Source organism: Paenibacillus marchantiophytorum (assembly GCF_014640555.1).
GTDB lineage: Bacteria > Bacillota > Bacilli > Paenibacillales > NBRC-103111 > Paenibacillus_E > Paenibacillus_E marchantiophytorum.
This window is the reverse complement of the sequence record NZ_BMHE01000004.1, coordinates 146,339-261,681: the sequence shown is the minus strand read 5'-3', so window position 1 is coordinate 261,681 and position 115,343 is coordinate 146,339. Positions and strand designations below refer to the sequence as shown.

Sequence of the window (115,343 nt, the reverse complement as noted above, 5' to 3'; positions counted from 1 at the left end):
GACAGCGTCAGACTTGGAGTTGGAAGCGGCTAAGCTGATATTGAAGCGATTTGGCGGGCGCTACAAGTCATTGAAGTTTGCGAAGGGTGGAGCAGACGTCGTTAGTGCAGCAGTACGTGCGGCCAGAGCCTATAGCGGCAAGTCGAAGGTTATTGCAACGGCTTATCATGGTTGGCACGATTGGTCTTCTTACGGTTATTACGGGCAAGAGGACGCAGCGCTGGGAATACCTTCCTCTATCCGTGATACGACAACCTGGGTGAATGGCGGTTCACAAGCCATCATGGATTTGTTGGCTTCGGAAGCTGACAATGTGGCTTGTATTGTACTATGTCCGAACGAGTGGGAGAAGGAAGAACTGAGCAAAGTTGTAGCTGACTGTAATCAGCGGAAGGTAACTGTTATTTTTGATGAAGTCACGTCGGGGATAAGGATGGGCAAGCAGGCAACGGCAGGTGAATTCGATGTTTGGCCTGACATCCTGTGTCTGTCCAAAGGAATGGCGAATGGACTGCCACTGGCTGTCATTATGGGCGGTGATCCTTGGATGACCTTGCTGGCTGACATCAAGTTCAGCTCTGCCCATGCCAGTGAAGCGATTGCTTTCGCAGCGCTTATCGCTTGCGAGGAGTTGATGGAGCAAGCGCCAGTCTGGCCGAGCTGGCGAGACCCTGCATCTTCCATGATGAAACAGCTGAAAGAACTCATGGTGTCGCTCGAATTGCATGATCTCGAGCTGCAAGGAACTTACGCAAGTTTTTGTATACGTCAGCCAAGCAAGCCTCATTTCTATCAAGATCCGTTTCGCGAGTTTTTAGTTAAACATCTGGCGGCAGATGGCATTTTTAGCAAAGGTTATTTCGTGTTTTCTGATTCTCATACCAAGGATGATTTCGATTGTGTCCAGACGTCGATTGAGTCTGCCTTGCGATTATGGCACGAAGCCAATGAAGCACTTGCGAATGATAAAAGGAGGAATGAATGATGAAGGCACTGGTATATACGGCTCCCAAAACCGTAGAACTGATGGAGATGGATCAACCGGAAATTCAATCAGCGACACAGGTGAAAGTAAAGATTTATGGATCAGGTATTTGTGGAACAGACTTAAACGTCATCAAAGGAAAAATATTTGCCAATGCGGGCACGGTTATCGGGCATGAAGGGGTAGGCACGGTGGTTGAGGTAGGCGAGCGGGTCAGGAGCGTTAGCGTAGGCGACCGCGTTATTGTTGATCCGACACAAGCTTGCGGTGTCTGCCACTTTTGCCGCATGAGTCAATTTTGCTACTGTGAAAATTTTGAAGAGCATCAGGTAGGAATGACGATTCACGGCACTTTCGCGGAATATTATGTCGGAGAAGAGAAATACATGTACAAGATACCGGATACGATGAGCTGGGAATCGGCCATGCTGATTGAACCGCTCGGTTGTGTGCTCAATACGTTCCTCAAAGCAAATATTAAGCCCAGTGATTCGGTGCTTGTTCTGGGTTCCGGAGCGATCGGATCTTTGTGCCAACTTGTTAGTAAGCGTCTTGGTCGACTGACAGTCGGGACAGAGCCGGACGATTACCGCCGTAGTTTTGCAAGCGAGATTGCCGATCATGTGTTCCATCCTGCGGAGATGACCGCCCAATCGGTCTTGGCTGTGAACAATGGTCGCAAGTTTGATATCGTCGTTGATGCGGTAGGCAATCAATTGCATATGGCGCTTGATTATATTGGAAAAGGCGGACGGATTATCCCGATGGGCTACAACGAGCAGTATGAGGTCACCATTCGTCCAACCGATTTCATCAATAACGGTGTGAACATCATCGGGCAGGTGGCCGTTCATCAAATTGTTGGCATGGCACTTCAGTTCGCCCAAAGCATGCCTGAACTGGAACGGATGATCACGTCAAGGGTGGCGTTGGAGCAATATGAACAGGCATTCAACGAAACGATGGGTTACCATATGCGTACAGGCGAACTGCGTCCGATGAGCTCAGTGAAAACTATTTTAGTATGTTAGGGTGAAAGTATGAACTTTGCAAAGTTTCGTCAGCTCCCCGACAATCCCCGGTATTCCATCTGGCTGGAGCCGTTGTGGGCGATTCCTGGTACGATTGTTTTGTTTTATGCCCCCTTATATATGAAGGGGGCAGGCTTGAGCGACATTCAAATCGGTATTCTGAACTCGGTTAATTTGTACTTCTCTTTCATGTTTCAGATGTTTGCGGGAGCTGTGACGAATAAATGGGGCAGAAAACGGACGACCCTTCTGTTCGACCTCATATCTTGGAGTATCCCGATGTTTATTTGGGCATTTTCAAACAATTTCTGGTTGTTTCTCATTGCCTACTTATTAAATGCAAGTTCCAAATTTGTCACCGTCGCGTTCAATTTGCTGATCATCGAGGATGTGGATGAGAAGCAGCGATCACTTGTCTTTGCCATTATGAATATGATTATTATTTCCGCTGGCGTATTGGCCCCTCTTGCAGGAGGGGTTATTCACAAATATGGCATTATGCCGACGATAAGCGTCGTTTATTTCATTGGTGGCATCAGTATGACCGTGCTGTTCGTGGTACGGAATTACTTGACCAAAGAGACTGAGGCGGGAGAAGTGATGATTCAGGCGTATAGCGATACCCATATTATCCGTGGGGTTGTGCAAAGTTTCCGCTTATTCGGTCAATCGATGCGCAATCGCCAGATGTTGCCAATTATTTTAATAACGATTATTTCGAATATTATTCTACAGCTGAACTTTTTTCAGGTTATTTATTTAAAAGAGCAGCTTGGCTTTGGTGACAGGATGATCTCCTGGATTCCTTTCATTACGGCTGTAACGACGATACTTGTATACAGCGCAGCCATGCCTCGAGTGAAAGAACGCAATGAAGCATCGTATGTGAAGCTGTCGTTAGCTGTTTGTGCAGCAGGATCGTTGCTGTTTTTATTTATTCCTGCAGGCAGCGTGCTCATGCTCATTATTGTGACAACCGTTCTCGCGGCTGGAACTTTTTTGCTCTTAACTTTCAGGGATTCCCTTCTCATGAACAAGCTTGGGCAGTATGACAAAGCGGATTTGTATTCATCCATCCAAGTCGTCATGTCGATTGCAGCGATTCCATGGGGGTATATTTCCGGGCTCGTTTATAACTTCAAGCCTTCTTTGCTGTTTATTATTATTTTTATCGGCTATGCCAGTTTATTGGCCTTGGCTTACCCTATAGGTAAAGGGAACGGCAAGCGGGCCCAACAATCACTAACGATGGGAGAAGAACAATGATTTCAAATCTATTTGCTGAAGCAACAAGAAAACAACTGGAGTGGCTCAATCTTCCAGAGCGATATACGTATTCCGAGGATGGCGGACTTGCGATTGAAGCCCCGCCTAAATCAGATTTTTTTCAAGATCCGGCGGGCAGGCATTTTGCCGACTCAGCACCGTTCTTGTACTGGCCTGCTGGAGATTCTTTTGAATTGACAACACGGCTTCGTGTCGATATGCGGCATATCTATGATTCCGGTTGTTTAATGGTCATGGTGAATGAACGAAACTGGGCCAAGTTGTGCTTTGAATTCAATGGTCAACATGCGACTATCGTGTCTGTCGTTACAAGGGATGGCGTATCCGATGATTGCAATTCGGAGCGTGTAGCTGTGGAGAATCCTTACCTGCGCGTTATCAAACAAAACGAATGTGTTACTTTTTCGTATTCACACGATGGCGTCAATTGGACGCTCATTCGATACTTTGGCATGCAGAACTCCGAGGCATGCCTGGCGGGAGTTGTGGCGCAGTCGCCGCAAGGGGCAGGCTGCTTGGTGGAATTCGACTATTTGGCGTTCCAAGATGCGCATAACGAAAGCCGATTTTAAGTTAAGTCTGAGGGGGGGATATAAAATGTTGAAAGCCGCTATATTTGATTTTGATGGCTTGCTGCTAGATACAGAAACGCCGTGGTATCACGTGTTCAAAGAGGTGTACGCCCTGTATGGCTTGGAGTTGCCGATGGAGCTATGGGCGCGCCATGTCGGCTCTTCTTTAGAAGCTTTTAATCCCTACGCCTATTTGAAAGAGCATGCAAATGAGCCGATTGATCTTGTACAGATACAGTCGCATTTGGAAATGAGATATGAGCAGCGAATGGAAAATGCCCAGCTGAGACCAGGGGTATTGAAGATATTGCACAAGGCGAGTGAGCGCGGTATCAAATTAGCCGTTGCTTCAAGCTCGGCTCACGACTGGGTGAGCCGTTATTTGAAATCGTTTGGGCTGATGTCGCTCTTCGATGAGGTGGTTACATCTGATGATGTGCAGAAAGTGAAGCCGGATCCTGAGTTGTACAAACTGGCGATGCGCAAATTAGGCGTAAGCGCATTTGAAACGATTGCTTTCGAAGATTCACCCAATGGCTTGAAGGCTGCCAATGGGGCAGGCATCCGGTGCATCATTGTACCCAATGAGGTCACCAAGGAACTGGAATTCCCGCAGTATGAGAGAAGACTTAATTCCCTGTTGGAATTCGATCTCGATCAGTTCATGTTCCAAAACGGGCGGTCCGATCCGGCGTAAAAGAGGATGTAATCTCCCTACCTTGACGAATCAACATACAGATTCGTCCGGGTTTATTTTATTTTGCCAACAAAATTTATCAATTGAAAGCACAAAAATTATCATGTGAAAGCGTGTCCAATCTCTCTAGAATTAGGCTTACAAAGGATGATCTAAGGGGAAAACTTAGTCATTACATCATCATAGATCAAGGAATGAGGGGTAGCAAGTGAGTAACATGATGCAAAAGAGAGTGCTTGTAATTTCTTTTCTGGCGTTGCCGGTTGGATTATTGCTGTTATTTCTGATTTACCCAACAGTGAAGCTGTTTGAATACAGTATGACTGACTGGAATGGGATCAGCAGGGGATTTCATTTTGTAGGATTTGAGAATTATATGAAAGCGCTCAAAATGTCGCAGGTTTGGCAATCGCTTTCGAACAACTGGCTTTATTTTATCATCCATGCGCTGTTGATTCCGTTTGAGATTTTATTAGCGGTTATGCTAAATGCCAAAATGAGAGCCAGTGAATTTTTTCGCTCTATCATCTTATTGCCCTACATTATTAATGGCGTCGCTGTCGCTTACATTTTCAGCTATTTGTACAACCCGGTGAACGGGCCGATCAACGAGCTGTTAACAGCTGTCGGTCTCGAAGGATGGATTCATAACTGGTTGAGTGATGTGAAAATTGTAAACTATTCGCTTGTTGCTATCTCGCTATGGCGGTTTGCAGGGTTTCATATCATCTTATTTCTCGCGGGTGTCCAATCTATTCCGAACGATCTGTATGAAGCCGCTACCATTGATGGAGCAAATAAAATACAGCAGATTCGTTTTATCGTTCTGCCTGGTATTCGACGTGTCATTGAAATTATCTTGTTCCTGAATATTCGCGGAGCACTCCAAGTATTCGATATTCCTTTCCTGGTTACACAAGGCGGTCCGGGAACTTCCAGCAGTACGTTCACCATTTTTACCATCAATACAGCATTTAAGTTTAATAGTTATGGGTTAGCGTCGGCAATGGCGATTATTTTGATGGTTATGATCATCGCATTCAGTTTCATTCAAAACTTATTGATCCGTGAGAAGGGAGAAAAATCATCATGAGCATGTCCCAAACAGAGATTGCCATCAAGCCAAACAAATTGGAAAAGGCTAAAATGCTTTCCCTCCTCGGTAAAACGCTTTATTATGTCATTCTCGCTCTCATTACATTAATTATATTCGTGCCGCTGCTTGTCGTTGTTTTCGCTGCTTTCAAAACATCGCCGGAGCTCGCTGCAACATCGCCGTTTTCATTTCCGAAGAGCTTGTCGTTTCACAATTTCGCCGTTGCATTCGAGAAAGCGAACATGCTGGTTGGATTGATTAACTCCCTTAGCGTTACGGTATCAAGCGTTGTCATTAATGCCATCCTCGGAGCAATGACGGCATTCGTGTTGAATCGATTTAATTTCCGTTTCAAAAAAACGATCTTTCTGTTATTTATTGTGGCATCTATCGTACCTGCCTATACAACAGAAGTAGCCCGTTTTCAGACCATTAAGTCATTAGGATTGTATAACACAATTTTTGCTCCGCTTATTATTTACGCGGGTACGGATTTGATGCAAATTTTCATTTACTTGCAGTTCATTGAGAAAATATCCAAGCAATTGGATGAAAGCGCACTTCTGGATGGCGCCTCCTATTTCCGGATTTTCCGCTCCATTCTTTTCCCGCTCTTGCTTCCGGCAACGGCTACGCTGGCGATTATCAAAGCCGTTGATATTATGAATGACATGTATATTCCCTATCTGTATATGCCATCTAAGAAGCTAAGCACGTTATCAACCGCTTTGATGACGTTTGTAGGCGAACGGGGTACCTACTGGAATGAGCTATCAGCCGCAATTATTTTGGTCATGATTCCAACCCTTGTGATTTACTTGGTTTTGCGTAAGTTTATTTTTGCCGGGCTCATGGATGGTGCGATGAAAGAGTAGGTCTGTTCGATTATACAATATGGGGGTATATGCAATGATTAATGACAAACTGCCATACATATATTATGGCGGCGATTATAATCCTGACCAATGGCCTGAAGAAGTGTGGCAGGAAGATATGAGATTGTTTAAACTGGCGGGCATTAATATCGTGACGCTGCCTGTGTTCAGTTGGGCGAAGCTGCAGCTTTCGGAGGATGTTTACGATTTCGAGTGGCTGGATAAAATCATAGACACCGTTTCGAAGGAAGGCATTTTCCTGTGCTTAGCTACCTCAACTGCAGCACAGCCTGCCTGGATGTCGCGGCTGTATCCTGAAGTGCTTCCCGTCGATATTGACGGGAGAAAGCGAACGCATGGCTCTCGCGTTAACTTCTGCCCAAACAGCAATGTGTACCGGAAGTTCTCTCAGCGCTTGGCGAGCAAATTGGCAGAACGGTACGGGAATCACCCTTCTTTGCTTGTTTGGCACATCGGCAACGAATATGGTCCGCATTGCTACTGCGACACTTGCGCCTCAGCTTTCCGAACTTGGCTGCAAAATAAATACGGTTCTTTAGAAGTCGTAAATAGTGTGTGGAACATGAGTTTCTGGTCTCATACGGTCTATGAATGGGATGAAATTGTCCTGCCTACGAATTTGAACGGGAATAATAAATGCTTCCAAGGTATCGCACTGGATTATAAGAGATTCATGTCCGATGCGATCTTAGAATGCTATCAAGGCGAATATGACACGATTAAAGCGATCACGCCGGAAATCAAGATTACATCGAATATATGGGGACTTTTTAACGGTCTGGATTTAAAGAAATGGGCAGATCGTATGGATGTTGTCTCTTGGGACAGTTATCCTCAAATGAATGAGCCGATGAGCAACGTAGCGATGAGACATGATTACATGAGAGGGCTAAAAGATGGACAGCCTTTCATGCTGATGGAGCAGACGCCAAGCCAGCAGAACTGGCAGCCCTACAATAGTCTCAAAAGGCCTGGTGTTATGCGCCTTTGGAGTTATCAGGCGATAGCGCGTGGAGCGGATACGGTGATGTTTTTCCAATTGCGCCGTTCTGTCGGCGCATGCGAAAAGTATCACGGAGCTTTGATTGCTCATGCGGGTCATGAGCACACAAGGGTGTTTAAAGAGTGTACGCAATTGGGACAAGAGCTGCTCGCATTGGGAGATACGCTGCTGGATTCTGTAACAGAGTCCAAAGTAGCGCTGCTGTTTGATATTGATACATGGAATGCGGTAGAAATGACCAGTGGTCCGAACGTTGATCTCGATTATCTCAAGCAAGCGCAGAAATACTACAAGGCATTCTATGATTTAAACGTTAATGTAGATGTCATTAGTCCGCTTAGCGACTTTTCCAAGTATGAGTTAGTAATTGCTCCAGTCATGTATATGATGAAACCTGGCGTGAGCGAACGGCTGAGGTCATTTGTGATCATGGGGGGAACGTTCGTTACATCATTCTTCAGCGGGATTGTGAATGAGAACGATCTTGTCACACTCGGCGGCTATCCAGGTGAATTGCGTGACCTGCTGGGGATTTGGGTTGAGGAAATAGATGCGCTTCAGCCAGATATGACGAACACCATTATCATGCCCTCATCGTTCGGAAAGCTTCGAGGAGAATACGAATGCGGACTCTTATGTGACTTGCTCCATCTTGAAGGAGCAGAGGCTCTTGCCTTCTATGGACGTGATTTCTACGCTGGCATGCCGGCAGTCACTCTCAATAAATTCGGGCTGGGAGAAGCGTTCTATGTAGCAACAGACCCTGATCCTAAATTTTTGGCGGAGTTCAGCCAAACGCTGTGCGAGCGCTTGAATTTGCAGCCGGCTCATCAAGCACCTTATGGTGTTGAGATGAAGAGCAGACAGAAAGAAGGAAGAACGTACACGTTTGTCTTGAATCACAATGCTTATGAATCTGTGATTTTATTAAATGAAGGAACTTATAAGGATTTATTGTCTCACCGATTCTACGAACGTACGTTGGTGCTAGAGCCGCAAGGGGTAGCTATTTTGGAAGAATTGTTCTTATGATTTCCTAAGGGAAGGCAGTCCTGTCTTCCCTTGATTTTCCTTCCTATATTTAGGAGGCGAATGGAAGTATTAGGCTGTTGACGCAGAAAGTATTTAAACTTATGATGACGGTAGTTGATGTCGTATTCTGCCGAAATTAGGGTTAAATAGTTAGTGAAAGCGTAACAACTTTGACACACTGGGTGTCCCAGTTATCCCGTCAGATGTGGGAATATGTAATAACATGCCTAGTTGTTACTTGATAACCGGGGGGGGGAACCCAGCAGTGAGTATGTTTAAAAAGAGATGGCCAATTACATCGATCCTTTACGTGATGTTTTTTTTCGTTATTGTGATGCCTATTGTGTTGGTTGCGTTGTTGTCATTACGAAAGTATACCGATATTTTGCTGACGAATATTACCTCGCGTACGATGCAGACATTGGAACAAGTATCCTATACCATTGATCAGGAAAAAAGCAGATATATCAGGACGGTTGCCGCTATTGCCTCGGATAATAATGTCATTTCCCTTGCCACTTCCTTTCATCGCAGCACAGAATCCAAAGATCAATTCAACTATTCCTTCCAATTAGAAAACCAATTGAAAAGTTACTTGCACGATATGCCAGATGTTGTTTCGGCGATGTTCGTCTATCGCGACGGGGGCGCCTACTTTTTTGAGGGTACGCATTTTCATAACATCGACACGCGGATCAACGAAAATTATTTGAAGGCGACGCTGCTGTATCACAAAACGCTGCAAAATCAAGGGCGAGTACAGTTATTCGGCTCTGAAGAGAATGTATTGATTGAGTCGAATGATAAATATATTTTATCGGCAGCCATTGCTCCTACGTATGAAAGGTCATTTAGCGATGTTGAAATGATCTATTTTGTGATACAAGCCAAGGTGTTCGAGAACCTGGCTGAATCCACGTCCAATCAAAACGGCAGCTTTATTATCCTTGATGGAAACGGAAATATCATGTTGGATACGAGCAAAGATAAAAATCAAAACATCGAAAAGCAAGCGATCGAACAAGCCCAAGATAAGAAAAGCGGCAACTTTAAAACAATGGCTGATAATGAACAAATGTCTGTTACCTTCCTGACTATGGAGCGAACGGAATGGAAAATTATTTATATTACTCCGTATGATCAGATGACTTCCGAGGTCAAGCAAATTTATAAATTTATTATGAATGTATCTGCGGCTGGCTTGGTCATCTTTTTGATTGTATCCTTTTTTCTAGTTCGTAGTATCGTAGGTCCAATCAAATCATTAATCTATCAAATGAATAGAATGAAAAGCGGTTCCTTTCAAGTTAATTTGGACCTCTCAGGGCCATTGGAAATTTATTCGTTAGGAAAAACATTTCAAAATATGACAGTGCGCATCCAGGAGCTCATCGTTGAAAGGCAAGAACAGGAAAAGCTGAAAAACCGTGCAGAGATCGATGCGCTTCAATCGCAAATTAATCCGCACTTTCTGGTGAATACCCTTAATGCCATAAAAATAATGGCGATGCTGTCCAAAGCCACGAATCTGGTTGAAATGACGGATTCTCTGATCAAATTGTTATCTTCTACCTTCCATCGCGGCGGCTCTTACATTCAATTGTTTGATGAGATGCAGAGCCTGGAGAAATATATTCATATTATGAAAGTTCGTTATGGTGACCGCTTTAAGGTTGAATACGATTTAGATGAAAGTGTGACAGACACTTACATTCTCAAGCTGCTTTTGCAGCCTATTTTGGAAAATGCGATTATTCACGGATTTTACGGCAAAGAAGCGATGGGGATCGTCAAAATTACAGGCAGAAAATATAGCGGTCAACTCGTCATGACAATCACTGACAATGGCAAGGGCATGGAGCAGAAGACGATGGAAGCTTTGCTGCAAGAGAAAAAAGTGGAATCGCTATGCGGTATTGGTATTGCCAATGTCAATGATCGGATTCGCTTAAATTACGGAGAACCCTATGGGCTCGAGATTAACAGTAAACTGGGTGTTGGAACAGAGGTCACTATCGTATTGCCCCTCTTGACCAATAATCCGGATCAACCTTCGATTAGCTTGACTGACGGAAAATCTGCTTAACCCGCTCATTACCGGCAGCGATAACGTTAATTTATCCAGAAGAATAGAGAAATGGATAAAGGGGGGCGTGTCATATCCTATGAAATTTTGCTTATACGATACCAAATATGATCGAATTATTCTCATCGAAAAAAGCTTTCTTTCCGCTTTGGAGTTGAAGGATAGATTTGGGATGTCTGTAGATATTGCCATTCTGCCAATCTTGTCAAAGAAAGAATACATGTCTTTTCCCAGTTCGTTTCGCGGAGAAGTTAGCGGTCGTTCTTACTTACTTTACGAAGTTCCAGGTGTCATCGAGCAAAGGTATGATCAGGTTATTGTTCAGGAGTAAAACGGTCATATCGGCTTTTATTCAGATTGGGGATGAAAAAAAATGTTTAGAGTAATGATCGTCGATGACGAGCCGCTAGTGAGACTAGCCATGAGTGCGATTATTCCGTGGAGTGATCTGGACTGCGAGGTGGTAGCTGAGGCTGCAGATGGTCATGAAGCATGGGAACGAATATCGGGGCAGCAGGACGTTGATTTAATGATTGTCGATATGAGCATGCCGATTATGGATGCCCTTACGCTCCTGTCCAAGCTGCAGGAAGCGAATTTAGCTAACTCGCCAGTGAGTATTGTGTTGAGCGCCTATTCAGACTTTGATTTCGTGCGAAAAGCGTTTCTGCTAGGGGCTGTGGATTATATTATGAAAGCTGATCTTGATCCAGAACATATCGTTCCGGTCATTGAGAAAGCGCTTATTCAGTTAAAAGAAAAAACGATTTCTTCCGCAAGAATGAGTAAAACCAATAGGGACGCCGATCTCAAGCAGCGAGAAATATGGCTCCGCGGACTGTTATGCGATAAAGATTATCTCTATAGTCCCAATCTGGCGCAGGACGACTCTTTTTCGAAATGGATGCTCCAATTTACGAACTTTCAGCATGTCCTTGTATCCGTGATGCCGGATAAACAAAATCGGATAACGGATATGCCGCTGCAAGGCGGTTCGGACAATGATGAGCATGTAGGCAGGATTATTAAACAAGGGATGGAGATCGTCAAGCACCCCTATGAATTACTGCAAATTAATGGGGATGAATATGCCATTCTTCTATGTTATGAGTCATCGACAAGCTTCTTGAATTTGCGGGGACGTGTAATTGAACTCCTCGATTCTTTGCGCAATACGGTCAAAAACTTTATTAATGTTTCGCTGTCCATCGGAGTAGCGGAGTCATGCACAGACTGGAAAAGCTGGCATCTTAGATATAGTCAGGCGAGCAGCCTGGCCAATCTGCGATTCTCGGAAGGCCCTGGGCGCGTGTATTATTCTGAAACGGTAAGCGTGAACGAAAGACAGCTGCCTACGCCGTATGATTACTCGGTGATGATGTATCTCATGGATAAGGGAGACCGCAAGTGGCAGCAGCAATTGTACACGGGGTTAAGTCAATTGAGCGATATGCCCCATGTAACGTTGGAAAGCTCGCTCCCTATTTATGAAGAACTGATTTGGAATATAGGCGCATTACTGCATGCAAAAGGGATGAATTGGACGCATGTGATAGAAACGCGGCGAAGACCTTACGAAATTGTTGAACAATTCACGTTCCGTGAAGATTTACATGAGTGGATTGAGAAGCTTGTATTTCGCCTAGCAGATTTGCTGCATCCTGACAAAATACGTGAAGAAAACCCGCAGCGGTTAGTGGAGAGAGTCAAGCGTTACGTAGAGAAGAATTATTGCAATTCAATTACGCTTGGTCAAGTTAGCGAATGGGCACAAGTGACAGAGAGCCATCTCAGTAAACAGTTCGTCAAAGAAACGGGTGAGCATTTTATTGAATATGTGACAAAACTGCGGATCAATGAGGCAACAAGGCTAATCGAAACCGACATGAAAATGTATGAGATTGCCGTGAAAGTGGGGTATGAGAACCCGGAACATTTCAGCCGTGTGTTTAAAAAATATCGGGGGATGAGCCCTCAGAAATACCGGGACAACTATGCAAGAAAAAAAGAGTGAGCACAAAATTTATCAAACTAATGACTAAATATATCAATGAAAGCGTATTCCGAATTTATGTAAGATAAGATTGTAAATAAGAACTTACGTAATCTTGAGGGGGTTAAGAAAGACTATGAAAAAAAGACTAGTAACATCTGTACTTTCAATTGCCTTGACGTTTGGATTAGCAGGTTGCAGCACCAATACGACGACTACTGCGGGTAGCAGCGCTTCACCTGCTCCCACGGCAGCAAACAACACGAAAGAGAATGCGATTACATTAAAACTTGCGATGTGGGATAGCGATAGCGAATTCCTGGATAGCTGGACTAAAAAGGTCAAAGAGTTTTCCACCGTTATGCCGAACGTGAAAATGGAAGTCGAAACGTTCAAAAGTGATGGCGATTACTTGCAAGCGATGAAAGTAAGATTAGCCGCTAATGAGCTGCCTGATATTATTGAATTGAAGCCGAATTTCATCAGTGATTTCAAAGCGGAACTTCTTCCACTGAATGACCTGAGCGTTACAGCCAAAAATACGAAAGCCAAGCAATATGCTGTTGATGGTAAAATTCTAGCTTTGCCTGTTATCTCGTTCCCTGAACTTGTTTACTATCATCCGAGTGTATTTAAAGAGCTGGGCTTAAGCGTTCCAACAACGTGGGAGCAGTTTGTAAGCGTATTAACGACGATCAAAAAGAGCGGGAAATATCAGCCGTATGCCATGGGTGGCAAGGATTCCTGGCCGAACTATCCGTTTAACGAATTCATGCCGATATTAGCATCCGGTGACGCAAACTACTACGACAAAATTGCCGGAATGGACAAACCTTTTGATAAAGGTACGCCATTCTATAAAGCTTACACGGATATTCAAACCCTGTATGATGCCAAAGTCATGGGCGCTGATCCGCTAGGTTTGAGCAATGACCAAGCAACAGGATTGTTTGAAGCGAAAAAGGCAGCAGTGATTGCTGCAGGACTTTGGTACTTGCCGCAATACAAATCCAAAGTTGGCAACACGGATGACTTAGCAGCATTCGCACTGCCAACTCGTCATTCGGAGTCGGAGCCGCTGAAAGTGATGACTTTCACGGATAACTTCTTCGGTATTTACAACAAATCCAAAAACGCAGAAGCAGCTAAGAAATTCCAAGAGTGGATGTTCTCCTCGGATGCTTACTCCTTCTATGTGAACAAGAAGCAAGCGAACTCCGTTATGGAGGGTGTTAAAGCCGATGTTCCGTTCCTGACTGAGTTCTACAAAGCTAACAAAGTGGAAGAATTCAGCTTTCTTCCAGGCGGAGAGAACTTCAATAAATATGTAAACTCGATCCAATTGGATTGGAAGAAGCTTGGTCAAGAAATGATGGGCGGAACGCCGCTGGATAAGATTGCTAACGATCTGAATGATAAATGGACAAAAGCAAGAGCAAGTAAGTAAGGTTCACGCTTGAGAATGGGAGAGGGATGCAGGGCATCTCCTCCCCTTATTATGGGGAATTGATGTAAATCAAATCCCGTTTTTTTTGAAAAGCCCGGTAAGCGTTTCCAAATTATGGTTCCGATGGTTATGCCATCAAAGAAGGAGGTTATCTGAATGACTACAAAAGTTGGAAGAAAGTTATTTGCTTCATGCCTTGCTTTGTCTTTAGTATCACCGGCATTTTACGGGTTAACGGCGCAAGAGGCGAGTGCGGCAACGACTACGATTGATCTAGATCCAAGCAACATGCAGCAATCATGGGACGGATGGGGAACATCGCTCGCGTGGTTTGCCAATATAACCGGGGGCTGGGAAGATACAACCAGAAATGCACTGGCCGATGCGCTTTACTCTCCAGCAGGATTGAATTTAAATATTGCCAGATATAATATTGGCGGCGGTGAAAATCCTGCTTACGAGACGATGCGCCAAGGTGGCGAAGTTCCGGGGTTCTCACCATCCCAAGGTGTATGGGATTGGTCGCAAGATGCCAATCAGCGTTGGTGGCTTCAAGCCGCGAAAGCAAGAGGCGCTAATCAATTGGAGGCGTTCTCAAATTCGGCTCCCTACTATATGACGGTCAGCGGAAGCACAACGGGAAATAGGGATTCTGGGAAAGACAACTTGAAACCAGAGGAATATGATAATTTTGCTGCCTATATGGCGGGCGTTGTAAAGCATTTCAAAGAGAATTGGAATATTGATTTCAATTACCTTTCCCCTATGAACGAACCTAACACAAAGTACTGGGGATTTAACGGGGGCCAAGAAGGTTCGCATTATGACGTTGCCTCGCAAATGAAGCTCATTAATACAACCCGCGCGAAACTGGATGCTGAGGGTCTGCAATCCGTTAAAGTTGCGGCCATGGATGAATCGATTCTTGATACCTTCGTATCCAATTGGAATTCGTATGATGAAACTACGAAAGAGAATGTCGGGAAAATGAACACCCACTCCTACGGCGGTTCGGATCGATACGGAATCAGAAATCAAGCCAAAGCGGCGGGCAAGCCGTTATGGATGTCTGAAGTGGATCTTGGTCCTTCAGGAGTTGCTCATAATCACGACGATTTTGAACCGGCATTGGCTTTATCAGAAAGAATTATGACGGACATCACATGGCTTGAGCCTAAGGGGTGGGTCCTCTGGCAAGCGATTGAGAGCGAGAAAAACATGCAGAAGGACAAGGAGAATATGAATTGGGGTCTCCTTCATGCTGATTTCGATACGCAACAGTGGTGGTACACGAAGAAGTATTATGCTATGCAGCAGTTCAGTAAATTCATCCCACAGGGCTCCAGATTCATCGCAGATAACAATGACAACACGTTAGCCGCTTATGATCCTGCCAAGAATAAAATCTATGTTGTATACAGAAATGCAAGTGCGACTAATGAAGATATTTCATTGAACATGTCTCAGTTTAATACGGTCACCGGGAATGCAACGCCTTATGTATCCTCTGCCACGGAGAATGTCGCCCAGAAGGCAGATGTACCCGTCTTGGATAAAACTCTCCACACAACCGTTGGAGCAAAATCGATTACAACCTTCGTCATTGACGGAGCTTCCTATACAAGCAGCACGGTTATTCCTCAGAGCGAAATGAGCGCGACGGCAAGCAGCGCTCAATCCGGAGAAGAGCCTGCGAATACACTGGATGGGAATAACTCAACCAAATGGCACACGTCTTGGGATCCTTACGATGGAGGTCCGCACACGATTACTTACGATCTTGGAGCATCTTATGATGATGTCTACCAGGTGCGCTACTTACCAAGGCAAGATGCCGATTGGAATGGCGTTATTACCAAGTATACGGTTGAAGTGAGTACTGATGGTACCGTTTTCAATCCTGTTGCACAAGGCACATGGAAGAATGATAAGTCGGAGAAAACCGCAACTTTCTCGTCGGCATCTGCAAGATATGTAAGGTTAAAGGCGGATGAAACGAACGGATCGGGAGCCCAGTATGCATCGGCTGCTGAGATCAATATTATGAGAAAGTCCAATTTCACAGCAGATACGCTAGCACTCGCGAATGCGATTACCAGAGCTGATGACTTTATCGAAGCAAATGCAGCAAGTGTAGACACAACGAAATTGAAGACGTTAGTTGACGAAGCCACTGCGGTTAAATCCAACACGTTTGCGAGCCAGGAAGACATAGCTCAGATATTAATTAAACTAAATGCTGAGTATAGCTTGGTGTTCAAGTCCGTTGAGACTGGGATCATTCCGCAAAGCCAAATGACGGCAACGTCTGACAGTTCGGCATCAGGTGAAGGACCGGGGGGGACGCTGGATGGAGATTCCGGAACGAACTGGCACACGGCATGGGACAGCTCTTATTCGGCACTGCCGCACTCCATTACTTTTAACTTAGGCAAAGCGTATGGGGGTGTTAATAAGCTGAAATACTTGCCGCGGCAAGATGCTGATTGGAATGGTGTTGTTACTAAGTTCGAAATATCCGTGAGCACTGACGGTACCGCTTTCACCAAAGTGGCTGAAGGAACCTGGGACGCGGACAAAACCGAGAAAACAGCAACCTTTGACGCAAAGGGCGCATCTTATGTGAAGTTCACTGCGCTTGAGTCAAGAAGCGATGCGGGCAAGCAGTATGCATCGGCTGCTGAGTTCAACATCTTCAACAAGAATGGATTTAGAATCGACAAGACCAGCCTTACAGGAGCGATTAGCGATGCCGATGCGTTCATTCGCGGCTTCCATGAAGATCATTCCTACCTTATTGATGTGCAAAAGCTGCTTGATCAAGCCCCAGCGCTGCTGAGTAGTCCAACAGCGACACAGGAAGTACTCGATAAGCTAGCGGGCCAAATTAGAGCCGAAATGGCAAAAATTAATGTCGGTGAGAAAATGATTAACGGGATTCGGCTCTTCTATGAACCGGAAGCATATCAAGGGAATCCTTCCAGTCTCATGCTGGATAACAACAATTCAACTTTCTACGAATCAAACTGGGATGGAAATGGAAGGAAATATAAATCAGGCGATTATATCATTATAGATTTGGGACAGAGCATTGCAGATGTTGGCAAGATTTTGGTTACACCAAGGCAAGATAAAGCGAACGGCAGAATTAAACAGTTTAAAATTTATTTGAGCGATAGCAATTTATCGGGAAAAGCGTCAAATGGCACGCAAAAATATCTGGATGACAATTTCCAATTTACAGCAAACGGCACTTTTGACGCAACCAGTTCAAGTGCTCAATCGGCTACATTCAAATCGGGCAAAGCGAGATATGTTGCCATTCAGGCCATAACCACGGGTGGTGACGGCAATACGCTCAGTACAGCAGAAATTGCTGTTAGTCAGAAGCGAGGAACTGCTTTCAACACAAGCAGCTTGCAAACTGCTATTAACCGCTTGCGGACGGTTTCGGGGATAAGTCCTAAAGTGGAAGCTACGATTGAAAATCAAGTTGCAGAGATAGGTGCTCTTAGCGACTTAACGGAGGAAAGTATTGCCTACTACACTGGAGTTCTGCAGGATTTATACAATTTATATCTGAGCTTGGGCAAAGTCGATTCCATTGAAAGCGGTAAATTATGGCTGGATACGGAAGGCGTGCCGATTCAGGCTCATGGCGGAGGAATTCTGTATAACGAGAAGAACAAAATGTACTACTGGTACGGCGAAGACAAATCGGCAGATAATGTGGGTTCGGGTTATGTACCAGTAACAGGCGTTCACGCATACTCTTCTAAAGATTTGTACAACTGGAAAAATGAAGGGATTGTATTGCCGGTATTCAACAACCCGCAGCTTGGCAAAGATGAACTGCCTGCCGGAGATCTGCTATTGTACTTGAGCGAAAATTCGGAGACGTATAAGACTAGCGGGGAACCATTCGACCCTAAGCGTGTTGTTACGATTACGAACAGAGATGGCGACTATACTAAATCAATGAAATCGCCGATCAATTCGTTGAGCAAATATAATTCGAATGAACGCATAAATGAGCTTAATGCCTTGTATAAGGACAAAACGAATGCCGAGAAGCAAGTAATGTATAAAGATTTCAACTGGGATAAAGTTGTTGAACGTCCGAAGGTTGTTTACAACAAGAAAACGGACAAATATGTGATGTGGTGGCACCAAGACGGACCGATCGCTGGTGAATATTGGGCGGCGGAAGGCGGCGTTGCGATCAGCGATTCGCCAACAGGTCCATTTAAATTTCTGGGTACATCCAGATTGCCCAATAATGGATGGGGCGGCGGCGAAGGCGAAGGCATGCTGCGCGATATGACGTTGTTCGTCGATGATGACGACAAAGGATACCTCATCTACGCATCCGAAGGTAACGGAACGGAGATTGTTATGCAGTTGAATGATGACTATACCGGACCTGCGAAGAACGAGAGAAACCAGTCGCTGGAAGGCGTTCACTGGGCTAAAGCTGTCTGGAATCATCGAGAGGCTCCGGCGATCTTCAAGCAAGACGGCGTGTATTATATGATTACCTCAGGTACTAAAGGCTGGGAACCAGTAGCAGCCCAATATCATAGAGCGACCAATATTTTAGGTCCATGGGAAGATAAAGACAACCCGGCCAGGGGCTATAATAACGACAAGACATTCTTCAGTCAAAGTACTTTTGTGCTTCCGTATAGGGATGCAAATGGAGATATCGTTTCGAATAAGTTCATCTTTATGGGGGATCGTTGGAATGCTTCGAATCTAAAAGATTCCAGATATGTATGGCTGCCGATCGATGTGAACACGCAAGACAATACAATTGGATTCTGGTGGCAAGATGAGTGGGATTTCTCTTACTTCCAGCCAGGCAAGAAAGTGATTTTCAACAGTAATGGTGGTGACGCGGTTCGAACTATTTTCGGAGTGTCGGAAGGTTCGAAAATAACGAAGCCAACGGATCCGACAAGAACCGGATATCTATTTGCAGGCTGGTATCAAAATTCAGCCTTGACTATTCCATGGGATTTCACAGTGAATACGGTTCAAGGGACAGATATTACGCTTTTTGCGAAATGGGAGCAAACCGTAGTAACAACTGTATTGCCGGTAAGCGTTGTTACAGTTACTTATGTTAAACCTGTTCTGCCTACGGAGGTAACGGTCGTTTATAACGATAACGCTACGGCCAATAAATCGGTTCAATGGAACGCGATTGATCGTTCTCAGTATGCGGCGGTTGGCATCTTTACCGTGAACGGAGCCGTAGATGGCACATCCATACTTGCTGTTGCTAACGTGACGGTAACAGAAGGAGTCTACTACGAGAAAGAAGTGCTTAAAGCGCTTATCGCGAACGTTAAAGGCAAGCTGAATATAGCCGTGGAAGGATCGGAAGTCGGCAAGTATCCGGTTGGTTCGAAACAAACATTGCAAACGGCCATCGATCAAGCACAGCAGGTTGTAGATAATGATTCTGCGACTAAGCCGCAATTTGAACAAGCAACGGCATCTTTGAACGCTGCACTGCAAGCATTTGAAGCTTCGGTGATCAAAGAGGTGCTCGTACTAAGCATCAAAATTGATAGCGCATCAGATGTCATTAACTTAAATGGTGGAAGTCTTCAATTATATGCTTCGGTGTCACCGACAACTGCCACGAATGCAACAGTGACATGGGCTGTATACGAGAGAGACGGTACGGCAACGGATAAAGCGTCCATCAATCAATCCGGCGTATTGACTGTTTCGAAAGTCGGCGTAGTGAAAGTGGTGGCAACAGCGAATGACCGTTCAGGAGTCGTAAGTGAGAAATTAATTTCAATCACTAGCGACCAATATCGAGGTGGCGGCGGTGGCGGCGGTGGCGGCGGTGGCCCAACTGCACCAATCGAAAAAGAAGATCCAGCGCAATATGTGCTGAAAGATTCGGAACTTCGGATTGACCCTGCACAAGACGGGCAAACAGCTGTAACGGCGATCATCAATCGTGAACGGCTAGCTCAGAAATTGGCAGATCTCCACAAAACAGCAAATAGTTCTGTTCTCAATTTTGAAATTCCTGGAGAGCATGCATCGAACGCCATACAATTGCCGCTTCAGGTCTTGTATAACGGGTACAAAGAAAATCCAGGAACTATTTTGACGGTACACAGTCATTTAGGCACGTATGATTTGCCGCTTTCGATCCTCAAACGTGAGGATGTTGCGAGCCTTGCTAATGCGGAAGACGCAAGTCTGATCGTTCGCATGGATAAAGTGAAGGCGCAGCATAAAGAGCAATTCGAACAATCGCTTACAGATAAAGGTCTGGAACGCGTAAGCGATATTATCGATTACAAAGTGATTCTGAAAACCAAGGACAAAGAAGTAGAGATTACGAACTTTGGCAACAGCTTTATCACACGTGTAATGAACGTAAATGGTGTCATTCAAGATTCTTCCGCTGCTACAGCGGTAGCTTTTGATCCGGTTACTGGCAAACTGCGGTTTGTACCGTCTGTGTTCGCCGTGAAAGACGGCAAGACTGAAGTGACGGTTATCCGTAATACGAACAGTATGTACACGATCGTTGAAAACAAGAAAACATTTGACGATATGAAAGGACACTGGGCGCAAAAGGATGTTGAGAATCTAGCTTCCAAAATGGTGATCGACGGAACAACGGATCGCACGTATACGCCGGAAATGCAAGTCACTCGGGCTCAGTTTGCAGCACTTCTCGTAAGAGGACTGGGGTTACCGACGGAAACAACGCCATCTGTCTTTACAGATGTTGCTGCCACACAGTGGTATGCATCAGAAGTAGGTACAGCCGCGAAGTACGGCTTGGTTCAAGGTGTAGGCGAAGGCAAATTCAACCCGGATCAACTGATTACGAGAGAGCAAATGGTCGTCATGATGATGAAAGCTGTTGCGCTCGTTCAGGGAGAAGCGAAACCGGAAGCTGCGACGAATACCTCATTTGCCGATCAAGACCAGTTGTCGGACTATGCCCGCGGCGCGGTAGCAGATGCCGCTGACAAAGGATTGGTACATGGGAAAACAGCAACAAGCTTTGCTCCACAAGATGTAGCCACTCGCGCAGAGGCTGCGGTCATTATTAAACAAGCGATGCAATATTTGAAATTGATTAATTAGTACCAAATAGCTCGATAATCTGATCTCGGTTCAACTAAAAATTGAGCCGAGATCAGGTTTTATTATTGTCAATGAACAATCAACAGGGGGGAAGCAGATGAAGGTAATAAAAAAAAACTTTTGCGAAGCGCACGGTTGTAAGCGCTTTATCATTGATTTTTTTGAAACAATTTTGTATTTAAATGTAAGTAACAACTAGAGATTATAGGAGGGGAATTCATTGTTTAAGAAGATTTCAACAAGCGTAGGACTTATATTTATGCTATTTTTTGCAACAGTTGCCCCCGTTTTTGCGAGTACAAATAGTCAAAACACAGCAAACCCCGTTGTCAATGATAGTTACACGAATCAGAAAAACTATGTGGATCTCAGGTTCGGCATGTTTATCCACTATAATATGGGAACCTATCACGATCAGGAATGGGTGACGCCAGGACAAGATCCACTATCTTTTAATCCTGAGCATGTGAATACAGACCAATGGGCGCAAGCCGCCAAATCCGCAGGCATCAAATATACCGTTCTAACGACCAAGCACCATGACGGATTTGCCCTGTGGCCAACCAAATATGGCAATTATAATGTGATGAACAGCTCCTACAAGAAAGATATCGTAAGGCAATATGTAGATTCTATGCGTGCTCAAAAAATTCTGCCTGGGCTATACTTCTCCATTTGGGATCGTCAGCAAGGTATTCAAAAGGGTTCCGTCAGCAGAGCGGATATCGAATTTATTAAAGGGCAACTAACCGAGCTGCTGACGAATTACGGCGAAATTCCGGTTCTAATTATCGACGGCTGGGCTTGGGAGATGGGGCATAATGAAGTTTCATACCAAGAAATTCGTGATTTGATTAAGCGACTACAGCCTAATATTCTTATTGTGGATCACAATGGACAAACGCAGCCATGGGATGAGGACATTATTTATTTTGAAGAACCTAAGGGCGTTTGGGCGCCTTCCAACAATGCGTATGCCGCTAACCAGGGCATGCCGCTCGTGTCCAGTCAATGGTTCTGGCACAATTGGATGACCAATACAGAGCCGGCAAGCGTGCAGAATATTGTGCAGGATCATCTCGGTTATTTGGAACCGCGTTATACAAACTTTTTGCTCAACGTTTCACCGAACCCGGATGGGGAGTTAGATAACAACGTAGTCAATCGATTGGGGGAGATCGGACAAGCATGGAAGCCGAATGAATCTCGTCCTCCACTGCCGGAACAGCCAATCGTGATGGAGCATCCGATTACAGCTAATTCGGCAACGGCTACTAGCGGGAATGCAAGCAATGCGATTGATGGCCTTATGGATTATGTAAACGACACTTACTCTGAGACTGTTTGGCAAACCAACACATCTTTGCCTCAATCCATTACATTGGATTTGGGCTACACGTACAACAACATTAATATGTTGAATTACCTGCCTTCGCAAAATTTATCACAAGGTATGATTACTGACTATACGTTATACGTGAGCGAAGACGGAACGAACTTCACTTCGGTTACTAGCGGAACATGGGATGGGGACAAGACCATGAAACGTGTGACTTTCCCATCGCAAACAGCACGCTATTTGAAAATGGAAGTGAATTCGGCCGTAGGCGGCTTCGCTGCTGCAGGCGAACTGGCCGTCGGCTCTCACACCAATGAAGTTCCAACGCGGACGGGGATTGACTCCTTTGATGTCAACACGTTGTATCGCATCGTCAATAAAGCGACCAGCAAAGTATTGGGAGTTGGGAATTCGCCAGCGAATGGAGCGGCTGTTGCCGGGCGAACCCAATCGGGTGCATTGGATCAGCAATGGGTTATCGATGATTTAGGTCTGGGCAAATATAAGATTGTCAATAAACAAAGCGGACGAGTTATGGATGTTGCAGACGAGAGTAAATTGCCTGGGAAATCAGTCATTCAATGGACAGATTCTGAAACTGCTGCAGATCCTACAGCGATAAACCAGCAGTGGGCTATCTCCAATGTTGGCAATGGCTATTTTAAAATTACAAGCATGAACAGCCAGTTGGCCTTGGAGAACAGCAACGGTTCTGCAGCTGACGGAAATCCGGTTGTTCAAAACACCTATACAGGAAGCGACAGTCAATTATGGAAAGTGGAAAAACTGCCTTCTCTGATTAAAAATGTGAAAGTGAATGGAGTGCCGGTCAATGGCCTTAATTCTGAGAATCGTACGACGAAGCTGACTATTTTGAGGGAGAAAAACCAGGAAGTTCCAACAGTTACAGTGGACAAAGCATCTGAAGACGTGCAGTTGGCAATCCACCCAGCCGACAGCTTGCCAGGCGCGACGACCATTACAGCTACAGCTGACGGCGGAGCGACACAGGAAGTCTACACGCTGAACTTTGAACTGGTGGATCGTTATGCGAGCGACCTGGAATGGTTAAGTGCAGCTTCAGGCTGGTTAACTGTTAAGAAGGATAAAAGCCTGGACGGAAATGCGATAAGATTAATGGGCAATAGCGGCGCTATAACGTACGAAAAGGGCTTTGGCGTCCATGCTGCTTCAAGAATTATGTTTGACATTTCGGGTAAAAATTATGAGTCCTTCACTGCTCTTGTCGGAGTCGACCAAGAAATGGCCAAATCGCCGTCTTACGCGGATGTGGAATTCAAGGTGCTTGTAGACGGCGTAGAGAAATTTGCGAGCGGAGTAATGAAGGTTACCGACGTGGCTAAACCGGTCGATGTCCGTGTAGCTGGCGCAAGCATTGTGGAACTGGTTGTTACGCAGAGCGATAACGATAATAGCGAGGATCATGCAAGCTGGGCCAATGCCACATTTAGAATTGCGGAGGGCAAATCCGAACAGAAGGACGAATTGCCTGAAGTGGACTATTTGAGCGATCTGAACTGGTTAAGCGCATCCTCGGGCTGGTTGGATGTTAAGAAAGACAAGAGCATCGCCGGCAATGCGATTGTATTGAAGAATGGGGCCGAGGATCTCTCCTTTGCCAAAGGCCTTGGGACTCATGCTAATTCAGTGATCAAATATGATCTTACTAGAGCAAATTATGAAACCTTCTCCGCCTTCATTGGCGTAGATAAGGAAGTGAATGGCGGAAGCTACAATGGCTCGATACAGTTTAACGTGTCCGGAGTGAAGAACGATGGCACGATCGAATCGCTTTACTCCGGAAGTGTGTTGAGAGAGGCGGATAATGCCCAATTTGTGAAGGTGAATGTTAAGGGTTATAAAGAGCTAATATTGGATGTTACGGATTCCGGCAATGGAAACAGCGAGGATCACGGCGATTGGGCGGATGCCAAGCTGACGAAGCTGACTGTTGAAGCGACACCCGTGATCTCGGGCGTTATGCCAGTAAACGTGGTTACGGCTACGTATGTTCCGCCGGTTCTGCCTGCAAGTGTCACAGTTGTGTATAACAATGCGACAACTGCCGATAAGTCGGTTCAGTGGGATCTGGTAGATTCGTCTAAGTATAAAATAGCGGGCCATTTTATCGTGAATGGTACTGTAGATGGCACAGTCATACCTGCTGTAGCTAACATTACGGTTACTGAAAACACGTATAGAGCTGATCTTGTGGCGCTAATCGCGAATGCCCAAGTTCAATATGATTTTGCTGTAGTAGGAACAGCAGTCGGCAATTACCCTGCAAGCTCGAAAGCAACCTTGCAAGCAGCAATCGCACATGCGCAGCAACTTGTAGACCTGAATGTTGCTACTAAACAGGAATTCGAAGCTGAAACGGCAGCGTTGAACACCGCACTGCAAGCGTTTGTGTTAACAAAGATTGGGCAGGTGAACGTAGAATCGATCGCTATTACAAGTTCGACGACGACGATTTCCGCGAAGAGCGGAACCCTTCAATTACAGGCGGCGGTGCTCCCTGCCAATGCTGCGAATAAGTCGGTAACTTGGGCTGTCTATGAAACGGATGGCAGAACAACTACGGATAAAGCAATAATAGACGTAAACGGTTTGTTGGCAGCTGTGAAGGATGGAATCGTAAAAGTGGTTGCAACATCAAACGACGGTTCGCTGGTCTTTGGAAACAAAGTCATTACGATATCCGGGCAAAATGGCAATCCAGGCACTAACCCTGGATCTGGCAGTTCCAGTGGTTCTGGCAATCCAACCGCACCGCCGGTGAAAGAAGATCCAACTAAGTACGTACCCAAGGATACGGAACTTAGGGTCGAACCTGTACAAGAAAGTCAAACAGCTGTAACGGCAATCATCAATCGCGAACGACTGGCGCAGAAATTAGCAGATCTTAAAGCTGCGGGCAGCTCTATCCTAAATTTCGAGATACCAAGCGAGTTTGAAAGGAATGCCGTACAATTGCCGCTGGATATTTTGTATAACAGTCTTAAAGAAAATAAAGAAACGGTCCTGACGCTCAGAAGCCATCTGGGATCATACAACCTGCCGCTGTCCGCCCTGAACCGTGAGGATGTTGCGAGTTTGGCAAATGCCGAAGGCGCGACGCTAATCATTCGCATGGATAAAGCGAAATCGCAGCATGAACAGCAGTTTGATCAATCCATCTCAGAAAATGATATGAAACGCGTAAGCGATATGATCGATTATAAAGTGATTCTGAAAGCCAAGGATAAAGAAGTTGAAATTACGAACTTTGGCAGCCGTTTTATCTCACGCGTGATGAATGTAGACGGAGTCATTCAAGATTCTTCTATTGCGACAGCGGTCGTTTACGATCCGATCACAGGAGAGCTGAAGTTTGTACCATCGGTATTCACTGTGAAAAACGGCAAGACAGAAGTAACCATAACCCGAAATACGAACAGTCTGTATGCGATCGTTCAAAACAAGAAAACATTTGACGATATGAACGGACACTGGGCGCAGAAAGATGTTGAGACCCTAGCTTCCAAAATGGTGATCGACGGAACAACGGATCGCACGTATACGCCGGAAATGCAAGTGACTCGGGCTCAGTTTGCAGCGCTTCTCGTAAGAGGACTGGGGTTACGGGCAGAGACGACGCCATCCGTATTTACCGATGTTGCTGTCACCCAGTGGTATGCCTCAGAAGTAGGTACAGCCGCGAAGTACGGCTTGGTTCAAGGTGTAGGTGAGGGTCGATTCAACCCGGATCAACGGATTACGAGAGAGCAAATGGTCGTCATGATGATGAAAGCTGTCCATCTCGTTCAGGGAGAATCAAAACCGGAAGCTGCGAAGAATGCCCCATTTGCCGATCAAGACCAGTTCTCGGACTATGCCCGCAGCGCTGTAGCAGAAGCTGCCAGCAAAGGTTTGGTTCATGGGAAAACAAATACAACATTCGCACCTCAAGATGCAGCTACTCGCGCAGAGGCTGCGGTAATTATTAAACAAGCGATGCAATATTTGAAATTGATTAATTAATACCAAATAGCTCTATATCCTGATCTTGGTTCAATCATTTATTGAGCCGAGATCAGGACATTATTATTGTCGGTAAAAATCAATTTGTTTAATGAGAAGACATTGTGGTCCTGTGGTCTGGTTCTTCTCCGTGCTCGGTTTACGGAAAGCTTCACGAGCGCGGTACATTCGTCTACTTTTAGGAGCAATAAGTTAAAAAAATTGTTGGAAGAGATCAAATTATTTCAAAGGAGATCTTTGGATGCAAAAGAATGCTTCTCTATTCAAACTTATGACCGCTTACATTTTGTCAATACTTATGCTTGCTTCGCTGCTCCCAGTTTCGTCTTATGCTTCTCAGAATCCATCCCAAACATGTACGAAATCGGTTCCTAGCGATAATGCTTTAGTGAATCTTCAATCCGCAAGCCAGTTAGTTGATCGGTGGTTAGGCTGTCAGCATGCAGGTCAGATTATTATAAAATCTCTATCCCCTTCGCCGGACGGCAAAGATACATTTGAAATTAGTCCAGGGGTTGACCAAACGATTACGCTTGCTGGTACGAACACGAGTACATTGTTAATGGGATTTAACTGGTACCTCAAATATGTAGCAAACGCAGATATCTCCTTCAATGAGGTGCAGTTGAATTTGCCTGCGGTATTGCCGCAGCCCGCTGGGGTTATTCGCAAGAGCGCTAACGTTGCCAATCGATTCGGATTGAACGATACGGACGAAGGCTATAACGATCCTTACGAAGATTGGGCGCATTGGGAGAAGAAAATTGATACGCTAGCTATGCAAGGGATCAATCAGGTTCTCGTCTATCCAGGGCAGGAAGCGGTTTATTTCAAAGCCTTCCAGGAATTCGGTTATACGAAGCAGGAATTGCTCAATTGGATACCGCAGCCTGCACACCAGCCTTGGTGGTTGATGCAGAACATGCACAGCTTCCCTTCAGCGATTACGGAGAGCTTGATTGAAAAACGGATACAGCTCGGCAGGAAGATTGCTGATCGCTTGAGAGAACTCGGCATGACACCGGTTTTCCCAGGATATTTCGGAACGGTTCCTCCGAATTTTAACGCCAAAAGCCCAGGCAACGCGGCCAATATCGTGGCGCAAGGAACCTGGTGCGGATTCCAGCGTCCGGATTGGCTTGCTCCGACTGATGCCCGGTTTAATACTGTTGCGGCGGCTTTCTACAGACATCAAAGCGAGATGTTCGGCGATACGACGATGTTTAAAATGGATCTGCTGCATGAAGGCGGTGTATCAGGCAATGTCGACATCGGGCTTGCATCCAAGGCGGTGCAAGATGCTATGACGGCTGCTCATCCCGGTGCGATCTGGGTCATTCTGGGGTGGGGAGGAGATAATCCTCGTGCGGCAACCATTGACGGAATCGATAAAAGCAGAATGTTGGTTTTGGATGGAAATTCCGATTTGATCTTCGCTGACCGGGATAAGGACTGGAAGGGAACGCCATATGCTTTCGGTACGATCTGGAATTTCGGTGGTCATACGAATTTGGGAACGAGTCTTTCCGTTTGGAATACGAGGTTTTTTGAATTATTAAACAAGCCGGGCAGCGCGCTTAAAGGGATCGCTTTGTTGCCGGAGGCATTAAACAATAACCCGGCTGCAGTCGAATTCTTTACGGAAATGGCATGGCATGACCAGCCGCTTGATCTGAACGCATGGATCAAACAATACGCCAAAGCGCGTTACGGCGCTTCCGACCCTAATGCCGAGGCCGCATGGCAGAAAATATTGGCATCGGTTTACAGTCTGCCTGCGACCAATTCCAGCGACGAAAATCAGTCAAGCAGAGGCATGACCTCTCTTTATGAAGTTGAACCAAGCTTAACGGCATCGCCTGGACCGCTTTACTACAATTCAAACGTTTTGGCGAGCGCGCTTCCAGATCTCCTGAAAGTTCGTCCTGAATTGAGGAACACCAGCACTTATCAATATGATCTGATGACGGTCGTTCAGGAAATGTTGTCCGGCAAGGGACGCGAAGTGCTGTCGAAAATCAAAGAGGCTTACGATGCCCACGATACAATCAAGTTTAATGAGCTGACGGATACTTTTCTTCACTATATTCAAGTCACAGACGCAGCGGCTGCGACGAACAAGCAGATGATGCTCGGCAACTGGCTGGAGAATGCCAAGAGGTGGGCGTCCAACGATGAGGAGCGCAACAATTTGGAGTATGACGCCCGGTCGATCGTAACGGTGTGGGGTGGAAATATTTACGATTATGCCCGCCGTCAATATGCAGGACTTGTTGGAGATTACTACTATTCTCGCTGGAATGCCTACTTCAATTCGCTGAAAGCGGCACTGAATACGGGAACGGCGACATCATTGCCGAACTGGGGCGACTACGGAAGAGCCTGGGCCAATCAGACGAACGTATATCCATCCGAACCGACTGGCAATATCTATACAATTGCTCAAGATTTGTATATCGAGCTCGCCAATGAGGTTAATTTGGCCAAAGGCAAGACACTCACAGCCAGCACGTTATTCAATACGAACGGACAAAACCCGCAAAGCGCCGTAGATGGCAGCATCGTGACAACAGATTATGCTGAATACGGTACGGAGAGTCGATCGCCGAACTGGATGCAGGTGGATTTAGGGAAATCCTATTTGCTTTCCTCCATCAATCTGTGGAGATATTATGCAGATAACAGAAAATATTTCGATACAGTGATCGCCGTATCCAATGATCCGAGTTTTGCGAAGGAGAATGTGACCGTTGTCTACAATGCCGACAAAAACAACGTTCACGGATTTGGAGCGGGAACGGAAGTTGAGTATGCGGAAACTTCTTCCGGCAAAGCGTTTGCTACAGGGCCGGTTTCGGCGAGATATGTCCGAGTATACGCCAATGGCAACTCAACGAATAGCAGCTCGCTTACAGTAGGGCAAAAAAGCCATGTCGTTGAGCTAGAAGTATTCGGTATGTACATCGAGCTCCCGGATGATCCTGTTAACTTGGCCAATGGCAAGACGCTCACAGCCAATACAGCATTCAATAATAATGGACTAAACCCGGACAGCGCTGTAGATGGCAGTATCGAGATTACAGGTTATTCAGAATATGGCACAGAGAGCCGGTCCCCGAACTGGATGCAGGTGGATTTAGGGAAATCCTATTTACTTTCCTCCATCAATCTGTGGAGATATTATGCAGATAACAGAAAATATTTCGATACAGTGATCGCCGTATCCAATGATCCGAGTTTTGCGAAGGAGAATGTGATTGTTGTCTACAATGCCGACAAAAACAACGTTCACGGATTTGGAGCGGGAACGGAAGTTGATTATGCGGAAACTTCTTCCGGCAAAGCGTTTGCTACGCAGCCGGTATCGGCGAGATATGTCCGAGTATACGCCAATGGCAACTCAACGAATAACAGCTCGCTTACAGTAGGACAAAAAAGCCATGTGGTCGAGCTAGAAGTATTCGGTAAAGAAGATTTGGTTCAATCGATTACAGTCACGAGCCCATCGCCTACGATCACAGTAAAGGGCGGAAGCCTTCCATTAAGCGCAATGGTGCTTCCGACGAATGCGAGGAATCAATCAGTGACATGGGCTGTCTATGAAGTGGGTGGAGCGGCAACGGATAAAGCGATCATCAATCCGATTGGCTTGCTGAAGGCCGTGAAGGATGGGACGGTGAAGGTGGTTGCCACAGCAACGGACGGTTCAGCCGTATTTGGAGTAAAGTCTATTGAAATAAGCGGTCAAACGGACGTTGTTGATCCAGGCACAGATCCAGTGGATGTTGCCACGATTAACATCACAAGCTTAGGTAATGTGTCGACGATTTCCGCGAAGAGCGGAACCCTTCAATTACAAGCGGCGGTGCTCCCTGTCAATGCTGCGAATAAGTCAGTAACTTGGGCTGTATACGAAGCGAATGGCGCAACAGCAACGGATAAAGCGCTCATCAATCTATCAGGCATACTGACGGCCGTTAAGGATGGGACGGTGAAGGTAGTTGCCACAGCAACGGATGGTTCAGCCGTCTTTGGAGTAAAGACTATTTCAATATCCGGGCAAAATGGCAATCCAGGCACTAACCCTGGATCTGGCAGTTCCAGCGGTTCTGGCAATCCAACCGCACCGCCGGTGAAAGAAGATCCAACTAAGTACGTACCCAAGGATACGGAACTTAGGGTCGAGCCTGTACAAGAAAGTCAAACAGCTGTAACGGCAATCATCAATCGCGAACGACTCGCGCAGAAATTAGCAGATCTTAAAGCTGCGGGCAGCTCTATCCTAAATTTCGAGATACCAAGCGAGTATGAAAGGAATGCCGTACAATTGCCGCTGGATATTTTGTCTAACAGTCTTAAAGAGAATAAAGAAACTGTCCTGACCCTAAGAAGCCATCTGGGATCATATAACCTGCCGCTGTCCGCCCTGAACCGTGAGGATGTTGCGAGTTTGGCAAATACAGAAGGCGCGACGCTGATCATTCGCATGGATAAAGCGAAATCGCAGCATGAACAGCAATTTGATCAATCCATCTCAGAAAATGGTATGAAACGCGTAAGCGATATGATCGATTACAAAGTGATTCTGAAAGCCAAGGACCAAGAAGTTGAAATTACGAACTTCGGCAATCGTTTTATCACACGCGTGATGAATGTAGACGGCACCATTCAAGATTCTTCGAGTGCGACTGCGGTCGTTTACGATCCGGCATCAGGAGAGCTGAAGTTTGTGCCATCGGTGTTTAGTGTGAAGAACGGCAAGACAGAAGCAACCATAACCCGTAATACGAACAGCCTGTATGCGATCGTGCAAAACAAGAAAACATTTGCCGATATGAACGGACACTGGGCACAGAAAGATGTGGAGACTCTGGCCTCCAAAATGGTGATCGACGGAACAACGGACCGCACGTATACGCCAGAAATGCAAGTCACTCGGGCTCAGTTTGCAGCGCTTCTCGTAAGAGGACTTGGCTTGCAGGCAGAGTCGACGCCATCCGTATTTACCGATGTTGCTGCCACCCAGTGGTATGCATCAGAAGTAGGTACTGCCGCGAAGTACGGCTTGGTTCAAGGTGTGGGCGAGGGCCAATTCAACCCGGATCAGCTAATTACGAGAGAGCAAATGGTCGTCATGATGATGAAAGCTGTCCATCTCGTTCAGGGAGAATCTCAACCGGAAGCTGCGAAGAATGCCCCATTTGCCGATCAAGACCAGTTGTCGGACTATGCCCGCAGCGCGGTAGCGGAAGCCGTGAGCAAAGGTTTGGTTCATGGGAAAACAAATACAACATTCTCACCTCAAGAGGCAGCCACTCGAGCAGAGGCTGCAGTGCTCATCAAACAATCGATGCAATATTTGAAGTTGATTAATTAATGCGAAACATCTGTATGTAAACTCAATTCAACGAGTACATCCGTTCCGAGCTTGGTGTTACTTCAGAAATTGAAGGCTGCAGGAGCGGATGGCGTTGTGAAGAGAAGCAAGCACAAATCGACGAATGGAGTTCATCTAAGAAATAACAATGCAGTACAGTTGGAAGGAGAATTTATTATTACGCAAGTCTCCTTCCCCTTAATTTAGGAATTAAAGGGGGATATGACTGAAGTATCTACAAATGATTTGAACGAAAAACGATTTTGATGCAGTCTGGCTTTTCATAAAGGGAGCTTTAGTACGGTCATTGATTTTCCAGATACGTATGCAGGAGCGCCGATCGCTTCTTTGTCATCCGATTACTTCGAACTAAAGGTTCAAGTAGTTCCAATAAATAAAGCGCTTTCTTTCTTGTTGATGCCTGTTAAAAAGGACAGAAAATGAATTGAATATAAAAGGACAGTAGATTTTTCTGACGGATTCATAAAAGTACAGTTATTTTTTGATATTTAAGAAAAATGAGCAGTATATTGCTTCACTCTCCTGTGATATATAAAGTGTGTGGCCATGCAACAATCAATACGATTCAAATAAACGTAAAGGAGTTCAACCGGGTCAACGCGGTAATCAGACAAGCTATTATTGAATTTCACCGTATAATCCGAGGATGAGCTTTGCATGTTGGAAACAATGATTGAATGCAAAATTATAAAGTGGATGATACCATGAGTGTAAGCGTTTTCTTTAATTTACCATAAATTTTAAAGAGTATCCAATTTATAGTAAATTGGCTTTGCCCATGGGTCGTCAGGCATGGCGGATTCTCTCGGCTAAGGCAGGAGCAACAGAGGCATTCAATAATAGACTGCTTCAAAGTGACGATTACGTCACGAGTAAGAAGGGGAAAACTGTGCATTTGCCCAATCATTGGACAGGACCCGTCTTTACGGCTGAAGCGCTTGAGAACGGCCAAGTGGCGGTTCAATCGTTCACCGTACGAGTGTATCGTCAGTGATTGGTGTGAAGGGTGGAACCCTTGAATTAAGAAACAATCGATCAAAGTAAACGATTCACCTACAAAATGTGCTTTCAAGAGCACTGCCAATGACTATTAAACGGAGGGATCAAAATGAAATCGAAGGCTAAAAAAATCATAAGAAATTCAGTGTTGCTATCGCTTTCATTAAGTGTACTTAGCGCATCTTTCATCTCTAACTTGTTTATACAGAATGTCTCCGCATCCGTTGCGCTTACGAATAACACGGAGCAGGAATGGAATGAGCTTTCTGGAATCCTTTCCAACACTTATGGCGAGTGGAATACGCCGTCATATTCGGGAGCCATATCCTCGCAAATGCCCGATACAGCTATTCTAGGCAATGGAGATGTCGGGGTTACTTCCTATGGAGACAGCAAGACGAAACAATTTCTAGTATCCAAGGGTGATTTCTGGAGTGCTGGAACGATGAATAGTGATAACAGCACGAAGATTATTACACTGGGCGGCATCAAAATCAGAGAAAAAACACCTGATCACGGATTGGATTTGGCGCTCGGCAAGCCTGTAACTGAGAGTAGTCATCACGATGATTTCGTCTCTAGTCGGGTCACGGATGGCATTGTGGGGACAAGTGATGCTAGTTCGTGGGTATCGTCTCCTGGAAGTCCGCAATGGATTAGTGTCGACTTTGGAGAGATCATCTCCTTTTCGAGATATGTGATTCAACACGGTGGAGCGGCAAGATCAGACAGACAAGATTGGAATACCAAAAGTTTCAAGGTTCAAGTAACAAGTGATGCTGTGATTACAGGGGCAACCGTCTGGACGGATATCGATGCCATCACCAACAATTCAGCAGCGATCACAGATAAATTATTGGCAGCACCTGTACAAGCCCGTCAGATGAGAGTGTATATAACAGAGGGGACTCAAACTGGCGGTGATGGAAGGAGCCGACTAGCTGAAGTCGAGGTATATAACCCAACTGTGGACAGTGTTTGGGATGATCCCCAGAAGAGTTCATTGGCTTTAAATGCTGCGGCAACTGCTAGTTCGACACATGATTCTTTTTCCCCGAGTCTTTCTGTAAACGGGGCTTCTCAGACCAATCAAGACGCTGATCACGAAAATATGTGGACGTCCGCTGTAGGTAACAGCCAATGGATTTCCTATGATTTGGGCAGCGTGAAAACATTCGATCGATGGGTCGTCAGGCACGGGGGATTTGCCCGTATGGATAAGCCTGAATGGAACATGCAAGATTTTAAACTTCAGATTAGCTCTGATGGAGTGACGTGGACCGATGTTGAATCCATCGTGGGCAATACAGAATCCATTACGGATAGAATCTTAGTCAATCCAGTTTCATCTCGTTACGTTCGTCTTCTTATTACAAAAGCAACGCAGGCTACAACAACGGATTCAGCCAATAATCCCAGGGCGCGCATCGCTCAGTTTGAACTTTATCATAATAGCAATTTTAGCAGTATCCTTTCGCCGGTTTCTTTCAATGAAATTCAAGATATTCAACATGCTGAAATTAGAACGCAAATGCCGCTTGTAGGCCAATCAATGAAGATGCAAACATGGGTGTCTGCAACGGACAACACGTTCATCACGGAAATTGTTTCAACGGGCAATAAAGCGGTCAATTTAGAAGTGGTGACGTGGGCCAAGAATGACAATGCTTTATATCCAGCGGATGCAGGGAATGATGCCAGCAGCGCATGGGCCTCGCGGAAAACCGATAATCAAGCGAAGAGCAACCCTAAATCATGGACATCTGAAGCGGTGCTCTTGACCAAGCTTATAGGAGCGAGCAGCTACGTTGCTTCGTCTAATCAAGAGCAAGCCGAAGGTGTACTAAAATTTACCTTGCAACCGAATCAACCGGTTCAAATCGTTACGTCCGTTGGAGGGGGAGGCCAAACCTACGACAATATGGATGTGTTGAAGCAAGCCAAGTCTCCGCTTCATCAGGCGAAGGATCAGCTTGGCCAATACAACAGTGCAGGAGATATTGCCGCGCTCCATGATCGACACTTGGATTGGTGGAAAAGTTACTGGTTAAAATCGTACATCAACCTTGATAATACGGATGCGAACTTATCCAAGATCGAGAGATACTATTATGGATCTCAGTACATTTTAGGGTCAACTGTGAGGGAAGGTAAGTTAGCTCCCGGCTTGTACGGGATTTGGAGAACGACAGACGATCCTCTTTGGTCAGGTGATTACCATTTGAATTATAATTTTTTTGGCCCTGTTTACGGTTCCTATTCGAGCAATAGACCCGATCAAGGCCTGCCAATGGTTGATGCCCTTTGGGATTTCATGCCTGAAGGCGAAAGAAGAGCGCGAGAAGAAATGACATTAATTGCGAACCATGCTCCACCAGAAGCTTGGCAGTATATCCAGAACAGGGGTTTAGCCTCCGGGATAGACGGAGCCCTGTTGTATCCGGTAAGCATCGGACCTTGGGGAAGCGCTCCTGAAGGCCCAAGCTATATCGGTCAAACCATTGATGCTGCGTATGGCGCAACACAGTTCATTTCTTACTACAGATATACGCAGAATGAGCAATTTTTGAAAGAAAAGTTGGTTCCGTACCTTGAAAAAGTAGCTAAATTTTACGAATCGTGGTTAGAAAAAGAAGACGATGGGCAAGGCGGATACCGCTACATCGCCTATGATGGCTATCATGAGTATACGTTTGCTAAAAATTCAGGCGTAACATCAGGTCTTGCTTGGAATGTATTTAATATGCTTACAGAAGCTGTGGCTGTTCTGGGTGAGAATCAATTGGGGGTATCACAGCAAAGAGCTGATCTGTGGAAAGATATACGTGATCATATGGCCGAGACCCCAACCATGCAAAGGAATGGACAGACCGTATATGCTTTGGCAGATAACGGGGATTTCTGGCCGAATAGCGGCAATGTTGAACTTGAATTTATTCATCCTGGGGAAAGACTTGGATTTAATTCTGATCCTCAGAAGCTGCAAATTGCAAGGAATACGTTAACACAGAAAGCCCATACATTTGGACAAATCAACAATACGCCAAAAGCGTATACACAGGCTGCTAGAGTAGGGTATCCTGCGCAAAGTATAATCGATTACTTTTTGCAGCAAACCTATCCAGCCATAGCTCAGAATTTCAGAATACCTGATAATAATCACGGCATCGAGAAGGCGGGGGCGACGGAAGCCTTTAATAACCTGTTGTTGCAAAGTGATAACTATGTGATCAAAGTTTTTCCTGATTGGGTGCAAAACAAGGATGCTAAATTTGTAAGGCTTAGGGAGAAAGGCGCATTTCTTGTTTCATCGGAATACAAAGGAGCAACGCAAGAGGTTCAATATGTTGACATCACCAGTGAAAAAGGAAAAGATCTCTCCGTTATGAACCCGTGGCCGGGAAAAGAGGTAGAGGTCTATGAAGATGGGGTAAGGATTGAAGCAACGAAGAGTACGAATCATTCAGGTGAGATCTACACGGTGCCTACCAAAGCAAATTCCTCCTATGTTTTGAAGCAAACAGGTGGAGTGCGCCAAGTGACGCTTGAAAGTATTACACCATCTACAGCAGTCACTGACATTAAGATGGGCACGGCAAAGACGGCAGCAGCGTTAGGGTTGCCTTCTACGGTTGAAATAGTGACGAACCAAACACAAGCGCAAGCAGTTGTCGTTTGGGATTTAACCAACGCAAGCTACGATCCAACGCTTAAAAATCACCAGACATTTACAGTAGGCGGTAGTGTAACTTTGCCTAACGGTATTGAGAATCCGAATGGTGTATCCTTGTTAACTAGCATTAAAGTTACTGTAAATAAAGTACCTCAGTCGCAAATGACAGCTACAGCGACAAGCGAGGAATCGGGAAAAGATGTGGCCTCCAATGCGATTGACGGCGACCCGCAGACGATCTGGCATACGAAATGGAATCAATCCGACGTGCTGCCGCAATCGATTACGTTAAACCTTGGAGGAACCTACAACAAGATTAATAAAGTTACGGTATTGCCAAGGCCAGAAGGCGGCAACGGTAATATTACCGGCTACAATATGTATGCAAGTACGGATGGAACGACCTTTACCAAGGTTGCGACTGGAAGCTGGGCAAACGACGCTGCCGAGAAAACCGTAACCTTCACTCCAACCGATGCATCGTATGTCAAGGTCGAAGTGACATCGGGCAACGGCGGGTGGGCGACGGCTGCGGAAATCAATGTATTTGCTAGTCCAATTGTGGAAGATATTCCGATTAAGGTGCAATTGATCACGATCTCTAGCGCATCGGCAAGTATCGGCGCCAAGGGAGGCACGCTTCAATTGGATGCTGCAGTTCTTCCTGCGAATGCGACGAACAAGTCTGTAACATGGGCTGTCTACGAAAATGATGGCACGACAGCAACGGATAAAGCGACAATTGGCGCAACCGGTCGGTTGACAGCTGTCAAAGACGGCGTCGTGAAAGTAGTCGCAACGGCAGCGGATGGTTCCGGTGTTCATGGGGTAAAAGGTATTACCCTAAGCGGTCAAACGGATATTATTGATCCAGGTACTGATCCTGTGAAAGTGGCGTCGATTAACATCACAAGCGCGTCGACGGTTATTGCCGTGAAGGGCGGAAGCCTTTCATTAAGCGCAGCAGTGCTGCCGATTAACGCGACGAATACGTCGGTGACTTGGGCTGTCTATGAAGCGAATGGCGCTGCGACGGATAAAGCGATTATCGATCAAACCGGCTTGCTCAAGGCCGTGAAGGATGGAAATGTGAAAGTCGTTGCAGCGGCAACCGACGGTTCAGGGGTTCGCGGGGAAATCATGATAACAATCAGCGGACAAAATAGCACTTCCAACCCTGGCACTGGTTCTAGTTCGAGTTCTGGCAATCCAACTACACCGCCAGTGAAAGAAGATCCAACTAAGTACGTACCCAAGGATACGGAACTTAGGATCGAGCCTGTTCAAGAAAGTCAAACAGCGATAACGGCAATTATCAATCGCGAACGACTCTCGCAGAAATTAGCAGATCTTAAAGCTGCGGGTAGCTCTATCCTTAATTTCGAGATACCTGGAGAGTATGGAAAGAATGCCGCAGAGCTGCCGCTGGATATTTTGTACAACAGGATGAAAGAAAATAAAGAAACGGTTCTGACCCTAAGTAGCCATCTTGGTTCTTATAACCTGCCGCTGTCCATTTTGAACCGTGAGGATGTTGCGAGTTTGGCAAATGCCGAAGGCGCGACGTTAATCATTCGCATGGATGAAGCGAAATCGCAGCAAGAACAGCAATTTGATCAATCCATCGCTAAGGAAGGTATGAAACGCGTAAGCGATATGATCGATTACAAAGTAATTCTGAAAGCCAAGGACCAAGAAGTTGAGATTGCGAACTTTGGCAACCGTTTCATCACACGCGTGATGAATGTTGACGGAGCTATTCAAGATGCTTCGATTGCGACTGCGGTCGTTTACGATCCAGCAACAGGAGAACTTAAATTTGTGCCATCGGTGTTCACTGTGAAGAACGGCAAGACAGAAGCAACCATAACCCGTAATACGAACAGCCTGTATGCGATCGTTCAAAACAAGAAAACATTTGCCGATATGAACGGACACTGGGCACAGAAAGATGTCGAGACCCTAGCTTCCAAAATGGTGATCGACGGAACAACGGACCTTACGTATACACCGGAAATGCAAGTGACTCGGGCTCAGTTTGCAGCGCTTCTCGTTAGAGGACTTGGCTTGCAGGCAGAGTCGACGCCATCCGTATTTACAGATGTAGCTGCCACGCAGTGGTATGCCTCAGAAGTAGGTACAGCCGCGAAGTACGGCTTGGTTCAAGGTGTGGGCGAGGGCCGATTCAACCCGGATCAGCTCATTACGAGAGAGCAAATGGTCGTCATGATGATGAAAGCTGTCCAGCTTGTTCAGGGAGAATCGCAACAGGAAGCTGCGGCGAATACCCGATTTGCCGATCGAGATCAGCTGTCAGACTATGCCCGCAGCGCGGTAGCAGAAGCCTTCAGCAAAGGTTTGGTTCATGGGAAAACAGCAACAACCTTCGCACCGCAAGATGCAGCCACTCGAGCAGAGGCTGCCGTGCTGATCAAACAAGCGATGCAATATTTGAAATTAATAAATTAAATAAGCTTTGAAACATGTGCTAGGCTCAACGATTTGTTGAGTTTAGCACCGTTTTTGGTAAGGGGAGGGTGGAGTGAATCCAATTCGCTTTTTCAAAAAGAGTATTTTCAATAAAATAATGATCTCATTCCTGTTCGTCATGATTATACCTACCTCATCTATCAGCATAAGCTCATACTTCATATCCGTGAAAATACTAAAAGAGAAAGTAAGCGATTCCTTTCACGAAAACCTCTTATATATTGGAAGTTCTATTGAAAAGGATTTATCGGAAATCGAAAAAATAACCGAATTAATCTTTATTAACGAAGATATTCAGCAGGCTATTAGTGCGGATAATACCAATCCATTGGACTACTATGCTAATTATAAGAAAGTGGATCAGGTTATGAATAATTTAGCGTTTTATTCCAATTATTATAAATACGTCACTTCTCTTTTTATTTTTGGCATGAACGGAAGTGATTTTAGATATGGGAATGGGAGTGATGCTTACGCTATTGATACGAAACAGCTGCTAGCTTCGAATTGGTATAAACAATCGGAGGATCTAGGCGGGAACGTGCTTTGGATTGGCGTGCATGACAATGATAATAAGTCAAGAATGACTCAGTTTAAACAGGTATTTTCACTCGCCAGATTGATTAGGGATTTTAACAACAGGAACATTGGAAGCTTATATTTGAGTTTAAATACGAATGTTTTTACGGATATATTAAGCAAGGCATCCCCCGATACACAAAGTCAATTGTATGTCGTCGATCAGCTTGGGAAAATTGTTTACCCGCAAGAGAAGCTCGCCCAGAGTCTTGAGTCGGACGGCATTATTCTGCCTAAAGAAAAGAATTTTTCGAACTTCGAGATCAAGAAAAACGGGAAATCCTATTTGGTATCTAATTATGATTTGGATAAGTATGGCTGGAAAATCGTGCAAATGGTTCCTCTCGAACTATTAACGAAGGATAATAAAGTTGTATTTAAAATCACTACCGCGGTATGTATTCTTTCCTTGCTGTTCTCAGGAGTGCTTTGGTTTTTTATTTCAGCGGGGATTGTAAAACCTATCAAAAAATTAACGTTAACAATGAAAGATGTGAAAGGCTCCAATCTGCTGGTGAAATCCAATATTTCCAATACCGATGAGATTGGTTTGCTTAGTGTCAACTTTAATTACATGATTGAGCGCATTAATTCGCTTTTTAGCCAAGCAGTAGAGGAAGAAGCTATGAAAAGAAAAGCGGAAATCAAGGCGCTGCAAGGACAAATCACACCTCACTTTCTATACAATACCTTGAATACAATCAGATGGATGGCTATCATTCAAAAGTCAGATGGCATTAAAGAGGTTGTAGATGCCCTGGGTAGATTATTGAAGAATACATTTAAAGAGCAAAGCTCGCTGACTACAGTAAGTGAAGAATTGAGCATGATCAAGGATTATATTTATATTCAACAAACGCGATATCGTGAGAAATTTCAGGTTTTGTATGAAATAGATGAACAACTGCTTCATAAGAAGTGTGTCAAATTCATTTTACAGCCGATCGTGGAGAACGCCATATTCCATGGGATTGAACCGCGGGAAGAGCCTGGTTTTATTAGAATTAAGATATTTACTGATTATGCTACACTCCAAATAACAGTTGAAGACAGCGGGGTAGGAATGTCGGCTTATCAGATATCCCGAATATTGGGGAGTAGTTTCAGAGTGGAAGATTCCTTGGGCGGAATTGGTGTACATAATGTAAACCTTCGCATCAAAATGATCTGCGGCGCCCTATATGGCATTCAGATTGATAGTCAATTAGGTGTTTATACGAAAGTTCATATCGTTCTTCCGCTGGATATCATTGAATAATCTTTGCATAAGCAGGTGGTGAAAAAGATGCTGAAAATATTAATCGTTGATGATGAAGCGCTTGTCAGGATAGGGATTAAAACGATTCTCCCATGGGAAGAATTGGGATTCGAGCTTGTGGGTGAAGCGGAAAATGGGAAAAAAGCATTAGAGATGGCCAGAGCCTATTCACCTGATATTATTTTGACAGATATTAAAATGCCTGTGATGACGGGGATTGAATTAATTAAGCAATTAAGGCAAGAGAATCATCCGGCGAAATTTATCGTATTAAGCGCGTATGATGACTTGGTTTATGTCAAGGAAGCCATGAAGCATGGGGCGGAAGATTATATGTTGAAACTTGAGTTGGAGCCCGTGCAATTGATTCAGATTATGAAAGAGTTAAGTCTTTCAATAGCAGCTGCAAAAGATAGGATTGGGAATGCGGCTATTGCACAAGAATATCCAATTATACATACAGCTCTGCATAAAGAAAAGTTTTTCAAAGATATGCTTTTAGGTGTTATTCAGAATAGCGCTGAAATGTTGCAGCAAGTAAATAGGCTTAATTTGAATTTCTTGGAAAAAAACCTGAGTTGTTTGATCGTCGAGGTCGATGATTTGACTATTTATGATAAATATGGGGAAGCGCCTCATTTGCTTGATTATTCTATTCTCAACATCTTAGAGGAGGTTTTATCCAGTTATGCGTACGGGCATGTGGCCAGTATTCATCCCAAACAATTTGTCGCTATTTTCACGTTCAAGAAAAACGAGAGGGAGGATAGCGGCGAAAGGCTGCATGAGCTGACAACCAATATGAGGACTTCATTGCGAAAATATTTGAACGCATCTGTTTGCATGGGGATTAGCAATGACCACCCCAATTATATATACATTAAGCAAGCCTTCAATGAAGCGAAAGAAGCAATTAACTATAAATTTATCTTACCGAGAGGGAGCGATATTTATTATTGTGATATGAAACGAATGTCGATACAAGAAAACGAGGATATTTCGGCAGAAATGAGAAAGGTTGAATTCGCACTGCTGGATGGAGACATTAAGGCGATTAAGGATGCTTTAGATTTATTCATACAGAAAATGCATCAATCCAATAACCTAACGAAGGAATTATTAACTGGTTTGTGCTATTCCATTTATTATTTATTTCAGACCTTTATGGAAAAATTCAAACTAACAGGCAAAAATATCGTAAATAAAGAGATGTACACAGATATAAATACAATGAATTTAAAGGTTGATTTCATCGAATGGATTCATCATCTCAAGCAGCGTTTTACTGAGCAGTTGATAGATAACAATGAGAATATGCGGGTGTTTACAACCAAACAATTTATCAATAAGCATTACAAAGAAGACCTTTCCTTGGAAAGGATTGCCGAATATTTGCAGTTGTCTACAGCTTATTTAAGCAATCTTTATAAAAAAGAGACAGGCCAAAATTTAATTGAATACATGACGGAAGTTAGGATCAGTCAAGCAAAGTTCTTATTAAAAACGACGGATTTGAAAATCGCTGAAATCGCGCGAGAAGTAGGTTACTCGGATGAATATTATTTTAGTAAAGTATTCAAAAAGAACGTCGGAGAGTCTCCTATCAAGTATAAAAATTTGTCAACACCGGAGAAGATCTAGAAGATTTGATCTGGATTAGTCTTTCAGCTTACGCAGCGGGTTTCTGATTAATCAGAGGGTGTGCTGGTTCCAAAGACAAGAATATTCTGGTTAAATATGTTACTGCGGAAAATGCGTCAAGCGGTTAAATATCTGGATGCTCCAACCAATGTGACGGTTACTCCTGGGGTTAATAGCTTAACTGTCAATGCCGATGTAAGCAATCAAGCTGTGAATCAAGCTGTGAAGAACAGTATTATCAACGGTTATGAGGATGGTACTTTCCGACCGGAACAGCCTGTTACCCGTGTTGAAATGGCAGTTATGATTGTTCGAGCTCTTGGACTTAAGCTTGTATCGGATGAAGGACTATTATTTAGTGATTCAGAGCAGGTGCCTCAATGGGCGCGTCCTTACGTTGCAACTGCTTATGCCGCTGGCCTTATTCACGGCAGAGACAATAATGAATTCGCGCCTAACGATGAAGCAACAAGAGCGGAAGCTACAATCCTTATTTTGGGCATGCTGAAAATAAAATGACAAACATAAATACTGTCCTATGGTCAAGAGATGACTGTAGGACAGTATTTATTTACATATAAGAGTTTATATCTTTTGAAGTGAACGCGGAGTTACTCTAGCCGCCCGGTGCGAACAGAGGGAGGGAACTACAGTCCGCTATTCTAGCCAAAAGTGTCATTTTCGGGAGGTTGAGGGAACTACAGTCCGCTATTTTGCTGTTATATGGGAATTTTGATACTTTTTATGGAAATAAGACCCTGTAGTTCCTCTATTACCCTCGCATCCCTACTTTTTGCCTAATTAGCGTCCCCTAGTTCCCTTACTAGGTTTTGCCGCTAAGAAGAGGCTGATTAATCAGGGCGGCGAAGCCGTTTTTCTTATGGAATCCCGGATTGCCGTTGTAGGATGAGAACTTACACGCTGCGCAGCGTATATAATTTACCTGCCTCGGTATCGAAGCGGATGATACCCTCCATCACAACTTCGTAAGGTACATTCGTGCCTTCCGATTCGACCGAGAGCGAAATTCCCTTCGTGCGAATACGGCAGCTGCCGCCGAATTGCGCTTCGATTTCCGCTTCTTGAAGAGCGCCCCCTGCCCACGATAGACTAACGCTCATCGCGCCTCTTGCTCGGAGGCCCTTCACGAAGCCGGTCGGCCATGCATCCGGCAAGGCGGGCAGCAGTGAAATCTCGCCGGCATGAGATTGAACCAGCATCTCCGCCACGCCGGCGGTAAATCCAAAGTTGCCGTCGATTTGAAAAGGAGGGTGGGCATCGAACAAGTTGGCGTAAACCCCGCCGTGATGATAGTTCGTCTCGTTCTCCTTCACCAACTGCAGCAAATTGGAGATGAGCGCAAGCGTTCGGTTCCCGTCCTGAAAACGGGCCCACAAACAAATTTTCCAAGCCAGACTCCAGCCTGTCCCGTCATCACCGCGCCGCTCCAAGGAGGTTCTTGCTGCCAGAAACAGCTCAGGCGTTGCCAGTTCCGTCAATTGACGGCCAGGGTAGATTCCGAACAAGTGCGAGACATGGCGGTGATGCACATCCTCGTCATCCCAATCCTTCGACCATTCCTGAAGGTGGCCGATCTCGCCGATTCCCATCGGCTTCAGTTTCTCGCGCGCTGCTGCCATCTCAGCTCTAAGGGGCTCGTCAACGTTCAAAATGGCCGAAGCCTCGATACTGCTCGTCAACAAATCCCATATTAACGACATATCCATCGTCGTTGCCTGACTGACCGCTGCCATCTGCCCATCGGCAGTTACAAACTTATGCTCCGGCGAGGTGGAGGGCGATGTGACTAGATGGCCGTTGTCGTCAGGGTGCAGCCAATCCAGACAGAAAAGCACCGCTTCTCTCATAATCGGATAAGCCTGCTCACGCAGATAACGTTCATCTTGGGTGAACGCGTAGTGCTCCCAGAGGTGCTGGCACAGCCAAGCAGCCGACATCGGCCATAGCGCCCACACCGGATCGCCTTGGCCATAGTCCCCGACAGGCGCTGACTGGCACCAGATGTCTGCGTTATGATGCGCAACCCAGCCTCTGCAGCCGTAATTCACTTCCGCCGTTTTCCGGCCGTTGTTAGACAAATTCTGTATGTATCCGAGAAGCGGCTCGTGACATTCGGATAAATGGCACGTTTCCGCTAGCCAGTAATTCATCTCGGTATTAATGTTCAACGTCCAATTGCTGCTCCATGGCGGGCGCAATTCTTTGTTCCAAATGCCCTGCAGGTTGGCCGGCTGCGACCCTGCGCGCGAGCTTGCGATGAGCAAGTATCGGCCATAATGAAACAGCAGTTCAACGAGCCCGGCATCCGTCGCCCCATACTCGGCGATTCTCCGGTCAGTCGGCAGCCGCTCTGCCGCCTCGGAAGCGCCAAGCCTCAGTTCCACACGATTAAATAATGCCGTGTAATCATCGATATGAGCTTGCCGTAGTTGCTCATAGGATTTGGCCATCGCGCTCTGCAGCCGATCCTCATTGGCGGCAGCTACTTCCCTGCTTCCCTTGGCAGGCGGCTTGTCATATCCTTGGAAGCTGGTTTCCGCGCTGAACAGCAGTGTAACCGCCTTGGCGCTTTGAATATGAAGTCCGTCATGATCAATCGTATAAGCGCCGCCCTCAAGTTGAACGCCAATACGCCCCTCGAACCGCATGGCTTCCGTTGTTTCGGGTTCACCATATACGACGGGATGATCCGTATCATAGTAATTAGGATCAACATGCTCCGGGCAAATACCTTGCAAATACAGATGATCTGCCGTAAAGCTTGTTCGATACGGATGCGGGCTATCCAGCCGCGCTGTGAAATCGAGAGCGCCCGGAGCGCTTGCCTCAATACGGATCACAATGACTTGGTCCGGATAGGAAGCAAACATTTCGCGCGTATACGTAATATCCCCAATCCGGTACACCACCCTAGCGATGGCATCTGTCAAATCCAAGCTGCGCTCATAGGCCTGAACCACGCCGCCGTGACGGAACTTCAGGTGAAGATCGCCAAGCGGCATATAGGATTGATTGTAAGGCCCCATCATCTCCTTGCTCTTCTTGTCCGCTTCCGCGTAACGCCCTTCTGCTATAAGCCCGCGTACTTCGGAGAGAACGCGCTTCGCGTTCGGATTGTTTGCGTCGACAGGACCTCGGCCTGACCACAGGGTATCTTCATTTAACTGCAAATGTTCGGCTTCCGGATCGCCAAAAACCATAGCGCCCAGTCGGCCATTTCCGATAGGAAGCGCTTCGGTCCACGCTTTTGCGCAGCTTAGATAATGCAATTTCAAAGGTAACAGCTCCTTTTTTACGATTGGAATATGCTCACTCCAACTACATCACAAAATCGCCAGCTGGAATAAGGACATTACTAAGGTACTTTGGAATAAAGTTAACAAGAATGATTCAGCCGCGGGAAGTCACCTGCCAGAGTGCAAAAAAAACCATTTTTTCTTTATATTTTACAAATCGAATGATATTCCATTGGACAGATGATGAGAAAGGTTAAAAATTCGAAAGATATTACATTTGAACGGCAGTCTTAAACAATTATAGTAAAGATGCATCAGACAACCAAACGAAGAGGGGTATGATAAAAGTGGGGAAATTAAATAGCAGAAAGGCAAGCGTTTCGTTAGTCATCATTGGAATGATCGGCTTGTCTCTAGCAGGTTGCAGCAGCAAGAATGAGGCAGGCGGCGCATCAAGCTCGGTCCCAACGGTTTCTCCAGCTAGTACGGAAATGGCCGCACCTGCTGCCAAAAAGGAACCCGTAACCCTCAAATGGTATTCGACTTCGGGAAATGCCAATTTGCCTGCTACAAAGACATTATTAGCGGATTATAAGGCATATTCCGGCAACACAGTGGAGTTAGAAACCGTTGCTGGTGATGGAGATGTCATCTACAAGAAGATCGATATTGATCTTTCGACGTCTGGGACGGTAGATGTTATCCCTCTTCAGAACCCAATCATACATGCTAAATACGCAAACAGTGGGTTTCTCCTTCCCTTGAATGATATTTATAAGGATACAGGGGTTGATTATGAGAAGAAATTCGGGAAATATTTAACCAAATTCAGCGATAAAGTTTACATGCTGCCAACTGGGGCTGGAACATGGGCCGTATTTTATAATAAAAAGATTTTTGATGATGCCAAAGTGCCTTATCCGAAGGGCGAATGGACATGGATTCAATATGTGGAAACAGCCCAAAAACTAACAGATCCAAGCAAAGGGATCTACGGTTCAAGCTTCCCTGATTATGATAATACCTTTTATTTATTAGCTGCCCAAAGAGGAATTAGCGGTTATAAAGCGGATGGGACATCGAATTATGATGATCCTGCGTTTAAAGAATCTTTACAGTGGTTGGGTGATCTGGGAAATAAATTAAAAATTCAACCGAGCTGGCTTGAAACAAAGGCAAAGAAAATTCCTTATGATGCCTTTATGAACGGGAAGTATGCGATGCAATTTACCGGTACATGGTTTGCCTTTGCGCCGATAGACATGAAGACCTATCCGCGCGATTGGAAGGTCGGTGTCACGCAGCCGCCAGTTGATCCTAATGGAAAGAACATGATCGGCATTACTTCAGGAAATGGCATCAATAAATATTCCAAACATCCTAAGGAAGCAGCAGATTTCGTGAATTGGCTTGCAGACAATCAATATAAATATGGCGGGTCCGGAACGCCAGCGCGTGTGGATTTAACCAAAGAAGATACGGACAAGATTTTTCAAGAAATGGCAGCCAAATTCCCTGCTGCAGATGGGATTACGACGGAGGATCTCAAGGACGTGTTTTTGACGCCTAATCTGGGTCTCAAGCCAGAGAAAATTACGGGTTCGATTGCTGCGGAATATGGAAAAATTATTTTACAGGAGGGCGAGTCGTATCTTGTAGGACAAAAACCACTGGATGATGCGATTAAAGCAATCAAATCTCGTGCAGACGAAGCTATTGAAAAGGCTAAAACATTGAAAAATTAATCATGTAATCAATTCGCAAGGGGCACTTCTGAAGATAGGGTGCTCCTTTGTTTGTAGGAGGAGTCATATGGAGAAACAAGAGGCACGAGCCGCTTTGGTATTTGTTTTACCGTTTTTTATTGGATTTCTCATTTTTCAATTTGTGCCTTTATTTTATGCCTTTTTTATAAGCTTCGTGGACTTGAATAATTTCAAACCATTAAATGCGGTCCAGTGGGTGGGCTTAGCCAACTATAAGGCTATCTGGAATGACCCGATTGCAATCTCATCTTATCTCAAAAGTTTTTATTATACCCTCCTCTATGTACCCTGCCTTACGGCCGTGGGATTTATTGCTGCTGTGCTTTTGAATAAACATTTCTATTTAAAGAACTTTAGCCGATCTTTGTTTTTAATGCCTTATGTGGCTAACATCGTTGCGATCTCGATGGTGTTTTCCTTGCTGTTCGATCCATTCGGAGGGGGTGTGAATGCCTTGCTCAAGGTACTCGGGATTGTTAATCCACCCTTATGGTTTGCTAGTAGCAAAATGGCAATTCCCACAACGGCGATGGTCGCCGTCTGGTTGAATTTCCCTTTTCAAATGATTGTCTATTTGGCGGCATTACAAGGTGTATCCAAGGATTTATACGAAGCTGCTGACATGGATGGGGCATCGAAGCTTACCAAATTGGTTCGTATTACCTTGCCGATTGTCTCTCCTACAAGCTTTTTTTTGATCATAACAGCGACGATCGGATCTTTTCAAAATTTCACGATTTTCAACGCACTGACCAAAGGCGGACCTGGGACAGCTTCCCGTGTGAGTTCGCTCAATATCTATGAAGAGGCTTTCTCATTCAATCACTACAGTTATGCTGCAGCACAAGCAATCGTCCTGTTTCTGATTATTATGGTTATTTCAGTGATCCAATGGGGAGGGCAGAGGAAATGGGTGCATTATTAATCGCAAAACATTCTACACAGCCGTACAGCAATAAAAGTAGTCGATCTATCGCTACTCTTTCTTACTCCATATTTGTATTGATTGTAGCGTTAATGATGATGTTTCCTTTTATCTTTATGATATCTGCTTCTCTTAAAACGACTGCTCAAGCGTTTAACGAACCGCTTAAACATCTGATTCCCGATCAGATTTATTGGGGAAATTATCAAACTTTACTAACCTCGCCGAATTACTTTCTCTGGATCGGAAATTCATTGAAAGTGGTGGCCTTATCGATTGTATTGCGCGGGATCGTCGTTACTATGGCCGCATATGCCTTTGCCAGATTGCATTTTAAAGGAAGAAATATCCTGCTGCTTATCTCCTTGACCACATTAGCTATTCCACCCGATACAACAATCGTAGCCAGATTTCTAATCTATAAGTATATGCATTTAATCAACACGCATTGGGCGCTAATTATTCCAGCTGTGTTTGATGTCTTCTTTTTATTTCTTTTGAGACAATTTTTCATGGGGATTCCCAAAGAGCTCACGGAAGCAGCCATCATTGACGGATGCTCCCATTATCGTGTTTATTTTCGGATCATCCTCCCCCTTGCGGTTCCTGCTTTGATGACAATGATTGTATTCTCTTTCGTTTATATTTGGAATGACTATGCAACTCCTTTTATCTTTATTTCAAGCGAGAAGAAGCAAATGGTAACCGTCGGACTTCAATACTTTTCAACGCAGTATGGCTCTAATTATTCACTTCAAATGGCTGGTGCTGCGTTTGTTATCTTATTGCCAATCCTGCTTTTCGTTTTTGCTCAAAAGTTTTTTGTGGAAGGCATCACTTCAAGCGGTATCAAAGGATAACCATTGAAATGAGGTTTAATGATGAATGTATTTAATGAATTGAACAATAAGCGAAACCCTCATTTACGTTTAAGCTTAATCATAGTTTTCGTTGTTTTGATGATAGGATGTGCCTTTATTGGTAGGGGAAATTCAGTAGTGAAGGAGGATATTGTTGCTACCGTGGATGGAGAACCTGTTCAAAGACGCGAATTTGTCGCGTTTTTGAATCAACATCGTGGCGATACGACTTTACCTTTACCTACATTAAAAGAGAAAGCGCTGCAAGAACTGATTCATGTGAAAGTCATTCAAATCGAAGGAAAGAAGAGAGGCTTTATTCCATCTGCGCTGTACTCTGACTTTGTAGTTGATCTGGAAAAAGAGAATGAACGCAGAATGGATGCCATAGCTAATAAACAAGTGATTTATGGACCCCGCCAATACAATGAGCAAACCTACTATGCAGAAATCGTTAACAACTTGAACCATCGATTGAAGGATGACTTGGCTGAACATCATTTCGATATGTCGGATGTTAAGCTTCGTGAATTTTATGAAGCCAATAAGGAAGCATATGCCTCAAAACTGGATAACATCAAACTGAAAGAGATCATTGAGACGACAAACAACAGGGAATCTTTGGATCGCATGCAGCATGTTATGATTCGTATCCAGAATGGAGAGAGCTTCGATCGGATTTATGAAGAAAGGATGACGGAAGGCACTTCAACGAGAGAGGAGAGTGTGAATGAGACCAACGCAAGGGATCTTGCCAAATATAGAGATGCCTTATACCGTGCTGCGATGAAGCTTAACGTTGGGGAAGTAAGTGAGATTATCGCAGATCGCGGAGGCTATATTCTAATCAAGTGTGTAGAGAGGGGGAAATCAGGCTACAAGGAATTTCAAGAGGTAAGCTCGGAGATAAAACTTAACTATATAGATAGCGAGTATGATCAATATGTCAGTCAGCTTGAAAAACAGGCGGTAGTGAAGATGAATGCGTCATATGATCAAATAGGTTTGGAAACTGAGTAATACGGGAAGTCCTGTCTTCAAGTAATTGGGATCCGATAATTTGTAAGCGCTTTATTAATTTAGAGGAGGCGTTAATGATATGAAGACTATGAATCCTGCTGGCAGGAATCGGAAAATTCTTTTTATCGTTTTTTTTGCTCTATTCTTGGGAGGGCTTATGGCTCAAGGCAAGGCACATGCAGCTAATCAAATCTATTATGTTGATCCTGCGGGGAATGATGCCAATAACGGAACTAGCATTAGCACGCCTTGGAAAACATTAACGAAGGTCAATGCAACAACGTTTACATCCGGTGACAAAATATTATTCAAAGCAGGCAGCAGTTGGACGGGACAATTGTATCCCAAAGGTTCTGGATCAAATGGAAGCCCTATCCTTATTGATCAATATGGAAGCGGCAGCAAACCGCTTATTAACGGTAATGGAGCAGGCGCTACGGTGTATTTATACAATCAGCAATATTGGGAAATTCAAAATTTAGAGATAAAAAATTATAACGGTGTTAACTCCAATCGGCGCGGGATTGAAATCGTAAGTAAAGATATAGGCACTCTAAACCATATTTACATCAAAAACAATAATGTTCATGATGTCTGGGGAGATAACACCAAAGATACCAACGGAAGTGCGGGAATCTTGTTTGTCTCCAGAGGAACCGTTTCATCGAATTTCAATGACGTATGGATTGACAACAATATTGTTGGTCCGGATGTAGACCGAACAGGAATCGGTTTCGCCTCTGAATTCTGGTGCAGATCGGGCGTTGGATGTACATCTGCCCCTAACTGGTATGCAAGCACCAATGTTGTTATATCCAACAACTATGTGCAAGATATTGGCGGAGATGGCATTGTACCTCAAGAAACACTTGGAGCGGTGGTGCAATACAATACGGTTAATGGTTTTAATATGCGTTCAGGAAGCTACAATGCAGGGATCTGGCCATGGAATGCTGATAACACAATCATTCAATATAATGAGGCATATGGCGGACATACGACACTTGACGGCACGGGGTTTGATTCTGATTTTGGTTGTACGGGAACGATCATTCAATATAACTACAGCCATGATAATGACGGTGGTTTCCTTTTGCTTATGGGGACAGATGTGGGGACGGATGATCAAGTGACGATTCGTTATAATATTTCGCAGAATGACAAAAGGGGCATACTGGTCTTTGCAAGCGGCAATCCAACCAACCTTCAGATCTACAATAATGATTTTTACGTTGGACGTGGAACGGGGACGGAAATTATAACAACGGCAGGCAACGCAGGGAATCATGCTTGGGGGATGTTCAACAATATTATTTATAATTTAGATAGTGGAGGGTACAGTTCTGGTGTAGGAGGAAGGACGTCGGATTACAATCTATATTATGGAAATCATCCGGCAAGTGAGCCAAATGAGGCTCATAAAATGGTTTCAGATGCCATGTTTGTTAATCCAGGAAGTGGTACGAACGGTAGAACGACTGTTGACGGCTATAAATTACTACAGGGCTCGCCGGCGTTTGGGTCAGGTGTTCTTATCAACAACAATGGGGGAAAAGATTATTGGGGCAATGCCGTCTCGTCTACCAGCGCACCAAACCGAGGAGCTTATAATGGAGCTGGGATTGCAGGGAGTCTTAACAAAGTATCTAATCCAGGTTTTGAATCAGGCGTATTGTCTCCATGGACGAATTGGAATACGGCAAGTGTTGTTAGCACTAATTCCAGGAGTGGAGGCAAAGCGCTGCAGTTAAGCGGAGGTCCAGGCTCGGCGGAACAAGTCATCTATTTGAATCCGAATACGACGTATACGTTGACAGGCTATGCAAAGACTTCCAACAGTTCGGAGCCTGTATCCATCGGTGTGAAAAATTATGGAGGTGCTGAAACAGCGGTTAGCCTTTCCAGCACATCCTACACACTTGGAACAGTTACCTTCACAACAGGCCCGACCAATACCACGGCAACGATATATGTATACAAACCTGCAGGCGCAAATTCCGCTTGGGGGGATGACTTTAATGTCCAATCAGCAGGGATAACGATAAATGGAAGTGTTCTGGGAAGGACCTTCGATGGTGAAGGTGTCCTGAGCGGGGGAGGGGGAAATACAAGATTATTAATCGATTATCCCGAGCCTTATCGCAGCGATATTCTTGATTATTTATTCAAACCTAATTTTGGCGCGGGCTATACGCATCTTAAGGTTGAGGTGGGAGGAGATATGAATTCCACCTCAGGCACTGAACCAAGTCATGCAAGAACACTAGCTGAGAATTCTGCACCGAATATGAACCGTGGGTATGAACTTTGGTTGATGAGTGAAGCCAAGAAACGCAATCCCAATATTGTGCTTAGTATTTTAGAATGGGGAGCTCCGCAGTGGATCGGCAATATGTGGTCACAAAACAATGCGGACTATTTGGTTAGTTATATTAAAGGCGCTAAGTCTGTATGGGGCCTGGACATCAATTATGTAGGGGGAAGTCAGAACGAGAGCTTCAATGGTACATCGCAGCAAGCAAGGGACTATATCGTTAACATCCTCAGACCTACTTTGAATAATAACGGATTAAGCAATGTCAAGATTATAGCACCTGATATTCTTAGCAGTGATTGGGCGTTTGCGGATGGAATTGCAACCGACACGGCATTGAAAAACGCTGTCAGTGTGATCGGCTATCATTATGTGAATGGAATCTCCACTGCGAATGCTCAAAACTCAGGGCTTCCCATTTGGGAAAGCGAGGGTTGGACCGGAGTTGGAGACTGGAATGGGTCTTACAATTTGGCCAAAGAAATGAATGACAACTACATCAAAGCTAAACTTACGGCGACTAATGTCTGGCATCTCAGTAATTCGGCTTATGACAATCTATCTTGGCCGAGTTCAGGAATCTTGATTGCCAATTCTCCTTGGTCCGGCAATTACAAGGTGCAGCCTGCGGTTTGGGCGGCGGCTCATACGACTCAATTCACAAAGCCGGGATGGAATTATCTCGATAGCGGAACAGGGATAACAACTGGCAATACTTCGTATGTGACCATGAAACAGCCGGATTCAAGCGGAAATTACAGCATAATTATGGTCACTGGCGGGGCGTTCGAAACGATGAAGTTCAATCTCACAGGTGGTTTATCTACGGGAACGATTCATGTTTGGAAATCCAATAGTACGCAGCAATTCATCCAACAAAGTGATATAACGCCATCTGGCGGCTCATTTTCTATTAATATTGAGCCTAACGCCATCTATTCTTTAACAACGACGACTGGTCAACAGAAAGGAGTAGCGGCACATGCCATTCCGACAGCATCCGCTTTTCCTAATCCATACAGCGAGAACTTTGAGAGCTATGCCGTCGGAACTACACCCAAATATACGCAAGATGAGCACGGTGCGTTCGAAGTCAGCAACAAGTTCGGAGGAACTGGCAAAGCTTTACGCCAAGTCATAACAGGACCGCTGCTTCAGTGGAACGCATGGGGAGAACCGATCAGCAATAGTGCATTTACCGAATTCGGAAATTTGTCATGGCGGGATTATGATTACAGCGCTGATGTATTAATTGAAAATTCCGGAACCGTTTCTATCATCGGTAGAGTAGGAACTCAAAATCGAAACGCTCCACAGGATAACAAATTGAAAGGATACAAATTAGTTGTTGACCAAAGTGGGAACTGGAAACTTGTCATAGGTGCTCCGGATACGAATAGTGAAAACCAACTGGCATCCGGCGTCGTTCCATTGTCTGCTAACACATGGCACAATTTAAAGCTTAGCTTTCACGATACCACTATCAAGGCTTATATCGATTCACAACTGGTTGCTTCCATTACCGACAATACGTTCCTTTATGGACTGGTTGGACTAGGTAGCGGCTGGAATTATGCTCAGTACGACAATATATCTGTGATTACCGATCCGCTTAGACCTAATCTAGCCCTAGGCAAGTCAGTGAGCGCTGATAGTGAAGAAACTAGCAAAGGAAATGTGGCCTCTAATGGAAACGACGGCAATACGGATACCCGTTGGACAGCGAATGACGGGAACCTGAACCACTCGTGGAAAGTAGATTTGGGCAGCGGCACCAACATGACGGGGACTGAAGTCTTATGGGAACATAACAATGTGTACAAATACAAAATTGAGGTTTCGAACGATAATTTGAATTGGACCACGGTTTCTGACAAGACAGGGAATACGAATCCCAATCAAACGCAGGCCGATAATTTCACAGCAAGCGGCAGATATGTGAGAATTACTGTGACAGGGTTAGCCTCCAATGAATGGGCAAGTTTTTATGAGTTTAGGGTGTTTGGTCTCTAACAGATACTGTTCCTGTGAGTCTGGAATGCAATATATGAAATTGATTAATTCCAGCACTAGCTCCGCTGTGGGGCATAGGGACTTAGATTTACATTAGAGTTGATCGTAAACTGACCTGACTAAAGGTAAATAGGATCCTCTATTATCCGGTTTTGGCCAAAATTAAGGGATCATGGCCGCCGTGACAGCAAATAAGTGTTATATTATAGTCGTACAAGTTATAAAGAGCCGTCACTATGGGAAGAATATAGCATTTAACTCCACATAGGGTTGATAGCCAAACGAAGTTGTGATCTATTTGACAATGAGAGGAGTATGAAAGTTGGATTCACTTTGGTTGGAGTATGCATGGGCATTGTTAATACTTATCGGATTGGAAGGTTTGTTATCTGCGGATAATGCCCTTGTTCTGGCTGTAATCGCGAAGCATTTACCCGAGGAAGAGAAAAAGAAAGCCATCAACTATGGAATCATTATGGCGTTTGTTTTCCGCTTCGCCGCTCTGTTTGCGATATCATTTATTGCGAACGTCTGGCAAATACAGGCGATAGGTGCTGCTTACCTGCTATATCTCGGTTTAAAGCACATCATCAAAGCGCGTTTCTTCAAGGAAAATGAGAACATTCGCAGTGACATCAAGAAAGATTCCGCTGCAAAAAGTTTTTGGCCAACCGTCGGAAAAATTGCTATTGCGGATCTGGCATTTGCGATTGATTCCATTCTTGCCGCAGTAGCACTGGCACTTGGTCTCCCGGATTCACCTCTTGATGATTTCGGTGGAATGGACGGAGGGAAATTCCTGGTTGTCGTGCTTGGCGGAATCGCAGGGCTCATTCTGATCAAATTTGCGGCCACATGGTTTGTGAAACTGCTTGCTGAGCGGCCAGCACTAGAGACCACGGCTTATGCGATCGTGGCATGGGTCGGTGTAAAGCTCGCTGTAATTACCCTTGCCCATGAAGATATTGGTGTGTTAGATCATTATTTCCCGCATAGCACAATCTGGACCCTTATCTTCTATGGTGTCTTGATTGCAATAGCCATTTTCGGTTGGTTTGCTCCAGTAAGTAAAAAACACTCACAAGCGGATCAACTTTAGTTCTTACATCCGACAGCCAGATATATAAGTATTTCGGGAAAGTGTGCTGATTTCCCTTGGTCCGGATAAATTAAAAGAAATGTAAGCCTGGTTAGCGGAGCGGAGTTGAAGCACCGAATGGTAGGCGGATCCGAGGCCATCCCATAAGTCATAAAATGACTGAGGGGATGGCCTCTCTTTGCCGCTAGAGCGGAATATTGCAGTAATGATTATCTTCCTTTAATTTTTCTTAACGAATTTGACCGCATCCGCAGCGGTATACCCTGTATCTGCCGCCGATATTTGTACATAACTTCCATAATTCAAGTTATACGTACCAATCAAATGCCATGCCTCATGAGCGTGATTCCCTTATGATTCTCTCTTCCAGTAACTGAAGGTTCCAAGAGTTATCGGTATAGTTTAGTGGTTCGCTGCCTTCTCTTAAAGCCAAGCGCTGATCGCCTACGATAATGGGAATGCGGCTGTTATCGAGCAGTGGAATATCGGCGACGGCGTCTCCCATGCTGAGGAGATGAATGGCATCGGGAGACCGGAAGAGTGGATGACTTAGGATGCGTTCTTTGTTTAGACCGTAATTGCAAGCAACGCGCCCTGTTAGGACATGGTGTTGAATATCTAGCTCGAAGGCGAAAATTCCGCGGATGCCGAACGGCTTAGCGTAAGCTTTCAGCACGTCGAACGGTGCGCCGCTGACGAGATAAACGTAGATGCTATATTTGTTCAACAATTGGAATAACGCCTTGGCTTTGTCGAAGATCGCAGGCTCGTCTACGGGGAAGAAGGTTTGGACGGCTTCCCTGTATTCCGCGGCCGAGCAACCGGCCAGCTCCCGCGCGAACGATTCGCAGGTACGCTCCGTGTAATCGGAGTACGAGATCGCGTTTGCCAGATAGAGCATCTCCAGTTCTCTGAAGACGCGAAGAAGTCGGTCTGAGACGATCCCCTTTGCATGCAAATGATCGGCTAGTCCGTATATGGTATAGCCGCGGTGCATCGTATTATCCCAATCGATCAGAGCGTAGTATTGCATGGCGGATCCTCCTCATTTAAGTTAATCTTCTATTAATATTTACATAAAAAAGAAGAAAATGCTTGACCCTCCAGCTACATGGAGGGTTATTATTATTTTATAACAATGTAAGTTTATCGGAATAGGTGTTTTTAAACATTCGATAACTCAGAGGAAAGGACGTTAAAGATGCAAAGAAATTTCTGGGTAGCGCTGATTCTCGGAGCCATGACCGCGATCATGTTAACAGGGTGCGGAAGCAACAAGCAAGAGCAAGCGGAAGGAGACAAGTTAAAACCGGTCAGCGTCATTCTCGACTGGACGCCGAATACGAATCACACCGGCCTATATGTCGCATTGGAGAAGGGTTACTACAAAGCCAAAGGCTTGGATGTAGAAATCGTGCAACCGTCTGAAGGCACGACGGCAACGTTAGTGGCCGTGGGTAAAGGCGACTTCGGCGTCAGTTACCAGGAGGATGTGACCTATGCGCTGACCGGCAAAGATCCTCTGCCGATCAAAGCGATCGCGACGATCATCCAACATAACACCTCGGGCTTCGCAGCTCCTAAGGGTAAGAACATTAAGAACGTGAAGGATTTCGAAGGCAAGGTTTACGGAGGCTGGGGATCTCCATCGGAAGAAGCGATTCTCAAAGCCCTGATGGAGAAAAACGGAGCCGACTTCGGCAAGCTTGATCTTGTGAATCTGGGAAGCGACAATTTCTTCGCCGCAACGGAGAAAAACGTCGACTTCACGTGGATTTTCGAAGGGTGGACCGGAATCGAGGCGAAGATCAGAGGGATTGATCTCACCTATATTCCGGCAAGGGAACTCGATCCTGCCTTGGACTATTACACGCCTATCTTAATTACGGGTACTAATACGATTGCCAACGATCCAGATAAGGTTAGCAAATTCCTGAAGGCGACGGCCGAGGGCTACCGCTACGCGATCGACCATCCGGAAGAGAGCGCCGATATTTTGTTGAAGTACGCTCCGGAGATCGACAAGAAGCTGACTATGGAGAGCCAGAAGTATTTGGCCGCTCAATATATCGCGGATGCGCCACGATGGGGAGAAATGAAAGATGGGATATGGAGCGCCTATGCACAATTCCTGAAGAGTAAGGGGCTTATCCCCAAGGAGTTGAATACGGCGGATGCCTTCACGAACGAATTCCTACCGAAGTAATGATAACGTAGCTTTTACACCTTAACGAAAAGGAAGTCGATTATATGAGACACCTCAAGGTCATGCTTGAATATTTCTACCCGTGGACGAATTCGGCGGGATTGTATTATGCGCGGGAGCAAGGTTGGTACCGGGAGGCCGGTTTGGATGTTGAGTTCACGGTGTACGATCCCGAGAGGGGAGACACGCTAGCCTATATCGCGCGAGGCGAGGCGGACTACGGCATATTCCCGAGCAATCGGCTATTGGTGCAAAGGGAAACTCAGCCGACAGTCGTAGGTGTCGCTGCGATTAATCATCGGGGGATGGAAACCGTTCAGACAGTGCGAAGCACGGGAATCCGGCGGCCGGCCGATCTCGGAGGCAAACGGGTCGCGATGAATCCTACGCCGCGAGGACTCGCTATGATCAGGCAACTGGTCCGCGTCGACGGCGGAGATCCGGATGCAATTATCGTGGTTGATAGCGGAACGCGAGAACTGACGCCGGAAGCGATTGCCGCCGGCGAAGCGGACGCGACTTTCGGAAGTTACTGGGCTTGGGAAATTCTCATGGACACCAGGGTTCCGGAAGAGGAGCGAATCGTATGGCCCGTAGATGAAATCGGGGCACCTCATTATCACAGCTATTTGTTGGGGACTCAGGAGGAAGCGACGCAACGCGATCCCGAAACCGTCCGAGCTTTTCTCGCCGCGACGGAGAGAGGGTATCGGGCTATCTTGGCCGATCCAGCAAAAGCTCTGTCCATCTACGAACGCATCATCCCTTACTTTCCGGTCAAGCTAGTCGAGCGCTCGCTTCCACTCATTGCAAGCACCTGGTTGCATGACGGCGTCTGGGGAACGCAGCGAACGGAATTGCTCGCGCCCTATGCGGAGTGGCTTGCGGACCACGGAATCCTGCGCGATAGGAATGGTTGGCAGACGGCTTGCACGAACGAGTTCCTCTCTCGGGAGGGTCGGGAATGAACGAGCAAACGAACCTGATGGATCTTCGCTCCCACGGCATGGGCACAACTCTCGTTCGTCCCGATTGGGCGCCGATTACTCTGGAGGAGACCAACCGGCTCTTGAGCCGTTACCCCGATTTAGGAGAAGCGACGGCTCTAGACTGGTATAGTCCTCGCCCGTTTTCTAGCGCTACGATTGCGGCGACGGCGGAAGAACGTTTGTTTGTGAAGCGGCATCATGACTCCGTGAGGGACGTGGAAGGCCTTAACGAGGAGCACCGTTTTATTCGTCACTTGCGAAGTTGCGGCATACGGACAAGCGATGTTCTAACGGGTTTTGACGGTCGGACGGCTTATGCGATGGAGGATTGGACCTACGAGATTCATCGGCTGGCGAGTGGCATCGACTTGTATCGAGATGCCGTTTCATGGAGTCCTTTCCTTTGTGTGCCGCATGCCCATGCGGCTGGAGAGGCGCTCGCCCGGGTACATCTGGCAGCGGAGAGCTTCGATGCTCCGGCGAGGAAGGACCGGGCGCTCGTATCGAGTTTTTCGATCTTCGCCTCCGCGGATCCTCGTAAGGAGTTCGCGACCTTCATCGCCAAGCGGCAGGCTTTATCAAATTATCTCGCCGGCCGACCTTGGGATCGGGACATGGAGACGGTGTTCCTGCCGCTTCATGACCGGCTCGCCCCTTTGCTCGGCGAGCTACATCCGCTATGGACGCACAACGATTGGCATTCCTCCAATCTATTGTGGAGAGTGGGGAGCGGAGAGGCGAGAGTCGAATCCGTCCTCGACTTCGGTCTCGCAGACCGAACGAATGCGGTTTACGATCTTGCCACAGCTATCGAGCGGAATGTAATCGAATGGCTTGCCATGGACGACGATGCGCGGAACGATCTCGTGCACTATGATCAACTGGAGGCTTTGCTGGAAGGCTATGAGTCGGTTCGTCCCTTAAGCGACGGCGAATCGGCAGCGCTTGCGGCCATGCTGCCGCTGGTGCACGCGGAATTCGCGCTGTCGGAGATCGACTACTTCGCCGGCATCGTTCAATCAGTCGAGAATGCGGACTTGGCGTATGACAGCTTCTGGGTGGGCCATGCCAAGTGGTTCGAACAACCTGAGGGACGGGAGTTGATCGCCTATCTGGAACTGCGGCACCTACGCGGAAGCGCGGTTTCAAGCCGTTAGCATTGACAGGTTATTGAGATCCTGATAATTTATAACTAAACATATTGGAATTATCATATTTAATGAAACTTCAATGGTTCAAGACCATATTGCCCTATCCGGTGTATGATCTTTTTGGTAATCGAGCAGACAACAGCAAAGGCGTGACAACCTATGGATAGACTTAGAAATATGGATCAACGGCTATATCCTATCGCTACCCTCATCATCGCCGTGTTTTTGTGGCAACTGATCGTGACCTTGGGTAACCTACCCATGTATATATTGCCTTCGCCACTGGATACGGTGAACGCTCTCGTCGACGACTTCGGCACGATCGCCGGTCATGCCGGAACGACCCTTTACGAATCCGTCCTCGGTTTTGCCCTGTCCATCGCGCTAGCGTTCGTACTCGGCATTCTGATGGATAGCTTCACGATCGTCAAGAAATCGTTATATCCGATTCTAATCGTCTCCCAGACGATTCCGACGATTGCTATTACTCCGCTGCTCATTATCTGGTTCGGGTTCGGTATCCTGCCGAAAATTCTCATTATCGTTATGGTTTGCTTTTTCCCGATCTGTATCAGTTTGGTGGACGGGTTCGAGAAGGTGGATAAAGATTATCAGAACTTATTCCGATCGTTCAAGGCTTCCAAGCTCCAGACCTTCGTGCATTTGAAGCTGCCCTACGCGCTTGTGAATTTCTTCTCCGGTCTTAAGATCGCCGCGACCTATATGATTATGGCGGCAATTATCGGCGAGTGGCAGGGCGGGACGAAGGGCATCGGGGTCTATATGGTGCGTACGAAAAATGCCTACGCCCTCGATAAAGTGTTCGCCGCCATTCTCGTCATCGTCATAATCAGCGTTGTATTCATTTATCTCATCGATTTTATCACCAAAAAAACGACTCACTGGAAGTAGCGGAGGTTAACGATGGAAGCACTGCAGAGAAAGGCCGCGCCAAGCGATCGCGAAGATGAAAGCTTGATCCGTCTGGAGCATATCGGCAAGTCCTATGACGCTACGGAAGTATTGAGGGATGTTTCCCTGAACATACAAAAGGGAGAATTCGTATCCGTGTTAGGACCGAGCGGCTCGGGGAAGAGCACGCTCTTCAATATTATTAATGGACTGGTTCCAACCGATCGGGGAACGTTGCGGGTGAACGGGGAAATCGGCTACATGCAGCAGAAGGATCTGTTGCTTCCGTGGAAGAGCGTGCTGGACAACATCGTGCTTCCTTTGGATCTGAAGGGGCTGGATAAGAAGGCCTCCCGCCTGAAGGCGGAATCGCTCATCGACCGGGTGGGGTTGAGAGGGTATGAGCACCGTTACCCGAGCCAGCTATCCGGCGGCATGAAGCAGAGAGCGAGTTTCCTGCGTACGTTCCTTGCATCTGGCGAGATCATGCTGCTAGACGAACCGTTCGGCGCGTTGGATTCGATCACCAAGGGAGGAATGCAAACCTGGCTGCTTGAGGTTCAGGAGGCGCTGAACGTTACGATTCTTTTTATCACACACGATATCGAAGAAGCGATCTTTCTATCCGACCGAATTTACGTGTTATCTTCCAGGCCCGGGGGCGTGAAGCAAGAGATCGTCGTCGGTTTTCACGGCGAGAACAAGCGGGAGAGGCTGCTCGCGGCCGAACTTCTGCGATTGAAAGAGGCTATTAAGGCTCTGCTGTAACAAAAAGATAGACGGAGAAAAGAGGGATACGCATGGAATGGTACACCATAGGGGAAGTGTCGAAGCAGTGCAATATCCCGATCCGAACGCTTCGTTATTACGACGATATCGGCTTGTTGATGCCGGACCGGATATCGGCGGAAACCAACTATCGCTACTATTCCAAGGAGAGCATGCGGAAGATTCCGCTTGTTAAATATTACAAGCAGCTCGGGTTCAAGCTGGAAGACATCGGCCGTATGCTGGAGCGTCCGAACTTCAACGTTCTGGAGGACTATATGGCCAAGGAATTGCTGATCGTCGAGAAGCAGATGACCGAGCTGCAAAAGAAGCATTTTGCCATTCAGGAATGGCAGCAGCTCTTGAAGCAAGGTGAGACGCTCCTAGCGGAATCCCAAGAAGAGAAGAAGATCGAGGTGGCGAGCTTTCCGCTCTATCGGACGATGAAGTTCCGTTACGAGATTCAGGACCGTCAAGCCGCCGATATCGAGGTTCTCTACAGCAATATCTTCGTCGAGCTGTGCAATCGGAATAACGTGTTCGCATATGGGCCGTTCATACTGTTCTTCGACGATTTCAGCCAACGCGTGAATCAGACATTTACCGGAGTGGACTGCTATACGGCCGTCATCGAGGATGAAACGAATGCAGCGTTAACGACGGAAGTCGGGGGTTTCCAAGCTTTAAGCGTTGTGCATAAAGGGGATTACCGATCGATCGGCGAAACGTACCGTAAAGTCCAAGATTGGGCGGAACGAAGGGGAGTTCTACTGCAAGGGGCTTCCTACGAGAGATACATCATCGATCCGTGGAGCACCACGGTGAGCGATAATTACATTACCGAACTCATTCTTCCTATCGGAGGGTCCGAAAATGTCTAATCTGATCACCTCATCCGAAGCGTTCGCGCGACTTGGAGATCCTAACGTCGTATTCGCGGACGTTCGATTCGTGTTAGGCGAACTTGAATCGGGGCACGAAGCGTATAAATTAAGCCATATTCCGGGAGCGGTTTTCTTTGATCTGAACGCGGATCTGTCCGGTCCGAAGGAGACGCACGGAGGCGGCCACCCGTTGCCTCATCCTGACTTGTTTGCGGATAAGCTGGGACGGGCAAGCATCGACGAACATACGGAAGTCATCGTCTACGACGACCAGGGAGGAAGCATCGCTTCGCGACTTTGGTGGATGCTGAAGCACGCCGGGCATGAGCGCGTGAAGTTGCTGGTTGGCGGCTTCTCGGGCTGGCTAGCCGAAGGTTACCCCGTAACGGATGAAGCATCGCATTCCGTACTTAAACGCTTTGTCCCGCGGTTTGACGAGAGATGGCAAGCGTCGATGGCAGATGTTAAGGTGGGAATAGGCAGCGAGGGTCGCGTATTGATCGACTCGCGGATTCCCAAGCGCTATACGGGCGAGGATGCGACGAAATATTTGAAGGCGGGTCACATCCCCGGGGCGATTAACCACTATTGGGAAAACGGCTCCCCCGACGGTAGATTTCTCGATGCGAACGCGCAGAAGGAGCGCTTCCGGGACATCGATACCGACCGGGAAATCATCGTTTACTGCGGCGCTGGCGTCACCGCTTGCCCGAACGTGCTGGCCTTGACCGAAGCGGGCTACACCCGCGTGAAGCTCTATGTGGGGAGCTGGAGCGATTGGATTTCATATAGCGAGAATCCGATTGCGACGGGGGAAGAGTAAGAGCTGAGAGGCCGCTTCGGCCGCGGGTTGGAGGGTTGTGACAGGTATTGAGGCAAGTGACCTGATGCAGCCCTTTTTGGCGTTCTCGTTCAACAGCAAACAAGAACCCGACGAAAGCAGTTGCAAGCAGCCCGGAGCCAGCTACAGCCCGGCAGTCGGAACAGGTTGATGTTGAACGGACGATGTTGTGAATTTACATGACACTCACTGTGCTCATCCGTACGCGAAGCAACTCACGTTTCTATTCTGGCTTTTCGATCATTCAAGAGTGGGCTAGAGTATCCTTTGTTTTATTCTGTGTGGCACTGTATTTCGAAAGGAAATCGAGCCTCTTACTAGAAGAGAACGTTACGTGCTGCTGACTCCTATCATGCTAATTCGAGAAGTGTTTAAGTAGCTTTACCCAGATTGGCATCGTGAAGCTGAGTATATCTATTGTTAAAAAAACGAGTCCAATGATTTCTATTCCACGTGCCTTCGGCTAGAAGAAAATATTTTTGTCTATCAAGGGAGAGCTGTAAGAGCGAATTCATCCACTGCTCTACTTCGGGTCTTCCTGAATACCAAAAGACTTCGCCCGTATCGATTCCGATACAGTTCGTGCAATTATCATAGAGCAAACTGATATCATCGGCAAATAAAGGTTTTCTTCCCTTATTGATGTCTTCGGGCATCAACCTTTGCAATGCTTCTATCAGCTTTTCAGTTGTATTTGCGGGATCATTTCTAAGGGGATCAAGATATAATCTGTAACTAAATATTTAGTATCCCAGTATTTGCGATTTGCACAGGCGTACTTGAATCCGTAGAAGCAGCAATGCACCCGGTATCTAATGAACCGAATGTCACCAGCGCCAGCGTTCCGGGCAAAAACATCTTTGCAAGCCAAGTTGGCTTAACCAATTTCAACTTCATTAAAATTCCTCCTTGTGAAAATGTTCTGGATTTTTGCTCTCATTTCCAATTTCACAGCCGAACTTCAATGTCTGAATGTCTTTGTGCTAAAAATTTTTATCAAAAATTTAAATGATTGTGTGAAAGAAGCCATGATGCTCCCTATTCTTTTCTCGTGCCTCACCAGCTGATGGGGATAAAAACAAAGGAACTAAGCGATGACAAGCCGCTTAGTTCCTTTGTTTGTTAGGGATTAAGGATAACATGTTTTGGAGTTGAGGTTGGGGGAACTACAGGGCGCTATTCTAGCTAAAAGTGTCATTTTCGGGAGGGGGAGGGAACTACAGTACGCTATTTTGCCGTTTCATGGGAATTTTCAGCGTTTTCGTGGAAATAAGACCCTGTAGTTCCGCTAATACCCACGCATCCCTACTTTTTGCCTAATTAGCGTCCTCTAGTTCCCTTACAAGGTTTTGCCGCTAAGAAGAGACTGATCTATCGGGACGGCGGAGCCGATTTTCTCATGCATTAGCTTCCAAAGTAAGCATTCTGATACACGTAGGGACTCGTTGGCTCCTTTTGTGTATCGATCGTTTTGGCAACGATCGTTAATACGTCTTTACCGTCAATATGACGTTTCTCAATGGTGCCGAGAGCGACTGCATACATATCGTTTTTCCATTGTTCGGGGGTATCGGTCTCTACCAGAATGGCAAGCGGCACAGAGTCTGCGACACAGCACCGCATCGAGAATCTTCCCAAGGCGAATTGGTTTTTGTTCATGGTGTCGAGGCGGTAAACATAACCTGCGATCTGCACCTTTTTGCCGATAAATTGATCCTGATACAAGTCCAGTGATGTCAGCGATTCAATGTAAAAATCGTCGTTAATCATAATGAGGGGCTGGATGAACATATCCGAAGCACGCTTGGCATAAGGCTTGGTGTAAGCATTAAACGGAAAAGTCTGTCCCGTATCCAGTTGAATCCTATCATTCGGAGGCTGGTTCCGAATGGCATCGACATTATTAACGAGAATGCTCGAAGGAGTCAAATTCAGCCCTTTTTTAGCGGCCATTTGACTACCCAGCACCGCATTGGGAAACGAAAACGCAAGCACAAGCGGAATGATCAAAGCCCCATACATCATCATAACACCTGGTTTCCAGTGATGGTGGCTATGTGACGAGCAAGTACAAGCGAATGCCTCCGCTTTCTTTTTGGACATGACATCACGTACCGCCAAATAAAGCTGGTGCATAGCCAGCACGTACATGCCAACAGCAAGACTTTTCACCCAGAGATCCATGCTCGGAGCCACATAATAGATCAGCGCATCCGCACGGCTAATCTGGACAATAAAAATAACGAAGGCGATCAAGACCGCAGCTCTAATCGTTCGATGCGCAAACACGGACCAAATTTGTCTCATTCTCCTGCCTCCCATTTTATAAGTACGTATACAGCCGATCGAATGCGACCGATCCCAGAAGAACGACAACGGCTGAAATGAGCATAACTGTCAAAACGGTTTTGAGTCGGAACACTTTGAGCAGCATCAATGTGCTTTTGATATCCAGCATGGCGCCAAACACGAGAAAAGCGAGTACGGAGCCCAAGCTGAAATCGGGAATGAACGTAGCGCCAACGAACGCATCTGCGGTGGAACAAATGGAAAGGACATAGGCGAGTCCCATCATAAACAAATGCGGAGCCCAATCTCCATCGCTTAATGTGAGCAGCCATTTCTTGTTGACCATTGTTTGAAGCAATGCTGTTACGGTAGCGCCTAAGACTAGAAATTTGCCTACATCAAACATTTCAATGGCGGCATGTTCCAGCATTTCATGCCATTTCTTTGTCCAAGATGCTTTCGGCGCTTTGTTGGAAAGCGGACGCTTGACGCTTTTTTTACCTGAAGCGACAGGCTCATGACCATTATTCACCGGATTGCGAAGCGCAGAATCACGGACACCTCGAGCCGCCCACACCCCGATAAGAGCCGCTGCAGCGAAAGCCAGCGCCATGCGGGAGACAGCCATCTGAGGCTGAGCCCGAAACGCCACGAACGTGGACGTAAACACAACCGGATTGATGACCGGCCCGGCCATCATAAATACAAGGCCGATATAAGGCGGCATGCCTTTGCGGATCAGCCGGTGCACCACGGGAATGATTCCACATTCGCAAAGCGGGAAGATGATGCCCAGCAAACAGCCGAAAAGGATGCCGGGAATTGTTTTCTTCGGTATCCATCGCTGTAGTGCCTGATCGCTTATGAAGGTTTGCAGCAGGGCGGAAATGATGACGCCAAGCAGAATAAAAGGAAACGACTCCAGTAAAATACCGATGACCATGGTGCGAAAGTCGCTTAGAAAACTCATGAAGCCGCCCTCCTTTGCAAAAAGTAACAATCTGTGTTAGTGTCTTTTGTTTGTTTGTTGTGTGTTTGGTTTGATATTATCATTGAAATGTTAGTTCAACAACAACTATTCATTAAGAAATTGTAAAAAACATTGAAATTAAATTTGAATTGTAAAGTCTATGTAAACTTATATAACAATAGAGAAGAGAAAAATTCTGAATTTTCTATAATAAATGAGGAATTTTTGGCCAAACACAAATTATGTCATGATTCATGACATTAATATCATTGACACACAACCAAACACAACATATAATTTGAGTATAAAACAACCAAAAGAAACTAAAAGCAATTATTTATGAATAAAACAGGTTGTTTTTATGTTTGTTCTTGTGCTAAAACGATGCGGGGGGGATCTTTGGTCGAAGGTCGATCAGTGGAAACAGCAATTAGCACCCAGAGAGTACTAAATGAAACTAGAGAGAAGCGTGTGTGAAGTATCGGAATGAACAGATTCTAACCAGGAGAGGAATCAGAACAATGAAAAAATTAACTGGAAGTCTGATCGTCATCGTAACAGCGGTATCTTTATTAACGGCATGCGGCAAAACTGCAACCATTAAAGAGACACCATCCGGAGTTGCCGCAAGTCCAGCAGGAACTGTGAGTTTGGATACAACCAGCAAGGAATTGACCGTGTATACGGCACTGGAAGACGATATTATCAAGAACTATCTGATTAGTTACAAAGCGAAGTATCCGGACATCAAACTTAACATTGTCCGAGATTCGACAGGTGTCATCACAGCCAAGCTGCTGGCCGAGAAAGACAATCCGCAAGCAGACGTTGTTTGGGGGGTAGCGGCAACAAGCCTGCTGGTGCTTGATCAGAACAATCAATTGGAGCCCTACGCTCCGCAGGGCGTAGATCGTATACTTCCTGAATTTAAAGATAAAAATGTACCGGCGCATTGGGTAGGCATTGATGCTTGGGAAACAGCATTCATCGTTAACAAAACAGAGATGGCTAAACGTAAATTGCCTATTCCTGAAACTTATGCGGATTTAATTAAACCGGAATATAAAGGGCTCATTACAATGCCGAACCCGTCTTCCTCGGGGACAGGCTTCCTGACCGTATCTGGATTACTCCAATTGGAAGGCAAAGATAAAGCTTGGGACTATATGAACAAACTTCACGATAATATCGGCATGTATGTTCACTCCGGATCGAAACCGGCTAAATTGGCTGGCACAGGTGAGTATCCTATCGGCATTTCCTTCGGATATCGGGGATTACAAGAGAAAAAGAATGGTTCCCCCGTTGAAGTCGTATTCCCCAAAGAAGGTTCTGGGTGGGACGTAGAAGCCAATGCACTCATCAAGAAGAAAACAATGAAACAAGTGTCACAGAAGTTCCTGGATTGGGCCATTACGGACGAAGCCATGCTGGAGTACAACAAAAACTATGCGATCTTGGCTGTCAAAACAGACGCTTCCAAACTTCCGGAAGGTTACAAGGTGGACCCGATCAAACAATTGATCAAAAACGATTTAAATGAAGCAGCAAAAAATCGTGAAAGTATTTTGGCTGAATGGGATAAACGTTACAACACGAAGAGCGAGCCGAAAAAATAGTCAAGCGAGTTAAGGGAGCGGCTGATTTCTGGCCCCATCGCGGTTAGCGGCCGCTTCCTTCTCATTCTAAGTTCAAGGAGGCAGCATATGTCAGAAGCCTATTTATCCATTCAAGGTGTGAACAAAACATTCGACTCCTTTACAGCACTCAGAGACATAAACATCGATATTCAAAAAAATGAATTTATTTGCTTGCTGGGTCCAAGCGGCTGCGGTAAAACAACATTGCTGCGTATTATCGCTGGTCTCGAAAAAACGACGCGCGGGCGAGTCACGGTTGGGGGCAAGGATATTACGGCTCTGCCGCCATCCAAACGAAACTTCGGGATGGTCTTTCAATCCTACGCCTTATTTCCGAATTTAACAGCTCATCAGAATGTGGCCTACGGACTGCAAGGAAGAAATCTATCGAAGAAGGAGATCAGCGATAAAGTAAGCGAGGCGCTGTCACTGGTTGATCTGCTGCATTTGAAAGACCGCTATCCTGCTCAGCTTTCGGGCGGACAACAGCAGCGAGTTGCACTTGCTAGAGCTTGCGTCCTATCGCCGGATTTTCTCCTGCTTGATGAACCGCTATCTGCATTAGATGCCAAAGTTCGGACCAAGCTGCGAGAAGAAATATGTAATTTGCAGAAGAAACTAGGCATTACAACGATTATGGTTACCCATGATCAAGAAGAAGCTTTGACTATGGCAGATCGAATTGTCGTTATGAATAATGCTGAAATTATGCAGGTCGGTACCCCTCAGCAAGTGTATGATCAACCGGAATCACCTTTTGTGGCTGATTTCATCGGTTCCATTAATTTCTTGACCTATGGGCCCCCGAAAGGGAATATTCCCCGCACTAGTTTCGCTGTCAGGCCCGAACATATTCGTATATCTTCTCCAGGTTCAGGCTTTCAAGCTGTCGTCAAGCATATGGAGTTCAGAGGTCCGTTCTATAGATTGCAATTGCAGCCAATCCGTGATTTAAGAGATTTGCTCGGAAATCAACTGCTCTCGGTGGATGTATCCTCACAGCATGCGCACAAACTGAACTTAATGAAGTTTGCCGAAGTTTCTGTTGAGTTTCCGCAAGAGAGAGTGATTTCATTTACGCCAGATGCCGGAGTGACTGCGTGATGGAGAAGCAATCTTCTGGATGGACACCGCCTGTTCGCCGAAACTGGGGAGAACTCATCAATCTGCAAAATATTCTTATCGTTGCACTTGTCATTACGTTGTCCACAACGACACTAGTGCCACTCTGTTTATTATTCAGCAAAGCCTTTTTCAATTCGAATGCGGAATTCATCGGAATTCATAATTTCATCAAATACTTCACGACGCCATCCTTGGCGCAGTCCTTATGGAATACGATATGGGTTTCTCTGCTTTCCACCGCAATTGCCGTCACCCTAGCCTTCCTGTATGCATATGGAATTAGCCGAACGACCATTCGCGGCAAAGCTTACTTGCATTATGTTGCGATGCTGCCGCTTTTTGAGCCAACCATGATGCATGGAATCGCTTTAACGTATCTTTTTGGCAATCAAGGAATCGTGACAAAGGGCTTTTTCGGATTATTGCCAAGCGGTATCAGCATTCCGATTTATGGTCCTGTAGGCATCGTTATTTCCGAGGTCATCTACTTGTTTCCTCAAGCATTCCTTATTTTCATTACGGCATTGTCCATCACGGACCAACGGTTGTATGAAGCTGCAGAAACATTAGGCGCGAGCAAGACGAAAATGTTTCTGACCGTGACCTTGCCATCGATCAAATATGGACTTATAAGCGCGATTTTCGTTTGCTTCACAGCCTGCTTTACAGATTTCGGGGCGCCGCAAGCAATCGGGGGCAAATTCAACGTATTGGCGACAGATATTTATAAGCAAGTCATCGGACAGCAAAATATGTCGATGGGCGCCACCGTTGGTATTTTGCTAACGATTCCGGCTATTATCGCCTTTGTGGTGGATCGAATGGTGGAGCGCAAACAGCGTTCTATGCTTTCTTCCAAGTCGACTCCTTACCGGATTGCTGCTGGAAAATTGCGTGATAGATTCTACCAAATCTTTGGGTTGTTTATTTCAATTGCGATACTTATTCCATTAATTACCATTGTTTGTGCTTCATTGATCAAAGTTTGGCCCTATAATTTAAGTTTTAGTTTCAAACATTATGATTTCTCCCATGTAGCAGGTTCCGGACTTGACCCGTTCTGGACTAGTTTAAAGGTATCGTTCCTTACCGCAATAGTCGGAACGTTCATTACTTTCTTATTCGCTTATTTGATCGAGAAATCGCGTCATTTGAACGGACTTAGGCAGATTGGCTATTTCCTGTCCGTGCTGCCGCTTGCCCTGCCTGGTATGGTAATAGGTTTGGCTTACATTTTCTTCTTTAATAATCCGAACAATCCCTTGAATTGGGTTTACGGAACGATGATCATCCTTGTGCTGGCCAATATCACTCACTTCTATGGCGTGCCTTTCATCACAGCGACGACGGCGCTCAAGAAACTGGATAAAGAATTCGAACTCGTTTCTGAATCGATGCGCGTACCGTTCTACCGAACACTGCTGAAAGTAACGGTTCCGATGTGTTTGCCAGCCATCATTGAAATTGCCATGTACTTCTTTGTCAACGCAATGGTTACCGTTTCGGCCGTCGTGTTTCTACGGTCTGCGGATTTGAATCTAGCTGCCGTTGCCCTGGTCAGTATGGAGGATGCAGGTGATGTTGCAGCCGCCGCTGCTATGGCGGTGCTCATCGTAATTACGAATATTATCGTGAGACTGCTTTACACGATCCTTTCGAAGAAGGTAAGAAGGAAAACAGATGCATGGCAAGTTCGCCAATAGTCGTTGCCTGCAAGGGGGTTACCGTTCATGTCATTAATCGGTGAATCGCGTAAGGAGTATATTCTTAATCAGATCAATTCGGAAGGCAAAGTGATTACCCATGAGCTGGTGGATGTGTTCCAAGTTTCGTCCGAGACTGTACGCAGGTATTTGGAGGATCTTGAGGAGACTAACCAGTTAAAGCGGGTCTACGGCGGCGCGGTGAAAATTAGTCGTTCCCGTGAAGAACCTTCCCATTTGAACAGGGAAGTCCTGCATGTGGACGAAAAGCGTAAAATTGGCCAGGCGGCTGCCTTGCTCGTCGAGGACAATGAAGTGATTTTCATTGATGACGGCTCGACGACCCTGCAGATGATCGAGCATCTGCTGCATAAGCAAGATCTCACGATTTTGACCAACTCCATTCCTGCGCTCTTTTCGCTCATTGATTATAAAAATAGAGATCTCTACTCGGGAGAAATATTTTTCATCGGAGGCAAAGTAAGCTCGCTGCAATCCAGAGTTGTCGGCTCATTGGCCGAGAAACTGGTGGAACATTTCTATGCAGACAAAGCGTTTATCTCCATCGATGGGATAATGATCGACAAAGGGATCACATCGTTTGATGAAGAGCGCGGTCAATTAGTGAGGAAGATGATGGAGCATGCCAAAATGAGCGTTGTGGTTGCCGACCATTCCAAAATTGGTATGGTGCAATTTTATAAAATGTCCGATTTGAAAGAAATCGATGTCATTGTCAGTGGAGTTCCAGCACCGGAAGAATGGAAAGCTGAGTTAGATCGCGTAAGTGTAGAGTGGATCGCATCGGAATAACAATAATTTATGGACTGTGAGAGGGATGGTTAGGATGGCGAAAAAAGTTGAAGGTCAAATTCAAGCCGTTATTTTTGATTGGGCAGGTACGATGGTTGATTTCGGGTGTTTCGCGCCGCTCGAAGTGTTTCTCCGAATCTTTGAGAAGCGGGGCATTGCCATTACCGCAGAAGAAGCGCGGGGCCCGATGGGATTATTGAAGTGGGATCATATCCAAACGTTATGCGGCATACCGCGAATTGCGCAGTTATGGAAGGAGCAATTCGGGGCTCTGCCGACAGATGCCGATGTGGATGACTTGTATGCCGATTTCGAGCCGCTGCTTTTTGAAATTTTACCCCAGTACACGGACCCGATTCCTGGTGCTCTGGATTTGATGAAGGAGCTGCGGGCCAGAGGGCTGAAAATAGGCTCAACAACCGGATATACAAGGGAAATGATGGATATTGTGAGTCGAGAAGCCAAATTGAAAGGATATGAGCCGGATTCCTTGGTGACTCCTTCTGAAGTGAGGGCGGGGAGACCACATCCCTGGATGTGTTACCTAAATGCCATGAATTTAGGGGTTTATCCGTTTAAGGCGATTGTCAAAGTCGGCGATACGATCAGCGATATACAGGAAGGTGTCAATGCCGGGGCATGGAGTGTTGGCGTCGTGAAAGGCGGAAGCGAGCTCGGCCTTACCGAGGAGGAAGTGAACACGCTGCCGGCTGAAGAATTGGAAGCGAAAATGGCTGTCGTTGAGAAACGTTTCTTTGAAGCCGGAGCTCATTACGTGATCCCGACGATCGGCGATCTTGTGCATGTCATTGATGACATTAACGTGCGTATGGCTGGAGGCGACCAATAGATGAACAAAGCGAAGGAGAGTATCACGATGAATATTGAGCTGATCGAAGACAACCCATATTTACTTCTGACGCCAGGACCGCTTTCCACTAGTAAAAGGGTAAAGGCGGCTATGCTGAAAGACTGGTGTACATGGGATGATGACTATAATCGAATTGTCCAGGATATTCGGACCAGACTTGTTCGACTAGCAACCAAAGAGGCTTCGTTTTATTCCTCCGTTCTGATGCAAGGCAGCGGCTCATTTTGCGTGGAAGCTGTCATCGGAAGCGTTATTCCGCAGCATGGCAAAATCCTTGTTATGGCTAATGGCGCATATGGCCAGCGGATGGCACATATGGCCAAAATGCTGAATATTCCGCTCGTCCTCTTGGATAACGGAGAGGTTGCTCCTCCGGATTTGAATCAATTGGAATCCTTGCTGCAAGAAGATGCGGATATTACGCACGTAGCTGTTGTTCATTGCGAAACGACGACAGGCATGTTAAACCCGATTGAAGCCGTAGGCCGCATAGCAAAAAAATATAACAAAACCTATATTGTAGATGCCATGAGCTCCTTTGGCGGAATTCCGATGGATATGGCGGATCTGCAAATTGATTTCCTGATCAGCAGCGCGAACAAGTGCATTCAAGGAGTGCCTGGATTCGGCTTCGTTATCGCCAAGATCGATGAATTGGAAAAGTGCGCAGGCTGGGCCCGTTCGCATTCTCTCGATTTGTACGATCAATGGGACAAAATGGAACATTACAACGGCAAATGGCGGTTCACCTCTCCGACTCACGTCGTCCGTGCTTTCTACGAAGCTCTGAAAGAACTAGCAGATGAAGGTGGCATTGTCGCCAGATACAATCGATACAAAACTAGCCAGCGAGCGCTCGTCAAAGGAATGAAACTGCTCGGTTTCGAAACGCTGCTGCCCGAGCAGCTGCAGTCGCCAATCATCACATCCTTCTTATATCCCGAAAGCGAAGCTTTCCAGTTCCAGACTTTATATGAGAAATTGAAGCGCAGAGGCTTTGTTATTTATCCGGGGAAAATTACGAATGCGAATACGTTCCGGATCGGCAACATCGGGGAAGTACAGGTAGACGATATGATTCGTCTAGTGGATGCGATACAGCAAGAAAAATTTTGGACATAACCAAGGGAGATGAATGAGCATGATTATTGGCGTACCGAAAGAAATTAAAAACAATGAGAATCGAGTGGGGATTACACCTGCGGGCGTTGCTTCTTTTAGACAGCATGGGCATGAGGTTTGGATTGAGGCCGGCGCTGGTTGGGGGAGCGGCTTTGCAAACGAAGATTATATTGAAGCAGGCGCCAAAATAGTGCCCTTCGCAGCGGATGCTTGGTCGGCGGAGATGGTTCTTAAAGTAAAAGAACCGCTTGAAGACGAGTACGTGTATTTTCGGGAAGGATTAATTCTATTCACTTACTTGCATCTTGCGGCAGAATCCGAGTTGACCCGAGCGTTAACGGATAAGAAAGTGATAGCCATCGCCTATGAAACCATTCAATTAAGCAATGGATCGCTGCCGCTGCTGACGCCGATGAGTGAAGTCGCGGGCCGGATGTCGATTCAAATCGGCGCCCAATTCCTTGAGAAGTCCAAAGGAGGAAAAGGAATTCTTCTAGGCGGTGTTCCTGGCGTAGCACCAGCTGAAGTTGTGATTATTGGCGGCGGTGTGGTGGGGACGCAAGCGGCCAAAATGGCCATTGGCTTGGGCGCAAGCGTGACGCTGCTTGATGTGAATGCGGAGCGGCTGCGCCAGCTGGATGATCAATTTCAGGGTCGTCTGCGCACATTAATGTCGCATGGCAGCAATATTGCAGAGGCTGTTAAGAAAGCGGACCTGCTGATCGGTGCGGTACTGATTCCAGGCAGCCGCGCGCCGCGGCTCGTGACAGAAGCTGTCGTGAAAACGATGAAACCTGGTTCCGTTATCGTGGATGTAGCCATTGATCAAGGCGGATCGATTGAAACCATCGACCGGATTACAACACATAGCAACCCGACATACGTGAAGCACGGCGTTGTGCATTATGCAGTTGCCAATATGCCTGGAGCGGTTGCCCAGACATCCACAGTCGCATTAACGAACGTCACGATAGGCTATGGCTTGCAGATTGCGAATAAAGGCTATCGTGAAGCCGGATTGCAGCATAAAGATTTGGCCAAAGGTTTCAACACAATTGAGGGCAAAATTACGTATAAAGCAGTTGCTGAAGCGCAGGGGTATCCCTATGTTGAGATCGATAGCGTTCTCAAAGATCTGCCTATATCCGTATAGAAAACCTCGTATGCTGCCAGAAACGAGAAAAGTGGGGGAAGTGCCGTGTTGATGTCTCACTTTATTATCAAACTAGCTATAGCTCTATTTCTTGGCATGCTGATTGGCATTGACCGACAGCTGAAGCATAAGCCTGTAGGCATGAAGACCAACATGGTCATTGCTGTTGCAAGTTGTTTGATTACGTTGGTCTCCATCGAGTCAGTAAGCAAGTTTTCCATTCCTGGCCACACCAATATGGATCCGATGCGGCTCGCTGCACAAATTGTGAGCGGCGTCGGATTCTTGGGTGCAGGCGTTATTTTAAGAAAAAGCAATGATGAAATTTCCGGGTTGACCACAGCTTCGATGGTATGGTCAGCCTCTGCGCTGGGCATAGCAACGGGAGCCGGGTACTATCTCCAGGCCTTTGTAGCCGTTATCTTCATTATTCTGTCCGTTAATTTGTTCCCCGTCCTTATTAAGTTAATCGGTCCCCGTTCACTCAAACAAAGATATTTGGAAGTAAGAATTGTTTTTCATGAAAGCCAGGATCCCAATGTGATTTTTCAAAAGTTGAAAGAATTAAACATGCAGGTCGAGCGCGTTAAAGTGAAAGATGTGGAAGGAAGCTCCAATCAGCTGGAATTGAAGTTGCTAACGTATGAGAAAGTGCAGGCGACGGACGTTTATTCCTTGTTGAAATCAGTTGAACATGTTTCTTTTGTGGAAATTGAGAGCAGGTAATTGAATTGTCAAACTCGAGCTATCCTCAGAAGATACGTGCCGGATGAACATACAAACCGTGCGGAAGCAGCGCAAGCGATTTACAATCTGCTGAAATAAATATTGAAAGATCGCCAACCACCTGTACCATTACGGAGGTTGGCGATTTTTTTTGTATCCTCGCGCAGATAAGGGAACGTCAGTACGCTATTTTATCCCGAATAGCCCTTTTTGTTCGCGAAGGGGAACTGTAAGCCTCTATTTCGCCAATATTCGCAGAAAGACCCATATTTATCTGAAATAAGACCCTGTAGTTCCGCTTCGTTCCCAGAAAATGCACATTTGGCTAAAATAGTGGCCTGTACTTCCTTTAACAGTGGCAACCAAGGAGTAAGCAACTATAAACACTCACACCTTGGAATGTCCTTTCAGTTCGATATATTTACAAAATCACCATATGAAATTAATTTTCCGCAAACAAATAAGCAATAAAATAAAACTAAACATAAACAAAAACAATTAAAAAAAGTGGTTTTAAATGTTTTTTCATTATAAATGATCAGAAGGAGGACTTACATATTGAATGCCAAAAAATTCGTATCCGCATTAATGGTATGCACCATCGCTTGTTCTGTGGTTTATTCAGGCGGGATAAGTTTAATCCCGGTCGCATCGGCAACCGTCACGGTAGATAAGCCAGTGCCCTCAGTGCCGGCAGGCCGCTATGAGCAAACAGTAAATGTTACCCTTACCTCCACGACGCAAGGTGCAGACATCTATTACACGCTCGACGGTACTTTGCCTGACGAATCCAGCCTCAAATTTAACGGGACGCCGATTGCTCTCACGGAATCGACGAACATCTCGGCTATTGCCTTGAAAGACGGTGTTTGGAGTACTGCAAGGACGTACGGTTACATCATTAAAACATCCGAACAACCGCTGCTGAAATTTGCAGCGATGTCTGATCTTCATATCGGAACGAACACACCAGCGGATAAACTTAGTACGAAAGCACGGTACACCAGCAACTTTGATGTGATGTCTTCCATTTTCAAGCCGGATGCCATTGTTATCGGAGGCGATTTAATCAATGATAATAACGATGGCAAAGGACCGGATCATACATTTGTTCATGAAGTTTTACAGGAGCAAATGGCAAGAAAAGGTTGGGGGAGTATGCCTGTACAGATCGCCATCGGCAATCATGACGCTAGCGTAGCGGATGTCAAAGCTGGATATCCGGATGAATGGTTCACGAGTCAGTCGAACGGTTATTATGAGAAGACAATCAAGGACTATTCCTTTTTCTTCTTGAACGGGAACAGCTACAATGGTGACACGAATCAACGGAATTGGTTGAAGGGGAGACTCGCAGCGTTGATGAGCGATCCGGCAAACCTAAACAAGCCGATCTTTATTACTTTGCATCATCCGGTTACTGCTACTGTCATGGACGGACAGCAATCTACCAATTCGAACTTGTATACAGATTTGCAAAATTTTCCGCAAGTTATCGTCTTGTCCGGTCACTCGCATTTGAATATTAACGATGACCGTTCCATTTACCAGAAAGACTTTACAGCGATTAATTTGGGGTCCATGTCTTATGTGGAGACAGAGGGTGGGTATGCTGCTGTCACACATGAAGGTCTAATGGCTGGTCGTGACCAATTTCCTGTTAATCAATCGGAATTTATTGAGGTATACCAGGATCGCATAGAGATTGAGCGAGTGGAGTATAACGGTGATCCAGGCTCCATCATTAATGGAGGTAATTGGCAAGGAATAGGAAGAGAAGGAGCGGGCACCCCGCCTCCGTACTCCAGTGCCGGCGCATTAGCAGGAAAGAAATGGGTTGTGAAGCTGCGAGGCAATTCCAATGCGGAAATTAAAAGCAACTTCACGTACACAACAAGCAACCGCAACAAAACAGCGCCTCAATTCCCGGCGAACCCCGAGATCAAAGTGCTGCCGGGAGTGAATAACGTACCGGTGCTTTCTTTCCGACAAGCCAAAGACGATCAGTCCATGCATCACTATGAAATCAAGCTGTTGAACCAGAGAACGGCTGAAACAGTGAAATCATTCAACGTGTTGTCGGATTATTATTTTTCGCCGATTCCGAATAAAATGAATATTCCGATGGCCGACTTGGAGCCGGCAACCTCCTATGTGGTCAACGTGACAGCGGTGGATGTTTATGGCAACAAAAGCACTCCTGTGCAATCTACCTACCGGACCGGAGGCACGGCGCCGGGATTGACACCGATTGACCCAAATACGATGTGGAATCAGCTCGTGTCTAATATGAAATTCGATGGCAATCTGAATGAGGAAGCTAGCGGGGTAACCGGTAAGGCTGCCCAAAGCGGTGATGTCACTTTCGTCTCAGGTAAATCTGGTCAAGCCGTCAAAATTGCAGCTGGCAATGCCAATTATGTGGACCTTGGCGTGCGAGACGACTTGAAGTTCGGAAATGGTAGCTTCACGATCTCGTTCTGGCATATGGGCGATTTGGCCGGGGATCAGACGGTTCTCGCCAATAAAAACTGGAATTCGGGTGGGAATCTAGGCTGGTATGTCGGACCTGCTACTACGAACTACATGAGCCTTAACATGGCGGCTGGAGGAAATCGTATTGATTTTTCAGCTCAAAATGTGGGAGTAGAGTGGCACTACTTCACGTTATCGGTAGACAGGATCAACAAGACAGCCTCAACGTATGTGGACGGTGTTGTGAAGGCAACCAAGGACATTTCTGCATTAGGCACAGCCAGTCTGGATACTTCTTTTAACATTATTCTCGGAGCAGATGGCAATAAGGGAAATGGAGGAGCAGAAGTTACGCTGGATGATTTGAAAATCTGGAAGCGTGCTCTGACTGCTACGGAAGCCAAAGCGCTATCCGATTCTTATAAAGAAGAGACGACAGAGAATATATACAATTTCAATCAATTGACGTCAAAACTTCAAGAAGCTGAGCAATTCGCAGCGCAAATTGCGGGTACAACAGGACTATCTCTTCCTGTACAGGTGCAAAATGAGCTAACGTCTCAAATTGTTGCAGCCAAATCTTTGACATCGGGTTCTGGTGCAACGGTAATCGATCAGGCTTATCTGGATTTGATTTGGGCGTTAAAAGCAGCGCAGGGTGCTGTCGTATATACATTCTTACCCAAAACAAATTTCTCCCTGCAATCTTACAGTTCATATGCCGAAAATGACAATGATGAAGCGAAAAACATCCTGGACGGGCAAGAGACGACGATTTGGCATTCCAACTATGAGGCACCGGCTGATCCTTTCCCGCACTGGGTCATTATTGATATGAAGAATACGAATAAGATCAATGGTGTTCAGAGAAAGAGCCGTACCAATCAATCGTATATGGCATTCCCTAAAACGTTTGAATTGTACGCCTCGGATAATCTGGATGATTTGAAGAATCCTGCTTTCCTAGATAATGCGGCTAACAAGGCTGTCGGCACGTTTGGCAAGACCTGGGCAGGCACGGTTTATAAGGATTATGTTTCTTTGGATAAAACACTGCAGGGCCGGTATGTGAAATTTGTCGTGACTGGAACCTATGATCAGGCCGCAATCTATACCAGTATGAGCGAAATTGATTTTACTGGTGAAAAGGCTTTAAGCGGGGATGCAGCTTTAACCGAATTGAAAGTCAATGGCGCTGCGATCAGCGGCTTCGAGCCGGATAAGCTCGGGTATGCGATATCGGTGCCGTACGAGACGACTGTGGCAACCGTGACATATTCGAAAGCGGACCCTGCTGCAACCGTAGCGGTGAGTGGCGGCAAGAATTTGGTTGTCGGTGATAATACAGTCACTGTTAAAGTGACGTCGCAAGACAGTACAGTGAAGGCTTATACCATCGTAGTAACCAGACAACCTCAACCGCTATCGTCCGACAGTTCTTTAATCGATCTGAGCGTGAACGGAACGGCGGTGAGTGGATTCGCAGGGGATAAGTTCGACTATGCGATGTTGGTACCCTATGAGACGACGGTTACAAATGTGACCTATACGAAAGCGAATTCTGCTTCAACCTTAGCGGTGAGTGGCGGCCAGAATTTGATCGTCGGCGATAATCCAGTCACCGTTAAGGTGACGTCGCAAGATGGTACCCGCCAAAGTACGTATACGCTAGTAGTAACCAGACAACCTCAATCGGCATCGTCCAACGCAACGCTGCGGGATCTGCAGGTGAATGGAGTGACAGTGAGCGGCTTTGCACCGGACAAGCTGAACTACTCCATGGATGTTCCTTACAGCACAACTGTGGCCACTGTGACTTATTCGGTTTATCATACTGCAGCTAAGGCCGCTGTCACAGGGAGCAGCAGCTTAAATGTTGGCTCCAATGTGATTACCGTTAAGGTGACGGCACAGAATGGTACGATCAATGAATATGGCATTACGGTAAATCGTTCGTCAAGTTCAAATTTAGATCCGGGACCATCCGAATCTTCAGGGCCATCGACAACGCCGGATAAACCGAAGTTGCCAGAAGATGCAGTAACTATCAAGGACGATGACTTGAAGGACGGTCAGTCCTCCGTATCTGTCGAATTACCGGAAGGGAAGAATCGCCTGATTATTGGGGTTGAGCAGGCTGAACAGCTTGAAGGACGCCCTTTGCAAGTTCAGGCTCCGAACGTCAAACTGACCGTTCCTGGTGAACTTTTGAAATCCGCAAGCAGCCTGCTGCCGACACCTGATGACAAGGCTGAGGTTACCGTGAAAATCGAACCGGTTGCAGCAGCGCAAGCAGAGCGGACTCTACAGGAAGCAAGCCGCAAAGACAACGCGAATTACAAGTTGGGCGGACAAATGGTTGATCTCTCGATCTTCGCGACCAACGCTGAGGGCAAACAGTTTGCCCTGGATAAGCTTGAGAAACCTGTCACGATGACGTTCCCAATTCCAGCGGGAATGAATCCGAAACTGGCTGGCATCTACGAGATTAAGAAAGACGGAAGCCTTGTCTACCTGGGCGGAAAGCGTGTTAATGGAAATACCGCTATCGAAGTCGGGACTGATCGACTTAGCCAATACGCCGTGCTTTCTTTGGAGAAGAATTACAATGACGTGACGGATAAGCACTGGGCATTCGCGACAATTCGAGAGCTGTCAGCCCAGCATATCGTTAACGGGGCAACGGACGCAACCTTTGCGCCTGGCAAAGACATATCCCGCGCCGAGTTCGCAGCTTTGCTCGCCCGGACGCTAGGTCTTTCATCTGCTGATACGTCTCCGTTCGGTGATGTGACAGCGAAAGACTGGTATGCGAAGGAAGTAGCTGCCGCCTATAAAGCCGGCATTATTTCTGGCAATGAGCAGCAAGCTTTTGAACCGAATCGCAGCATCACCAGAGAAGAGATGGCTGTTATGCTCGTCCGCGCTTATGAGCACCGGACAGGCGCCAAACTCAAGCCATCCTCAGAAGCAAGTTCGGATGCATCCGAGATCAGTGATTGGGCCCTGCCTTTTGTGAACAGCGCGCTGAAAGCGAGGCTGCTCTCCGGCCGCCAAGAAGGGCTGTTCGTACCGGATGAACATACAACCCGTGCGGAAGCTGCACAAGCGATCTACAACCTGCTGAAATAGACATAAGAAGATCGCCAACCACCTAATCGCTAACCAAAATACGATCAGGGATGGAGGGCGATCTTTTTTTGTAACTTCATAGGATAAGGGAACGTCAGTACGCTATTTTAACCAAAATAGCCGTTTTCGTTCGCGAAGGGGAACTGTAAGCCTCTATTACGCCAATATTCGTGAAAAGACTCGTATTTACCCTGAATAAGACCCTGTAGTTCCGCTTCGTTCCTAGAAACTGCACATTTACCTAATATAGCGGGCTGTAGTTCCCTTAACAGGGGGCTTCCAAAGTAATATGAGCTTTTTTGAAAAAATCTATTTACAGGGAGGACTTCTCGTGTTGAATGCCAAGAAATTCATATCCGTATTTATGGCCTGCACCATCGCTTGCTTTGTTGTTTATTCAGCGGGAGCAGGTTTTATCCCGGCTGCCGTGGCCGCCGTCACTGTCGATAAGCCTGTGCCTTCCATCCCAGGAGGCCGCTATGAGCAATCCATCAACGTTGAGCTTACCACCACGACTCCAGGGGCAGACATCTATTATACGCTGGACGGTACATTGCCTGACGAAACCAGCCTCAAATATAATGGAACACCGATCGTTCTCACGGCATCGGCGAACGTTTCGGTAATTGCTATGAAAGATGACGACTGGAGTACAGCCGGGACTTACGGCTATATCATTAAGACTACCGAAAAGCCACTGTTGAAATTCGCTGCGATGGGTGACGTCCATATGGCGCCGGGTACAGCTGAGGATGATGCCAATAATCGAGCCAGATGGGTGAGTAATTTTGATGTTCTCGGTTCTGTCCTGCCTAATCCGGATGCCATCGTTTTTGCCGGTGATATGATTAATGATAATAACTTTAACACGGGTCAACATCATTCGTTCGTTTACGATATTTTAAAAACACAGATGGAAAGAAAAGGCTGGAGCGGTATGCAAATGCAGATTGCGATCGGCAACCATGACGCACGCGTCTCTGATGTGCAAAAAGGTTATCCGGCGGATTGGTTCACGAGCCAATCGAACGGTTATTACGAGAAGATAATCAAAGGGTATTCCTTCTTATTCGTGAACGCGAACAACTACAACGGAGACACGACACAAAGAAACTGGCTGAAGGGACGGCTCGCTGCGATAACTGCTGATCCGGCAAATCGCAATAAGCCGATCTTCCTTACTTTGCACCATCCGGTTGCCGGAACGGTCATGGATGGGCAGCAGGCTTCCAATGAGAACCTGAATACGGATCTGAAGGATTTTCCGCAAGTTGTTGTATTATCGGGTCACTCTCACTTGAACATTAATGATGAGCGCTCGATATTCCAGAAGGACTTCACCGTGATCAATGTCGGATCTATGTCGTATTTGGAGACGGAATACGGGTATTCCATGGTCACGAAAGAAGGAGAACTGAATGAGACAGCTTTATTCTCAGGGACTCAATCCCCAGTCATAGAGGTGTATCAGGATCGTATAGAGATCGAGCGTATTGAGTATCAATGGGGTAAAGGTTCTAATGTCCCGGCTTTCAACAGTGCCGGCGCATTAGCGGGTAAGAAGTGGGTCGTGAAATTAAAAGGCAACACTAACGAAGAAATCAAAAGCAATTTTACGTACAAGCCGCAAAACCGCAACAAAGTAGCGCCGGTGTTCCCGACGAACCTGGATATGAAAGTAGAAAAGAGAGCGGATAACGTGCCCGTGCTCTCGTTCAAGCAAGCCAAGGACGATGACTCCATGCATCATTACGAAGCCACAGTGTATGACTATAGAACGGCTCAAGTAGAAAAGACGTATAATGTTTTGTCGGATTTTTACTTCACACCGATCCCGAATAACATGAATATTCCTATGAAGGATCTCAATCCGGCAAAGTCTTATCTGATATCCGTAAAGGCAACGGATGCTACTGGCAACTCAAGCGCTCCGGTGCAAATACTCTATGCTTCTCAAGTTGCACCGCCGGCGCCGACGCCGATTGACCCAACTACGATGTGGAATCAGCTCGTATCGGATATGAAATTCGAAGACAATCTGAATGAGGATGCTGCGGGCGCAAGCGGCTTGGCTTCTCAGGTTGGTACGGTCTCCTACGTGACGGGCAAATCTGGACAAGCTGTCAGCATTGCATCAGGCAATGCCAATTATGTCGATCTTGGTGATAGATCGGACTTGAAGTTCGGAAATGGCGACTTCACGGTCTCATTCTGGCATAAGGGTGATTTGGCAGGAGATCAAACAGTCCTTTCCAACAAAAATTGGAATTCAGGCGGGAATCTAGGCTGGTACATTGGCCCTGCGATTTCGAACAACATGACCCTTAATTTGGCTAATGGGGTCGGAAATCGTGTCGATACTACAGCTGCAAGCGTAGGAAAAGACTGGCACTATTTTACGATATCGGTAAACAGGGCAAGTCATACAGCATCAACGTATGTTGACGGTATTAAGCAAGCCACGGGCGACATTTCCACATTGGGAACATCCAGCTTGGATACCAATTTCCACATCATTCTCGGTGCAGATGGCAATAAAAGCAATGGCGGTGCGACCGTTACGCTGGACGATCTGAAAATATGGAAACGCGCCCTGTCCGCGACGGAAGCCAAAGCGCTCTCCGACTCGTATCAGTCGGCCAATTTGTACAACTTCAGTCAGTTGACATCCAAAATTCAGGAAGCAGAGCAATTCGCTGCGCATGTTGCAGGAATAACTGGTGCATCTCTCCCAGCACAAGTGCAAACGGAATTGACAGCTAAGCTTGCTGCCGCAAAAGCCGTGATTTCAGGATCTGAAGCAGCTGTGATTGATCAGGTTTATATCGATCTGATGTGGGCGCTCCAAACGGCCCAAGCTAAACTCAACTACACATTCATCACGAAAAAGAATTTTTCTATCGATTCATTCAGTTCTTACGCAGACAATGAGGGTGCTTTTGCGAGCAACATTCTCGACGATTCGTTATCATCCATTTGGCATTCCAAATGGCAGTCGCCCGTGCCTGATTTCCCTCATTGGGTCATCATTGATATGAAGAGCACGCATAGTATCAATGGAATTAACAGAAAGAGCCGTCTCAGCCAAGGCGATATGGGATTCCCTAAAACGTTTGAATTATACGCCTCGGACAATTTGGCCGACTTGAAGAACTCTGCTTACTTGGCCAACCCGGCCAACAAGGTTACCGGCACATTCGGCACGACATGGACAGGTAATGTTTATTCGGATTATGCTTCACTTGGCAAAACCTTGAATGGTCGTTATGTGAAATTCGTCGTTACGTCAACGTATAATACCAACGGGGCGAAGTTTACCAGCATGAGTGAAATCGATTTTACCGGTACTAAGTTTAATGCCACCTTCGATCAGTTGACCGCAACAATTCAGGAAGCGGAGAATTTCATTGCTCATCTTGCAGGAGCTCCGGGATTATCTATTCCTGTTCAAATGAAAAGTGAACTGATGACGAAGCTTGCTGCCGCAAGAGCTATAGCTTCCGGTTCCGAAGCCGCAGTGATTGATCAGGCTTATATGGATTTGAATTCGGCCTTGAAAGCTGCCCAGAACAACATAGTTTACACATTCATGCCGAAAACCGATTTCTCAATCGATTCTTTCAGTTCCGTCGACTTGGGAAATAACAACGCGAGCAACATTCTCGACGGTTCTGAAGCCTCCATTTGGCATTCCAGATGGGAAACCCCTGCTGCGCCATTCCCGCATTGGGTCATTATCGATATGAAGAAGACGAATAAGATCAATGGTATTCAGAGAAAGAGCCGTACTAGACAAGCTGATTTGGGATTCCCGAAAACGTTTGAACTGTACGCTTCGGATAACCTGAATGACTTGAAGGATACTGCCTTCCTGGGGAATACGGCTAACAAGGTTACTGGAACGTTCGGACAAACCTGGACGGGTACGGTTTACAAGGATTATCTTTCTTTGGACAAGCCTGTGCAGGGCAGGTATGTGAAATTCGTCGTTACCAGTACGTACAACACTGATACTTCCTTGACATTTACCAGCATGAGCGAAATTGATTTTACCGGTGAAAAGATTACGGAGAATGATGCGAGTTTAAAAGATTTGAAAGTTGGTGGCGTTTCTCTCAGTGGCTTTGCGCCGGATAAGTTCGACTATGCTTTGCCAGTGCCGTATGAAACAACGGTGACCACTGTCACCTACATGGCGGCAAGTCCTTCTGCCACGGTAGTAGTGAGTGGCGGAGAGAATTTGGTTGTCGGCAGCAACCCGGTAACCGTAACGGTTGCGGCGCAAGACGGTACAATGAAGGTTTACCGTATTGCGGTAACCAGACAAGCACAAGCGCTGTCGTCTGACGCTTCTTTGCTTGATTTGCGCGTGAACGGAACGACACTGAACGGTTTCGCTCCTGACAAGCTCGACTACGCGTTGTTGGTGCCGTATGAAACAACGGTGAGCACAGTCACCTACACGGAGGCAAGTCCTTTTGCCACGGTAGTAGTGAATGGCGGCGAGAATATGGTTGTCGGCAGCAACCCGATGACCGTAACGGTTGCGGCGCAAGACGGCACAATGAAGGTTTACCGTATTGCGGTAACCAGACAAGCACAAGCGCTGTCGTCTGACGCTTCTTTGCTTGATTTGCGCGTGAACGGAACGACACTGAACGGTTTCGCTCCTGACAAGCTCGACTACGCGTTGTCGGTGCCGTATGAAACAACGGTGAGCACAGTCACCTACACGGCGGCAAGTCCTGCTGCAACGGTAGCGGTGAATGGCGGCGAGAATATGGTTGTCGGCAGCAACCCGGTAACCGTAACGGTTGCGGCGCAAGACGGTACAATGAAGGTTTACCGTATTGCGGTAAGCAGACAAGCGCAAGCGCTGTCGTCTGACGCTTATTTGCTTGATTTGCGCGTGAACGGAACGACAGCGGACGGTTTCGCTCCGGACAAGCTCGACTATGCGTTGTCGGTACCATATGAAACAACGGTGACCACTGTCACCTACATGGTGGCAAGTCCTTTTGCCACGGTAGTAGTGAGTGGCGGCGAGAATATGGTTGTCGGCAGCAACCTGGTGACCGTTACAGTTACGGCGCAGGACAGCACGTTCAAGCGATATGACATTACGGTAAAACGATTGTCAAATTCAGATCCAGATCCAGGTTCAGATCCAGGTCCTGATCAATCGGGACCATCGACAACGCCGAATAAACCGGAGCTGCCGAAAGACGCAGTAGTTATCAAGAACGAAGACATGAAGGACGGTCAGTCAACGGTATCCGTCGAACTACCGGAAGGAAAGAATCGCCTGATTATTCCGGTGGAGCAGGCCAAGCAGCTTAACGGACGCTCACTGCAAGTTCAGGATGAGAATGTCAAATTGACCGTTCCCGGTGAACTGTTGAAATCCGCAAGCAATCTGCTGCCTGCACCTGACGACAAGGCTGAGATTACCGTAAGCATCGAAGCGGTTGAAGCAGCCCAAGCAGAGCGGACACTGAAAGAAGCAAGCCGCAAGGAAGGTGGTATCTATAAACTTGGCGGACAGATGGTTGATCTCTCGATCTTCGCGACCGATGCTGACGGCAAACAGTTTGCCTTGGCTAAGCTTGCGAAGCCTGTCACGATGACGTTCCCGATTCCTGCGGGAATGGATTCTAAGCTGGCGGGTATCTACGAGATTAAGGAAGACGGAAGTCTTGTCTACTTGGGTGGAAAGCGTGTTAGCGGAAATACGGCAATCGAAGTCGGTATTGATCGACTTAGCCAATATGCCGTGCTTTCTTTGGAGAAAACGTACAATGACGTGACCAACCAGCACTGGGCATTCTCGACAATTCGAGAGCTGTCCGCCCAGCATATCGTGAATGGGGCGGTGGATGCGACCTTCGCGCCTGGCAAAGACATATCCCGCGCTGAGTTCGCAGCTTTGCTCACCCGGACGTTAGGTCTTTCATCTGCTGATACGTCTCCGTTCGGTGATGTGACAGAGAAGGACTGGTATGCGAAGGAAGTGGCTGCCGCCTATAAAGCGGGAATTATTTCTGGCAATGAGCAGCGAGCTTTCGAACCGAATCGCAGCATTACTAGAGAAGAGATGGCTGTTATGCTTGTACGCGCTTATGAGCACCGGACAGGATCGAAACTTGAGACATCCTCAGAAGCAAGTTCGGATGCATCCGAGATCAGCGATTGGGCTCTGCCTTTCGTGAACAGCGCGCTGCAAGCGAAGCTGCTCTCCGGGCGTCAAGAAGGGCTATTCGTACCGGATGAACATACAACTCGTGCGGAAGCAGCGCAAGCGATCTACAACCTGCTGAAATAGACATACCAATATCGCCAACCACCTATATAATCAGGAGGTTGGCGATATTTTTTTGTAACCTCGAGCGGATAAGGGAACGTCTGTACGCTATTTTACCCCAAATAACCCTTTGTGTTCGCGTAGGGGAACTGTAAGCCTCTATTTCGCCAATTTTCGTAGAAAGACTCGTATTTACCTGAAATAAGACCCTGTAGTTCCGCTTCGTTCCCAGAAACTGCACATTTACCTAATATAGCGGCCTGTAGTTCCCGCCAACCACCTGTACGACTAGGGAGGTTGGCGGTCTTTCATTTTAACCTCGCGCAGACGCCGGAAACCTCTTGTATGGCCATGGCTAGATTTGGAAATAATTTGATCTATTGGGGGGATCGAAGTGAATTTTTTCCGAAAACTATTATCGGAGCATCATGGAGAGAAAGTTAGAGCCCATGCCGGTTTGAATAGCAACCAACAAGTAAGGATCCCTTTAACAAATCATTTACATTCAAATTTGAATAAAATTAAAGAAATTATCGGAAACAGCAGCGATTTGATCATCAAGGAATTCCTGATTGGCAATGGTTCTATCCAAATGGCGGTCGTCTACACAGATGGCCTGGCGGATAAGAATACGCTGGACCAGTATGTCCTGGACCCGTTGATGATCGGAATCAAGCAAGATGCAGAGGTTAGCGCAGAACTATTAGCTCATCCTGACCCGATGAAATTGTTGAAGGAGTCTGTATTAACAGTCGAAGGCCTTGTCGATGTCACGGATTTCGAAGCGTTAATATTGGCGGTGTTATCCGGGGATTGCGTCATTTTAATGGAAAACAGGGATCGGGCAATGGTTGCCGGTACCCGCGGCTGGGAGCACCGAGGGGTTGAAGAGCCCTCCGCGCAATCGCTTATCCGGGGACCGCGTGAGGGTTTCACGGAATCTTTGCGTATTAATACAGCTATGATTCGGCGTAAAATCAAAGATCCCAGACTATGGCTGGAATCCAGAGAGATCGGCAGCGTAACGCGAACCGAAGTAGCGGTCATGTATCTCAAAGGGATAGCTGATGATAGTGTCATTGAAGAAGTGAGGCAGCGATTGGACCGCATTGATATAGACGGCATATTGGAAAGCGGCTATATCGAAGAATATATTCAGGATGAAACGTGGTCGCCCTTTCCGACACTACTAAACACCGAGCGCCCCGATGTGATCGCCGCAGGTTTATTAGAGGGGCGCGTAGCCATTATTATCGGCGGCACCCCGTTTGTTTTGTTGGTACCAGCGCTGTTTGTCCAATATTTTCAATCCGCAGAGGATTATTACCAACGCTGGGACATCAGCACGCTTATCCGTTTGATTCGATATCTTTGTTTCTTAATCACTTTGATGGGGCCTTCCCTGTACGTTGCCGTGACGACGTTTCATCAGGAAATGATTCCGACTAACCTGCTTGTTAGTCTGATGGCCCAACGGGAAGGTGTGCCTTTTCCGGCTTTTCTTGAGGCGTTGATGATGGAGATCACTTTCGAAATCTTGCGGGAGGCAGGTGTCCGAATGCCCAGGGCTGTCGGCTCGGCTATTTCAATCGTCGGCACGCTGGTCATTGGACAAGCGGCAGTTCAGGCAGGCATCGTTTCTGCGGCAATGGTCATTGTGGTATCGATTACAGCGATGGCTAGCTTTGTAATCCCAGCGTACAACATGGCTATCTCCATTCGTATACTTAGGTTTCCACTAATGGCGCTTGGGGCGACGTTCGGTTTGTATGGGATCGTCCTTGGCGTCATTTTGATCGTGCTGCATTTGTGCAGCCTTCAGTCTTTCGGAGTACCCTATATGAGCTCTCTAGCTCCATTTCATTTGTCAGAGCAGAAAGACACTTTATTCAGGCTTCCAAGGTGGGCAATGGTTTCACGTCCCTATTCCATAACTAGAAAAAATCGAAGGTCAGACGAAGAAGAAGATTCGCCAACCATGAACAACCTTCACTAGGAGAGGAAGTACGCCATCTTGATCAGAAAGTTCTCAGGTTTATTGCTTTCGCTCGTGCTAATGGTCCTGTTAACAGGCTGTTGGAATAGTCGGGAATTAAACCAGCTCGCAGTCGCGGTCGGTTTAGGTATTGATAAAGTGGGAGATATGTATAAGATCTCTGCACAGGTTATTGTACCCAGTACGGTTGCCGAAAGCGGCAAACCAGGCAGTGCCTCCGTTGTTTTGTTTAAAGCGGAGGGGAAAACAGTGCTTGAGGCTCTCGGAAGAATGACGACGGTTGCCCCGCGTAAAATTTATTTGGCCCATGTTCGCGTGCTTGTCTTGGGAGAGGAACTGGCGAAGGACGGCATTTCCAAGCCATTGGAGATGTTGTCGAGGGATCAAGAGTCCCGAACCGATTTCTATATCGTTGTAGCCAAAAATTCTTCGGCGGAGAATGTGCTGAAGGTGCTGACCCCTCTTGAGAAGATCCCTGCGAATAGATTGTATTCCTCATTAAAGACGTCTGCAGAATTGTGGGCTCCGACCATAACGGTTACCTTGGACAAGCTCATTCAAGAAATGGTTACGGAAGGGAAAACGCCCGTTTTATCCGTAATCGAAGTAGTTGGAGTCAAGGAGACCAATGGAAGTAAACAGAATGCGGAGAACATTGATCCGCCATCGCAATTAAGGTATACAGGTTTGGCGTATTTCCGTAAAGATAAGTTGGATGGTTGGATGAATGAGGAAGACAGCAAAGTGTACAACTATATGACGAATCACATCGATAAGACAGTTGGTGTGATTAGCTGCCCGAATGGCGGGAACATATCGTTAAAAGTCATCCGCTCCAAAACCAGGTTGAAAGGGAAAGTCATCAACGGGAAGCCCCAAATCAATGCGGAAATTCAAGCTGAAACGAGTATTGGTCAAGTCGAGTGTGAGATAGATCTAGTAGATCCTTCTACGATTGATATGCTTGAAAAATCTGCTGAAAAGCAATTGGAGAAATTGGTTTTGGGTTCGGTACTTAAGGTGCAGAAACGCACCAAGTTGGATATCTACGGGTTTGGTGTTTTGATTCATCGTGATAATCCAAAAGGTTGGAAAGATTTAAAGAACGATTGGGATACCAACATTGCAACTCTCGATGTAAACGTAAAGGTGGATGTTAAAATCAGGCGCTTGGGCACGAAGGGGAATTCGTTCCTACAAGATATTAAGGAGTAATCGATGTGTGGGGTGTATTAGTAGTACTCATAGTTTCGTTAGGTATATACATACTGGAAACCAAGCCTCTATGGCGCAAACAATTGCGAAAGGAAGCATGGACATACAGTATTTTGCTTTTCATTGGTGTGGCAATCAATGTCACACAAATCCTTCGTATCAAACTCCCTAATCCGCTTGATGCTATGATTTTCATTTATAAGCCCATTAGCGATGCGGTGTTCGGTTTCTTACAATAGCTTGGAAGAGGTGAGGTAGATGCTGGAATTGGATAAGGGAATGATCAGCGCGCGCCAATTTACGATCATCGTTATTCTTCTCATGATTGGCGACTCCATTCTGATTATGCCTTCAGATGTGGCTAGCAATGCTCATCAAGATGCCTGGATAGCAGGACTGCTCGGAATCGGTTATGGCTTGATGGCTACCTGGAACTTTACCTTGCTGGGAGGACTTTATCCCAAGCTTTCCCTTATTCAATATACACCGATTATTGCAGGGAAATGGCTGGGGGCCGTTATAAATATTATTTTTTTGATCTACTTTATGCTGACAACGATGGCGGTCTCTTGGGAAATAGGTGATTTTATAACCAGCAATGTCATGCCTGAAACGCCGATAGAGGTTGTCGAGCTGCTGTTTTATGGGGTAATGATTTTCGCTGTGCGGCTTGGGCTTGGGCCAATTATACGGGCTGGGGAAGTTTTCTTTCCATGGGTCATACTCATTTTGCTAGTGTTGATATTCATGCTAGCCCCGGCAATGGAGCTTAGTCAGGTGAAGCCGATAATGGAACACGGGGTAAAACCTGTGTTGCTAGGCATGCTGCAGGCAGGCACATTTCCGTTCGTGGAATTGTTCTGTTTGCTCATGATCATACCTCATATTAAAGATAGCGAAAAAGTAAGAAAAAACTTCCTAATCGGAGCTCTACTAGGTGGCATTGCACTAGAAATCTTATTGTCGCAAAGTATCCTTGTACTCGGTGAATATTTGACTGGGAATACGCTATATGTCAGCTATGCCCTAGCCAAACAAGTGAATGTAGGTAATTTTCTGCAAAGAGTAGAATCGCTAATCGCTGTTCTGTGGATTATTACCACGTTTATTAAAACAACGATTCACTTTTACGCGTTAAATGTAGGGATAGCCCAATTCCTGAAGCTGAAGGATTATAAGATACTAACCATTCCTACCGCTGCGATTTGTTATGCCTTGATCTTTCTATCAGCACCGAATACAACCTATTTTAACGAAGTGGCTTCTAAACAGTGGCCTTTTTACGATATGACGATTGGTTTAGCTATCCCGCTACTTTTATTAGTGGTTTATTTCATTCGGAAAAATAAGTTGAAGCGTATGAGTGGTATGAATACATGAAAATACTTCTAACTCTGCATAATATACGCAGAGGTGACGAATATGTGGCATATGATGTTGGAAGTTCTATCGGATTGGAAAACACTCTTATGGGCATCTTTATCCTTTATGATCCCATTTAGTGCCACGAAATTATTTGGTTGGTTTTTCCGAAAGGAAGGGTCCAATCGAGGTTGGAGCCAAGAAGACAATACCACGTTAGCAAGCAATCCCGCTCCAGCCCCCGAGAACTTGCCTCGAAAGTTGTGGAAGGATTGGCCGCCACGCGATATTTTGGGCGAAAATCTACAATTAAATTTAACGATTCTGGGCGATCAGTTAGGTGACAATACGGATTTTTCCATCCGTGAATTTAAAATTGGACATACAGAGATTCATGCGGCAATCGTTTATATCAATAAAATATCCGACATGAAGACCATCCAAGAGTTTGTTCTAAAACCATTAATGATGAATCTTGGTCATATGGATATTTCAAAACGGGAAGCAAGCTGCGATTTCAAACAGTATGTTAAAGATCATGTCTTGCCACTCTGCACAATAAACGAAATACAATCCTTATATCAGGTCATTGAAGGGGTGTTGACAGGAGCAACAGCTTTACTCATTGAGGGTATTCCCGGCGGCTTGATGCTAGGGACTGGATCCACAGTCCCGCAGAATTTCGAAGAACCAACTTCAGAAGCGCTTGTGCGCGGACCCAAGATCGGCTTTGTCAACGCATTGGACGAGAATATTTCGCTGTTGCGTATGAGGGCATCCGATCCCAATTTGCGAATGTTGAAATGCGAAGTAGGAGAACGGAATAAGAAGAATTTGGTCATTTCTTATGTGGATGGCATCGCCGATCCGAACTTGGTGGATGAAGTGAAACGCAGAATTGAGAGTATCAAGATCGATGACCCGCTTGATTCCAGTTATATTGAACAATTAATTGAAGATAACTTCATGTCGCCATTTCCCCAGGTGCAAAGTACAGAACGACCGGATCGCGTCATAGCTTCACTGTTGGAAGGCAGAGTTGCCATTCTAACAGACGGAACCTCCTATGTTTCCATCGTGCCAGTAACGTTCAGCATGCTTTTGCAGTCGCCAGAAGATTATTATGTTCGATGGATTCCGGCAACTTTGATTCGCCTCTTGCGCTTTTTTGCGGCGTTTATGGCTTTACTTGGACCAGCCATCTATATTTCCTTCTTATCCTTTCATCAAGGTCTGATTCCGACCAAGCTTGCTATTTCCATGGCGGGCACGCGGGAGGGAGTTCCCTTTTCGCCATTTTTAGAAGCATTAATCATGGAAGTCGTTATTGAAGTCTTGCGTGAAGCAGGACTTAGGTTGCCCAAACCCGTTGGGCAGACGGTGGGACTTGTCGGAGGTTTGGTTATTGGACAAGCGGCCGTTGAAGCAGGCATCGCCAGTCCGCAAATGGTCATTGTTGTTTCGTTAACCGCGATCTCATCGTTTGCTATTCCCCAATATGATGCGGGGATCGCCCTGCGAATGCTGCGCTTTGTTGCCATGTTTTCGGCGGCACTACTTGGGATTTATGGCGTTGTCATGTTTACCCTGTTTCTCGCTATTCATTTTGTCAAACTCAAATGTTTTGGTATACCTTATGCCTCGCCCATGGTTCCCTATCGGTTGAATGATTGGAAAGACTTTTTGATACGTGCTCCCCTCTCGATGATGAAATTGCGGCCGCAGATGATGAATGTACAGGACCAAACACGGCAAAGGGAAGACCCGAAGGAAGGGAAATGAGTGCATGATCCATCCTAATGACCGTATTACGACACCGCAAGCCTCCGTAATCTTAGCCAACATTCTCTTGGGTGTGGGCATCTTGACGTTACCTAGATTATTAGCGGATAAGATGAAGACCCCCGACGGATGGATAACTGTGATCGTTGGAGGCCTGATCTCGTTTGGTTTTGGGTTGATAATGGTTAAACTCTGTCAGAGGTTCCCTGGGAAAACTTTTTTCGAATACAGCCAATTCATTATGGGGAAATGGGTGGGGCGCGCGCTTAATGTAGGGATAATCGTTTACTTTGCACTCTTTGCAGCATATGAAATTCGTGATATGTCAGAGATCATCAAGTATCTCTTGCTGGAACAAACTCCCAAAGAGTTCACTATTCTTGTCTTGATGTGCGTTGGCGTCTATCTTACTTCCGGAGGGATGAATCCCATTGCGCGAATGCTGGAACTAATTCTACCTTTCACTTTAGTTATTATTCTCTTTAGCTTTTCGTTAAGCTTGAGACTATTTGAACTCGATAATCTGCGCCCTGTGTTGGGTATGGGACTTGGTCCTGTGCTCAAAGGATTACCCGAAACTTGGAGGTCCTTTGCAGGCATTGAAACGATGTTATTCTTTACTGCATTTATGAGCAGGCCGGAAAAAGCTGGCAAAGCACTTTTGGCTGGCATCGGGATTTCCGTGTTCATACATGTGCTTACGGTAATAACGGTCCTGGGAGGCATTCCGTTTGAACAGGTTGCGACCTTGACATGGCCTACGATTTCGATCGTCCGTTCTTATGAACTTACCGGTTTTTTCCTCGAACGATATGAGTCTTTGCTCATCGTTGTGAGGCTAGTACAAGTATTTACCGGGTATGTCATTTACCATTACATCGTTGCTCTTGGAATCTCTCAAACATTTAATAAAGAATATCATCGATATATCTTTATCGTTCTACCTGTGATTTTCATGATAGCCATGTATCCCAAAAGCATGAACCAGCTGAATGAACTCGGTGAGGTGATTGGCAGAATCTTTCTATGTATCATTTGTCTAGTTGCACCCGCACTTTTTCTTATTACTTTATTAAGGAAGATATCACATGTGCCCAAATAAATATCTCATCAGACATTGGCGTTTAGAGCTGCTCATTGTGCCTCTTCTCTTATTGACGGGTTGTTGGGATAGTAAAAACATTACGGAATTGTCGTTAGTTATCGGAGAAGCGATAGATCAAGGTGACGAAGCGCCAGTGGAGAAAAAGTTGAACGAAAAGGGCGGCGGTTATCGCAAAAAAGATTTGATCACGATAACCTGGCAAATTGTGATTCCGAAAATTGCTGCATCCAAAAACGCCTCAGCAGGCCAAAAACCATACAAAAATCATTCCATTTCAGGAGATATGATTCACCAATTTGCGAGAGAAGCTTCACTTGAATCAAAGCCGCTATTTAATCAGCATCAAAAAATGTTCGTATTCGGGGAAAAGCTGTTGCGCAGTATGGATTTGCAGACGCTAATCGACCAGCATTTTCGTGATAACGAGGTCAGGGAAAGCGGCTTTGTTCTAGTTGCCAGAGGACTTGCCAAAGATACGTTGGAGACTAAAGGGTCGGACATTCCTGTGGACCGTCTTATTCGAATTTCCAAAAATCAATACAGAAATACAAGGATACTGCCGCCGATGACCATTCAAAATGTGATGGAAAAGGTGTCCACCCATTCAAGCTTCCTGATTCAGAGCGTCGTTGCCGCCCAAGGGGAAGTGAAATTTGCGGGAGCCGCCGTGTTTAAAGGAGAGACCAACAAGCTGATCGGCTTTCTGAGCGAAGAGGAGTTGGAAGGATTGACATGGCTGACTGGAAAGAGCAAAGGAGGGGTAATCAAGACATGGGATGAGCAGAACCAGCCGTTTATTATTTATGAATTGGAATCGCTTAAGAGCCGTATTCGACCGAACGTATCAGGCGACAAGATATCTTTTCATGTCGAGATTGAATCGGTTGGCCGATTAACCGAGGACTGGCGTGAAAAAGTGGATTATTTCGATGAAGAATCCCTTCGATCGGCGGAAAAAGCGGCAGAAGAAGAAGTCATTCGACATGTCGAGATGATTATAAAAGCCATGCAAAACAAGTATCATGTAGAGGTTGCCGGGTTTGGCAATCAAATACGCATCCATTATCCCAAAGTGTGGCAAAAAGTTAAGAACAACTGGGATGATGAGTTCCGTACAATTCCTGTGACTTGCAGCGTGAAACTACAAATCAACGACTATGGCTTGAGACATATGAAAAAGTGAAAGTTTTTGTTGCACATGCCATCTTAGATCACACGGTCGAGAAACCAATAAATGCCGAACACGCCGATTATGCATGAAACGCCATAAACCGTCTGGACTTTCCAGCGAGTTTGCCCAATCTTATGAATGATCGGCAACAGAACAAGCAATACTGCCAGTTGTCCTAACTCAATTCCGAGATTGAAGGAAAACAAGGGTAAGGCAACTTCTCCGGAGAAACGACCTTCTAGAAGTCCGGCGAATCCGAAGCCATGAATAAGACCGAAGAACGCTGTAACCAGCCAACGCGATTTGTACTGCTTGCGTAATATATTTTCAGCGGCCACAAACACAATACTTAATGCGATTAAAGGTTCAATGATTGCCCCAGGAATCTCGACAATTTCCAATGCTGCTAGTACCAAAGTTATACTGTGTCCAATTGTGAAAGCCGTGATGATTTTCAAATATTCATTCCATTTCAGACGGACGATAACCAGACCTAACAAGAACAAAAGATGATCATACCCCGTGAATAGGTGCTCCATGCCAAACCAAATATAATTCCATGCCAGTAATAGCCAATCGGGAATCGAAAATTCCAACATTATTTTTTGCTCCTTTTTATAAAGAGGTAAGATTCGATTGTTTTTGTCGAAATTATGCTCTTTCTTCGAACCGTCGATGTATGTAACTGTTACAAAGTTGCGATGTAACGGACTTACGTTGAACAAGAGGTCATAGGTAACAACCAGTTCATCGATTTTCTTCTCAAACGTATAGTCAAGGTTCAACTTAACCATCGGAATTCCTGGACCTTGTTGAGAAATTTCCATAGACTCAAATTTCGACTGCAAATCGGCATCATCCGCTTTGATGGACAACGATCGTGCCACGAACTTCTCTAAATCGGGTTTCACCTGATTTGCTTCTTCTATTGTAACTGCACCGTCTCGATTCAGATCCAGATTAAGAATCGGACTCAATTCATCTGGGAGAAGCAACAGCTCGTACCGTAAACCGTCCTCCTTGAGTGTTATGTTAGAAAAACCGACATCCAAGTTGTGCGCCATTGCCGTTTCCGGCTGAAGAAGCATCCACGCCTGTGAAGTCAAAAGCGGATTGACTGGTAATGCTGCTGTCAAGATGAAGCAAACCATTGTGCAGGCCATTACGGCAGCAACTTTTTTGGGGGTTTTCATCGAGGAATTTCCTCCTTTGTTTGTGTGGTGATAAACAACATAAACAAACAAATTATTTTCATACATTTCATGTATTTTATTGTTATTAATATGAATTCTAGTGGGTTCTCAAGGGTATGTCAATAAAGTTTACATGAACTTAATATTCTTAATTTGCTTTTCCTGATTTGGAGCCTGAAATGATGATGCCCAAATACGACAAAAGCGGTGTTCAAACAATGAACAAAGATGGAATGGACTTGTCCGACCTTGTTTTCATTTTTACAGTGGAATAAATGCAAAAAGAAGAGGTTTCCCTCTTCTTCATGAGCAGGCATTATGTGAGACCATCATTACCATGCAAAAGCCATAGTGATAATAACCAAAAGAATAAAGAGAACAAGAACTTCTGCTACATTATTGCGGCGATACCCTTCTGCTACTGCTACTCCCATATCGATCCACTCCTTGATTGAATTTATATTACTCTTTATGATATGACAATATTTACTCTTTGATTGGACATCTATACAAGGGTATTTGAACATTTTTTAGTTGTTCCACAATTCTATTGCCCAGGGCAACGCCTAACAAAACTCCATATTCGAATCATTTAATTCCATTTATAATTAAAAGTAAGAAGAATATAATTAGACTACGAAAAGCGAGGGGGAAAATTGATGTCTTTAATAGAATTCGGCATTGTAGGCAGAGGGTGGAGAGCCGATTATTATTTGCGGATTGCAAAATTACTGCCTCACCGTTTCGCCGTCCGTGCGATGCTAGTCCGTGACGAGGAACGAGGCAGGGAGATCGAAGAGGAATGGGGCGTGAAAACCTACCGTGATATCGAATCTTTCGTTTCAAGCGGGCCTCTCATGTTCGCGGTTGTTTCCGTTTCTAGGGATGCCATGCCTACCTGCACATTAGAACTGGCAAAAAGGAACATTCCGATATTGACAGAAACACCTCCGGCTGATGACATCCCAGGAATGATTGCCTTATATGAGTCGTTGCGTAAACTCAAAGGGCGCGTACAGGTAGCTGAACAATATTTGTATCAGCCAATGCATGCTGCACGTATTGCTTTTGTGAGATCAGGTAAACTGGGGGACGTTTCTCAGGTACAAGTATCGGCCGCTCACGGTTATCATGGCATCAGCCTGATTCGAAAGATGCTTGGCATTAATTTCGAGAACGCCATCATCAGGGGACAGAGATTTACCTCAAATATCGTGAAAGGTCCAGGGCGTTATGGGCCTCCCGAAAGTGAAGTGATTGGCGATTCGGTGCAGGATATCGCTACTCTTCGATTCGGAAACCAACTGGCTCTGTTTGATTTTACAGGTGATCAGTATTTCTCTTGGATTCGCCATAATCGTGTCCTCGTTCGCGGAAGCCATGGAGAAGTAACGGACGAAACGTTCCGGTATTTGAGGGATTATAAGACACCTGTCTACGGCAATTTCCGAAGAGTTGATACCGGTCATAACGGTAACTTGGAAGGGTATTATCACCAAGGGATTACAGCAAATGAAGATTGGGTGTATGCAAACCCATTCGTTCCCGGGCGTTTATCCGACGATGAGATCGCCATTGCTACGAGCTTGACTAAGATGGCGGACTATTTGCAGGGTGGACCGTCATGCTATGATTTGGCAGAGGCGATGCAGGATAATTATTTATCGATCATGATGCAGTCGGCTATCGAATCGGGAGAGGAACTGACGACGACAACTCAACCTTGGGCGAAACAATAAAAGGCCCTGACCGTCAGGTCAGAGCAGAGCAGAGCAGGTGCGGAATCTGTGATTCCCTATACACCTTCTTAACAACCAAAAGCCCACGGATAAATGCCGCACAAAGGATCGCTTTTCAATAGATTCAGGTTTGGACCGATATTAGTCCAACCCACTAAATCTTGTGGAGATACAACAAGCAATTGTAAGCCTGTAGGAGTAAGTGATACGAGTGTCGCAGCTTGTGATAAAGAGTTGTATCCAGCAAAGAGAACCGTTTGTGGAACACCTGCAATTGTTGTTCGGTAATAATGACCAGGCGTGCTGTTTACCAACCAAGATACTGGAGCGAAATGCGTTGGTAATCGAGACGGCAACACGGACGGGTAAGGCACGTAATGTGAAGGATAATTGTAACTCATTGATCAGTTTCCTCATTTCATGGTTGAATTGCATACCCTACAGGTATATGCCTATTTACTGTAATTTGTTACATTATTTGTGTTAATATTGATGAATGAGCAAGAAATGAAAAAAATCGAAGTTGATGATTACAGCGCTACTTGAGCAATAGCCCAAAAAGCCTTGAAGGGAAATCCCCTCAAGGCTTTTTTGAATTATAAGAGTTTTTTGGGAATGAACGCGGAGTTACTCCAGCTACTTCGCACGGAGGGACTACAGCGCGCTGTTCTAGCCAAAAGAGTCATTATAGGGAGTTTGAGGGAACTACAGTACGCTATAATTCTGAAAACCGCCATATTCCAGGCTAGAGGGAACTACGATCCGCTATTTCACCGTTTCCCGGTTGGAATCAGCAGGTTCCGCTTAAATAGCGGATCTCAGTTCCTTTTCATGTTACTTTTACCCCAGTTTCCGCCGGTTAGCGTATCATAGTTCCTTTTCACACGACGCTCTCTGTCATCGCAAAGCCCAAAGGGAACTACGATCCGCTAGAATGTTAAAAACCGTTATGAAGATGCTCATCTCTAAAGGCGGCAAAGCCGCTTTCTTGGCTATTTATCGTGCCGACGTGGCGGAAGCGGGCCGAGATATTGGAACAGATTGCATTCGATCCGTCCGTTAAACAGCTTGCGCTTCTTATCCGCGCGGCGATTCATATAATGCTCGAGCTGTGTGCTCGGGCTCAAGATGAACAAGCTCCATGACGGCATTGGAGCGGTAAGTGCGCCGAGCTGGCGCAGCGCCACCTCGACATCCTGGGCTTCACCAAGCCGCTCCCCATAGGGAGGGTTGGTGATTAAGCAGCCATAGTCGCCGCGCGGGCGAGCTTTGAGCACAGGTTCCACGCGAAGCTGGAACTGTTTGGTCAAGCCTGCGGCTTTGGCTGCCGCCTCTGCCACTTCGATGGCAGAGGGATCGATGTCACTGCCGATGATGTTTAGCGGAACATCGTCTTTGACGAGATCGAAGGCCTCGTCGCGGGCCTTGTCCCAGAGCTTGCGCGGGATCATGCCCCACGCCTCGCTAGGGAAGCTGCGCCGCAGTCCTGGCGCGATATTCCAACCGATCATCGCCGCCTCGATCGGGATGGTTCCCGACCCGCAGAACGGGTCGTAGAGCGGCCGCTCTACATTCCAGCGGCTTAGCAGGATCATCGCCGCGGCCATCGTTTCTTTCAGCGGAGCTTCGGTAACTAGCTTGCGGTAGCCGCGCTTATGCAGACTAGCACCTGTCGTGTCGATGGTCAGCGTTGCAATATCGCCGAGCAGGGCAACTTCAATAACGTAGCGGGCTCCATTCTCTGGAAACCACTCTGTTCCGTAACGAAGCTTCATTTTCTCAACGACGGCTTTCTTAACGATTCCTTGGCAAGCGGGAACGCTCGATAGTTGTGACTTATGGGAACGCCCTTCGACAGGGAATTCAGCATCGTTCGGAATCCAGTCCGGCCAAGCGAGTGCCTTCGCACCTTCGAATAGCTCATCGAAAGTCAGCGCTTTAAACTGGCCCATGAGAATCAGGATACGATCAGCGGTCCGCAGCCATAGATTGGCGCGGCAGATGGCTAGCTCATCGCCTAGGAAGCGGACACGGCCATTCTCGACGGTTACTTCCGTGTAGCCAAGATCACGAATCTCGCGGGCAACGATAGCTTCAAGTCCCATCGGGCAAGTTGCAATTAATTCTAATTGTTGTGGCATAGTTGAATTCCTTCCATCCGGGTTGTACATCGCTCATAAAACTCATACAATTAACAAGTATAGGACAAATAGGTTACACTTACAAACGAAAAACGCAAAGTGCAAGCTTTCGTTTCAGAAGGAGGAACATCAAGATGGAAATAGTAACGCCTGAAAGCTACTCAGAAGGCTTATATGAGGAAGATGCGGTGCTGGAACGTGTGAAGGCAGTCATCCGCAATAAAAATATGCCAGAAATATCGATTGCTCCGGGGTATGGCCGATTGCTGACGATGCTGGTCTCGATGATCGGTGCCAAAAAAGTATTAGAAATAGGAGCTCTGGGCGGATACAGCGGAATTTGTTTGGCTAGAGGCCTGAAGGAAGGCGGCAAGCTGGTATCGCTTGAATTAAAGCAGGAATTTGCCGATGTCGCCAAGCAAAATGTAGACGATGCCGGACTTGGGCATTATGTCGAGTATCGGATCGGTGAGGCCCTCGTGCATTTAAAGTCATCGCTCGAACAAGGAGAACGATTCGATTTCTTCTTTATCGATGCAGACAAGGTGAATTATCCGAACTACTTGGAACTGGCCATCCAATTGGCCAATCCGGGGGCTGTTATTGCCGGTGATAACACACTGATGAGAGGTAAAGTCATCGATGCGGCGCAAACCAAGGCCTCCGTCCAAGCGATTCGAAAGTTTAATGAGACGATTGCTCGGGATCCAAGGTTAGAGAGCACCGTACTGCCCGCGTATGACGGCTTGGCTTTGGCACGGGTGAAATAGACGATCAAACAAAAGCGCTGTGGAGCCTGCTGGCTTACAGCGCTTTTGTTTGTCTAGATCAAGAAGCTTTTTGGTCGATTATAGAGAGGTTTGATTCATTTTGCTTATTGGGTGTAGCTGGTTTTAGCTGCGTAATGGGAGTGATAGGCTGAGGTGATGAAATTGGATTCGTAATGTGCTGCTTCTTGAAGGGAATAGCGCTCATGCCATTCCAATAAATAAACAGAACTTCTGCACAGAGAACAATTAACACAATTTTGCGCCAGTTCAACTTCATGAATGAGTTCCTCACTTTCAATGATACTTTCATATTACCATAAAGTGGAAGATGTTCCCATTATAAATTCTGCGATTTGAATGATATCCCTTATTTGTGGACTAAACCAGTAGTAATCTCAAGTTCGTATCGCTCACTTTCAGGCATTTGTGCCTTGTAAGCCAACTGAACAGCAAGATTGATATCATAAGGAACACGGACAAATTGAATGGCGAACCCAACTTGTTCGCTGCTGTCTGTTTCTCCTTCCAGTACGCAATAGCCCGCCTGTGGAATACCGTCATAGGGGGTTCCTACGCTTCCCACGTTGAAAAGCATAAGCCCGCTATTAGGACGATGATCAGAGCGTTTCTCTGAGGGGTTCTTGAGTGTTAGAAGATATGGAATATGGATGTCGCCATAACCCACGATATCCGGCTGCTTTCCGTCAGTTGCTGCAATCATCTCGGTATTTATAAACATAGCTAAGCGTTCTGTCTTGGATGCTTTACGTTTCACGCGGTGATAAACACTTTGTGCTGAAGCATGAAAGAAGCGAAAGTGCTTGCCGCTGACATGCAAGTCAACGGAGAAGGGGAGCTGCTTCAAATAAGCTAGCCGCTCTGGACCAAGCTGCTGCTGATGCCATAAGCCTGTTGGAAGTTCTTGGGGAAGTGTAATGCCCAAATCCCAGTTCCCCTGCACCACGGCTTCACATGCTTCTTTAATCCGGTCAACCACAGCCGCCGAATCAGGACCTTTGCCGACAAGATCGCCCAGACAGATGATGCGTTCAATTTTGCGGCGGTGGATATCGGTAAGCACAGCTTCAAGGGCTGGCAAATTTCCATGAATATCTGAAATGATCGCAATTTTCTCTAGCATACTTGTTCCCTTTCTAATAAATCTCCTATGAACACCTATGAACATATCTATTGCTTCTGTTATACCACACGGCGCCCAATCTGCAAATGTTCACGCCATACGATTACCCAAGGCGAGCTTCATCTGTTATAATTTGTAGGGGGAAAGGGGAATGTTTTGAATGGAATCCAGACAAGAACGTCACCGTAAACCGAAAAAAGAGCGTACTTCTACGAAGAAAGCGCCGCTTAAGGTCATTGGTGGCCTAACGCTTGCCGCAGTCGCATGTTTTGCTATTGGTATTGGCATTTCCCATTGGTCCAACCAGAGTAAATCAACGCCAGATGCGGAGTCGGCTGCATCACCAGTGGCCGTGGCATCACCTCCAACAATGAAACCAACAGCTACTGCAAGCGCGCAACCTACTGTGAAACCAAGTCCCGAGCAAACAGCGAAGGCCATTATCGCATCACCGGTTCCTACCGCTTCAGACACGTCTTCAGCTCGTGGCGGGCAAGTGAAGTTATCGTTTGTAGGCGATGTCATTATGGCTTCCAAAGTGGAAGATATCTTGACACAGAAGGGCTATGACTATCCCTACCTCCAAGTGAAGGACCTACTAAGCAAACCTGATTTTACAATTGCAAATTTAGAAACACCCATAACGAACAGGGGCACGGTGCAAAAGAAGGATTACGTTTATCGTTCTTCGCCGCTAGCCTTGCCGCCATTCAAAGCTGCGGGATTCGATATTGTGAATTTGGCTAATAACCATGTGATGGATTACGGCCCGGAGGGTTTGCAGGATACGATAGATGCACTTGATCAAGAGGGCATCCAGCATGTGGGTGTGGGTAAAGGTGTAGAGGAAGCTTATAAACCTGTCATTGTTGAAAAGGATGGCGTCAAGATCGCGTTCTTTGGCTTCAGCCGCGTTGTGCCGGAAGCTTCATGGAAAGCGGCAGCGGGTCATCTCGGTGTAGCGGAAACTTACAACTACAAGCCGCCTGTGGAAGCGATAGAGAAGGCCAAGGCAAGTGCTGATCTCGTCGTCGTCATGGCCCACTGGGGTGTTGAGCGAAGTGATAATCCGGACAAAAATCAAAAGGATTTGGCGCATCGATACATCGATGCCGGTGCTGACTTGGTTGTCGGCGGTCATCCGCATGTGATGCAGGGCTTTGAGCAGTACAAGGGCAAGTGGATAGCTTACAGTTTGGGGAATTTTATTTTCACGACGAATGACACGCCCAAAACGTGGGAAACCGTTATTATGGAAGCAGCTTGTTCCAAAGACAAGTCATGCAATATTCATTTAGTGCCCATTATAACCAAATCGGCGCAGCCCGCGCCCATGAATTTCGAAGATGGAGCCAAGCTGTTTGAACGTTTGACCCAAATCTCGATTGGAGCACGTGTGGATAACCAAGGAAATGTGAGTAAGAAATAAGCCGGAGGAGTAATCACATGACAGAAGCAATTCGCAATATTTATTGTGTTGGACGCAATTATCGCGCCCATGCCGCGGAGTTGGGGAATGATGTCCCAGATCAGCCTATGATATTTACCAAACCAACGCATGCGCTTGTCGAAATCAATGGAGGCGAATTAACACTTCCTGGCGATCAAGGCGAGATTCACTATGAGACGGAGCTTGTTTTACATATTGCAAAGCCATATGCCGCAGGGATTAAAGTCGATGACATTGTCGATAAATATGCGCTGGGCATCGACTTTACATTGCGCGACGTTCAAAATGTGATTAAGAAAAAAGGCCAGCCTTGGCTGCCTGCCAAAGGGTTTCTCAATTCCGCGCCAATCAGCTCTTTCCGACCTTTTCCTGGGGCAGCGAAATTGACGGAAACGAATTTTCAATTGCGCCAGAATGGCCAAGTCGTTCAGAATGGCAACATCAGCAACATGATCTTCGATCTGCAAACAATTATTGATTATATTGCTGCACATTATGGTCTTGGTGAAGGCGACATTATTTATACAGGCACACCGGAGGGAGTAGGTCCCGTTAGCAATGGGGATCGGTTGGAGCTCACTTGGGACGATGAGGTATTCGCAGCAGTGACCATTCTCATTTAGTAATTGAAAAGGCAGTCTCAAAAAGTCAAAGATGACTTTAGAGACTGCCTTTTGTTATAGGTGTTATTTATCCGTGAGATCCTCCAAAGCCGTATCGGAAAATTCTTCGCGAATGCGGAGGATGTTCGGTAATTGTTCGAAGAAGACGTCTACAAGTTGGGGATCAAAATGTTGACCTCGCTCTTCCTTGAAGAGCTCCAAGATACGATCAAGTTCCCAGGCTTTCTTATAGACTCTTTCACTGCCAAGAGCGTCGAAAACATCGGCGAGTGCTGTAATTCGACCCAAAATGTGGATCGCGTCGCCGCTTATTCCTCGTGGATAGCCGCGTCCGTTCCATTTCTCATGATGTTCATGAGCGACAATTGCCGCTGTTTTAAGGATGCTGCGGTTGGAATTTTTAAGTAGATTGTAGCCAACTAGCGTATGATTCTGCATGATTTTGAATTCATCATCCGTCAACTTCCCAGGCTTATTCAAGATGCTGTCCGGAATGCCAACTTTGCCGATATCATGCATGGGTGAAGCCATTCGCAGCAATTCTGCTTCTTCCTGACTCATGCCGAGTCCTAGCGCTAATAGATAAGAGTACTCAGCTACACGCTTTACGTGATTGCCGGTTTCTTTGGACCTGCTCTCGCCAATTTCCCCCATTCGGATAATAAGTTCCTTCTGCGTTTCCTCAATCTCGTTCGTCAGCAATACGGATTCCAATGACTTGCCTGCATAGGAGGATGCCAAGGTTAAATATTCCATGTCTTTATCTGAGAATTGCTTGCCGGCGGTCAGTTTGTTGATGGCTTGGTAGGCGCCCATAATTTCGCCCTGGCTATTACGAAACGGAATGACCATGAGGGCTTTGGTACGATAACCCGTTTGTTGATCGGTTCGCAAAGCACCGCTTATGAGGTAGGTTTTATATTCTTCATTCGTGTAGGCGTCATCAATAAACACCGCTTTATCATAGGTTACCGCATACCCGACAAGGCCGGCAGTGCTTGGAATACGAATCTCATCAAGGCCGTGGGCCACTTTGGACCACAGTTCATTCTTGGTCGTATCCAGCAGCCAAACCGTACAGCGATCAGAGACAATCATCTCGCGTCCCATGTCAGCCATCAATAACAGCAAATTGTCCAGCACGCGTTCATTGGCAATTTTGGCTGCATAGTCAAAAATGACACGCAGCATTTCTTGAGGATCTAAATCTTCTTTTTCGGATTTTAAATTGAAGTGTTCGTGCTCCATGTCAGCCTCCTTGCATATCGCATTTATTTTACCATATATTCCGTAATTGTAGGTGGCATTCCTGCTAGAAAACACGGTTTTTGATTGAATTTGTCGAAATTTAATGTTGCCTTAATAATTAGGAAGTTGAGAATAAACTTGTGCTACAATGAATGTCATAGCATCCAGAAAGCAACTTGCTCGTCAAGTGTTATTTATAAATTTTGGAAGAAGGTGCTGAAATTGGCATGGGTGTGGGGATTAATAGGAAGCTTGGTTATCGCAGGCGCAGCGTATTGGCGGAAGTCTCTGTCACTCTCTGGTCTGATTTCTGCCGTAGTGCTTGGGACTACCATGTTTGCGTTAGGCAGCCTAGCGTGGTTTGGGACGCTGATTGCTTTTTTTATTTCTTCAACACTCCTCTCTAAATTCAAACATCGTCGCAAAGCTGCTGTGGAGAGCGGTTATGCCAAAGGGGGGAGACGTGACGCAGGCCAAGTTGCGGCCAATGGCGGTCTTGGATTGCTGCTGTGTTTGGGACATGCCATATGGCCAGATCCCGTTTGGTGGATGCTGTTCGTAGGGGTTATGGCGACGGTTAATGCAGATACATGGGCTACTGAAATTGGCGGATTGAGCAAAGCCGCGCCGCGCTCCATCTTGAATGGTCGACAAGTCTTGGCTGGAACATCCGGTGGTGTTACGGGATTAGGCTTGCTAGCCTCTGTACTCGGAGGTTCTTTCATTGGAATCATTGGCGGCTGTTTCAGTCAAATAGGAGATAGAAGCCTTGATTTGTACGAATTGCTGACTCTAGTCATCGTGGGAGCACTATCTGGCTTATTGGGATCGCTGGCTGACTCTTGGCTGGGCGCAACGGTTCAGGTCATGTATCGCTGTCAGATATGCGGGAAGACGATTGAGAAGAAGGTTCACTGTGACCAACAAGCCATTCAAATTCGCGGCATGCGGACCGTGACCAATGATAGGGTCAATGCCATTTCATCGCTCATCGGCGGTTTGGCCTGTTTGGGCATTAGCCTGTTGTTGTAAATGAAATAAACAACCCTGTTGCCTCTGGGCAGCGGAGTTGTTTGGCGTAAACCTATTGCACGGCAGGAGGCTTGGATTCGTTAAGCGTAATTTCCGGTGTTGACGGCTCAACAGTTGCAGGCATAAGCGCTTCCTGCAATTGTTTCTCGAGTTGGCGGACTTTACGTTGAAGCTTGTACTGACGTACCATGCCGAAGAGTCCCACGATCAAGCCACCTAGCAGTGTAGAGGTTAGAATAACAAGGATTAAAGGCGTGGATGTCTGGGCGAACATGAAATTAACCTGTACAGGATCCACATTAATGACAGCAAATACAGCAGTTATAAGGGCGAATACTAAAGCAGAAATCAGGATCCATTGCATCTTCATCCGCTATACATCCTTTCATGAGGAAGAGGTTGCGGGCATTGGCCGACAACCTCTCTCTGAGCAATTACTTCGTTAACTGTTCCATTTGATCGAGCAGTGAACTGAACACGCTCATCGCTTGTTTGATAGGTTCCGGAGTCGACATATCTACGCCAGCCTTCTTCAGGATGTTCAGCGAGTAGTCGCTGCCGCCGCTTTTCAGGAAGCCTAAGTAGCGATCGACTGCTGGCTGGCCTTCATCCAGAATTTGCTTGGCAAAACTGGTCGCAGCAGAGAAGCCTGTTGCATACTTATATACATAAAAGCTGTTGTAGAAATGAGGAATACGCGCCCATTCCATCTCAATATCCTGATCAACGACCATGTCCTTGCCATGGTAGAGCTTATTCAGACCATAGTAGATTTCACTGAACTCCTGGGGAGTCAGAGATTCGCCTTGCTCTGTTTTCTCATGCGTAATCATTTCGAATTCTGCAAACATCGTTTGGCGGAATACCGTCGTGCGGAACTGATCAGCGTAATAAGTCAACAGATAAAGCTTTTCTTTGGGATCTGTCACACGTTTCAGTAGGTAATCCATAAGTAAAGCTTCATTAAGCGTAGAAGCAACTTCAGCTAAGAAAATTGTATACTGCGCGTAACGGTACGCCTGAGTTTCGTCAGATAAATAAGAATGGATGGCGTGACCCATTTCGTGTGTCAACGTAAACATGCTGTTCAAGTTGTCTTTATGGTTCAGCAAAACGTACGGATGTGTGCCAAATGCACCCCAACTATAAGCGCCGTTCCGTTTGTTTTTATTTTCGTACACATCGATCCAGTGATTATCAAAGCCGTCTTGCAAGATTTTCAAGTAATTCTCGCCCAGTGGGGCTAAACTTTTCTTGATTTCTTCCTTGGCTTGTTGATACGTAATGTCCATTTTGAACTCTTCAACGAGCGGTGCAAAGAGATCATACATATGTAATTCATCGACTTTCAGCAGCTTTTTACGCAGTTTCAAATAACGTTGAAGCTCAGGAAGCGAGTCGTGAATTGTGGCGATTAAGTTGGTATATACTTCCTTCTTGATATTGTCGCCGAACAATGTGGATTCAAGAACAGAAGGATAGTGGCGAGCTTTGGTATAGAAAATATTCTTATTGATATTCGCGCTCAGCGTAGCGCCAATTGTATTCTTATGACTGCGGTAAGTTTCGTACACGGCATGGAACGCATTTTTCCGCACTTCCGGATCGCGGCTTTCCAAGAATTGAATGTAGCTGCCGTGCGTGAGTTCAACTTCTTCGCCTTTTTCATTTTTGATTTTGGGGAACTTCAAATCGGCGTTGTTCAACATGCCGAAGATCGTGCTGGGAGCTCCAGCCATATTGCCGGCTTGGGCTAACAAAGCTTCTTGTTCCTTAGTCAGCGTGTGAGGCTTCTGACGAATCATTTCTTCCAGTGTATCTTTGTAAAAGGTTAAAGTGGGATCGTCAACCAACTGTTCAAGCTTTTCATCCGACAAACTGAGAATTTCAGGAGAAATAAAGGAGAGTGATTCTCCGACTTCAACACTGATTTTTTTGGCTTTATCCGATAATGCTTGATAAGTTGGCTCTGCTGTATCTTCATGATGTTTCATGTTGGCGTACACATACAGTCTTTCTGTTTTCAGAGAGACTTCATCTTCCAACTCGAAACATTGCTTCACTGTAGCGGGATCGCTAAGTTTACCTTGGAAGGCGCTGATTTTGCCAAGCGAGTTCTTCACACTTTGAAATTCCTGTTCCCAAGCCTTCTGGTCGGCGTATAAATCCTCCAAATGCCAGCGGTGCTCGGCAGGTACTTGCTTGCGTTCCAATATTTGAGTCATTGGAGCCCTCCTGTTCTTGTTTTGAGTTTGGGGTACTTGGTTTTCCTTTGCATGCAAATCGGCTGTGGGGATTGAAGTCAGAAGAAGTCCCATTGCCGCAGTCACATAGATCCAGCGCATCACGGTCACTCCCGGCGTATGCCCATGGGGAGATCCAGAAGAAATCCCATATCATGGTTTTCACCTAGTATGACCGTTAACCCATTCAATTATGATTATATGAAAAAGCTGGAAGGAAGTAAATTTACACTCCTGCTCCAAAGAAGCTAATCAAGATCAGGACAAACGATAACGACACCATAACAATGGCCAGCAAGGCAAGGTAACGTTTCATTTGTGCCGGTAGGCTGTCTTTTTTCATGATTAAAATGATCGCTAGGCAGAAGGAGACGAGTACGAAAGTAATAATAGATCCGGAATTGGTCATTGGAGAATCATCCTTATCCCTATAGAGTATGACGCTTGCTCACAAGCGCATGATACTAAGTTTCGCTGCGAACAGGCAAACTCCTTTTTCAGCCGGCATGCGGCATGGATTCGTCCGAATTTTCACCGTCGTCATCTGTCTCAGCTTTGACGAGAATTAATTTGCCGCGAGCATCCATTTTGACCGTATAACGATCTTCTGGAGACATTTGCGCCTCTTTGCTTAATTCCTTCGGCAATGTTAATTGTCCGCGCTCTCCGACTTCGACCAAATATCCAACCATTTTGGCCCATTTGCCTGCGGCAAGTACAATGACAATAAGTAAACCGATGAACAACCATTTGCCAAGCGGGTTAGAATCGAAATAAGGGGCAAGGAAATTCTCGCCGGTAATCATTTTACCTGCTGTTAAAGCAAGCACACCTGAGCCGATATAAACGATCCAAGGATAGGTCTCAATCCATTTAATGAATAAAGTGCTTCCCCAAACGACGATTGGCACGCTGACCAGAAGACCGATAATAACAAGCAAGAAATTTCCGTGTGCAGCTCCGGCTACGGCGATTACATTATCTAGACCCATAACCGCATCGGCAATAATAATCGTTCGGATCGCTGCCCACATACTGTCTTTGGCTTGCATGTTTTCGTGATTTTTCTTTTCGCTGAGCAGTTTATAGGAAATCCAGAGGAGCAGAATTCCACCAACTAGCAGCAGACCGGGAATCTTCAATAATGTAACGACAACAAGTGTAGCCAATGCGCGGATGACGATCGCACCGACGGTACCCCAGAGGATGACTTTCTTTTGTGTTTCCTTTTTCAAATTGCGGGCGGCCATTCCGATGACAATCGCGTTGTCGCCTGCTAAAACCAAATCAATAAGAATAATACTGAGCAATGAGACAAAAAAACCTGTTGATAACCAATCCATAATCGAACACTCCCTTAGCAAATTTTTGAAAAAAAATAGAGCCTGACACCGATGGACGGTGAAGGCTCTAATTCATCAAAAAAGACCTTCACCAATAAAACATGGCAAAGGTCTTGCTAACAACGTTGTCGTTGCCAATAAAGCCGGGATCTGATGAGGATCCGAATTGACGACTTTACTGTATCAGCTACTCCCCTTTGGAGTAAACGCTATGAAATTATATCTTTATTATAAGAAGACTAGATGAGAAAGTCAAGGCATTGGGACCATAGGATTGGACAGCTTGGACTAAACGGCTTTGAAAGCATCCATAATGGCTTGCCATTCTTCCTCTGTACCTTGGAATTTATCCTTCGCAAATCGCTCATTGGCCCAGTGAAGCATGGCTGGACGACCGATGAACGTATGGCATTCTTCGCCCCATTGGTCACTGATTTCGGTCAGGACGATTTTGGTTCCTTGGACCTCGACATTCAGCATGTTCCATTTGTCTTTTTTGTAGATGGTATGTTTCTTAAAAGGTTGATTTGACACTGTTTTTCCTCATTTCTGCATTGAACGCAAAGATATAGGCAATCGTACCATAAATAAGGCCGATTTCCAAACAAGTTGTCTCTAAAATTTCTGTTGCAGGGCAAGTTTAACCTGTGATAAAATTCTCCTAATCCTTTCCATAGGGAACGGACCAACAGGCAATTAGAACGAATGATGAGCTGAGCAGAGGAGAGATGAGCATGGAAACAAAGCGTGTTTATGAACAGGTAGGGGTCGCTATGACCTCAAGATCGTATGCCGAATATGAGAAAATGTTTATGCTGCAAACCGAGGATTTAGTTGGCAAGCGAGTCTTGGATGTGGCGGGTGGCGCCTCTTCGTTTACTGCCGAAGCAAGGCAAGCTGGTATTAAGGCTGAAGCGGCTGATCCGCTGTACGAGAAATCCGCTGAAGGCATATCGCAGCACGGCATGCAAGAGATTGAACTCGTAGCTGCCAAGATGGAGAAATTGCAGGATGTATATGACTGGAGCTACTATGGTTCTGTAGAGAACCATAAGGCCGGACGAATCGAGGGTCTCCGAAGATTTGTGGAGGACTTCTCTCGCGAAGATGCGGCTTCCAGGTATCACGTTTCCTATTTGCCTTCGCTGCCATTCGAGGAAGCAACCTTCGACTTGGTTGTGTGCAGCCACTTTATGTTTCTCTATGAGGAACAGTTTGACTTTGACTTTCATCAAGCAGCGATTAGAGAGCTTCTCAGGGTCTGCAAACCAGGCGGAGAATTACGGATTTATCCGTTGCTCAATTTTCGGACTGTTGAATATAGCAGGCTTACAGATTTAATGAATGGACTGCAATCGGATGGCTTTTTGGCCGAAAAAAGGCAAGCGAACTTACCTTTTTTACCGAATTCCAAGCAATATTTATGCATAAGCAAACCTGTCCCTGCATAAGCGCAAAACGTTGGTACATCAACAAATTTTAGCTTATCCACCGTGTTTTGAGCGTTGATTTTACGAGGTCGGAATGGTATAATTTTCTTATTCGTCACAGATGGCGATATTTTTAGGAGGTTGTTCATTTGAAGGGTACAGTTAAATGGTTTAACGCAGAAAAAGGCTACGGTTTCATTTCTGTAGATGGAGGCGACGATGTATTCGTACACTTCTCCGCAATTCAGGGCGAAGGATTCAAAACATTAGAAGAAGGCCAATCCGTTGAGTTCGATATTACTCAAGGCAACCGTGGTCCTCAAGCAGCTAACGTCACCAAATTATAAGAAACTGGGAGATCCCCACTTATAAATAGTGCCATAGCACAAACAAAGAAGACAGCATTCCGATTCATTCGGGGCTGTCTTTTTTTTATATTTTGGCCGTTAGTCGAGCCGAGAGTGTCCTTATCGCGAGGTTGAGGGAACTAGAGGGAACTACAGTGCGCTATTGGAGCCAAAAGTGTCAATATCGCAAGGTTGAGGGAACTACAGTGCGTTATTTTGCTGTTTGTTGGGAAAATCGGCGCTTTTCGTGGAAATAAGATACTGTAGTTCCGCTTCCACCCCAACATCCCTGCTATTTGACTAAATAGCGTACTGTAGTTCCCCCTTAACAGGAGTTGTCGCTTGGAAGAGGCTCAGCTCTCATCGCGCAGCTCTGTCGTGCATAGCTCTCGCCGAGCTCTCATCGCGCAGCTCTGTCGCGTATCGCTCCCGCGCAGCTCTCATCGCGCAGCTCTGTCGCGCATCGCTCCCGCGCAGCTCTCAGGGCCGCGAAACCGTGTTTCTCACTTCCGTTTATTGCGGCGGGAATAAACCATGCCACAAAATGTCAATAATTTGTTTAGCGGCTTCGCTTTCATAGGGGAACATTTTGTTGCCGCTGCCATCCCGAGCATGGCCCATCATCAGCAGCGAGGTATAAGCACGGGCAATAACGCGAGCATCAACCGGGCCGATTTCTCCGGATGCGGCAGACTTGTTGAATTCGGCTTCCAACGCATCGAGGATTCCTTGTTCGGATTTGCGCATCGCGACCATTTGTTCTTCTGAGAGGGTCGCCTCCATTTTACGCATGAAGGAATGGAGATCGAAGTCAATGGCTTTCAAATGGGCTTCAGTGATGTCTAAGAGCCTGTCACGCAGGGAAGCGGGTTGACTTAAACGCAACAAGGTAACTTTTCTGACATTTTCCATGAGTTGAATCATCGATGCCGTCAGCAGATCGGACTTGGATGGATAATAATAATAGACAGAAGCTTTGGTCACTTCGCACTCTTTGGCGACGTCATCCATGGAAACTGACTCGTAGCCTTTGGAGAGAAATAGCCGAATAGCCGTCCTTAGTATTTTTTGAGTGAGGGGTACTTCCCCTTGGGCAGCACGCGGTCTACCGAGCGGTTTTGTCTTTTTGTCCATAGCAATCACTCCTGAAAAAAATGAAAATAAAAAAGATGTTGATTAATTAACTATATAGTATATATAATTAATTGCGTGCTTCAAAATAACCATATCACGTCAAATAAGTACGGGGAGAGATGTTCCAATATGCATGAGAATCCGCTATTCAGCAAGCTGGGAGCGATCGTAGCCGGTCGTCGCAGCAAATGGATTACTTTGATCGTTTGGGTTTTACTAACTGGAATTTTATCTGTCTTTTTGCCTAACGTCAATTCACAAGAAAATAATGGTGCCAGTAAGCTGCCTATCGACTCTGCGTCGCTTCAAGCGAGCGATACGATGCGCGCGCAATTCCCAAGCGATGAAGGCGTACCTGCATTGGTCGTCTGGTACCGGGCAGCAGGATTAACAGATCCGGACATCGCCGCCATCCAGAAGATTGCGAAACAGTTGACGGATACGCCACTCACTGCACAAAAAGGCTTGCCGCCGCTGCACCAAATGCCTGCGCAAGCTGTGAAAGCGATGCTTTCGAAAGATGGCACTTTATTGGTTCTGCCGATTTCCTTTAACGAAGGGACAGAAACCGACGTGCTGCAAGCGGACTTGAAGAAACTGCAAGAAACAGCAGCAAATCAGCTGGGAAGCGATCCGTTCGCCCTTAAAGGTGACGAAGCAGGACTGCATGCCCGGATTACCGGCCCTGTCGGTATTCAAACGGATGCTACCGCCTTGTTCAAAGGGGCTGACTTTGCCCTGCTTCTAGCTACGGTTCTTCTCGTGCTGATCCTGTTGATCGTCTTATATCGTTCCCCAATTCTCGCTATCATTCCTCTGGTTGGGGTGGGTTTTGCCTATGGCATCATTTCGCCGATTCTTGGCTTTCTGGCCAAA

75 protein-coding genes (2 of these 75 running past the window's edge) are annotated in these 115,343 nt (G+C 46.1%); 57 read left to right on the top strand and 18 right to left on the bottom strand.

Annotated features, from left to right (window positions below):
* The 20 genes from IEY34_RS06560 to IEY34_RS06465 all read left to right on the top strand — a co-directional run.
* On the top strand, positions 1-985 hold the 3' portion of the coding sequence (locus tag IEY34_RS06560) for an aminotransferase class III-fold pyridoxal phosphate-dependent enzyme (RefSeq protein ID WP_189009351.1). The gene continues 290 nt to the left of window position 1, outside the view; only the last 985 of its 1,275 coding nucleotides appear in the window; the start codon falls outside the window, past its left edge; its stop codon occupies positions 983-985.
* On the top strand, positions 985-2,016 hold the full coding sequence (locus IEY34_RS06555; protein WP_189009590.1) for a zinc-dependent alcohol dehydrogenase: 1,032 nt from the start codon (positions 985-987) through the stop codon (positions 2,014-2,016). Before IEY34_RS06560 ends, IEY34_RS06555 begins: the two co-directional genes overlap by 1 nt.
* A gap of 9 nt (positions 2,017-2,025) precedes the next feature.
* Positions 2,026-3,282, top strand: coding sequence for an MFS transporter (locus IEY34_RS06550; RefSeq protein ID WP_189009348.1), 1,257 nt, complete (start codon positions 2,026-2,028; stop codon positions 3,280-3,282).
* Positions 3,279-3,875 (top strand): DUF1349 domain-containing protein, encoded by a 597-nt coding sequence (locus IEY34_RS06545; protein ID WP_189009345.1) that lies wholly within the window; start codon positions 3,279-3,281, stop codon positions 3,873-3,875. Before IEY34_RS06550 ends, IEY34_RS06545 begins: the two co-directional genes overlap by 4 nt.
* Positions 3,876-3,900: 25 nt before the next feature.
* Positions 3,901-4,572, top strand: coding sequence for an HAD family hydrolase (locus IEY34_RS06540; protein WP_189009342.1), 672 nt, complete (start codon positions 3,901-3,903; stop codon positions 4,570-4,572).
* Between the two features lie 217 nt (positions 4,573-4,789).
* On the top strand, positions 4,790-5,665 hold the full coding sequence (locus IEY34_RS06535; protein ID WP_229757504.1) for a carbohydrate ABC transporter permease: 876 nt from the start codon (positions 4,790-4,792) through the stop codon (positions 5,663-5,665).
* Positions 5,662-6,543 (top strand): carbohydrate ABC transporter permease, encoded by an 882-nt coding sequence (locus IEY34_RS06530; RefSeq protein ID WP_229757499.1) that lies wholly within the window; start codon positions 5,662-5,664, stop codon positions 6,541-6,543. Before IEY34_RS06535 ends, IEY34_RS06530 begins: the two co-directional genes overlap by 4 nt.
* A gap of 34 nt (positions 6,544-6,577) precedes the next feature.
* Complete coding sequence (locus tag IEY34_RS06525; protein WP_189009336.1) at positions 6,578-8,599, top strand: beta-galactosidase; 2,022 nt, start codon at positions 6,578-6,580, stop codon at positions 8,597-8,599.
* A 271-nt stretch (positions 8,600-8,870) separates the two neighbouring features.
* Entirely contained in the window at positions 8,871-10,685 is a 1,815-nt protein-coding gene (locus tag IEY34_RS06520) for a sensor histidine kinase (RefSeq protein WP_229757503.1), read from the top strand.
* A 79-nt stretch (positions 10,686-10,764) separates the two neighbouring features.
* Entirely contained in the window at positions 10,765-11,016 is a 252-nt protein-coding gene (locus IEY34_RS06515; protein WP_189009331.1) for a hypothetical protein, read from the top strand.
* A gap of 42 nt (positions 11,017-11,058) precedes the next feature.
* Positions 11,059-12,699 (top strand): helix-turn-helix domain-containing protein, encoded by a 1,641-nt coding sequence (locus IEY34_RS06510; protein WP_189009328.1) that lies wholly within the window; start codon positions 11,059-11,061, stop codon positions 12,697-12,699.
* Between the two features lie 115 nt (positions 12,700-12,814).
* Positions 12,815-14,125 (top strand): ABC transporter substrate-binding protein, encoded by a 1,311-nt coding sequence (locus tag IEY34_RS06505; protein ID WP_189009325.1) that lies wholly within the window; start codon positions 12,815-12,817, stop codon positions 14,123-14,125.
* A 156-nt stretch (positions 14,126-14,281) separates the two neighbouring features.
* The gene (locus tag IEY34_RS06500) at positions 14,282-21,256 is read left to right on the top strand and encodes a discoidin domain-containing protein (RefSeq protein ID WP_189009321.1); all 6,975 of its coding nucleotides are present in this window, start codon (positions 14,282-14,284) and stop codon (positions 21,254-21,256) included.
* Between the two features lie 220 nt (positions 21,257-21,476).
* Positions 21,477-26,639 carry an NPCBM/NEW2 domain-containing protein gene (locus IEY34_RS06495; protein WP_189009318.1) on the top strand — a complete coding sequence of 1,721 codons (5,163 nt, stop codon included), beginning with the start codon at positions 21,477-21,479 and terminating at the stop codon, positions 26,637-26,639.
* 241 nt (positions 26,640-26,880) lie between these two features.
* The gene (locus tag IEY34_RS06490) at positions 26,881-32,016 is read left to right on the top strand and encodes an alpha-N-acetylglucosaminidase TIM-barrel domain-containing protein (RefSeq protein WP_189009315.1); all 5,136 of its coding nucleotides are present in this window, start codon (positions 26,881-26,883) and stop codon (positions 32,014-32,016) included.
* Between the two features lie 799 nt (positions 32,017-32,815).
* The gene (locus IEY34_RS06485; RefSeq protein WP_189009312.1) at positions 32,816-33,031 is read left to right on the top strand and encodes a hypothetical protein; all 216 of its coding nucleotides are present in this window, start codon (positions 32,816-32,818) and stop codon (positions 33,029-33,031) included.
* Positions 33,032-33,145: 114 nt separating this feature from the next.
* A complete protein-coding gene (locus IEY34_RS06480; protein WP_189009309.1) occupies positions 33,146-39,178 on the top strand; it encodes a discoidin domain-containing protein in 6,033 nt (2,010 codons plus the stop codon).
* 73 nt (positions 39,179-39,251) lie between these two features.
* Entirely contained in the window at positions 39,252-41,036 is a 1,785-nt protein-coding gene (locus IEY34_RS06475) for a cache domain-containing sensor histidine kinase (RefSeq protein ID WP_189009306.1), read from the top strand.
* Between the two features lie 27 nt (positions 41,037-41,063).
* Positions 41,064-42,677, top strand: coding sequence for a response regulator (locus IEY34_RS06470; RefSeq protein WP_189009303.1), 1,614 nt, complete (start codon positions 41,064-41,066; stop codon positions 42,675-42,677).
* A gap of 96 nt (positions 42,678-42,773) precedes the next feature.
* On the top strand, positions 42,774-43,196 hold the full coding sequence (locus IEY34_RS06465; protein WP_189009300.1) for an S-layer homology domain-containing protein: 423 nt from the start codon (positions 42,774-42,776) through the stop codon (positions 43,194-43,196).
* A gap of 395 nt (positions 43,197-43,591) precedes the next feature.
* On the opposite strand, the gene IEY34_RS06460 is transcribed toward IEY34_RS06465, so the two are convergent.
* Positions 43,592-45,973, bottom strand: coding sequence for a glycoside hydrolase family 95 protein (locus IEY34_RS06460; RefSeq protein WP_189009297.1), 2,382 nt, complete (start codon positions 45,971-45,973; stop codon positions 43,592-43,594).
* 308 nt (positions 45,974-46,281) lie between these two features.
* Between IEY34_RS06460 and IEY34_RS06455 the strand changes: the two genes are divergently transcribed.
* The 6 genes from IEY34_RS06455 to IEY34_RS06430 all read left to right on the top strand — a co-directional run bounded on the left by IEY34_RS06455 (position 46,282) and on the right by IEY34_RS06430 (position 55,931).
* On the top strand, positions 46,282-47,679 hold the full coding sequence (locus IEY34_RS06455; RefSeq protein WP_189009294.1) for an ABC transporter substrate-binding protein: 1,398 nt from the start codon (positions 46,282-46,284) through the stop codon (positions 47,677-47,679).
* Positions 47,680-47,746: 67 nt separating this feature from the next.
* Positions 47,747-48,625, top strand: coding sequence for a carbohydrate ABC transporter permease (locus IEY34_RS06450; protein ID WP_189009291.1), 879 nt, complete (start codon positions 47,747-47,749; stop codon positions 48,623-48,625).
* Entirely contained in the window at positions 48,610-49,485 is an 876-nt protein-coding gene (locus IEY34_RS06445) for a carbohydrate ABC transporter permease (protein WP_189009288.1), read from the top strand. Before IEY34_RS06450 ends, IEY34_RS06445 begins: the two co-directional genes overlap by 16 nt.
* 138 nt (positions 49,486-49,623) lie before the next feature.
* On the top strand, positions 49,624-50,505 hold the full coding sequence (locus tag IEY34_RS06440; protein ID WP_189009285.1) for a peptidyl-prolyl cis-trans isomerase: 882 nt from the start codon (positions 49,624-49,626) through the stop codon (positions 50,503-50,505).
* A 79-nt stretch (positions 50,506-50,584) separates the two neighbouring features.
* Positions 50,585-54,832, top strand: a complete 4,248-nt coding sequence (locus tag IEY34_RS06435; RefSeq protein ID WP_189009282.1) for a discoidin domain-containing protein — start codon at positions 50,585-50,587, stop codon at positions 54,830-54,832.
* 322 nt (positions 54,833-55,154) lie between these two features.
* Positions 55,155-55,931: a TerC family protein gene (locus IEY34_RS06430; RefSeq protein WP_189009279.1), complete on the top strand. Its 777-nt coding sequence runs from the start codon at positions 55,155-55,157 to the stop codon at positions 55,929-55,931.
* Positions 55,932-56,265: 334 nt separating this feature from the next.
* On the opposite strand, the gene IEY34_RS06425 is transcribed toward IEY34_RS06430, so the two are convergent.
* Complete coding sequence (locus IEY34_RS06425; protein ID WP_189009276.1) at positions 56,266-56,964, bottom strand: HAD family hydrolase; 699 nt, start codon at positions 56,962-56,964, stop codon at positions 56,266-56,268.
* 168 nt (positions 56,965-57,132) lie between these two features.
* Here IEY34_RS06425 and IEY34_RS06420 point away from each other — a divergent pair, with 168 nt between their 5' ends.
* The 7 genes from IEY34_RS06420 (at position 57,133) to IEY34_RS06390 (ending at position 63,664) form a co-directional block, all read left to right on the top strand.
* Entirely contained in the window at positions 57,133-58,137 is a 1,005-nt protein-coding gene (locus IEY34_RS06420) for an ABC transporter substrate-binding protein (protein WP_189009273.1), read from the top strand.
* Between the two features lie 44 nt (positions 58,138-58,181).
* Complete coding sequence (locus IEY34_RS06415) at positions 58,182-59,105, top strand: ABC transporter substrate-binding protein (RefSeq protein ID WP_189009270.1); 924 nt, start codon at positions 58,182-58,184, stop codon at positions 59,103-59,105.
* A complete protein-coding gene (locus tag IEY34_RS06410) occupies positions 59,102-60,283 on the top strand; it encodes a phosphotransferase enzyme family protein (RefSeq protein ID WP_189009267.1) in 1,182 nt (393 codons plus the stop codon). The genes IEY34_RS06415 and IEY34_RS06410 overlap by 4 nt, the downstream gene beginning before the upstream one ends.
* Positions 60,284-60,436: 153 nt before the next feature.
* Entirely contained in the window at positions 60,437-61,189 is a 753-nt protein-coding gene (locus tag IEY34_RS06405) for an ABC transporter permease (RefSeq protein ID WP_189009264.1), read from the top strand.
* 12 nt (positions 61,190-61,201) lie between these two features.
* Entirely contained in the window at positions 61,202-61,957 is a 756-nt protein-coding gene (locus tag IEY34_RS06400; RefSeq protein ID WP_189009260.1) for an ABC transporter ATP-binding protein, read from the top strand.
* A gap of 32 nt (positions 61,958-61,989) precedes the next feature.
* On the top strand, positions 61,990-62,838 hold the full coding sequence (locus IEY34_RS06395) for a MerR family transcriptional regulator (RefSeq protein ID WP_189009257.1): 849 nt from the start codon (positions 61,990-61,992) through the stop codon (positions 62,836-62,838).
* Positions 62,831-63,664, top strand: a complete 834-nt coding sequence (locus IEY34_RS06390; protein ID WP_189009254.1) for a sulfurtransferase — start codon at positions 62,831-62,833, stop codon at positions 63,662-63,664. The genes IEY34_RS06395 and IEY34_RS06390 overlap by 8 nt, the downstream gene beginning before the upstream one ends.
* A gap of 389 nt (positions 63,665-64,053) precedes the next feature.
* On the opposite strand, the gene IEY34_RS06385 is transcribed toward IEY34_RS06390, so the two are convergent.
* The 4 genes from IEY34_RS06385 to IEY34_RS06370 form a co-directional block, all read right to left on the bottom strand.
* Entirely contained in the window at positions 64,054-64,341 is a 288-nt protein-coding gene (locus IEY34_RS06385; protein WP_189009251.1) for a hypothetical protein, read from the bottom strand.
* Between the two features lie 76 nt (positions 64,342-64,417).
* Positions 64,418-64,579: a hypothetical protein gene (locus IEY34_RS06380; protein WP_189009249.1), complete on the bottom strand. Its 162-nt coding sequence runs from the start codon at positions 64,577-64,579 to the stop codon at positions 64,418-64,420.
* Positions 64,580-65,086: 507 nt separating this feature from the next.
* On the bottom strand, positions 65,087-65,989 hold the full coding sequence (locus IEY34_RS06375; RefSeq protein WP_189009246.1) for a TIGR03943 family putative permease subunit: 903 nt from the start codon (positions 65,987-65,989) through the stop codon (positions 65,087-65,089).
* A gap of 16 nt (positions 65,990-66,005) precedes the next feature.
* Positions 66,006-66,941 carry a permease gene (locus tag IEY34_RS06370; protein WP_189009243.1) on the bottom strand — a complete coding sequence of 312 codons (936 nt, stop codon included), beginning with the start codon at positions 66,939-66,941 and terminating at the stop codon, positions 66,006-66,008.
* A gap of 521 nt (positions 66,942-67,462) precedes the next feature.
* Between IEY34_RS06370 and IEY34_RS06365 the strand changes: the two genes are divergently transcribed.
* The 16 genes from IEY34_RS06365 (at position 67,463) to IEY34_RS06290 (ending at position 96,645) form a co-directional block, all read left to right on the top strand.
* Positions 67,463-68,560, top strand: a complete 1,098-nt coding sequence (locus IEY34_RS06365; RefSeq protein WP_189009240.1) for a putative 2-aminoethylphosphonate ABC transporter substrate-binding protein — start codon at positions 67,463-67,465, stop codon at positions 68,558-68,560.
* 87 nt (positions 68,561-68,647) lie between these two features.
* Positions 68,648-69,685 (top strand): putative 2-aminoethylphosphonate ABC transporter ATP-binding protein, encoded by a 1,038-nt coding sequence (locus IEY34_RS06360; RefSeq protein ID WP_189009237.1) that lies wholly within the window; start codon positions 68,648-68,650, stop codon positions 69,683-69,685.
* Positions 69,685-71,409, top strand: coding sequence for a putative 2-aminoethylphosphonate ABC transporter permease subunit (locus IEY34_RS06355; protein ID WP_189009234.1), 1,725 nt, complete (start codon positions 69,685-69,687; stop codon positions 71,407-71,409). The genes IEY34_RS06360 and IEY34_RS06355 overlap by 1 nt, the downstream gene beginning before the upstream one ends.
* 27 nt (positions 71,410-71,436) lie before the next feature.
* Positions 71,437-72,222, top strand: coding sequence for a DeoR/GlpR family DNA-binding transcription regulator (locus IEY34_RS06350; RefSeq protein ID WP_189009231.1), 786 nt, complete (start codon positions 71,437-71,439; stop codon positions 72,220-72,222).
* 34 nt (positions 72,223-72,256) lie between these two features.
* Positions 72,257-73,072 carry a phosphonoacetaldehyde hydrolase gene (gene phnX / locus IEY34_RS06345; RefSeq protein ID WP_189009228.1) on the top strand — a complete coding sequence of 272 codons (816 nt, stop codon included), beginning with the start codon at positions 72,257-72,259 and terminating at the stop codon, positions 73,070-73,072.
* 27 nt (positions 73,073-73,099) lie between these two features.
* Positions 73,100-74,215, top strand: coding sequence for a 2-aminoethylphosphonate--pyruvate transaminase (gene phnW, locus IEY34_RS06340; protein WP_189009584.1), 1,116 nt, complete (start codon positions 73,100-73,102; stop codon positions 74,213-74,215).
* A gap of 19 nt (positions 74,216-74,234) precedes the next feature.
* A complete protein-coding gene (gene ald / locus IEY34_RS06335; RefSeq protein ID WP_189009225.1) occupies positions 74,235-75,368 on the top strand; it encodes an alanine dehydrogenase in 1,134 nt (377 codons plus the stop codon).
* A gap of 51 nt (positions 75,369-75,419) precedes the next feature.
* Positions 75,420-76,094, top strand: a complete 675-nt coding sequence (locus IEY34_RS06330; RefSeq protein WP_189009581.1) for an MgtC/SapB family protein — start codon at positions 75,420-75,422, stop codon at positions 76,092-76,094.
* Positions 76,095-76,652: 558 nt separating this feature from the next.
* Positions 76,653-81,701: a cadherin-like beta sandwich domain-containing protein gene (locus IEY34_RS06325; protein ID WP_189009222.1), complete on the top strand. Its 5,049-nt coding sequence runs from the start codon at positions 76,653-76,655 to the stop codon at positions 81,699-81,701.
* A 289-nt stretch (positions 81,702-81,990) separates the two neighbouring features.
* Entirely contained in the window at positions 81,991-88,023 is a 6,033-nt protein-coding gene (locus IEY34_RS06320; protein ID WP_189009219.1) for an S-layer homology domain-containing protein, read from the top strand.
* A 373-nt stretch (positions 88,024-88,396) separates the two neighbouring features.
* Positions 88,397-89,998: a spore germination protein gene (locus IEY34_RS06315; protein ID WP_373291163.1), complete on the top strand. Its 1,602-nt coding sequence runs from the start codon at positions 88,397-88,399 to the stop codon at positions 89,996-89,998.
* Positions 89,999-90,016: 18 nt separating this feature from the next.
* Positions 90,017-91,213 carry a Ger(x)C family spore germination protein gene (locus IEY34_RS06310; protein ID WP_189009216.1) on the top strand — a complete coding sequence of 399 codons (1,197 nt, stop codon included), beginning with the start codon at positions 90,017-90,019 and terminating at the stop codon, positions 91,211-91,213.
* A 258-nt stretch (positions 91,214-91,471) separates the two neighbouring features.
* A complete protein-coding gene (locus IEY34_RS06305) occupies positions 91,472-92,593 on the top strand; it encodes a GerAB/ArcD/ProY family transporter (RefSeq protein ID WP_189009213.1) in 1,122 nt (373 codons plus the stop codon).
* A 42-nt stretch (positions 92,594-92,635) separates the two neighbouring features.
* On the top strand, positions 92,636-94,357 hold the full coding sequence (locus IEY34_RS06300; protein WP_189009210.1) for a spore germination protein: 1,722 nt from the start codon (positions 92,636-92,638) through the stop codon (positions 94,355-94,357).
* Positions 94,358-94,361: 4 nt separating this feature from the next.
* Positions 94,362-95,459: a GerAB/ArcD/ProY family transporter gene (locus IEY34_RS06295; protein ID WP_189009207.1), complete on the top strand. Its 1,098-nt coding sequence runs from the start codon at positions 94,362-94,364 to the stop codon at positions 95,457-95,459.
* Positions 95,446-96,645: a Ger(x)C family spore germination protein gene (locus IEY34_RS06290; RefSeq protein ID WP_189009204.1), complete on the top strand. Its 1,200-nt coding sequence runs from the start codon at positions 95,446-95,448 to the stop codon at positions 96,643-96,645. Before IEY34_RS06295 ends, IEY34_RS06290 begins: the two co-directional genes overlap by 14 nt.
* A 23-nt stretch (positions 96,646-96,668) precedes the next feature.
* Here the strand turns inward: IEY34_RS06290 and IEY34_RS06285 are convergent, their stop codons facing one another.
* Positions 96,669-97,826 carry a HupE/UreJ family protein gene (locus IEY34_RS06285; RefSeq protein ID WP_189009201.1) on the bottom strand — a complete coding sequence of 386 codons (1,158 nt, stop codon included), beginning with the start codon at positions 97,824-97,826 and terminating at the stop codon, positions 96,669-96,671.
* A gap of 659 nt (positions 97,827-98,485) precedes the next feature.
* Between IEY34_RS06285 and IEY34_RS06280 the strand changes: the two genes are divergently transcribed.
* Positions 98,486-99,565 carry a Gfo/Idh/MocA family oxidoreductase gene (locus IEY34_RS06280; protein WP_189009198.1) on the top strand — a complete coding sequence of 360 codons (1,080 nt, stop codon included), beginning with the start codon at positions 98,486-98,488 and terminating at the stop codon, positions 99,563-99,565.
* Positions 99,566-99,633: 68 nt separating this feature from the next.
* On the opposite strand, the gene IEY34_RS06275 is transcribed toward IEY34_RS06280, so the two are convergent.
* Together IEY34_RS06275 and IEY34_RS06270 are read right to left on the bottom strand one after the other, a co-directional pair.
* The gene (locus tag IEY34_RS06275; protein ID WP_189009195.1) at positions 99,634-99,966 is read right to left on the bottom strand and encodes a hypothetical protein; all 333 of its coding nucleotides are present in this window, start codon (positions 99,964-99,966) and stop codon (positions 99,634-99,636) included.
* Positions 99,967-100,557: 591 nt separating this feature from the next.
* Positions 100,558-101,706 (bottom strand): THUMP domain-containing class I SAM-dependent RNA methyltransferase, encoded by a 1,149-nt coding sequence (locus tag IEY34_RS06270; RefSeq protein ID WP_189009192.1) that lies wholly within the window; start codon positions 101,704-101,706, stop codon positions 100,558-100,560.
* A 134-nt stretch (positions 101,707-101,840) separates the two neighbouring features.
* Between IEY34_RS06270 and IEY34_RS06265 the strand changes: the two genes are divergently transcribed.
* Positions 101,841-102,476: an O-methyltransferase gene (locus IEY34_RS06265; RefSeq protein ID WP_189009189.1), complete on the top strand. Its 636-nt coding sequence runs from the start codon at positions 101,841-101,843 to the stop codon at positions 102,474-102,476.
* Between the two features lie 58 nt (positions 102,477-102,534).
* Here IEY34_RS06265 and IEY34_RS06260 read toward each other — a convergent pair whose 3' ends face one another.
* Together IEY34_RS06260 and IEY34_RS06255 are read right to left on the bottom strand one after the other, a co-directional pair.
* Positions 102,535-102,753 (bottom strand): hypothetical protein, encoded by a 219-nt coding sequence (locus IEY34_RS06260; protein ID WP_189009186.1) that lies wholly within the window; start codon positions 102,751-102,753, stop codon positions 102,535-102,537.
* Between the two features lie 90 nt (positions 102,754-102,843).
* Positions 102,844-103,617 (bottom strand): metallophosphoesterase family protein, encoded by a 774-nt coding sequence (locus IEY34_RS06255; RefSeq protein ID WP_189009181.1) that lies wholly within the window; start codon positions 103,615-103,617, stop codon positions 102,844-102,846.
* A gap of 160 nt (positions 103,618-103,777) precedes the next feature.
* Here IEY34_RS06255 and IEY34_RS06250 point away from each other — a divergent pair, with 160 nt between their 5' ends.
* Complete coding sequence (locus IEY34_RS06250; protein ID WP_229757497.1) at positions 103,778-105,046, top strand: CapA family protein; 1,269 nt, start codon at positions 103,778-103,780, stop codon at positions 105,044-105,046.
* A gap of 17 nt (positions 105,047-105,063) precedes the next feature.
* Positions 105,064-105,690: a fumarylacetoacetate hydrolase family protein gene (locus IEY34_RS06245; RefSeq protein ID WP_189009177.1), complete on the top strand. Its 627-nt coding sequence runs from the start codon at positions 105,064-105,066 to the stop codon at positions 105,688-105,690.
* Between the two features lie 63 nt (positions 105,691-105,753).
* On the opposite strand, the gene IEY34_RS06240 is transcribed toward IEY34_RS06245, so the two are convergent.
* Positions 105,754-106,938 carry an HD domain-containing phosphohydrolase gene (locus tag IEY34_RS06240; protein ID WP_189009174.1) on the bottom strand — a complete coding sequence of 395 codons (1,185 nt, stop codon included), beginning with the start codon at positions 106,936-106,938 and terminating at the stop codon, positions 105,754-105,756.
* Positions 106,939-107,160: 222 nt separating this feature from the next.
* Here IEY34_RS06240 and IEY34_RS06235 point away from each other — a divergent pair, with 222 nt between their 5' ends.
* Positions 107,161-107,970 (top strand): DUF92 domain-containing protein, encoded by an 810-nt coding sequence (locus IEY34_RS06235; protein ID WP_189009171.1) that lies wholly within the window; start codon positions 107,161-107,163, stop codon positions 107,968-107,970.
* A gap of 52 nt (positions 107,971-108,022) precedes the next feature.
* On the opposite strand, the gene IEY34_RS06230 is transcribed toward IEY34_RS06235, so the two are convergent.
* The 5 genes from IEY34_RS06230 to IEY34_RS06210 form a co-directional block, all read right to left on the bottom strand.
* Complete coding sequence (locus tag IEY34_RS06230) at positions 108,023-108,340, bottom strand: LapA family protein (protein ID WP_189009168.1); 318 nt, start codon at positions 108,338-108,340, stop codon at positions 108,023-108,025.
* 64 nt (positions 108,341-108,404) lie between these two features.
* The gene (pepF, locus tag IEY34_RS06225; protein ID WP_229757496.1) at positions 108,405-110,195 is read right to left on the bottom strand and encodes an oligoendopeptidase F; all 1,791 of its coding nucleotides are present in this window, start codon (positions 110,193-110,195) and stop codon (positions 108,405-108,407) included.
* Positions 110,196-110,439: 244 nt separating this feature from the next.
* A complete protein-coding gene (locus tag IEY34_RS06220) occupies positions 110,440-110,622 on the bottom strand; it encodes a hypothetical protein (protein ID WP_189009162.1) in 183 nt (60 codons plus the stop codon).
* An 88-nt stretch (positions 110,623-110,710) separates the two neighbouring features.
* Positions 110,711-111,556 carry a TerC family protein gene (locus tag IEY34_RS06215; RefSeq protein WP_189009159.1) on the bottom strand — a complete coding sequence of 282 codons (846 nt, stop codon included), beginning with the start codon at positions 111,554-111,556 and terminating at the stop codon, positions 110,711-110,713.
* A 288-nt stretch (positions 111,557-111,844) separates the two neighbouring features.
* Entirely contained in the window at positions 111,845-112,036 is a 192-nt protein-coding gene (locus IEY34_RS06210) for a hypothetical protein (RefSeq protein WP_189009572.1), read from the bottom strand.
* Between the two features lie 254 nt (positions 112,037-112,290).
* Between IEY34_RS06210 and IEY34_RS06205 the strand changes: the two genes are divergently transcribed.
* Positions 112,291-113,007, top strand: coding sequence for a class I SAM-dependent methyltransferase (locus tag IEY34_RS06205; protein WP_189009156.1), 717 nt, complete (start codon positions 112,291-112,293; stop codon positions 113,005-113,007).
* 128 nt (positions 113,008-113,135) lie between these two features.
* Entirely contained in the window at positions 113,136-113,333 is a 198-nt protein-coding gene (locus IEY34_RS06200; protein ID WP_028556542.1) for a cold shock domain-containing protein, read from the top strand.
* Between the two features lie 513 nt (positions 113,334-113,846).
* On the opposite strand, the gene IEY34_RS06195 is transcribed toward IEY34_RS06200, so the two are convergent.
* Positions 113,847-114,467 (bottom strand): TetR/AcrR family transcriptional regulator, encoded by a 621-nt coding sequence (locus IEY34_RS06195; RefSeq protein WP_189009152.1) that lies wholly within the window; start codon positions 114,465-114,467, stop codon positions 113,847-113,849.
* A gap of 129 nt (positions 114,468-114,596) precedes the next feature.
* Here IEY34_RS06195 and IEY34_RS06190 point away from each other — a divergent pair, with 129 nt between their 5' ends.
* A protein-coding gene (locus IEY34_RS06190; RefSeq protein ID WP_189009149.1) for an MMPL family transporter crosses the window boundary here: on the top strand, positions 114,597-115,343 show its beginning. Its footprint extends 1,476 nt past the window's final position; the window shows 747 of its 2,223 coding nt (coding positions 1-747); the start codon lies at positions 114,597-114,599; the stop codon falls past the right edge of the window.

Coding starts and splice junctions, on each gene's coding strand:
- IEY34_RS06555 (WP_189009590.1), top strand. CDS start 985: ATGAAGGCACTGGTATATACGGCTCCCAAAACCGTAGAACTGATGGAG.
- IEY34_RS06550 (WP_189009348.1), top strand. CDS start 2,026: ATGAACTTTGCAAAGTTTCGTCAGCTCCCCGACAATCCCCGGTATTCC.
- IEY34_RS06545 (WP_189009345.1), top strand. CDS start 3,279: ATGATTTCAAATCTATTTGCTGAAGCAACAAGAAAACAACTGGAGTGG.
- IEY34_RS06540 (WP_189009342.1), top strand. CDS start 3,901: ATGTTGAAAGCCGCTATATTTGATTTTGATGGCTTGCTGCTAGATACA.
- IEY34_RS06535 (WP_229757504.1), top strand. CDS start 4,790: ATGATGCAAAAGAGAGTGCTTGTAATTTCTTTTCTGGCGTTGCCGGTT.
- IEY34_RS06530 (WP_229757499.1), top strand. CDS start 5,662: ATGAGCATGTCCCAAACAGAGATTGCCATCAAGCCAAACAAATTGGAA.
- IEY34_RS06525 (WP_189009336.1), top strand. CDS start 6,578: ATGATTAATGACAAACTGCCATACATATATTATGGCGGCGATTATAAT.
- IEY34_RS06520 (WP_229757503.1), top strand. CDS start 8,871: ATGTTTAAAAAGAGATGGCCAATTACATCGATCCTTTACGTGATGTTT.
- IEY34_RS06515 (WP_189009331.1), top strand. CDS start 10,765: ATGAAATTTTGCTTATACGATACCAAATATGATCGAATTATTCTCATC.
- IEY34_RS06510 (WP_189009328.1), top strand. CDS start 11,059: ATGTTTAGAGTAATGATCGTCGATGACGAGCCGCTAGTGAGACTAGCC.
- IEY34_RS06505 (WP_189009325.1), top strand. CDS start 12,815: ATGAAAAAAAGACTAGTAACATCTGTACTTTCAATTGCCTTGACGTTT.
- IEY34_RS06500 (WP_189009321.1), top strand. CDS start 14,282: ATGACTACAAAAGTTGGAAGAAAGTTATTTGCTTCATGCCTTGCTTTG.
- IEY34_RS06490 (WP_189009315.1), top strand. CDS start 26,881: ATGCAAAAGAATGCTTCTCTATTCAAACTTATGACCGCTTACATTTTG.
- IEY34_RS06485 (WP_189009312.1), top strand. CDS start 32,816: ATGGGTCGTCAGGCATGGCGGATTCTCTCGGCTAAGGCAGGAGCAACA.
- IEY34_RS06480 (WP_189009309.1), top strand. CDS start 33,146: ATGAAATCGAAGGCTAAAAAAATCATAAGAAATTCAGTGTTGCTATCG.
- IEY34_RS06470 (WP_189009303.1), top strand. CDS start 41,064: ATGCTGAAAATATTAATCGTTGATGATGAAGCGCTTGTCAGGATAGGG.
- IEY34_RS06465 (WP_189009300.1), top strand. CDS start 42,774: ATGTTACTGCGGAAAATGCGTCAAGCGGTTAAATATCTGGATGCTCCA.
- IEY34_RS06450 (WP_189009291.1), top strand. CDS start 47,747: ATGGAGAAACAAGAGGCACGAGCCGCTTTGGTATTTGTTTTACCGTTT.
- IEY34_RS06445 (WP_189009288.1), top strand. CDS start 48,610: ATGGGTGCATTATTAATCGCAAAACATTCTACACAGCCGTACAGCAAT.
- IEY34_RS06435 (WP_189009282.1), top strand. CDS start 50,585: ATGAAGACTATGAATCCTGCTGGCAGGAATCGGAAAATTCTTTTTATC.
- IEY34_RS06425 (WP_189009276.1), bottom strand. CDS start 56,964: ATGCAATACTACGCTCTGATCGATTGGGATAATACGATGCACCGCGGC.
- IEY34_RS06420 (WP_189009273.1), top strand. CDS start 57,133: ATGCAAAGAAATTTCTGGGTAGCGCTGATTCTCGGAGCCATGACCGCG.
- IEY34_RS06415 (WP_189009270.1), top strand. CDS start 58,182: ATGAGACACCTCAAGGTCATGCTTGAATATTTCTACCCGTGGACGAAT.
- IEY34_RS06410 (WP_189009267.1), top strand. CDS start 59,102: ATGAACGAGCAAACGAACCTGATGGATCTTCGCTCCCACGGCATGGGC.
- IEY34_RS06405 (WP_189009264.1), top strand. CDS start 60,437: ATGGATAGACTTAGAAATATGGATCAACGGCTATATCCTATCGCTACC.
- IEY34_RS06400 (WP_189009260.1), top strand. CDS start 61,202: ATGGAAGCACTGCAGAGAAAGGCCGCGCCAAGCGATCGCGAAGATGAA.
- IEY34_RS06395 (WP_189009257.1), top strand. CDS start 61,990: ATGGAATGGTACACCATAGGGGAAGTGTCGAAGCAGTGCAATATCCCG.
- IEY34_RS06390 (WP_189009254.1), top strand. CDS start 62,831: ATGTCTAATCTGATCACCTCATCCGAAGCGTTCGCGCGACTTGGAGAT.
- IEY34_RS06380 (WP_189009249.1), bottom strand. CDS start 64,579: ATGAAGTTGAAATTGGTTAAGCCAACTTGGCTTGCAAAGATGTTTTTG.
- IEY34_RS06375 (WP_189009246.1), bottom strand. CDS start 65,989: ATGAGACAAATTTGGTCCGTGTTTGCGCATCGAACGATTAGAGCTGCG.
- IEY34_RS06370 (WP_189009243.1), bottom strand. CDS start 66,941: ATGAGTTTTCTAAGCGACTTTCGCACCATGGTCATCGGTATTTTACTG.
- IEY34_RS06365 (WP_189009240.1), top strand. CDS start 67,463: ATGAAAAAATTAACTGGAAGTCTGATCGTCATCGTAACAGCGGTATCT.
- IEY34_RS06360 (WP_189009237.1), top strand. CDS start 68,648: ATGTCAGAAGCCTATTTATCCATTCAAGGTGTGAACAAAACATTCGAC.
- IEY34_RS06355 (WP_189009234.1), top strand. CDS start 69,685: ATGGAGAAGCAATCTTCTGGATGGACACCGCCTGTTCGCCGAAACTGG.
- IEY34_RS06350 (WP_189009231.1), top strand. CDS start 71,437: ATGTCATTAATCGGTGAATCGCGTAAGGAGTATATTCTTAATCAGATC.
- phnX (WP_189009228.1), top strand. CDS start 72,257: ATGGCGAAAAAAGTTGAAGGTCAAATTCAAGCCGTTATTTTTGATTGG.
- phnW (WP_189009584.1), top strand. CDS start 73,100: ATGAATATTGAGCTGATCGAAGACAACCCATATTTACTTCTGACGCCA.
- ald (WP_189009225.1), top strand. CDS start 74,235: ATGATTATTGGCGTACCGAAAGAAATTAAAAACAATGAGAATCGAGTG.
- IEY34_RS06330 (WP_189009581.1), top strand. CDS start 75,420: ATGTCTCACTTTATTATCAAACTAGCTATAGCTCTATTTCTTGGCATG.
- IEY34_RS06320 (WP_189009219.1), top strand. CDS start 81,991: ATGAGCTTTTTTGAAAAAATCTATTTACAGGGAGGACTTCTCGTGTTG.
- IEY34_RS06305 (WP_189009213.1), top strand. CDS start 91,472: ATGCTGGAATTGGATAAGGGAATGATCAGCGCGCGCCAATTTACGATC.
- IEY34_RS06300 (WP_189009210.1), top strand. CDS start 92,636: ATGTGGCATATGATGTTGGAAGTTCTATCGGATTGGAAAACACTCTTA.
- IEY34_RS06295 (WP_189009207.1), top strand. CDS start 94,362: ATGATCCATCCTAATGACCGTATTACGACACCGCAAGCCTCCGTAATC.
- IEY34_RS06290 (WP_189009204.1), top strand. CDS start 95,446: ATGTGCCCAAATAAATATCTCATCAGACATTGGCGTTTAGAGCTGCTC.
- IEY34_RS06285 (WP_189009201.1), bottom strand. CDS start 97,826: ATGAAAACCCCCAAAAAAGTTGCTGCCGTAATGGCCTGCACAATGGTT.
- IEY34_RS06280 (WP_189009198.1), top strand. CDS start 98,486: ATGTCTTTAATAGAATTCGGCATTGTAGGCAGAGGGTGGAGAGCCGAT.
- IEY34_RS06275 (WP_189009195.1), bottom strand. CDS start 99,966: ATGAGTTACAATTATCCTTCACATTACGTGCCTTACCCGTCCGTGTTG.
- IEY34_RS06270 (WP_189009192.1), bottom strand. CDS start 101,706: ATGCCACAACAATTAGAATTAATTGCAACTTGCCCGATGGGACTTGAA.
- IEY34_RS06265 (WP_189009189.1), top strand. CDS start 101,841: ATGGAAATAGTAACGCCTGAAAGCTACTCAGAAGGCTTATATGAGGAA.
- IEY34_RS06260 (WP_189009186.1), bottom strand. CDS start 102,753: ATGAAGTTGAACTGGCGCAAAATTGTGTTAATTGTTCTCTGTGCAGAA.
- IEY34_RS06255 (WP_189009181.1), bottom strand. CDS start 103,617: ATGCTAGAGAAAATTGCGATCATTTCAGATATTCATGGAAATTTGCCA.
- IEY34_RS06250 (WP_229757497.1), top strand. CDS start 103,778: ATGGAATCCAGACAAGAACGTCACCGTAAACCGAAAAAAGAGCGTACT.
- IEY34_RS06245 (WP_189009177.1), top strand. CDS start 105,064: ATGACAGAAGCAATTCGCAATATTTATTGTGTTGGACGCAATTATCGC.
- IEY34_RS06240 (WP_189009174.1), bottom strand. CDS start 106,938: ATGGAGCACGAACACTTCAATTTAAAATCCGAAAAAGAAGATTTAGAT.
- IEY34_RS06230 (WP_189009168.1), bottom strand. CDS start 108,340: ATGAAGATGCAATGGATCCTGATTTCTGCTTTAGTATTCGCCCTTATA.
- pepF (WP_229757496.1), bottom strand. CDS start 110,195: ATGACTCAAATATTGGAACGCAAGCAAGTACCTGCCGAGCACCGCTGG.
- IEY34_RS06220 (WP_189009162.1), bottom strand. CDS start 110,622: ATGACCAATTCCGGATCTATTATTACTTTCGTACTCGTCTCCTTCTGC.
- IEY34_RS06215 (WP_189009159.1), bottom strand. CDS start 111,556: ATGGATTGGTTATCAACAGGTTTTTTTGTCTCATTGCTCAGTATTATT.
- IEY34_RS06210 (WP_189009572.1), bottom strand. CDS start 112,036: ATGCTGAATGTCGAGGTCCAAGGAACCAAAATCGTCCTGACCGAAATC.
- IEY34_RS06205 (WP_189009156.1), top strand. CDS start 112,291: ATGGAAACAAAGCGTGTTTATGAACAGGTAGGGGTCGCTATGACCTCA.
- IEY34_RS06195 (WP_189009152.1), bottom strand. CDS start 114,467: ATGGACAAAAAGACAAAACCGCTCGGTAGACCGCGTGCTGCCCAAGGG.